The 115343-nt window shown below is 41.8% G+C and carries 117 protein-coding genes, 1 pseudogene and 1 riboswitch (2 of these 119 cut by a window edge); of the genes and pseudogenes, 32 read left to right on the forward strand and 86 right to left on the reverse strand.

The window, feature by feature from the left end; all coding sequences use genetic code 11:
* Both ACYQ3Q_RS07910 and ACYQ3Q_RS07915 read right to left on the reverse strand, forming a co-directional pair.
* Positions 1 to 1238 carry the 5' portion of a DDE-type integrase/transposase/recombinase gene (locus tag ACYQ3Q_RS07910; RefSeq protein ID WP_459928060.1) on the reverse strand. It extends 154 nt beyond the left edge of the window, so 1238 of the gene's 1392 nt are visible here — the first part of the coding sequence; the start codon lies at positions 1236 to 1238; its stop codon lies off the left edge, out of view.
* 103 nt (positions 1239 to 1341) lie between these two features.
* The gene (locus ACYQ3Q_RS07915) at positions 1342 to 1950 is read right to left on the reverse strand and encodes a DUF6431 domain-containing protein (RefSeq protein WP_459928061.1); all 609 of its coding nucleotides are present in this window, start codon (positions 1948 to 1950) and stop codon (positions 1342 to 1344) included.
* Between the two features lie 295 nt (positions 1951 to 2245).
* Here ACYQ3Q_RS07915 and ACYQ3Q_RS07920 point away from each other — a divergent pair, with 295 nt between their 5' ends.
* The gene (locus tag ACYQ3Q_RS07920; RefSeq protein WP_459928062.1) at positions 2246 to 2782 is read left to right on the forward strand and encodes a nucleotide-binding domain-containing protein; all 537 of its coding nucleotides are present in this window, start codon (positions 2246 to 2248) and stop codon (positions 2780 to 2782) included.
* A 257-nt stretch (positions 2783 to 3039) separates the two neighbouring features.
* Here the strand turns inward: ACYQ3Q_RS07920 and ACYQ3Q_RS07925 are convergent, their stop codons facing one another.
* The 12 genes from ACYQ3Q_RS07925 to ACYQ3Q_RS07980 all read right to left on the reverse strand — a co-directional run bounded on the left by ACYQ3Q_RS07925 (position 3040) and on the right by ACYQ3Q_RS07980 (position 18464).
* On the reverse strand, positions 3040 to 3807 hold the full coding sequence (locus ACYQ3Q_RS07925) for a hypothetical protein (protein ID WP_459928063.1): 768 nt from the start codon (positions 3805 to 3807) through the stop codon (positions 3040 to 3042).
* A gap of 462 nt (positions 3808 to 4269) precedes the next feature.
* The gene (locus ACYQ3Q_RS07930) at positions 4270 to 5130 is read right to left on the reverse strand and encodes an ATP-binding protein (protein ID WP_459928064.1); all 861 of its coding nucleotides are present in this window, start codon (positions 5128 to 5130) and stop codon (positions 4270 to 4272) included.
* 133 nt (positions 5131 to 5263) lie between these two features.
* Positions 5264 to 5599: a hypothetical protein gene (locus ACYQ3Q_RS07935; protein WP_459928065.1), complete on the reverse strand. Its 336-nt coding sequence runs from the start codon at positions 5597 to 5599 to the stop codon at positions 5264 to 5266.
* Positions 5596 to 7419, reverse strand: coding sequence for an ATP-dependent nuclease (locus ACYQ3Q_RS07940; RefSeq protein WP_459928066.1), 1824 nt, complete (start codon positions 7417 to 7419; stop codon positions 5596 to 5598). Before ACYQ3Q_RS07940 ends, ACYQ3Q_RS07935 begins: the two co-directional genes overlap by 4 nt.
* Before the next feature lie 397 nt (positions 7420 to 7816).
* A complete protein-coding gene (gene glmS / locus ACYQ3Q_RS07945) occupies positions 7817 to 9640 on the reverse strand; it encodes a glutamine--fructose-6-phosphate transaminase (isomerizing) (RefSeq protein ID WP_459928067.1) in 1824 nt (607 codons plus the stop codon).
* Positions 9641 to 10296: 656 nt separating this feature from the next.
* Positions 10297 to 11634: a phosphoglucosamine mutase gene (gene glmM / locus ACYQ3Q_RS07950; protein WP_459928068.1), complete on the reverse strand. Its 1338-nt coding sequence runs from the start codon at positions 11632 to 11634 to the stop codon at positions 10297 to 10299.
* Positions 11635 to 11725: 91 nt separating this feature from the next.
* Complete coding sequence (locus tag ACYQ3Q_RS07955) at positions 11726 to 13327, reverse strand: NAD(P)/FAD-dependent oxidoreductase (protein ID WP_459928069.1); 1602 nt, start codon at positions 13325 to 13327, stop codon at positions 11726 to 11728.
* A gap of 4 nt (positions 13328 to 13331) precedes the next feature.
* Complete coding sequence (locus tag ACYQ3Q_RS07960) at positions 13332 to 14573, reverse strand: CdaR family protein (protein ID WP_459928070.1); 1242 nt, start codon at positions 14571 to 14573, stop codon at positions 13332 to 13334.
* A gap of 4 nt (positions 14574 to 14577) precedes the next feature.
* Positions 14578 to 15390, reverse strand: a complete 813-nt coding sequence (gene cdaA / locus ACYQ3Q_RS07965; protein WP_459928071.1) for a diadenylate cyclase CdaA — start codon at positions 15388 to 15390, stop codon at positions 14578 to 14580.
* 114 nt (positions 15391 to 15504) lie between these two features.
* A complete protein-coding gene (locus tag ACYQ3Q_RS07970) occupies positions 15505 to 16527 on the reverse strand; it encodes a DUF1786 domain-containing protein (protein ID WP_459928072.1) in 1023 nt (340 codons plus the stop codon).
* Between the two features lie 56 nt (positions 16528 to 16583).
* On the reverse strand, positions 16584 to 17732 hold the full coding sequence (locus ACYQ3Q_RS07975) for a DUF362 domain-containing protein (RefSeq protein ID WP_459928073.1): 1149 nt from the start codon (positions 17730 to 17732) through the stop codon (positions 16584 to 16586).
* Positions 17733 to 18464, reverse strand: a complete 732-nt coding sequence (locus tag ACYQ3Q_RS07980) for a PIG-L deacetylase family protein (RefSeq protein WP_459928074.1) — start codon at positions 18462 to 18464, stop codon at positions 17733 to 17735. It abuts the gene before it with no gap.
* A 400-nt stretch (positions 18465 to 18864) separates the two neighbouring features.
* On the opposite strand from ACYQ3Q_RS07980, the gene ACYQ3Q_RS07985 reads away from it, so the two are divergent.
* From ACYQ3Q_RS07985 to hepT, 3 genes are all read left to right on the forward strand, one after another.
* Positions 18865 to 19698 (forward strand): CAP domain-containing protein, encoded by an 834-nt coding sequence (locus ACYQ3Q_RS07985; RefSeq protein WP_459928075.1) that lies wholly within the window; start codon positions 18865 to 18867, stop codon positions 19696 to 19698.
* Positions 19699 to 19866: 168 nt separating this feature from the next.
* The gene (gene mntA, locus ACYQ3Q_RS07990; RefSeq protein WP_459928076.1) at positions 19867 to 20277 is read left to right on the forward strand and encodes a type VII toxin-antitoxin system MntA family adenylyltransferase antitoxin; all 411 of its coding nucleotides are present in this window, start codon (positions 19867 to 19869) and stop codon (positions 20275 to 20277) included.
* A complete protein-coding gene (gene hepT, locus ACYQ3Q_RS07995) occupies positions 20267 to 20674 on the forward strand; it encodes a type VII toxin-antitoxin system HepT family RNase toxin (RefSeq protein ID WP_459928316.1) in 408 nt (135 codons plus the stop codon). The genes mntA and hepT overlap by 11 nt, the downstream gene beginning before the upstream one ends.
* Positions 20675 to 20910: 236 nt before the next feature.
* Here the strand turns inward: hepT and wecB are convergent, their stop codons facing one another.
* The 4 genes from wecB to ACYQ3Q_RS08015 form a co-directional block, all read right to left on the reverse strand.
* Positions 20911 to 21993 carry a non-hydrolyzing UDP-N-acetylglucosamine 2-epimerase gene (gene wecB / locus ACYQ3Q_RS08000; RefSeq protein WP_459928077.1) on the reverse strand — a complete coding sequence of 361 codons (1083 nt, stop codon included), beginning with the start codon at positions 21991 to 21993 and terminating at the stop codon, positions 20911 to 20913.
* Positions 21994 to 22064: 71 nt separating this feature from the next.
* Positions 22065 to 22790, reverse strand: coding sequence for a glycosyltransferase (locus tag ACYQ3Q_RS08005; RefSeq protein WP_459928078.1), 726 nt, complete (start codon positions 22788 to 22790; stop codon positions 22065 to 22067).
* Between the two features lie 71 nt (positions 22791 to 22861).
* Positions 22862 to 23788, reverse strand: coding sequence for an NAD-dependent epimerase/dehydratase family protein (locus ACYQ3Q_RS08010; RefSeq protein WP_459928079.1), 927 nt, complete (start codon positions 23786 to 23788; stop codon positions 22862 to 22864).
* Positions 23789 to 23870: 82 nt separating this feature from the next.
* Positions 23871 to 24935 carry an NAD-binding protein gene (locus ACYQ3Q_RS08015; RefSeq protein ID WP_459928080.1) on the reverse strand — a complete coding sequence of 355 codons (1065 nt, stop codon included), beginning with the start codon at positions 24933 to 24935 and terminating at the stop codon, positions 23871 to 23873.
* Positions 24936 to 25129: 194 nt separating this feature from the next.
* Here ACYQ3Q_RS08015 and ACYQ3Q_RS08020 point away from each other — a divergent pair, with 194 nt between their 5' ends.
* Complete coding sequence (locus tag ACYQ3Q_RS08020; protein WP_459928081.1) at positions 25130 to 26125, forward strand: glycosyltransferase family 4 protein; 996 nt, start codon at positions 25130 to 25132, stop codon at positions 26123 to 26125.
* Here the strand turns inward: ACYQ3Q_RS08020 and ACYQ3Q_RS08025 are convergent.
* On the reverse strand, positions 26111 to 26695 hold the full coding sequence (locus ACYQ3Q_RS08025; protein ID WP_459928082.1) for a class I SAM-dependent methyltransferase: 585 nt from the start codon (positions 26693 to 26695) through the stop codon (positions 26111 to 26113). The genes ACYQ3Q_RS08020 and ACYQ3Q_RS08025 overlap by 15 nt on opposite strands.
* 138 nt (positions 26696 to 26833) lie before the next feature.
* Between ACYQ3Q_RS08025 and ACYQ3Q_RS08030 the strand changes: the two genes are divergently transcribed.
* Positions 26834 to 27823 carry a glycosyltransferase family 4 protein gene (locus ACYQ3Q_RS08030; RefSeq protein ID WP_459928083.1) on the forward strand — a complete coding sequence of 330 codons (990 nt, stop codon included), beginning with the start codon at positions 26834 to 26836 and terminating at the stop codon, positions 27821 to 27823.
* 227 nt (positions 27824 to 28050) lie between these two features.
* Here ACYQ3Q_RS08030 and ACYQ3Q_RS08035 read toward each other — a convergent pair whose 3' ends face one another.
* The 13 genes from ACYQ3Q_RS08035 to ACYQ3Q_RS08095 all read right to left on the reverse strand — a co-directional run bounded on the left by ACYQ3Q_RS08035 (position 28051) and on the right by ACYQ3Q_RS08095 (position 40587).
* A complete protein-coding gene (locus ACYQ3Q_RS08035; RefSeq protein WP_459928084.1) occupies positions 28051 to 28437 on the reverse strand; it encodes a class I SAM-dependent methyltransferase in 387 nt (128 codons plus the stop codon).
* Between the two features lie 25 nt (positions 28438 to 28462).
* A complete protein-coding gene (locus ACYQ3Q_RS08040; protein ID WP_459928085.1) occupies positions 28463 to 28678 on the reverse strand; it encodes a hypothetical protein in 216 nt (71 codons plus the stop codon).
* Positions 28679 to 28696: 18 nt separating this feature from the next.
* A complete protein-coding gene (locus ACYQ3Q_RS08045; RefSeq protein WP_459928086.1) occupies positions 28697 to 29830 on the reverse strand; it encodes a glycosyltransferase in 1134 nt (377 codons plus the stop codon).
* 128 nt (positions 29831 to 29958) lie between these two features.
* Positions 29959 to 30294, reverse strand: coding sequence for a hypothetical protein (locus ACYQ3Q_RS08050; protein WP_459928087.1), 336 nt, complete (start codon positions 30292 to 30294; stop codon positions 29959 to 29961).
* A 139-nt stretch (positions 30295 to 30433) separates the two neighbouring features.
* On the reverse strand, positions 30434 to 31402 hold the full coding sequence (locus ACYQ3Q_RS08055; protein WP_459928088.1) for a BclA C-terminal domain-containing protein: 969 nt from the start codon (positions 31400 to 31402) through the stop codon (positions 30434 to 30436).
* 37 nt (positions 31403 to 31439) lie between these two features.
* The gene (locus ACYQ3Q_RS08060) at positions 31440 to 31784 is read right to left on the reverse strand and encodes a hypothetical protein (RefSeq protein ID WP_459928089.1); all 345 of its coding nucleotides are present in this window, start codon (positions 31782 to 31784) and stop codon (positions 31440 to 31442) included.
* Positions 31785 to 32192: 408 nt separating this feature from the next.
* Complete coding sequence (locus ACYQ3Q_RS08065) at positions 32193 to 34988, reverse strand: glycosyltransferase (RefSeq protein WP_459928090.1); 2796 nt, start codon at positions 34986 to 34988, stop codon at positions 32193 to 32195.
* Positions 34985 to 36049, reverse strand: a complete 1065-nt coding sequence (locus ACYQ3Q_RS08070) for a polysaccharide biosynthesis protein (protein WP_459928091.1) — start codon at positions 36047 to 36049, stop codon at positions 34985 to 34987. The genes ACYQ3Q_RS08065 and ACYQ3Q_RS08070 overlap by 4 nt, the downstream gene beginning before the upstream one ends.
* A 3-nt stretch (positions 36050 to 36052) precedes the next feature.
* Positions 36053 to 36952 carry a dTDP-4-dehydrorhamnose reductase family protein gene (locus ACYQ3Q_RS08075; RefSeq protein ID WP_459928092.1) on the reverse strand — a complete coding sequence of 300 codons (900 nt, stop codon included), beginning with the start codon at positions 36950 to 36952 and terminating at the stop codon, positions 36053 to 36055.
* Between the two features lie 97 nt (positions 36953 to 37049).
* Positions 37050 to 37742 (reverse strand): sugar phosphate nucleotidyltransferase, encoded by a 693-nt coding sequence (locus ACYQ3Q_RS08080; RefSeq protein ID WP_459928093.1) that lies wholly within the window; start codon positions 37740 to 37742, stop codon positions 37050 to 37052.
* 23 nt (positions 37743 to 37765) lie between these two features.
* A complete protein-coding gene (locus ACYQ3Q_RS08085) occupies positions 37766 to 38752 on the reverse strand; it encodes an SDR family NAD(P)-dependent oxidoreductase (protein WP_459928317.1) in 987 nt (328 codons plus the stop codon).
* A 295-nt stretch (positions 38753 to 39047) separates the two neighbouring features.
* Entirely contained in the window at positions 39048 to 40145 is a 1098-nt protein-coding gene (locus ACYQ3Q_RS08090; RefSeq protein ID WP_459928094.1) for a glycosyltransferase family 4 protein, read from the reverse strand.
* Positions 40146 to 40347: 202 nt separating this feature from the next.
* Positions 40348 to 40587 (reverse strand): hypothetical protein, encoded by a 240-nt coding sequence (locus ACYQ3Q_RS08095; RefSeq protein ID WP_459928095.1) that lies wholly within the window; start codon positions 40585 to 40587, stop codon positions 40348 to 40350.
* Positions 40588 to 40745: 158 nt separating this feature from the next.
* Here ACYQ3Q_RS08095 and ACYQ3Q_RS08100 point away from each other — a divergent pair, with 158 nt between their 5' ends.
* From ACYQ3Q_RS08100 to ACYQ3Q_RS08120, 5 genes are all read left to right on the forward strand, one after another.
* Positions 40746 to 41732: a glycosyltransferase family protein gene (locus tag ACYQ3Q_RS08100; protein ID WP_459928096.1), complete on the forward strand. Its 987-nt coding sequence runs from the start codon at positions 40746 to 40748 to the stop codon at positions 41730 to 41732.
* Between the two features lie 76 nt (positions 41733 to 41808).
* On the forward strand, positions 41809 to 43362 hold the full coding sequence (locus ACYQ3Q_RS08105) for a YncE family protein (protein ID WP_459928097.1): 1554 nt from the start codon (positions 41809 to 41811) through the stop codon (positions 43360 to 43362).
* Between the two features lie 26 nt (positions 43363 to 43388).
* Entirely contained in the window at positions 43389 to 45188 is a 1800-nt protein-coding gene (locus ACYQ3Q_RS08110) for a hypothetical protein (RefSeq protein WP_459928098.1), read from the forward strand.
* Between the two features lie 202 nt (positions 45189 to 45390).
* Entirely contained in the window at positions 45391 to 46356 is a 966-nt protein-coding gene (locus tag ACYQ3Q_RS08115) for a CgeB family protein (protein WP_459928099.1), read from the forward strand.
* A gap of 114 nt (positions 46357 to 46470) precedes the next feature.
* Positions 46471 to 47490: a glycosyltransferase family 4 protein gene (locus ACYQ3Q_RS08120; protein WP_459928100.1), complete on the forward strand. Its 1020-nt coding sequence runs from the start codon at positions 46471 to 46473 to the stop codon at positions 47488 to 47490.
* A gap of 30 nt (positions 47491 to 47520) precedes the next feature.
* On the opposite strand, the gene ACYQ3Q_RS08125 is transcribed toward ACYQ3Q_RS08120, so the two are convergent.
* Both ACYQ3Q_RS08125 and ACYQ3Q_RS08130 read right to left on the reverse strand, forming a co-directional pair.
* Positions 47521 to 47799 carry a hypothetical protein gene (locus tag ACYQ3Q_RS08125; RefSeq protein WP_459928101.1) on the reverse strand — a complete coding sequence of 93 codons (279 nt, stop codon included), beginning with the start codon at positions 47797 to 47799 and terminating at the stop codon, positions 47521 to 47523.
* A gap of 155 nt (positions 47800 to 47954) precedes the next feature.
* Positions 47955 to 48770 (reverse strand): DUF6385 domain-containing protein, encoded by an 816-nt coding sequence (locus ACYQ3Q_RS08130; protein ID WP_459928102.1) that lies wholly within the window; start codon positions 48768 to 48770, stop codon positions 47955 to 47957.
* A 141-nt stretch (positions 48771 to 48911) separates the two neighbouring features.
* On the opposite strand from ACYQ3Q_RS08130, the gene ACYQ3Q_RS08135 reads away from it, so the two are divergent.
* From ACYQ3Q_RS08135 to ACYQ3Q_RS08150, 4 genes are read left to right on the forward strand one after another with little or no spacing between them, the layout of a single operon-like run.
* Positions 48912 to 50900: a glycosyltransferase gene (locus ACYQ3Q_RS08135; protein ID WP_459928103.1), complete on the forward strand. Its 1989-nt coding sequence runs from the start codon at positions 48912 to 48914 to the stop codon at positions 50898 to 50900.
* Positions 50884 to 52644, forward strand: coding sequence for a glycosyltransferase (locus ACYQ3Q_RS08140; protein WP_459928104.1), 1761 nt, complete (start codon positions 50884 to 50886; stop codon positions 52642 to 52644). The genes ACYQ3Q_RS08135 and ACYQ3Q_RS08140 overlap by 17 nt, the downstream gene beginning before the upstream one ends.
* Complete coding sequence (locus tag ACYQ3Q_RS08145; RefSeq protein ID WP_459928105.1) at positions 52634 to 54007, forward strand: glycosyltransferase; 1374 nt, start codon at positions 52634 to 52636, stop codon at positions 54005 to 54007. Before ACYQ3Q_RS08140 ends, ACYQ3Q_RS08145 begins: the two co-directional genes overlap by 11 nt.
* Entirely contained in the window at positions 54007 to 55680 is a 1674-nt protein-coding gene (locus tag ACYQ3Q_RS08150; RefSeq protein WP_459928106.1) for a glycosyltransferase, read from the forward strand. Before ACYQ3Q_RS08145 ends, ACYQ3Q_RS08150 begins: the two co-directional genes overlap by 1 nt.
* 14 nt (positions 55681 to 55694) lie before the next feature.
* Here ACYQ3Q_RS08150 and ACYQ3Q_RS08155 read toward each other — a convergent pair whose 3' ends face one another.
* From ACYQ3Q_RS08155 to ACYQ3Q_RS08180, 6 genes are all read right to left on the reverse strand, one after another.
* Complete coding sequence (locus ACYQ3Q_RS08155) at positions 55695 to 56000, reverse strand: hypothetical protein (RefSeq protein ID WP_459928107.1); 306 nt, start codon at positions 55998 to 56000, stop codon at positions 55695 to 55697.
* 136 nt (positions 56001 to 56136) lie between these two features.
* The gene (locus tag ACYQ3Q_RS08160; RefSeq protein WP_459928108.1) at positions 56137 to 57153 is read right to left on the reverse strand and encodes a DUF6385 domain-containing protein; all 1017 of its coding nucleotides are present in this window, start codon (positions 57151 to 57153) and stop codon (positions 56137 to 56139) included.
* Positions 57154 to 57225: 72 nt separating this feature from the next.
* A complete protein-coding gene (locus ACYQ3Q_RS08165) occupies positions 57226 to 58305 on the reverse strand; it encodes a DUF6385 domain-containing protein (RefSeq protein ID WP_459928109.1) in 1080 nt (359 codons plus the stop codon).
* A gap of 408 nt (positions 58306 to 58713) precedes the next feature.
* Positions 58714 to 59460 carry a UPF0280 family protein gene (locus ACYQ3Q_RS08170; protein WP_459928110.1) on the reverse strand — a complete coding sequence of 249 codons (747 nt, stop codon included), beginning with the start codon at positions 59458 to 59460 and terminating at the stop codon, positions 58714 to 58716.
* Positions 59461 to 59862 (reverse strand): NIL domain-containing protein, encoded by a 402-nt coding sequence (locus ACYQ3Q_RS08175; RefSeq protein WP_034140499.1) that lies wholly within the window; start codon positions 59860 to 59862, stop codon positions 59461 to 59463. It abuts the gene before it with no gap.
* 5 nt (positions 59863 to 59867) lie between these two features.
* Positions 59868 to 61064 (reverse strand): homocysteine biosynthesis protein, encoded by a 1197-nt coding sequence (locus ACYQ3Q_RS08180; protein ID WP_459928111.1) that lies wholly within the window; start codon positions 61062 to 61064, stop codon positions 59868 to 59870.
* A gap of 126 nt (positions 61065 to 61190) precedes the next feature.
* Positions 61191 to 61317: riboswitch (SAM riboswitch) on the reverse strand.
* Positions 61318 to 61656: 339 nt separating this feature from the next.
* On the opposite strand from ACYQ3Q_RS08180, the gene ACYQ3Q_RS08185 reads away from it, so the two are divergent.
* The 3 genes from ACYQ3Q_RS08185 (at position 61657) to ACYQ3Q_RS08195 (ending at position 62731) form a co-directional block, all read left to right on the forward strand.
* A complete protein-coding gene (locus ACYQ3Q_RS08185) occupies positions 61657 to 61971 on the forward strand; it encodes a redoxin domain-containing protein (RefSeq protein ID WP_459928318.1) in 315 nt (104 codons plus the stop codon).
* 68 nt (positions 61972 to 62039) lie between these two features.
* A complete protein-coding gene (locus ACYQ3Q_RS08190; protein ID WP_459928112.1) occupies positions 62040 to 62168 on the forward strand; it encodes a hypothetical protein in 129 nt (42 codons plus the stop codon).
* A gap of 224 nt (positions 62169 to 62392) precedes the next feature.
* Positions 62393 to 62731, forward strand: a complete 339-nt coding sequence (locus ACYQ3Q_RS08195; RefSeq protein WP_459928113.1) for a P-II family nitrogen regulator — start codon at positions 62393 to 62395, stop codon at positions 62729 to 62731.
* On the opposite strand, the gene ACYQ3Q_RS08200 is transcribed toward ACYQ3Q_RS08195, so the two are convergent.
* From ACYQ3Q_RS08200 to ACYQ3Q_RS08215, 4 genes are all read right to left on the reverse strand, one after another.
* A complete protein-coding gene (locus tag ACYQ3Q_RS08200; RefSeq protein ID WP_459928114.1) occupies positions 62728 to 63987 on the reverse strand; it encodes an ammonium transporter in 1260 nt (419 codons plus the stop codon). The genes ACYQ3Q_RS08195 and ACYQ3Q_RS08200 overlap by 4 nt on opposite strands.
* 246 nt (positions 63988 to 64233) lie before the next feature.
* Positions 64234 to 65049, reverse strand: coding sequence for a magnesium transporter CorA family protein (locus ACYQ3Q_RS08205; RefSeq protein WP_459928115.1), 816 nt, complete (start codon positions 65047 to 65049; stop codon positions 64234 to 64236).
* Positions 65050 to 65147: 98 nt separating this feature from the next.
* Entirely contained in the window at positions 65148 to 66044 is an 897-nt protein-coding gene (locus tag ACYQ3Q_RS08210) for a DMT family transporter (RefSeq protein ID WP_459928116.1), read from the reverse strand.
* A 270-nt stretch (positions 66045 to 66314) separates the two neighbouring features.
* Positions 66315 to 67652 (reverse strand): N-acetylmuramoyl-L-alanine amidase, encoded by a 1338-nt coding sequence (locus ACYQ3Q_RS08215; protein WP_459928117.1) that lies wholly within the window; start codon positions 67650 to 67652, stop codon positions 66315 to 66317.
* A 230-nt stretch (positions 67653 to 67882) separates the two neighbouring features.
* Here ACYQ3Q_RS08215 and ACYQ3Q_RS08220 point away from each other — a divergent pair, with 230 nt between their 5' ends.
* Positions 67883 to 68326 (forward strand): demethoxyubiquinone hydroxylase family protein, encoded by a 444-nt coding sequence (locus ACYQ3Q_RS08220; RefSeq protein WP_459928118.1) that lies wholly within the window; start codon positions 67883 to 67885, stop codon positions 68324 to 68326.
* A 562-nt stretch (positions 68327 to 68888) separates the two neighbouring features.
* On the opposite strand, the gene ACYQ3Q_RS08225 is transcribed toward ACYQ3Q_RS08220, so the two are convergent.
* The 11 genes from ACYQ3Q_RS08225 to ACYQ3Q_RS08275 form a co-directional block, all read right to left on the reverse strand.
* Complete coding sequence (locus ACYQ3Q_RS08225) at positions 68889 to 70286, reverse strand: phosphomannomutase/phosphoglucomutase (RefSeq protein ID WP_459928119.1); 1398 nt, start codon at positions 70284 to 70286, stop codon at positions 68889 to 68891.
* 1602 nt (positions 70287 to 71888) lie between these two features.
* Positions 71889 to 72038, reverse strand: a complete 150-nt coding sequence (locus ACYQ3Q_RS08230) for a hypothetical protein (RefSeq protein WP_459928120.1) — start codon at positions 72036 to 72038, stop codon at positions 71889 to 71891.
* Positions 72031 to 73089 (reverse strand): hypothetical protein, encoded by a 1059-nt coding sequence (locus tag ACYQ3Q_RS08235; protein ID WP_459928121.1) that lies wholly within the window; start codon positions 73087 to 73089, stop codon positions 72031 to 72033. The genes ACYQ3Q_RS08230 and ACYQ3Q_RS08235 overlap by 8 nt, the downstream gene beginning before the upstream one ends.
* Positions 73090 to 73415: 326 nt before the next feature.
* Positions 73416 to 74348: a protein NO VEIN domain-containing protein gene (locus tag ACYQ3Q_RS08240; protein ID WP_459928122.1), complete on the reverse strand. Its 933-nt coding sequence runs from the start codon at positions 74346 to 74348 to the stop codon at positions 73416 to 73418.
* A 206-nt stretch (positions 74349 to 74554) separates the two neighbouring features.
* Positions 74555 to 74803, reverse strand: coding sequence for a DUF7669 domain-containing protein (locus ACYQ3Q_RS08245; protein WP_459928123.1), 249 nt, complete (start codon positions 74801 to 74803; stop codon positions 74555 to 74557).
* Positions 74804 to 75563: 760 nt separating this feature from the next.
* On the reverse strand, positions 75564 to 75866 hold the full coding sequence (locus tag ACYQ3Q_RS08250; protein ID WP_459928124.1) for a hypothetical protein: 303 nt from the start codon (positions 75864 to 75866) through the stop codon (positions 75564 to 75566).
* Between the two features lie 75 nt (positions 75867 to 75941).
* Positions 75942 to 76703, reverse strand: a complete 762-nt coding sequence (locus ACYQ3Q_RS08255; protein WP_459928125.1) for a leucine-rich repeat domain-containing protein — start codon at positions 76701 to 76703, stop codon at positions 75942 to 75944.
* Positions 76704 to 77561: 858 nt separating this feature from the next.
* Complete coding sequence (locus tag ACYQ3Q_RS08260; RefSeq protein ID WP_459928126.1) at positions 77562 to 78002, reverse strand: hypothetical protein; 441 nt, start codon at positions 78000 to 78002, stop codon at positions 77562 to 77564.
* 20 nt (positions 78003 to 78022) lie between these two features.
* The gene (gene istB, locus ACYQ3Q_RS08265) at positions 78023 to 78799 is read right to left on the reverse strand and encodes an IS21-like element helper ATPase IstB (RefSeq protein WP_459928127.1); all 777 of its coding nucleotides are present in this window, start codon (positions 78797 to 78799) and stop codon (positions 78023 to 78025) included.
* The gene (gene istA, locus ACYQ3Q_RS08270; RefSeq protein ID WP_459928128.1) at positions 78796 to 80265 is read right to left on the reverse strand and encodes an IS21 family transposase; all 1470 of its coding nucleotides are present in this window, start codon (positions 80263 to 80265) and stop codon (positions 78796 to 78798) included. The genes istB and istA overlap by 4 nt, the downstream gene beginning before the upstream one ends.
* 196 nt (positions 80266 to 80461) lie before the next feature.
* Positions 80462 to 80692, reverse strand: a complete 231-nt coding sequence (locus ACYQ3Q_RS08275) for a cell wall-binding repeat-containing protein (protein ID WP_459928319.1) — start codon at positions 80690 to 80692, stop codon at positions 80462 to 80464.
* Between the two features lie 441 nt (positions 80693 to 81133).
* Here ACYQ3Q_RS08275 and ACYQ3Q_RS08280 point away from each other — a divergent pair, with 441 nt between their 5' ends.
* Entirely contained in the window at positions 81134 to 81346 is a 213-nt protein-coding gene (locus tag ACYQ3Q_RS08280; RefSeq protein ID WP_459928129.1) for a helix-turn-helix domain-containing protein, read from the forward strand.
* 792 nt (positions 81347 to 82138) lie between these two features.
* Here ACYQ3Q_RS08280 and ACYQ3Q_RS08285 read toward each other — a convergent pair.
* From ACYQ3Q_RS08285 to ACYQ3Q_RS08300, 4 genes are all read right to left on the reverse strand, one after another.
* Complete coding sequence (locus tag ACYQ3Q_RS08285; RefSeq protein WP_459928130.1) at positions 82139 to 82285, reverse strand: hypothetical protein; 147 nt, start codon at positions 82283 to 82285, stop codon at positions 82139 to 82141.
* 185 nt (positions 82286 to 82470) lie between these two features.
* Positions 82471 to 82824: a ubiquitination-like system serine protease family protein gene (locus tag ACYQ3Q_RS08290; protein WP_459928131.1), complete on the reverse strand. Its 354-nt coding sequence runs from the start codon at positions 82822 to 82824 to the stop codon at positions 82471 to 82473.
* Positions 82805 to 83977, reverse strand: coding sequence for a ThiF family adenylyltransferase (locus ACYQ3Q_RS08295; protein WP_459928132.1), 1173 nt, complete (start codon positions 83975 to 83977; stop codon positions 82805 to 82807). The genes ACYQ3Q_RS08290 and ACYQ3Q_RS08295 overlap by 20 nt, the downstream gene beginning before the upstream one ends.
* On the reverse strand, positions 83952 to 84218 hold the full coding sequence (locus tag ACYQ3Q_RS08300; protein ID WP_459928133.1) for a multiubiquitin domain-containing protein: 267 nt from the start codon (positions 84216 to 84218) through the stop codon (positions 83952 to 83954). Before ACYQ3Q_RS08300 ends, ACYQ3Q_RS08295 begins: the two co-directional genes overlap by 26 nt.
* A 166-nt stretch (positions 84219 to 84384) precedes the next feature.
* Between ACYQ3Q_RS08300 and ACYQ3Q_RS08305 the strand changes: the two genes are divergently transcribed.
* Together ACYQ3Q_RS08305 and ACYQ3Q_RS08310 are read left to right on the forward strand one after the other, a co-directional pair.
* Complete coding sequence (locus ACYQ3Q_RS08305; protein ID WP_459927971.1) at positions 84385 to 84678, forward strand: transposase; 294 nt, start codon at positions 84385 to 84387, stop codon at positions 84676 to 84678.
* A complete protein-coding gene (locus tag ACYQ3Q_RS08310) occupies positions 84615 to 85550 on the forward strand; it encodes an IS3 family transposase (RefSeq protein ID WP_459928312.1) in 936 nt (311 codons plus the stop codon). The genes ACYQ3Q_RS08305 and ACYQ3Q_RS08310 overlap by 64 nt, the downstream gene beginning before the upstream one ends.
* Positions 85551 to 85705: 155 nt before the next feature.
* Here the strand turns inward: ACYQ3Q_RS08310 and ACYQ3Q_RS08315 are convergent, their stop codons facing one another.
* The 3 genes from ACYQ3Q_RS08315 to ACYQ3Q_RS08325 all read right to left on the reverse strand — a co-directional run bounded on the left by ACYQ3Q_RS08315 (position 85706) and on the right by ACYQ3Q_RS08325 (position 87092).
* On the reverse strand, positions 85706 to 85873 hold the full coding sequence (locus tag ACYQ3Q_RS08315; protein WP_459928134.1) for a hypothetical protein: 168 nt from the start codon (positions 85871 to 85873) through the stop codon (positions 85706 to 85708).
* A 78-nt stretch (positions 85874 to 85951) separates the two neighbouring features.
* Positions 85952 to 86725, reverse strand: coding sequence for an ImmA/IrrE family metallo-endopeptidase (locus ACYQ3Q_RS08320; protein ID WP_459928135.1), 774 nt, complete (start codon positions 86723 to 86725; stop codon positions 85952 to 85954).
* A 4-nt stretch (positions 86726 to 86729) separates the two neighbouring features.
* The gene (locus tag ACYQ3Q_RS08325; protein ID WP_459928136.1) at positions 86730 to 87092 is read right to left on the reverse strand and encodes a helix-turn-helix domain-containing protein; all 363 of its coding nucleotides are present in this window, start codon (positions 87090 to 87092) and stop codon (positions 86730 to 86732) included.
* Positions 87093 to 87669: 577 nt separating this feature from the next.
* On the opposite strand from ACYQ3Q_RS08325, the gene ACYQ3Q_RS08330 reads away from it, so the two are divergent.
* On the forward strand, positions 87670 to 88305 hold the full coding sequence (locus ACYQ3Q_RS08330) for a helix-turn-helix domain-containing protein (RefSeq protein WP_459928137.1): 636 nt from the start codon (positions 87670 to 87672) through the stop codon (positions 88303 to 88305).
* A gap of 262 nt (positions 88306 to 88567) precedes the next feature.
* Here the strand turns inward: ACYQ3Q_RS08330 and ACYQ3Q_RS08335 are convergent, their stop codons facing one another.
* Both ACYQ3Q_RS08335 and ACYQ3Q_RS08340 read right to left on the reverse strand, forming a co-directional pair.
* The gene (locus ACYQ3Q_RS08335) at positions 88568 to 88819 is read right to left on the reverse strand and encodes a hypothetical protein (protein WP_459928138.1); all 252 of its coding nucleotides are present in this window, start codon (positions 88817 to 88819) and stop codon (positions 88568 to 88570) included.
* Between the two features lie 270 nt (positions 88820 to 89089).
* Entirely contained in the window at positions 89090 to 89683 is a 594-nt protein-coding gene (locus ACYQ3Q_RS08340; RefSeq protein ID WP_459928139.1) for a hydrolase, read from the reverse strand.
* A gap of 297 nt (positions 89684 to 89980) precedes the next feature.
* Here ACYQ3Q_RS08340 and ACYQ3Q_RS08345 point away from each other — a divergent pair, with 297 nt between their 5' ends.
* The 5 genes from ACYQ3Q_RS08345 to ACYQ3Q_RS08365 all read left to right on the forward strand — a co-directional run bounded on the left by ACYQ3Q_RS08345 (position 89981) and on the right by ACYQ3Q_RS08365 (position 93268).
* Complete coding sequence (locus tag ACYQ3Q_RS08345; protein ID WP_459928140.1) at positions 89981 to 90514, forward strand: DUF6431 domain-containing protein; 534 nt, start codon at positions 89981 to 89983, stop codon at positions 90512 to 90514.
* Positions 90515 to 90554: 40 nt separating this feature from the next.
* Positions 90555 to 91907: a DDE-type integrase/transposase/recombinase gene (locus ACYQ3Q_RS08350; RefSeq protein ID WP_459928141.1), complete on the forward strand. Its 1353-nt coding sequence runs from the start codon at positions 90555 to 90557 to the stop codon at positions 91905 to 91907.
* Positions 91900 to 92700 carry an ExeA family protein gene (locus tag ACYQ3Q_RS08355; RefSeq protein ID WP_459928142.1) on the forward strand — a complete coding sequence of 267 codons (801 nt, stop codon included), beginning with the start codon at positions 91900 to 91902 and terminating at the stop codon, positions 92698 to 92700. Before ACYQ3Q_RS08350 ends, ACYQ3Q_RS08355 begins: the two co-directional genes overlap by 8 nt.
* The gene (locus ACYQ3Q_RS08360; RefSeq protein WP_459928143.1) at positions 92697 to 92972 is read left to right on the forward strand and encodes a hypothetical protein; all 276 of its coding nucleotides are present in this window, start codon (positions 92697 to 92699) and stop codon (positions 92970 to 92972) included. The genes ACYQ3Q_RS08355 and ACYQ3Q_RS08360 overlap by 4 nt, the downstream gene beginning before the upstream one ends.
* Positions 92973 to 93082: 110 nt before the next feature.
* Positions 93083 to 93268, forward strand: a complete 186-nt coding sequence (locus ACYQ3Q_RS08365) for a hypothetical protein (protein WP_459928144.1) — start codon at positions 93083 to 93085, stop codon at positions 93266 to 93268.
* A 213-nt stretch (positions 93269 to 93481) separates the two neighbouring features.
* Here ACYQ3Q_RS08365 and ACYQ3Q_RS08370 read toward each other — a convergent pair whose 3' ends face one another.
* The 5 genes from ACYQ3Q_RS08370 to ACYQ3Q_RS08390 form a co-directional block, all read right to left on the reverse strand.
* Entirely contained in the window at positions 93482 to 93766 is a 285-nt protein-coding gene (locus ACYQ3Q_RS08370; protein ID WP_459928145.1) for a hypothetical protein, read from the reverse strand.
* A 35-nt stretch (positions 93767 to 93801) separates the two neighbouring features.
* Positions 93802 to 94029, reverse strand: coding sequence for a hypothetical protein (locus ACYQ3Q_RS08375; RefSeq protein ID WP_459928146.1), 228 nt, complete (start codon positions 94027 to 94029; stop codon positions 93802 to 93804).
* A gap of 321 nt (positions 94030 to 94350) precedes the next feature.
* Positions 94351 to 94659 carry a DUF7229 domain-containing protein gene (locus tag ACYQ3Q_RS08380; RefSeq protein ID WP_459928147.1) on the reverse strand — a complete coding sequence of 103 codons (309 nt, stop codon included), beginning with the start codon at positions 94657 to 94659 and terminating at the stop codon, positions 94351 to 94353.
* The gene (locus ACYQ3Q_RS08385) at positions 94660 to 95025 is read right to left on the reverse strand and encodes a hypothetical protein (protein ID WP_459928148.1); all 366 of its coding nucleotides are present in this window, start codon (positions 95023 to 95025) and stop codon (positions 94660 to 94662) included. It lies immediately after the preceding gene.
* Positions 95026 to 95652: 627 nt separating this feature from the next.
* Positions 95653 to 97011, reverse strand: a complete 1359-nt coding sequence (locus ACYQ3Q_RS08390) for a hypothetical protein (protein ID WP_459928149.1) — start codon at positions 97009 to 97011, stop codon at positions 95653 to 95655.
* A 491-nt stretch (positions 97012 to 97502) separates the two neighbouring features.
* Between ACYQ3Q_RS08390 and ACYQ3Q_RS08395 the strand changes: the two genes are divergently transcribed.
* Positions 97503 to 97988 (forward strand): hypothetical protein, encoded by a 486-nt coding sequence (locus ACYQ3Q_RS08395; protein ID WP_459928150.1) that lies wholly within the window; start codon positions 97503 to 97505, stop codon positions 97986 to 97988.
* A gap of 236 nt (positions 97989 to 98224) precedes the next feature.
* On the forward strand, positions 98225 to 98839 hold the full coding sequence (locus tag ACYQ3Q_RS08400) for a hypothetical protein (RefSeq protein ID WP_459928151.1): 615 nt from the start codon (positions 98225 to 98227) through the stop codon (positions 98837 to 98839).
* Positions 98840 to 99540: 701 nt separating this feature from the next.
* Here the strand turns inward: ACYQ3Q_RS08400 and ACYQ3Q_RS08405 are convergent.
* A complete protein-coding gene (locus ACYQ3Q_RS08405; protein ID WP_459928152.1) occupies positions 99541 to 100116 on the reverse strand; it encodes a Holliday junction resolvase RecU in 576 nt (191 codons plus the stop codon).
* A 474-nt stretch (positions 100117 to 100590) separates the two neighbouring features.
* Here ACYQ3Q_RS08405 and ACYQ3Q_RS08410 point away from each other — a divergent pair, with 474 nt between their 5' ends.
* Positions 100591 to 102009, forward strand: a complete 1419-nt coding sequence (locus ACYQ3Q_RS08410; RefSeq protein ID WP_459928153.1) for a hypothetical protein — start codon at positions 100591 to 100593, stop codon at positions 102007 to 102009.
* A gap of 938 nt (positions 102010 to 102947) precedes the next feature.
* Here ACYQ3Q_RS08410 and ACYQ3Q_RS08415 read toward each other — a convergent pair.
* From ACYQ3Q_RS08415 to ACYQ3Q_RS08430, 4 genes are all read right to left on the reverse strand, one after another.
* Complete coding sequence (locus tag ACYQ3Q_RS08415) at positions 102948 to 103823, reverse strand: IS3 family transposase (RefSeq protein WP_459927236.1); 876 nt, start codon at positions 103821 to 103823, stop codon at positions 102948 to 102950.
* Between the two features lie 23 nt (positions 103824 to 103846).
* Positions 103847 to 104134 carry a transposase gene (locus tag ACYQ3Q_RS08420; RefSeq protein WP_459927235.1) on the reverse strand — a complete coding sequence of 96 codons (288 nt, stop codon included), beginning with the start codon at positions 104132 to 104134 and terminating at the stop codon, positions 103847 to 103849.
* Positions 104135 to 104194: 60 nt separating this feature from the next.
* Positions 104195 to 104467: a hypothetical protein gene (locus ACYQ3Q_RS08425; protein WP_459928154.1), complete on the reverse strand. Its 273-nt coding sequence runs from the start codon at positions 104465 to 104467 to the stop codon at positions 104195 to 104197.
* Between the two features lie 145 nt (positions 104468 to 104612).
* Positions 104613 to 105023 (reverse strand): hypothetical protein, encoded by a 411-nt coding sequence (locus tag ACYQ3Q_RS08430; protein WP_459928155.1) that lies wholly within the window; start codon positions 105021 to 105023, stop codon positions 104613 to 104615.
* A gap of 946 nt (positions 105024 to 105969) precedes the next feature.
* Here ACYQ3Q_RS08430 and ACYQ3Q_RS08435 point away from each other — a divergent pair.
* A complete protein-coding gene (locus ACYQ3Q_RS08435) occupies positions 105970 to 106824 on the forward strand; it encodes an ATP-dependent DNA ligase (RefSeq protein WP_459928156.1) in 855 nt (284 codons plus the stop codon).
* Positions 106825 to 107415: 591 nt separating this feature from the next.
* Here ACYQ3Q_RS08435 and ACYQ3Q_RS08440 read toward each other — a convergent pair.
* The 12 genes and pseudogenes from ACYQ3Q_RS08440 to ACYQ3Q_RS08495 form a co-directional block, all read right to left on the reverse strand.
* Positions 107416 to 107985 (reverse strand): shikimate kinase, encoded by a 570-nt coding sequence (locus ACYQ3Q_RS08440; RefSeq protein ID WP_459928157.1) that lies wholly within the window; start codon positions 107983 to 107985, stop codon positions 107416 to 107418.
* A 107-nt stretch (positions 107986 to 108092) separates the two neighbouring features.
* Complete coding sequence (locus ACYQ3Q_RS08445; protein WP_459928158.1) at positions 108093 to 108521, reverse strand: hypothetical protein; 429 nt, start codon at positions 108519 to 108521, stop codon at positions 108093 to 108095.
* The gene (locus ACYQ3Q_RS08450) at positions 108514 to 108942 is read right to left on the reverse strand and encodes a DUF3795 domain-containing protein (protein ID WP_459928159.1); all 429 of its coding nucleotides are present in this window, start codon (positions 108940 to 108942) and stop codon (positions 108514 to 108516) included. Before ACYQ3Q_RS08450 ends, ACYQ3Q_RS08445 begins: the two co-directional genes overlap by 8 nt.
* A gap of 132 nt (positions 108943 to 109074) precedes the next feature.
* Positions 109075 to 109263 carry a hypothetical protein gene (locus tag ACYQ3Q_RS08455; protein ID WP_459928160.1) on the reverse strand — a complete coding sequence of 63 codons (189 nt, stop codon included), beginning with the start codon at positions 109261 to 109263 and terminating at the stop codon, positions 109075 to 109077.
* A gap of 104 nt (positions 109264 to 109367) precedes the next feature.
* On the reverse strand, positions 109368 to 109973 hold the full coding sequence (locus ACYQ3Q_RS08460; RefSeq protein WP_459928161.1) for a hypothetical protein: 606 nt from the start codon (positions 109971 to 109973) through the stop codon (positions 109368 to 109370).
* Positions 109974 to 110153: 180 nt separating this feature from the next.
* A complete protein-coding gene (locus tag ACYQ3Q_RS08465) occupies positions 110154 to 110525 on the reverse strand; it encodes a DUF5412 domain-containing protein (RefSeq protein ID WP_459928162.1) in 372 nt (123 codons plus the stop codon).
* Positions 110526 to 110654: 129 nt separating this feature from the next.
* Positions 110655 to 111569 carry a TIGR01777 family oxidoreductase gene (locus tag ACYQ3Q_RS08470; protein WP_459928163.1) on the reverse strand — a complete coding sequence of 305 codons (915 nt, stop codon included), beginning with the start codon at positions 111567 to 111569 and terminating at the stop codon, positions 110655 to 110657.
* A 123-nt stretch (positions 111570 to 111692) separates the two neighbouring features.
* A complete protein-coding gene (locus ACYQ3Q_RS08475) occupies positions 111693 to 112385 on the reverse strand; it encodes a class I SAM-dependent methyltransferase (protein ID WP_459928164.1) in 693 nt (230 codons plus the stop codon).
* 389 nt (positions 112386 to 112774) lie between these two features.
* Positions 112775 to 112930, reverse strand: a complete 156-nt coding sequence (locus tag ACYQ3Q_RS08480) for a hypothetical protein (protein ID WP_459928165.1) — start codon at positions 112928 to 112930, stop codon at positions 112775 to 112777.
* 12 nt (positions 112931 to 112942) lie between these two features.
* A pseudogene (locus tag ACYQ3Q_RS08485) lies at positions 112943 to 113377 on the reverse strand (GNAT family N-acetyltransferase).
* A gap of 207 nt (positions 113378 to 113584) precedes the next feature.
* Positions 113585 to 114403, reverse strand: a complete 819-nt coding sequence (locus tag ACYQ3Q_RS08490; RefSeq protein WP_459928059.1) for an ExeA family protein — start codon at positions 114401 to 114403, stop codon at positions 113585 to 113587.
* On the reverse strand, positions 114396 to 115343 hold the 3' portion of the coding sequence (locus ACYQ3Q_RS08495; protein WP_459928060.1) for a DDE-type integrase/transposase/recombinase. Its footprint extends 444 nt past the window's final position; the window shows 948 of its 1392 coding nt (coding positions 445-1392); its start codon lies off the right edge, out of view; its stop codon occupies positions 114396 to 114398. The genes ACYQ3Q_RS08490 and ACYQ3Q_RS08495 overlap by 8 nt, the downstream gene beginning before the upstream one ends.

Genomic DNA, 115343 nt, shown 5'->3' on the forward strand with positions numbered 1-115343 from the left:
TGGATACTGCGATTTAAATCGAGAAGTCGGGCATCGGGTAGCCGGTTTCCTTCATGCCATACTTGCATTACGCTTAGCTCGTAGGGGTCAAAGCGAAGCGTGACGGTTTGACTAGAAAGGTGAGACGGAACCTCGAAGAGATTACCAAAGACGCTGACACAACCGGCCTTATCCACCTTTCGCGCTTCTTCCCAAAGGAAGATCTCGGTCAGTTCCATCATCGATACCCGGCGCATAGTCCGTTTAATACCTGCAGCCCTATCCATAGGAGACTGACCGGTACTACCGTGCTTACGTAAGTGGTAGTACCCTTCTAACCAGGATGTAAAGGCCTCATTTAAGTGCTTCAACGTCGAAAGACTACCGTTTCCAATCTGTACATGGGCCTCTGGTCTGAAGCTTGTATCAATAAATCTGAAGAACCTCTCAATTTTTCCTCGGCCCATTGGTTTGTACGGACGCGAGTGAGAAAGCTTAATGTTTAACTTGGCACAGATCCGGACCAAATGGTGGGAAGAGAAAACGCTCCCATTATCGCAGTAGAACTGAGAGGGCACTCCGTGGCGCAAGATCGCTTTTTTGAGGGCATCTTCTAAACGAGGCAATTTCTCATCCCAGTAGAATTCTCCGTGGACAATCGCCCTGGAAAAATCATCAATGATGGCGAATAACATTGCTTTTTTACGTTTCTTAGGATTCTGTGGGTCCGGCAAATAAAGGGTATGTTGAAAATCCGCCTGCCACATGAGATGAACATCTTCCACTTCGAAACGTCGATGCCCTCTCGATGATTCCACAGCCTGCAAGAGTTCCTGGCGGCTGACACCTGCCTTGCGCAAGTGCCGGGATAAGGTACTTGGGGCAAGCACTCCCTCCGAGGCTAAACCGCTATGTTCTAATAGGTATATAATCTGCTCCACACTTCGCTCGGGTCGTTCACGGCGTAGCTCAATGGCCTTTTGTAAGATGGGGGCCGGTAAAGCTATGGCGTTTTTCTGAGGACGTTTTTTAGGTTTAAGCCCATCCCACCCCTCTTTTCGGTAGTTTGCCATAAAGCGCTCAAGCGTGCGTACACTAACCTGAGTCTTGTGGCTGCCTGGAATGGTGTAATTGAGCGCGGCAATTTGAGCAAGCTGACGCTTCAGCCCTCCAGGAATCATCGGAGTCTGACGAGATACAATCGGTGCTATTAATCCGTAACGAAACGCTGCCATCTGTTCATCTGTAGCAAAATCCATGGTTTCTCACTCCTTCAAACATAAAGTTAGGCTAGGGTTGCCCCTACCGCTATTCTGACTGAAAAAGTTTCGCCATTCTATGGACAGCTTTTGTGGGATCAAGCTAACCAACCGTCACCGCCCTTGAGCGTTTAATCTGGTAGAGCCAAGTAAGAAGTCCGATAGTCATAAATCCTGGTATTGTCGATCTTACTTGCTCCCAAGCCCTAAACAACCAGGACCATTCTCGGGCTGGTTTCGACGGGCCAACAGGGATTTCCACATGGGGCAACTTCTCTATGATAATCCGCCATTGTTCGGAGGATGAGTCTTTCAGTTCATCATGGATCGCTTTGCTCCAGCGCCAAAGAGTCTTCTCACTAAACCTCCCCGCCGAAGTGACTAGATCTTCCGCAATTTTTACCAAAGCTACCCCAGATAACTGTTGGCGGATCACTTCTTCTTTAACTTCCCATGCCACCTGATGGTGTTCCATCACAAAGTTAGGAAGAAATGATGTGGCTCTCCCACACTTGATACATTTAAACCGGTAGATGGATATAATGAACGCTTCTAATAACGTATACACTGTTCGTTTAAAACTTCCATGTTTATGTAGCATCGCTTTCTCAAAGCAGTGGGGACACACCCTTGGACGCAAGTGATTTGGGCAACCATCAATAAAGCCTTCAATATAAGACTGGACAGTCCAGATTTCTTCAGGTAAACTCATATTGGTAGTAACCAATGGGAAAGAGGAAACGAGGCTGGCGGGCCGATGATGTTTCCTCTTTCTTTTATCCTTTTTTAATGATTGTCATGTGGCCTATTTAGCCACATGACAATCATTATCTCCTAGAAACGACAAAGAAGGCAAGAAAAAACGCTCACTTTAATGTCAATTAAAGTGAGCGCCCACACCTGTTGATAGTGGTCAAAGTCTAATCTTAACAGATAAAGATAAAACAAAAATAAGCAACCTTAAGTACAGATTGACGAGCTACATAAATAATCTATCTCCTTTATTTATGGCTTCTTGTACCGAAAATGAAGCTATAGAAGCATGGAAACAATTTTTCAATCACGATTATTGGAGTGATTTGCTAATAGAAGATTCACAGATTCTTGAAAAATCGTCCTATTCTTCTTTAGAGCAAAGGTATGCTTATGATGAGACTGAAGAATTTATTGAAAATATGTTTCCCGTTGAACTTAAATATGTCTTACGTATTGATTGTAAAGTTACTCAAGCTGGATGGCGTGAGAATCTTCTAAAAACCATGCTAAGAATGTCTGAACCCCTAAGAACAAATAAACAACTAAATTTTTTTGTTGTCAGTAATACCGTTCCCTCGCCATATCAAGTGTATTGGAAAGTTAGAAACTGTGGTGAAGTTGCTGAACAAAAAAATAATTTAAGAGGGCAGATAGTAAAGGACAACGGGAAAGAAATTAAACACGAAGAGACTCATTTTCGAGGAGAGCATTTTGTAGAATGTTATATTATTAAGAATGGTGTTTGTATGGCAAGAGATAGGATAGATGTTCCAATTAGTACGCTTTAAAAAAGCTTGATAATTGAATTGAATGTTAATAATAATGCGGCCCCTCATCTCTTAGACTAAGAGATGGGGAGCCGCTTTCACCATCTAGTGCTTACATTAATTTTTAACAACAAAAAAGTCTAATGGCATTAAACCGTCAGCCTTTTTGTGAAAATACAGCATTTCCCTATCCCAGACTGAAATAAGATTTCAACTCAAAGAGTACCTATCTTCATGGCGACACGTCGAAAGATTCGGTTTGCTTTTTGATATATTCCTTATAGACTACGGGGCTTATTAAAAGAAATACCCAATTTATCTTTTAGGTACCTTTCAAGAACAAAAACAGGTATAAGCGGGGTGGTATCATCTTTCTTCAGGAAATACTGAGTGTCGCCAGTACCTTGGCTACTATGGTACAAATGGCGTTCATCTTCCAATGCATCTTTTACAGGTTGACCATCAAGAACGCCATCGCTTATCTGCCAACACATAATGCCGTATAAATGTTGAAAACAATGGTTAAATGTTTCCTTAAGCGAATATTTCAATTCTAGATATCTGTAGTCAAAATTAGAACCAAGTTTAGTTTTATCCAATGTTCTTACTATAAGGTCAATTCCCGTATGAGTGTCGTAATCTATAATCTCAAAGGGATATAAATCAGGTACAAGCATTGAAGTTTGTGTTAATAAAGCAAAAACACCTCCTTCTTGAGTTGGCTGTAACAACTTTATGCCTTTATATTCAGCGTATTTTTTCCTTTTCACTCTATCAAATCTACGTTTCCAATCACTGGCCTCTCTGTCTCTAGTTTTTTCGCCTGACGCCTGCCCTTCTAAGTCATCCCATTGACCCCATTCTTCACCGCTTTCAACTTCTGTTTTTAACATTCTAATAACTCTTTCAATATTCTGCATAACTTTTGAGTCTGTACTATCTACCGAACCTCTGTTGGCCGTAAGCCTAAAAGCTTGACAGTTGAAGAATGCATGATACCTTGTAAACTCACTTCCCTTTGTAACAATCCATTCGTTCTTACGCATTATTGGGACAAAATCTTTACACAACCACAGACCATATCTATCCTGGACATTGTACAGTCCATCTTTTTTCTTTTTCCCTATATACGGATTATGTTGAATATTTCGCTCCGAGAGAACCACTGTGTCGGCGAAATAGAGCCATTATCACGGAATAAAAGAGCCAGACTCACGCTCAAGGGAGCCGCCCTAGTTTCAAGCCGTTGTTACAGACCCGAAATTAAAACTTGACATGGGTAGGGATGTGCTACCCTAAATCAAGGGGGTGGGGCTTACCCAAAAGACAGTCTTCCTTTTAGCCACACCCCTCGACCCACTGAAGCACATCCCGTGGGGCCCCATGTCAAGTTTAACCCCAGAGAAAATCGACTTTTTTGGTGGCTCTCTGTTCCGTGAAGGTGGCTCAGTTTGAGCGTGAAGGCGGCTCTCTTTTTCCGCTAAAGCGGCTCTTTCACCCCGAAATACTCAATTATGTTGTCTTTTCTTTGTATCACCTTCCAAAGAAATAACTGCATGCCACTTATATTCAGGAAAATCAGGTAATGTCCCACTTTTTATAATTCGGCGACAGTAGTATTTTGGAGCGTCTGACCCATGCTCAGTTATTAATTTTTCTAAGTCTTTAGATTCTTGCGGGAATGGATGCCCCCAAAAGAATTGTTCAGGCTCTGACCTATCTACACCTTGTAGCTTAATGGTTGTTAATGTTGATTTCGGAATATCTTGGAACTGATTTTCGTTAGCACCAAACTTAGTGAACCATAGGATATAGTCTTTCATCTTATGATGGGCAAATGTCGAAGAATCGTTGTTTTCATAACCAATTATTTTTATAGTAGTTTCATGTAGACTTGAGGAACAATCTGTAATCACGGGAATCGCCGACAGTTTTAATCCCTCACAAACCTTTTCCCAAGGGTTAAGCCATGAAACTGAGTAACTTTTTCCATCTTTTTTAGTGGTGACACTAACTTCATCGCTACAAAAGTATAATAATGTTCCGTGTCCTTTCTCACCAACGAATGAACTATCAGGATTTAACTGTTTCTTTTCATAACTTTCCGAAAAGCCCAACCCAGCAAAACGCTTCAACCCTTCAATATCCATTCCAGAACCATCATCCCAAAAAGTAATAACGAGGCAACGTTTTCCTTTTATCGTCTGAACCTTAGTAATTATTGACATTCGAGTTGCCCCATAATCGTGTGCGTTACTTATGGCTTCACGTAAAACTTCCAATGGGTAAGCCTTATTGAGAATAATTTCCTGATACGCGTGACTCTCATTAACAGAACTCTCAATTGCTATTGCATTTTGATTTCCCACAGTACCCCTCCTAACTAAGTATCTTTAGAATTATTGTGTAGAAGTCCACCTTCATTGGACAGTCGAAATAGTTCTAAAGGGAAAATGGTCGGATGAAACTTCAAAATTCATCTAGATGAGTAATCACGACCTATTAGGAAACATCGCCCCAATCACGTTCTATCAACCAAGGAGACCTATTAGTATCCCAAGTTACAATATTGGAAGGATTAAATTCATTTTCAAGTACAACAATCTCTGCTATCTGTTCTGGAGAAAGGCTAAGAATATGTGGCTTCTCATCACTGTCAATATCCCATACATGAAATCTATCGTTCTTTATTTTAGCTCTTCTACTCGGACCGAAATCCATAGGAGCACAGGTTCTTATAATAGTAAGCCCATCCTCTTTCGAATAGAAACTTATTTTTACCAATTTCTTATCTTGAATTGCCCCAACGAACTGAGTTACAGCTTCTTGAAGGTTCATCCTACATCTCGCCTCGCTTCCGAATCATTATTAGCCACTTGATATGTCCTATTAAAAATCTGAATAATTTTATCGGGTATTTGGTCCTTATTATCAATGAATCTCCCCATTGCATAACCAATGTTCGGCTTGGTATCACGGAATAACCTTGATAATCCCTCTGAGAATTTATTTCCCGTCTCCCTTAATGTAACAATATCCTGTTTACACCAAACTCCCTCTGTTTTGGTAAAAGAAACATTTCCCACGGAGGCTATGACTTCGTCAGAGAATGAATCTTCAAACTCATTTACACCTATAAAGAATACCTGTTCATCAACATTGAAGCCGTCCCTCTCTAAATTTTCTCTGTTAAAAAGTCTCTTTGATGGGCCTGTATTACAATCATTATCTAATAGAAATACAACATTACGATTATGAGTATTTAGAAACTTAGCAAAGGCTCTAGCCCCCGCATTGTTTTCTCCGTTGATTAACTTTATCCCTGCTGATTGCATGGACTGTTCATAAACTAAGCGGAACAACTGTGGCAAGGTATGCATTTCTGTTGGACCTTCTACAATAAGAAAGCACCTTTCGTGGAACATAGTTCCATTATCCAGCCCTATACCAAGCCCAATTTCGTTGATAAACAAATCTTCCGTCTCAGTGTCAGTCATGTTTAATGAGTCAATTATTGTTCTACCTATGCTGCTCAACCTAAAATGGTTAATCTTATTTAGCTGCATCCTGTTAATTAAGTTCATAGAATGAGTACAAATTATTACTTGTATGTCAATTTGTCCATACCTACAAAGGATATCAAAAAGCTTTCGTTGACTAGAATAGTCCATATGTGTATCTGGTTCATCCAGAATCAAAATAATATCTTGTTCTGCGTCACCCCGTTGTGACAGAGCCTTAGTGCTCCACTCATAAATTCCCAACGTGACTTGTCTTTTCTTTCCATCACCCTTTTTACGAAGTTCAATAGGGGCTCCTCCCATTTCCAATAGTTTCAGTGTTACTGGTGAGAGTCCACTAGAAATACTAAAATGCGGCTCAATTATAACAGAATCAACTTCAGTATAGTACGTTTGAATATACGGTGTGAGTTCATCAACCTTACTGCATAAAACTTCCGTTATTCCTGCTTCAATTTCTGTAATCTGTCCATAATATTTGTCACTGGCAATTTCCGTGTTACAGATGCTACGTAGTACGTCATTAACTACTCTCTCAGGGTCTAAAGCTTTTGATGAAGAAAAAACCTCGACTCTTGGCAGTAATTTTTGAATTTCTGTCACCATTGCCATTTCGCCAGTGGCTTTGGGCTGGCTATCAACCCACTCAGAAATCTTGCCTACAATATCTGCCTTTAAACTTTTACCAACTAAATCAATGTGGTATTTTTCGGCCAGACTCTTTAAATCTCCTATTACGTTACCTTTCCAATTAGATTGAAATTCTTGGATGGATGAAACTTGTCCAATTATCGTAAAGATAGAAGTTCCATCTTTTTTCCATTTTTTTTTAATATGCACTTCACTTATTTCCCCTAACACAGACGTTACTATTTCTTTTTCGCTTTCTTTAACAGGCAATAACTTTGCTTCTATTATGATTTCATCGCATTGACAAAGACCATTGCCATCCGTATCCCAAGTATAATCTCCTTCTTCGGGCTTGTTGGGAGTAGAAAAGAGTAATCTTAGTGCGTCGGTACTGGCAGTCTTCCCACCATCGTTCTCCCCGATGAATGCAGTTAGGTCATGGACTTTAACCCAATCGGTCAGTTTGTGTGAGCGAAAGTTCTCAATTTTAAATTCCGATAACTTCAATTCTGTTCACCCCTCTATTTAGAAAAAGTCCATTCATGTTCAATATCTTAGTTAATAATAAATATATTCTGTACAATTGTAGGAAATACTGCCACTATATGTATATAATTTAAATTATAATAAGTTATTCTAGGTATTTAAATCTTCAACAGGGGAAAAGCACATTACTAAACACATATAGTTCTGCAACGTAGAAAAACCCTAATATTCAGACCTGAATATTAGGGTTTTTCGATGAATTTGTGGATTAGTGTAGTGTCAGAGCTATAACTTAAAACAGTTCTGGCATTTGTGATATGCCAATATGACATCCGTTAATATATTTAGTGACATTCGTTGTTATATTATATGACAACATTAATTATAATTCACAAAAACCAACTAACAGCTCAACCCCCTACTCCACCGTAACTGACTTAGCCAAATTCCTTGGCTTATCGACGTCACACCCTCTAGCCACGGAGACATAGTAAGACAGAAGCTGCAGCGGTATAACTGTCAAAATCGGAGCAAGCTCATCTAGGGTTTCTGGAATGTAGATCACATGATCGACGGACTTCGCCAAGTTGGTGTTGCCCTTATAGGTCAGCCCGATCACTCGAGCATCCCGAGCTTTGACCTCTTTGACATTGGAGATCGTTTTATCGTACACATCCCGTTGAGTTGCCAGAGCAATCACCGGCGTATGCTCTGTGATCAGTGCTAAAGTGCCGTGTTTTAATTCTCCCGCGGCATAAGCTTCTGCATGAATATAGGAAATCTCCTTTAATTTCAGGGAGCCTTCCATGGCAACGGCCCAGTCTAACGAGCGACCGATGAAAAAAGTATCTTCCACATTAACAAAGGACTTTGCTAACTCTTTGATCAGGCTTTCTTGATCCAGAACCTCCTGAGCCTGGGCAGGAATTCTCTTCAAAGCGGAGATAATTTCCCCGATCTTTTTGGCAGGCAAGGTTCCTTTGACCTGAGCAAGATAGAGTCCGAGTAATACCATTCCTTCCAGCTGAGTGGTATAGGCTTTCGTAGAAGCGACCGCGATCTCTGGGCCCGCCCAAGTAAAGATTACATCATGAGCTTCACGGGATACCGTGCTGCCCAAGACATTCGTGACGGCTACCACGCGTGCTCCGCGGTTTTTAGCTTCTCGCAGTGCCGCTAAAGTGTCTGCTGTTTCTCCAGACTGGCTGACCACCACGACTAGGGTATTCTCATCCACCAGCGGGGAGCGATAACGGAACTCGGAGGCAATATCCACTTCCACCGGGAGACGTGCCCAGCGCTCAATCAAGGTCTTGCCGACTAATCCAGCATGCCAGGCAGTACCACAAGCCACAATATATACCTTGTTGATTTTCGCAAGTTCTTCAAGGGTCAGATCGACTTCCTGAAGAACGACTCTTTCTTCTTCTAAACGACCCAACATCGTATCCTTCAAAGCACGGGGCTGCTCGTGAATTTCTTTGAGCATGAAATGCTCGTACCCGCCTTTTTCTGCAGCCACGGCATCCCACTTCACGTCAAAAACGTCCTTCGTGTGCGGAATTCCTTCGAAGTCCGAGACTTTAACCCCAGCTTTTGTTATGACGACCATCTCGCCGTCATCTAAGATATAGACTTTTCTCGTATAGTTTAAAATCGCGGTTATATCACTGGCCACGTAGAACTCACCGTCTCCAAGGCCCACTACCATCGGACTGTCTTTACGGGCGGCAACCAACTTATCGGGATCCTTGCGGCTTAGGACAACCATGGCATAGGATCCATGAATTGTCTTCAAGACTTCGCGGACGGCCGCCTCAAGGTCTCCTGCGTAATAGTCCTCCACCAAATGAGCTAATACTTCTGTATCTGTTTCTGAAACAAACCGATGTCCCTTTTCAATGAGTCTTTCCCTTAATTCTAGGTAATTCTCAATAATTCCATTGTGCACCACGACAAAATCCTGACCACAGTCGCTATGCGGATGAGCATTAGCTTGAGAAGGTCGCCCATGAGTCGCCCAACGAGTATGCCCGATCCCAATGAATGATTGGGAATAAACTGCTCCAAGTTCCTCTTCTAAAGCTACTAACTTACCCACGCTTTTAGAAATGACAATTTCCTCATGATCCAGCACGGCAACGCCTGCGGAATCATACCCCCGATACTCAAGCTTCTTTAAGCCGTCTACCAAAATTGGAATGGCTACTCTATTTCCAATATATCCTACGATTCCACACATCTGTAACATCTCCTTCAAAATAATTGCGCTGGCCGCTAATCGTTAATCCTTATAATCCCTGTTCTTGCTTTACGTATACTACGTACGTCCCTCGATGATTCATTTAGACTGGTCTTCCGCTAAAAAAATAAAGTCGCCCCTGCACGGACGACTTGTTGCTTTAGATTTTAGGCAATTCAAGCAAGGGGTCAAATTGAGTAGACTTACCCCTTGTCTTGTCAGCTTTCTCTTTGTCCCGAGAATTACTCCTCGGTTTTAAGCAAGCTTTACGGTGACAAGCCACCGAGAGGGATCCGCCGAATTGTTCGATAACCCTCTTCCTCGTCGACCTTAAATCAAAAATCCTCTTAAGGTCCTGGCGCTTTATTATAATTGCCCTCTTACTACAACCGTCTATCCACAAGTATCTTTAGCTTTTTGCTCAAGCTCAGCTCCTGGCTCCAAAACTCTGAGCTTCAATCTTCAACTCTCAACCTAGAGCATCACCTTCTTTCCATTATTATAATAGACAACACATTAAGAATCGGTCTGCCCTCCGATACGGGTACAGCGGATCGGTTCTGTTCATGTGCCTCAACTATGTGAGTTCTTTACTGCTTAAGGCACATGAACCATTATACGTGAATTAGAGACAGTAAGCTATTGGTATTTTTTATTTATTCATCACATTGATTAATAATGTCAATGACCTCTTGGGCCAATTCTTTTAATTTTTGTTGGTCAGGTCCTTCAACCATGACTCGGATGAGTGGCTCTGTCCCGGAAGGACGTACTAAGACTCTGCCAGTACCGTTTAGAAATTCCTCAGCTTCATGTACTTTCGCAAGAACTCTCTCATCCTTCATTAGGCGGTCTTTATGTTGTACCTTAGTATTGAGGAGCACCTGAGGTAAACGCTGCATTTGTGATGCGAGTTGGGAGAGCGGAAGTTGTCGCTCCTTTACCACGGCTAACAACTGCAGAGCGGTCAATAATCCATCTCCGGTCGTGTTGCTGTCCAGGAAAATAATATGTCCAGACTGCTCTCCACCAAGCTTCGCCCCGGTCTTGATCAACTCTTCCATGACATAGCGATCCCCGACTTGTGTCTCGTAAATTGAGATTTCTGCCTTTTTCAGGGCCAGATGGAGACCTAAGTTACTCATGACGGTTATCACGACTGCATTTTGGGCTAAGGTCCCTTTAGCCTTTTGGGCTAGGGCACAAATCAGCATGATAAAATCTCCATCTAAAATAGTCCCACGTTCATCAACCACGATTAGACGGTCAGCATCTCCGTCCATGGCTAAGCCTAGATCTGCACCGTGTTCTAAAACTGCTCGCTGTAACTGTTCTGGATGAGTCGATCCACAACTATCATTAATATTTACACCGTCTGGTGTATTACAGATAGAGATGACCTCTACTCCGATTTCTTGCAATACTTCTGGGCCTACAAACGATGCCGCTCCATTGGCACAGTCCAAGACGACTTTAATCCCGTCCAGTCGCCCCACAGTACTTTTAAGAAACTCCTTATAGCGACGTCCTGCATCGTTCACCTCAATCACTCGCCCGATCTCACCGCCAACTGGAATCTGCCAAGGTTTATCTTCACTATCTACAATGCTTTCGATTTCATCTTCAATAGCATCCGGTAATTTATACCCGGTTGAATCAAAGAACTTTATGCCGTTATCTTGGACAGGGTTATGGGATGCTGAAATCACCACTCCGGCACTAACATCAAGGGTACGCGTTAAGAGAGCGATCCCAGGTGTTGGTAGTACACCGACCCGTAAAACATCCGCTCCGACGGAGCATATTCCGGCGATAAGTGCCGCTTCAAGCATATCTCCAGAAATCCGAGTATCTTTGCCAATGACAATTCGAGGGTGTGGATGCTCCTTACTAAGTACATAAGCCCCTGCCTGCCCAAGTCTAAAAGCGAGACTCGGTGTCAACTGGCTGTTAGCCACACCACGGACCCCATCGGTTCCAAAGAGTCGACTCAAATCGTTCCCTCCCTTCATATCTTCTAGTGTATTACTTCTTAAGCAAAATGTTCTTCATCTCTAACATCTTTTTAGGGTTAATTGTATTAGTCTACTCTATTGGAGCATATTGCGCCATAAGAAATTCTGCCATTCTTAATCCGTCCACTGCAGCACTTGTAATCCCCCCAGCATACCCGGCTCCTTCACCTGCTGGATAAAGCCCTGACATACTTAAAGATTCCCCCTGCGTGTTTCGAAGGATGCGGATGGGGGCACTTGTCCTTGTCTCGACTCCGGTCAAAGTGGCTCTTTCCCCAGCAAAACCTTTAATTTTACCGTTGAAAACTCGAAGAGCTCGCTCTAATACCTCTCCTACTTGAGTCGGAAGTACCTGATGTAACTCACTCGGCGTAATGCCCGGGGCATAAGTTGGCGACAAGTCAAAGCGCTCTGTGACTCGCTGTTCTAAAAAATCTAACACTCGTTGAGCTGGAGCCCGATAATTTGACCCTCCAGCAATAAATGCCTTATGTTCCCATTCTCTTTGGAATTCTAGGCCAGCCAGAGGATGGTCGGTCGAAAAGTCATCTGGACCAACGGTTACAACAATCGCACTGTTGGCAATCTGCGTGTCCCGATCATAGGCGCTCATACCGTTCGTAACAACCCCTCCCTCTTCCGAGGTCGCGGCCACAACCTTTCCGCCTGGGCACATACAAAAAGCATAGGCTCCCCGTCCCGTCCTTACGTCCTGATAGGTCAGCTGATAGTCCGCTGGGCCAACATGGGGGTGTTCTTCGACTCCATACTGAGAAAGATTGATGAGTGCCTGGGGGTGTTCTACGCGCAGACCAATTGCAAAGGATTTTTTCTCTAGCATAATGTCCAGAGAGTGGAGTAATTTATAAACATCTCGGGCACTGTGTCCGATGGCGAGAATCACCGCTTCGGCAGGAATTTCCTCCCCATCGTTGACGACGACCCCTTTCATTCGGCCTGACGCTGGTAGCAATCCGGTCACTTTAGTCTTGAAGCGGATCTCGCCACCCAAAGACTCGATTTCCATCCTGATTCCCTTGACTACTTCTTTAAGAATATCCGTCCCAATGTGGGGTTTCGCCAGATACTGAATCTCAGAGGGAGCCCCATGTTTAACAAACGTCCCTAAGACGTCAGAAATTCGTCGGTCCTGAATTCGGGTTGTGAGCTTGCCGTCCGAAAAGGTTCCAGCTCCCCCTTCCCCAAATTGAACATTACTTTCCGGGTCTAACGTTCCCGTATCCCAGAGTTCCTGAACCTTGAGTGTCCGTTCTTCGACCGAGTCTCCACGTTCAAGAACAAGCGGCGCATACCCTCTTCTGGCTAAGGCTAAGGCGGCAAAATACCCTGCTGGTCCAGCTCCAATCACTACTGGGCGATGTTTCAAGGCTAGGCTAGGCCTAGGCCAAAGTACTGGGGCCTCTAGCGGAGCTTCTTTCAGTCCAGGGACCCGCGCTAAAACACGACTCACCTCAGTATTAGGTACATCAAGGGAAAACTGGATCGTATAAACGAACGCCAGATTGGGCTTTTTGCGGGCATCTAAAGAACGACGTAGGAAACGAAGACCGCTGATAAAGTGGCTTGGTACTTTTAGCTTTCGTGCAAGCGTTGCCATTAACAACGCATCCTCTTCGACAGGGATTCTTAGATTCGTATACAGTAAATCCACGTGACTATTCTACTCCTTTAACTACCTGAGCTTTGAGGCTATAGTCCACCTGCACTGTAGTAGGCAAGGTTACGCCCGGAGGGAGCTGCCAGAATACGTTCGAGCCGAGATAATCTCCAGCCTTTTTATCGGAGGCGTCAACCCAGAGTTGTATCTGTTCTGGAGTTACCTTGTCTAAAACATTAGAATGACCCTCGATCACAACATCGATAGGAGAAGTAATTTTATCAACCTTTAGGTCAGTCCCAACATTTCGGACTTGGACCACTACACCTGAGATACTCTTTTGGATGGGTCCATCCCCAACTTGAACGAAAACACTTAAGTTGGTCCCGTTCAGGAACGAAATTCCTTGTGGTAACGTGACTTTATCTAACGGTATCTGGAAATTTTTATCCTCGGATAGATTGCTAATGTCCACTGGTCCTATATTCAGGAAATCAAAGGCTTTTAAAACCTGGGGAGTCCCTTGAACTGTTACACTTGCAGGGGTAGAGACTAAGGAACGAAGTTCCTTACCTGAAGCAGGCGTTCCAGTAGTTGTTGCCCTCAAAGGGATCATCTTAGTAGAGAGCCCTTTGGCGATCACCGGAGCAATCACATCCACACTGCTTGGATAAGCACTTAAAATATCTGCAGCCGGATTCGGTCCAAAAATGGGTTTGCCCCCTTTATCTCGAAAGCTTACGGGTTTAGCAATCTGAACTGTCTCACTTGCACCCGATACACTAATTTCTACGGTCACTCTATCCAGGGTGCCAAGAATCGAACTCGGTCCACGAACATTAACCGCCGACGGTTTGACAATGGGACTACCCACTTCATAATCATTGGCAGGATTTCCTGACACGATAGCCTCAACTGGGACCGTCTTCTCTTGAACCCTATCCAAGGTCAATTTAAGGCTGGCCGGTTGGAGATCCACTACATTCATTCCCGGTGGCGTGTTGACTTTAATGACGTAGGTGCTTTCCCCTGGCACTGCATTTGAAAGGTCAATTTGAGCATAGATATCTTTAATATTAGCGCTTGGGTTACTCCCTTGTATACGAACACGAACGACTGGAAACTGAGTCATTACGACCATGTTTTGATCTAATCCGCTTGCTACGAGTGGAATAGCCGATGTCTGTTCGGGAAGAAGCTTATCGGGGGTCTCATCATTCAGAACAAAGAGCCAAAAGAGGATCGCAAAAAGTAATGAGAGGATCTTAACCCCGAGGTTGCGGCGAAACATATCAAGCATGGGGCTACCACCTCCAAAACGGAATGACTGATGAAGAAAGACTCTTAATCTCAAGTTCGCTCATCAATAATTCTCGTAGCATTTTCTCGTCCATAAAACGTGTCAGCGTTCCATCGATGCCTACTGAAATCGCCCCTGTTTCTTCGGAGACGACAATTGCCAATGCATCCGTAATTTCTGTTAATCCCAAAGCTGCTCTATGGCGTGTTCCCAATTCCTTTTGGATATTTGGATTTTCGGAGAGTGGAAGAAAACACCCTGCAGCAGCGACACGATCCTGCCGAACAATGACTGCACCATCATGTAACGGTGTATTAGGGATAAAAATATTGACTAAAAATTCCGAGGAGAGCATTCCGTCGATTTTAATCCCAGTCTCTACAAAGTCCTGGATTCCTGTTTTCCGTTCAAGCACGATTAAAGCTCCAATACGAGTCTTGGACAGGACCTGGGTGCAACGCACTAACTCTTCCACGACCTGTTCCTGAGTATCCAAACCGGGAGTCGAGGGATGGCGAGTGAAAAATCGTCCCCTGCCCAGCTGCTCCAAAGCCTTCCTGAGTTCCGGCTGGAAAACAACCGGAATGGCGATAACAAACATTTGCAAAAGTTTATCCAACAACCAACTAATCGTTGTTAACTGAAAAAATCTAGCAAGTAAAGAGACTGCTACTAGGACCATGACTCCCTTAACCAATTGTACAGCACGGGTCCGCTTAATGAGCATATAAAATTGGTAGAAGACCACCGCCACTACGATGATATCGATTGCGCTTCGAAATTCAAAGTTCCGAAATTGAGATAAAAACTCTGCCATGATCTCCCCCCCTTTCTACTCATTCAAACGTCTACCTGTCAAATGAATTTAGCCACTCTGTTTGATTCTCCAATTAAATGAAAAGTCCTTGCCATTTAAAATATTTTTTTAACCTTAAAGGATCCCCATACCGACAAGAATCCCAAAACACCCTGTTAACATCATATCTCCATACGGTGCGGCTTCGTACCATTTCAGAGATTTTGCCAAACTTCTGCGGGGCCCGGTGACCGTGATAAACTCCCAACCCGGTCGCATGTCTGGATGTATTGTCGAACCATGTCCTCCTTGGTCGAAGATTTCGGCGTTTGTTAATTCCGTCGATCGAAAACGTTGTATAAGATTGGCCAGTGAGTCGGCATTGAGCATACTAGTGTGTTGCTCAAAAATCCCATAGACCCGATCCCCGCGAATAGCTGCGGCGAGAGTGTGAGAATTGCCAATATTGACGGCTATGATTCCTTGATTAAGATAGGGTTTTACCATGGGGTCCGCCGTGATTCCCAAGAGGGCCGCCGTCCCAGTATCCGTTAGAACTGCCCCAGGTAAAATCTCTCGGACTGCACGCATTCGCGTATACACTTCTGGAATATCCTCGGTAAACACTAATTTTCGCAGGTCCCCACCTTGTAGAATAAACTCATCCCAGAGCCGAAAGCGAAGAATTCGATTGCTTTCGGTTTCGCTAAAGCCGTGATCCTGTACCGCTACGGCTGATTTTAAAGGATAGTCAAGATCAAAAGCATGAGTTGCCTGTTGCAAAGAAACCGTATCGATATCTCCCAGCCAAATTGAGGTTGCCGATTCCGGTGCTTCTTGGCAAAGCACGATTCCCATCTCCTCGACTCGCGCCAAATTATCATGATATGTAACTGCAGCTTGAGGAGTTGCATAGGCCCTTAGACCCGCGGCTACATGCTTTTTCAGAGCTTGAGCACTCGCCCCTCCACCCATTAAATGGCCATGGAGAAAGATTCCCTTCCCTTGTTCTGTAGCTTTTCGAATCTTGCCTGCCACCAGCTGGGTACGACTCGGTACGATAAACTTAGGACAGTTTTCCAGTGATCGTCCTGGCTCGTAGATAAGGATATCCTGCGTGCCAGATCCCACATCAACAACTATAACACTTTCTGCCATTGCTTACACCTCCACAATAAGACTCTGCGGTTGTTCTCTTACTACATTCTGGGGAATTACTTAATAAATTTTCTACCGACCCACGGTTTAAAAAGTGTTACCGCCTTATGTGGACAAAGCTCATGACAGCAAAAACAGCGTATACAGGCTTCTAGATCCACGATCGGGCGCTGATTTTCATTCATTGTCAAAGCTTTAGGCGGACAGTTATTAAGACAGTCCCGGCACCCCACACACGTTTCATGTTCAAAAACAGGGCGAGGACGAACACGGTTGAGTATAAATTTCTTCACACTTCGCGGGAGTGGAACCATATCCAAGAAATTAGTCGAGACTGCTTTAGGTATTTCGAAGCTTTGAATCCGCCACAGGGAGCGCACATCCCCTTTTAAATCGACTTCGCTAAGACGACTAGTTAGACCACGAGCGCGGGCAGCCATCAGGGTGGGAACCTTTTCTGGCTTTAAACCAATCAGATCCGTAGCTACGACATCTAAGGCGAAAGGGTTCGTACTCATAATCAGAGCGTTGACGTTTCGTGGTTTGCCGGCTGAAGGTCCATCTCCCTCCATGCCTACAATCCCATCCATAATGCTTAACGCAGGGTTTACCCAAGTGGCTATGTCGACCAAAAGATCTGCAAAATCAGGGATCTTAAACATTTTTAAATGATATTCGGCTTTTAGAAGTCCAGGGATAACGCCAAAAAGGATCTTAACAGCCCCCGTGAAGGTCATCATGCCATGGGTTTTTAATTTAGAAATAGGGATCACAACGTCGGCATTCAAGACGCAGTTCGTTACGGTTAAAGTTTTAGCAAGTTTCCCCTCCGGATATTGGAGGGTTGTTTGTCCCACATCTTCGTTTAGGATTGCCCCGGTCCGCTCTGCAACCTCACGCAAACCCGACTTTGTATAAATTGTTTGGAGTGCAGCCACTGTGTAAGGTCCACCCGGACTATCCCCAATAATCGGTATTCCGCCAGCCTCTTGAACGAGACGAACGACGGCTTCCACGACACTGGGATGGGTCGTGACCGCTTCCTCTGGTCGTTTTTTCATGAGAAGGTTTACTTTTAGTAAGACCCTCTGTCCGGGCTTCACAAAGGGGGATATGCCGCCCCATTCAGCCAAGCCTTCCCTCAAACGCATTTCCACGTCTGCAGAATAGTCCGGGCAAAATTTCATTACTACTTTGGCCTGCACTTAGGATCCCACCCTCTCCAAATCTGCCATGATATCCTCTCCCCGTCCAGGAAAGGGACTTACCTCCAAATCGCATTGAAAATATTCTCTACTTAAATAATCCTGTTTGACGGTTTCCTCTAAGGACTCAAATTTATGCAGAGAACCTCTTTGAGTCCGATGTTCTAGGATTGCCTGCCATTTCCGCTCCATCCATGCTGAAATTGGGATAATATAATCGATTCCCTGCCGCTTTTCCTCGGTAAGCCTCCAGCCAGGCTGAACATAGCAAAGACGTGGCAGAGTATAGGGTTTTCCCCACTCCTGTACTACGGGCTCCTTCGCCAGTTTAATAGCTGCCTTGGCAAAGTGATGAATCGCCCGATGGTCTCTGTGTCCGGATGCACCGTCTGCTCCAAAGGTGATCACTACTTGAGGACGTCTGGTTCGGATAATGCGAACAAGTCTTTCCACAATTTCAAGGGGTGGTGCCAGCGGAACTTCCTTGTCAAGATATCCCAAGAAACTAACTTCAGTAATCCCTAGGACCTTTGCGGCACTCATCAGTTCTTGTTCTCGAAATAAACCCAGTTCTTCCTTCTGACAAAACCCTGCTGTTTGACCAGCCTCGCCCTTGGTCGCGACGACAAGGGTTATATTAACCCCTTGTTCAGCGTATTTAGCAATGGTACCGCCCAAGGCGAAGGACTCATCATCAGGATGAGCAAAGATGAGAAGCATCTGTTTTGCCATCCGATTACTTCACTCTCTCTTTTTTATTATTTAGTCGTCAACGGTGAGTTTAATAGTCTATGTGTTTACAAAAAACACAAAAGCACCAATAAGTAAAGCTGTTATAGTTTATCAAATCAACGTTATTTAATTTTGATTAGGTTACTCATTATTATAGCCTTTTTTATGCATTGAGGGAAATTTCAACTCGTCAAACATCTTGATAATCTCACTCGATATTCACCAAAAAACTCCTCTGTATAAAAGTACCATTTATTCAAGCAACTTACTGTGTTATACTGCACTTGTCATTCGGACAAGCGCTCAACTTAGTTGTCAATTCAACGTGTCCGGACTGCCCTATCGTTTGTCCCGCAATTTCTGCAATTTAAAAATTAATCATCATAAGGAGGCTTCCCACATGAAAAGAAACTTTAAATTAATAGTGAGCATTCATATGGTCGTCTTCATGACCTTAGTCGCTTTACCGGTACAAGCAGCCATCAATATTGGCGCTCCTCGTCCCCTAACAGGTTCCGTTGTCACCCTTCGTTCTTCTGGTCCTGTGATAACGCCAGTAATACCCACTCCAGTTCCAACTCAAAATCCCGTATCCCCTTCCAATCAGGGAACCCAAACCGTGGTTACGACTCCATCCACCACGAATCCTCAAACGACCATCTCTCCCTCTCAATGGATCAATATCGGACCAGAACCGACAACCAATAGTGGAAGCGTTATTTCTTTGAAAAATATCCTTAACCAACCCAATAGCATCCCAGTAACCGCTACTCCGACTCCTGTTCCAGTTCCCGTTACTACTACTACAGCTCCTGCTCCAACACTCCCTGTCATTCCACCAGTAATCGAGTTAACGGCTGACGAGCAACTTATGGTGGACATGATCAATCAAGAACGACTTGCTGCTGGCTTAAACCCGGTAATAGCAGACCTTCGCCTTACCGCAGTGGGACGTGCTAAAGCCAACGATTTGAAAGTAAACAACTACTTCAGTCATACCTCTCCAACCTACGGTAGCCCATGGGCTATGATGCAGCAAGTAGGAATTACAATACGCTGGGCTGGAGAAAACATTTCTGGCAATAAGTCCGTTTCAGGTTCCATGGCATCCTTAATGCAAAGCCCTGGGCATAGAGCAAATATTCTAGATCCTCGCTTCACACATGTAGGCGTAGGGATAGCTTATGGAACCGCTTATGGTAACCTTTACGTTCAAGAATTTTTACAACAATAGTAAGTACGATTAAGGACCTCCTGTTTGGGGGTCCTTTTAAATGTAGGTTCGATTGACAAAATGTAAGTGGAAGATAGCTCATTTTTATGCTATAATTAATTAAATAGAAAATTTTGGAATATTACAGTTATTAAAATCCCAGCGTAAAATGCAGGGAGGGAAATATGTTTGAATATCACTGATAACACGTTAAGCCAAGTTAAAGAGTATCTTATAAAGGAATTAAAGCCCCATACTATAATTCTTTTTGGTTCATCCGTGAAGGGTTATTTTCGGGATGATAGCGATATTGATGTTGCTTTTATTAGTGATATAGACGTTAAGTCCTATGATCTTTATCTCTTAGCTCAGGCTCTCGTTATAGAGGTAGGGCGGGAAGTTGATTTAGTGGATTTAAGGCAAGCATCCACTGTCTTCAAGGCACAGATTGTTGGCTTTGGTCAAGTGATTCATTCTAACGACCCAAAGAAACTGGCCGAATTTCAAATACGGACTCTCAAAGAGTATGCCTTACTTAATGAAGAAAGAGCAGAAATCCTCAGGAATATTTCTGCGAGGGGGAGTGTATATAGTGGATGATGTTGTCTTCAATAAAGTCGCGATTATTGAACGTTGTATACGTCGCATCCAGGAAGAGTACAAAGGGAACTTTTTGAACCTCGAGAATTATACCAAACAGGATTCAATCATACTCAATATCCAACGTTCTTGTGAAGCAAGCATTGATCTTGCGATGCATCTGGTAGCTTCGAAGGGTCTAGGTATTCCCCAGTCAAGTCGGGATGCCTTCGATTTTTTACAGGAAGCTGGTATTATCGACGAACATCTCGCTCAGAAACTCAAAGCAATGGTTGGATTCCGTAATATCGCTGTCCACAATTATCAGGCAGTTAACTTAGAAATTATACAGGGAATTATCGAGAAGAACCTAGCGGATCTCCTAAAATTTGGGCAACTGATTCTTACTATTAAGTGAAATACAAAGCAGCACCCCGTTCAAGAATTTTTACAGGTATAGTAAGTGATTAAGGACCTCCGATTTGGAGGTCCTTTTTTGTACTATCAGAAAGTATAAATTTCTGGTAAGCATAAGTGCAACTAAGGCGGCCGCCTTCGCTGAAGCTTGGCGCCAGCTAAGTTTTCTTTATTTTATTGTTTCCCGCCAAGACTCAACTTTTTTATATTTTTGAACATTTACTAAAATATCAACCTTCAAGCACCCCAACTCAGAAGGATTTTTACGACTTTCCGGCTTACGTTTTGCACCATGTAGTCTGGCGGAGGCTCCCAGTCACACCCTTGACTTAAAACCGTTTTTACGGCTCGCAAGATGGCTACTGATTCACATCCAGCAATTAGATTACTCCCTGCCTCCAATGTTTCCGGTCGCTCGGTTACATCCCGTAACGTCACATTAGGTATTTTATAAAGACAACACTCTTCTTGAACTGTCCCACTATCGCTCAAAACACAGTAGGCATTTTGCTCCAAACACACAAAATCGAACAGCCCTAGAGGTTCCACGACCTGGATGCCGTTTCCTGCGAAAGTCCTGTTTTGCTTCTCCAGCTGAGAACGAGTACGTGGATGAAGACTGCAAATAAGTGGCAAGCCGTATTCTTCATATAACCTATGAAAAGCGGTTATGAATTTTGCCAGACGTTCCTCGTCATCAACATTTTCAGCTCGGTGTAAGGTCACTAGAAAATAGCCTTTGCAGGCCACTCCCACCGCCTGTAGAGCCTGGCTTTGGGCAATCCTATTTGCGTAATGGGTTAGAACTTCCCAAATCGGGTTACCCGTTACATAAATGCGTTCCCCTTTAATCCCTTCCCTTAGCAGATTAGCCCGACTTCGTTCCGTGTAAGGTAGTAATATATCGCTGCAATGATCCACCACTCGACGATTGATTTCCTCCGGTACCCGGTCATCATAACAGCGGTTACCTGCCTCCATATGGTAAACCGGAATCTGTAGCCGCTTAGCAACCATCGCCGCCAAGGCACTGTTGGTATCCCCTAAAATAAGCAGGCGATCGGGCTTCTCCTTGAGCATCACCCGTTCACATTCACTGAATATCTGCCCAATTTGACCCATTAAAGTCGGTGCCCTGCAGTCTAGCAAATAATCCGGAGACCTCAACTTTAGGTCAGTAAAAAATATCTCGTTCAACGTCCGATCAAAATTTTGACCAGTATGCACGAGAATATGCTCACAGAGGTCATCTAAGAGTGGAATAATTCGGCTTAAACGAATAATTTCCGGACGTGTCCCCAATATGGTCATAATCTTCATTACAGGAATTCCCTTCAATTGTAATTAACTACCCTGATAAAATTTCTATCTCTCAATCATCTCATTCAGGCTCAAGTTTTAGCCTCCTGCTGGTAATTTAACCACTCGGGAAATAGCCGTTTAGCTCTCTCTTGTACAATCAGAGAACACGCTTGGTTAGGATTTTGACTCATATTTTCACCGTGCCAACGATAAGCCAACAGAGGTTCCTCCAAAAATCCGCAAGAATAATGCCTAAGAAAGCGAAACCACAAGTCATAGTCATGGGCTTGGGGCAGACTTTCGTCGAAATATCCTATTATCTTTAAAGCAGAGCATCTCATCATCACGGAAGATCCGTTAATAAAGCAGCCCTCCATGAGCATCGTCACCATTTCCTGCTTGTCGGAAAAATAGGCTGAATTAACCTCATACTGTTTTGCGCCGTTGGAATCAATCACGACAAAGCTCGTGTAGCTAAAACCCAGACTCGGATCACGTTCCATCAGTCCCACCTGTTTAGACACCTTTTCACCTATTAGTGCGTCATCTGCACTTAACCAGCACACGTACTTACCCGTTACAAGAGATAACCCAAGATTTAACGCACTGGGTGTTCCCCCATTTTCTTTATAAACATAGTTAATTTTTGAACGATACGGCTTCACGAATTCGGCTGTTCCATCGGTGGAACCATCATCAATCACACATACTTCAAGATTTGGATAACTCTGATTGATGACACTATCAAGCGCATAAGGGAGATACCGGGCGTGATTGTACGTGGGGATAACGACACTGACTTTGGGTATTAGCATTAGCGACCCTCCTTGTAATCGATATTCGATATTCGATATTCGATATTCGAACTACAAACCACGAACCACGACTAGGGGCGATTAGCCATCGGATATATCGTCTTCATCCACTCTACGGTAATGGGTAATCCTTCTTCTAACAATACCTTCGGGTCATGTCCAAGGTCAGCTGTTGCTTTGCCAATATCCGGTCGTTTACTGACCGTATTGTGCTTGTCTTCTGGAAGATACTTTACTAATTTCGGATCACCGTCCGTATAGCTCAGCACTAATTCACTTAAATCTTTAACACTGCGATATTCTGTCCCCCCGATGTTATACACCTCACCTGGCTTGAAGTTATTCGCCACGTTGGCTATGGTCGGGATTAAATCGTCGACATACATGAAAACACGGTAGTAGCCTTCATAAACCTCATAAGAAATACCCTTTAACGCTCGATAAATAAAGAGACAAACAACACTACGGTAGGAGTGGTAGTATTCCCCCGGGCCGTAGGCATTGAATAAGCGCAGTCTAACAATCGGAGATTCATATTTCTTTTCAAAGTTGATCACTTGGACTTCATTGGCCCACTTAGTTAAAGCATAGTCATTATGCTGAATAATCGTCTTCTTTAACGGTAAATCCTCTGTTAACAAGGGTTCTGCTGCTTCTCCGTAGATTTCAGAGGAGCTTGTAAAGATCAGTTTAAAACCCTTTTTTAATTGCCATTCTAAAATGTTACGGGTCCCGATCACGTTTGTTTTCCAAAGAGTGTCATAATAATGCTCTCCATTGATCCGGCCAAATTCAGCGGCTAAATGAAAGACATAATCATAGTTTTGCTCAAAGACCCGCTCTAACTGGCGATACTCAGAGATGTCCGCCCTAATATATTTCTCCCCCAGATGATGTTGTAAATCAACTTCCCAAACATCATGTCCCCGATATTGTAGTACTTCTACCAACCGTGAACCTAACGTTCCTTTACTACCCGTTACTAAAACTTTAGCCATCGTATTTACTCCTTTTTCCACTATTTTAAGCCAAGAATCCTTTATAGTTTTGCTGACAGTTTCCCAGATGACCTGTGACCCTTTATTTAATGTCTAAGGCTTTTTGCCGATCCAATACTACCCTATCTACTACTTGATCCTCTTTTTTGGTTTCCTGACCGACCTCAAACTCATTAATGGAGTTAAAGCCCGCTCCACTCAGCTCAGCCGGCGAAAATAAGGGATCTTCCACCCAAACAGTATTTCCTGCCGCTTCTAAAGCCCTGACCAAATCAACCCCTCTGCTATGCTTAAGATCCTTCACGCCTGTTTTATAGCTCAAACCTCTGACCAAAACCTCTTTACCACTGCCCACCTGTTTCACGATTCGATCTCGATAGTCCTGATCCGCTTGTTCAGCCCCTTCCAACAACGCTGAGGTACAAACCGTTCGTAAGAAACTCATGTCCTTAGGCAGACACTCCCCACCAATGCCCCAGTCTGTACCTAGAAGTTCCACGTTATTTTTACTATTGACAGCCATTCTTAGTTCGTCATAATCCATTCCTTGGGCAACACAATATCCATAGATTTCCTGAGCAAAGGCTACATCTACATAGCGCTTGACATTCTCAACCACCTTAGACAACTCCGCCACCCGAACGTCAGAAACTTCAACTAGAAGAGGCACCAACGGAGTATAAAACTGACGGCCTTTTTCTAAGCAGGTATTCGTAAAGGCTCCTATAACCCGCGGGGTATCACAAACGGTTTTGTCAACACCAAACATTACCCTATGGGGTACATGGATTAGAAAAATATCAGTCCCTAATTCAAAGCCCTTTTTTTCCAGGAATTCACGCACACGCCTCATGGTTCCTAGAGGCAACGTCGATTCGATGGAAATCAACGAGCCCGGAAAGATGATCATTTGCTCTAAAGCCGAAAATAGGTTTTGTCCCTGATTACCAGTGGAAGGAGCCATTAACCAAACATCTATCCCAGTTAAAGCCCGATAATCCGAGGTCACTCTATAACCCTTGCTCCGTAATTCGTTGACCCTACTCTCATTCACATCCACCCCGACGACCTCTCCAGGAAATTTATGACAAAGGTAAGTGAAAAGATTAAAGCCGATATTCCCCAAACCAACCACACAAATTTTCATTTTTTAGGATCCATCCCTTCCCCTAACTCATCACTATAAGTTATGGCAGTCCACCCCTTGTTGACACAACAGAGGTATGCTCCTAGAAATAATCCCTGTAATATTCGATTTAGCTGCAATTTTGCCACCTTGGCGCCGGGCGTAACATACACTGAAAAGATAACAAATTACGGCATCATTAGGAGGGCTAAATTATGAAACTAGTTATTCCAGTCGTAAGTTTGGAAACTGGGGGGACACGCTTCATTTATCAGTTAGCCAATGAAATGGTGGATAAAGGACACAGCGTTGAAATCGTACTCCCTGAAAACGCCTCAGTGGCTTGGCCTCTACGGGCACAAATTACCCGAGTCAAAAAGCTTACTCCTAATACAATACCGCCTGCGGATTTCATCCTTCCAAATTTCTATCCAACTGTTTTTCCAGCATGGGAATCAAAAAAAGGCCGAGTCGTCCGACTTAGCCTTGGTTATGAACCTTTATGGGTAAATGAAACCGCAAAAGCACGGGCTTCTTATCTTATCGATGCGCCGATCATTTCCATATCTCAATGGCATCGTCAATTAATTTTACAAGAAACGGGGCGGGACAGCACAGTAATTCCAGGAGGGGTTGACACCACTGTTTTTAAGCACTTTCCCAAACTATCCCTATCCACCGGTCGCCTAACCATTGCCTATATCCTGCGTTCGAAGGACCATGGCTACACTTGGAAGGGCGCCGAGGACTTTTGGGAAGCCTGCCAGCATTTATCACAATCCGTTCCTGACTTTGACATCCAAGTTGTCACCCCAGAGAGGGTACCCTCCCAGGCACCCCTACCCTATAAGATAGTAAAAGCTGATACTGACACTGAGATGGCTCATTTCTACGCCCAGGCAGACATCTTCGTTTCGACCTCCTACTTCGAAGCCTTTGCCCTCCCCCCTTTAGAAGCTATGGCCTGTGGTACAGCAGTCGTTACCACTGATAATGGTGGTAACCGTGATTACGCAAAAAACAGAGAGAACTGTTTACTTGTCCCCCCTAGCGATATCAAACAACTTACCCAGGCGCTAGCTCAATTGTTAACCCAAGAAACGTTACGCAATCAGCTTGCTCACGCCGGCTCACAATTCGCCCTACCCTGGACCTGGCGGCATACAGCCGATAAAGTAGAAGCCTTACTTTTGCGGTTAGCCCATGACTAGACTGCAATCCTTCCAAGCTAATAGGGCGTCAATAGGCTCAGCGTTTTCGCCATAGACCTGCACGAACGCTAAATTTGTCTGATCGTGGAACTTACTTAAAATAACAATATTGTAACCAAGCTTTTGGAAATCCTCAACCTCCCATCCCGATCGATGCCGTTGGAAGCTTTCTCCCCCTAAGCCGTAATGATCAACCTCTAGCTGTTGAAAAAAACCCCGGGGAGTAAAGACAATAACCTTTTTGGCAGCGATCTCTTCTACTTGGCGCAGGACTTCCCATGCAACCCCTTTCTCAAAATGTTCAATGACATCAATCAGCGTTACGCTATCTACGGACTTAGGCAGAAATAGTTCGCTCAAGCGCTCTGCCATGAAATTTAGTTTAATAAACTGATCACTATACTTAGCATGCTCTAAGTATGGCCGATGAGCATCAACGCCAATTTTTATAGGGCAAGAAAAATCTTTGAGAGTCTCACCTACTCCGCAGCCAATATCTAGGACCGTACGGGAATCTGACAGGAGTTCATTAATCGTATCCAGGAAATTTTTATGATTTACGATATACACTGGCTGAACATCCTTCCAATGTTAATTTCTTTCTTTATTATGGTATTCAAAATTTCCCCTAAAGTACCATCTGACACACAAATCCCTTACTTGAACCATACTATGTAGTACCGTAAGCAAAAGGGAGGACAAACCATCATGAAGATCGTGTTTCCTGTTCTTAGTTTGGAAATGGGCGGGGGGGCCCGTTTTATTTATCATCTAGCTAATGCCCTAGCTGATAAAGGGCATGATATTGAAGTCGTCATGCCCGAAAAAGGACTCCAAGTCTGGCCCTTGCGTACCAAATTAAGACGGGTGAAAGAATTAACCCCTTTCTCCATCCCTTCAGCCGATTTCATACTCCCTAATTTCTTTTTAACGGTTAAGCCGGCCTGGGAATCCCAAAAAGGCCAGGTAGTACGCCTCAGTCTTGGCTATGAACCCCTCTGGGTTCCTGATTCGGTAACTGCTAAGCAGACCTATCTGATTGGCGTCCCAATCATGTCAATATCTCAATGGCATCGCCAACTCATACTCCAAGAAACTGGCCTAGAAAGCACGGTCATTTCAGGTGGAGTAGACACTTCGACGTTTCATCCTTATCCTAAACCATCTATGCAAACAGGCCGTAAGAACATTTTTTACATCATGCGCGACCCTGTATCTGGGTATACCTGGAAAGGAGGCGCAGACTTTTTAAAAGCCATCACCCGTTTAAAGGAACGGGTTAATTTTGACCTAACTGTTTCCCTTCCAGAGGGCGCCTTGTTTACAAGCCCTGTACCTTGTCGACTTAAGACCTCGACGACGGATCAAGAACTTGCCCAGCTCTATGCAGAGGCAGACCTCTTTGTTTACACCTCTTACTTTGAAGCGTTTGGCTTACCGCCCCTTGAAGCGATGGCTTGCGGTACAGCCGTAGTGACCACCGATTGTGGCGGAAATCGTGATTACGTTAGGAACGGTGAAAACTGTTTGTTAGTTCCCCCAAGTGACATTGAACAGCTAAGCTCAGCAATCTACCATCTATTGACACAGGATACCGAACGTCAGCGTTTAGCTGCCTCAGGCCATCTTCTCGCTCAAGCATGGTCTTGGCGACGCACCGCAGATCAAGTAGAAGCTTTCTTGTTGAGTGTTAAGTAAATAATACCAAAAGCAGTAAAGACTTACTTTAATTGTATGTCTTTACTGCGGTGTTTCAATTTGCAACCATTTCGCTAGTGATTACATACAATATCAAGAAAATAAATTATGCCCAGGGAGATTAAGTTATGGATTATGAAATAGTAATAATATCCAACAGGCCTCACCTAAGCCAGAAAGTACAATTATGTTTAATCATTCTTTTATATAAACTTAGAGCCTTAAAGCTATTCCTGCCAGGACAATTGAACCTGACGTTTTCTGCAAATCGTTAAACCAGGGGAAACCGGAATCGTCATCAACTCATACGATCCTCCCGTTTCCCTCAATAACCCTTCTACTGCTAGATAGGCAGTACCGCACCATTCTGGCTGCATCATTTGCTCATTTCCAGGATGGGTATCATGCAACAAAATGAGACCGTGTGGGGCTACAAATGGGAAGAAATCCTTGAAGTCTTGTAATACTGCCGCTTTAGAATGATCAGCATCAATGAATAACATATTAATTTGTAGAGGGCTAGCCTCTACTTCCTTGCTAAATTCCTGTGTTGTACCCTTAAAGAAAACTTGGCTAGCGCCAAGCCTCCGCGAAGGCGGTCGCCTTAGTTGCACTTATGCTTCCAGAAAGTATATAACCTTAAGTTATGACTAGTATAAAAAAGCGAGTTTTCGAAGATTGTTGCATATAGTTACCGGCTTCCGCACTAATATCCACCCCAATTAATTGTTCAGCGAAGGGAATTATTCGATTGAAAAGCGCACAATGATATAATCCAAGTTCCACGTAAACCTTTGGACGAACAAGGCTGGCCAGGTGAACAATAAAGTCTTCATGCCAGTTTAATACCACCATATTACTCAACCCTTTCCTCTATACATTGGCTTTTCCCTGATTAATTTCTTGCGTTTCGGCTCTTCCTAATCCCAAAACACCCTCCAGATACTTCTTGTTGTAAAGAACCTGGGTATTTTCTGGACGATACTTTCTAGCAATCTCATTATGCTCATAGGCTAACTCATGTTTACCTAAGCGATCATAGCAAACACACAACTGTAAATGCGGTAACCACGTCCAGCAGGCTTCAATCACAGGTCCCCAGCTATCTATAGGCTTTTCCAATTGAGTAGCCAGTTTGTACCAGAAAACCCCCTGTTCATATTGCTCAGCACTCAGAAAATAAAAACCTAAGCGACAGCAGAATTCAGCCCTTGGAATGGCATGTTCAAATGATTTAAAAATATATTCAAGTTGTTTGTCCTTTTCCCCCAAGTTATGGTAACAATCAGCCAGTTTTCCGCAAGCAGAAATTTTATCCTCGACCCATCCCTGTCCAGTCTCTAAAAATTCCTGGTAAGATTCAATCGCTCCCTTATAGAGTTTGTGATCAAACAGTTCATTAGCATAGTAATATAAATCCCGTGGGGAAAATGATTCCCCTTTGGTCTTACGCTTCTCATATATTTTAAGGTTACGGTCAGAATCATCCCCTCCCGTCCCCTTGTGTGTTACACAAATATCAGAGTTCAAAACATGTCCGTACACCTCCAAATACTCGTGTACAGCCCCAATCCATCGGAAGTTCTTACTTCGCTTAACCAAGCGATTCCTTCTTAAACTGAAAGTAACTGCGCCAAACTGGTCGAATGCTAAAAGATAAGGCATATTGACGACGTCCATTAAGGGATCTAAATTTTCCTTTAGCTTTAGAAACTGCTCACGATCAGACTCTGCAAAAACATCATCTGCGTCCAGCCAAAGGATATAATCCGTGGTTGCTTTGCTAAAAGCAAAATTGCGGGCAGCCGCAAAATCGTCAATCCAATTAAAATCAAAGGTTTTGTCAGTGAATTCTTTGACAATTTCTTTCGTACGATCTGAGGAACCTGTATCAACAATTACTATTTCATCAGGAATACCTTTGACGGAATCAAGACATCTCGCAATTGTATTCTCTTCGTTACGGACTATCATACATAGACTGATTCTTATTTCCTTACCCTCCATTTTTTCTTCTCCTTTTTACAAACGTTACTTTATATATATTCAGAATAAATTTATTGGGAAGTTTTATTAATGAAAATAAAAATAAATAATAAAGTCCCTTGGCGTTCCAAGGGACTTTATTATTTATACTAATTTATTCTGTGAATGACAATGGATGCATTTGTAGTAGTTTGAGTTCCTCCAGCACCTGTAGAAAGTGTAACTGTTCCTCCGGATGAGTCATTGTTCTTTAGTGTAGCAGTAGCACCAGCGACTGCATCAAAGATCATTTGACCATAGTTTGGTACATTATCTACTAAGGCTTGATTTATACCAAATCTACTACCGGTTACCTGAGCTCCACTCAAATACACAGCAAATTGATTGGATGCACCAGATACGCCTACCTGGAATGTTAACAGGTAAGTGCACGCATTATTGATCGTTAAATCCGCGTTTCCGGCAGTGTGCTGAATGCCAAGCAACGAGCCATTGCTATCAAAAACAACATCACTTCCAACTGCAACCGTTTGGGCACTTGTATTATAAACAAATGCAAACGCTGAGGTTTTTATATTTAAAAAAACCTTCTGTAATGTACACAGAAGGTTTTCTAAATATAAATTAATCTAATTTGTTAATAGTCAATTGCGCACCAACCTCGGGCGAAGCAGCTAGGGTAAACGGAGTAAGAGCGGAGGCGTTCCTAAGCGTAATGACAGCACCCGCTGCAAGTGTTAATATTGCCTGACCAGTTACTTGACCAGTAGCGGCCAACGCCGTAATTGGAGTTGATGGATCTACAATGCCGCCCACAGCAATAGCTATTTCCGATCCTACACCTAAAGTTATGCTTACGCTATAGTCAATTTGATAGTTGCCGGCAAGTGCAACGGTTACCGAGGCGGTAGCAGCTGCGTGGGTTTCGTTTACAAGCGGACCACTACTGGTAAATATCACATCTGCTCCGGCAGCAACAATTTGAGGCAATAAGTCAAGTGTATAAACATAACCGAAGGCAGCCAAACCTGCCCCTGTTGCTCCCGTTGCTCCTGTGGCTCCTGTGGCTCCTGTGGCTCCTGTCTCTCCGGTTGCTCCGGTTGCTCCTGTTGCTCCTGTTGCTCCTGTTGCTCCTGTTGCTCCTGTTGCTCCTGTTGCTCCTGTTGCTCCGGTTGCTCCTGTCTCTCCGGTTGCTCCTGTTGCTCCTGTTGCTCCTGTGGCTCCTGTGGCTCCTGTGGCTCCATCAGGACCTATTGGATCAAGTTCTGCTGGTAACACGCGATGAGCTGCGACCAAATCCCCAGCAGCACTTTTTCCCCAGGCGGAGATCTCTACAGCATCAGAGCTGGTTATAAACTGAAATTCAAATTCATCAAACTGCGCAAAATAGGTTCTTGTTGCTACCTCCCCGGGGGCCAAGATAAATAACTCCAAGACATAAAGTGTCTTCGTAGTCCCTGTCACGTAAAATCCTTCCATTTGAATGTTAGCAGCAATAGTGTCATCATTGGTGATTTTTACTGTAAGCGTTGTAGTTGGTCTTACACCGGCGACCGGTGTATTTTCAATCAATCCGGTAGTTAATTCAGCCATTCTCTCGTCTCCTTACATTATTTATTTTAATTTCTCGTTAAAATGGATTAACCTCTTGTGCAACTGCCCTATGGGCTGTTGTCAGATTTCCAGTTGCGTCTTTCCCCCAAGCAGTGATTTCTACAGCCTCTGAGCTAACAGTGAATTGAAACTCAAAGGCATCAAATTGGGCGAAATAGTTTCTCTTGGTCACACTACCTGCAGTAAGAGTAAACAACTCCTCTACATACTTCACTTTTGTCGTTCCACTCTGAAAAAATCCCTCAATTTGAATTGCTACTGTAGAAGTATCATCATTCGAGATATTTACCGAGAGCGTTGAACTCGGTCTAACACCTGCAACCGGGGTGTTATCAAACAAACCCGTTGTTAAATAAGGCATATATCTTCTTACCTCCTAAATTATGGGTTAATTCATTGTATTGTTCATGTCCTAATTTTGTTACCTTCAATTATGCTTAAAGCTGGAACAATTCCCTTTGTTGGACATGTCCTATTTATGTAAACTGGATTGGCCTTACTTGAAGTAATAATGATCATCCCCTCCAAAAGTAATTTCTATGGACTTATTGTTCATTATTATTAAAAAGCCATCTCTAATATTTAAGGGGCTGTAACGATTTGTTACAGCCCCATTTTGTTTGAGAATTTCCTATAAATTTAAGAATCATTCACCAACTTCGTAGTGCCTAATCCTCTTTTTTTGGGATAGCGCACTACCACCTTGAAAAAAGGCTCAAGTTTTGCTACAGCCCATTTCTGAAATGCAATACAATAATACCCACTCTTTTTATAGTTTTCCCCACTCTTTTCCTTCATTCCTTACTATTTTACCAATTCTGGAAAAGTACAAATTTTTATTATAGTCCCATTCGGGAGGACCTCCACCCTCATAATAACCGTCTGCTCTGGGATGGTACAAATGTGCTGTTACCGCATCTGTCAGAAAGTAATGACAACCGTTTCCCAACAATCGATCGATAAAATCCCGATCATCATAAGCAATTCCTATAAAATCTTCATCATAGCCCCCGATCTCCATAAATTGACTACGATGTAGAGCCATCAGAAACGGCATTCTAGTATCTAAATCTACACAATTGTTGTACGTTTCAACATCAAAAATCCCGTTATTCTTATTGATACACTCTAGAAAAGCCCCATCACGATCATCTTTTCCAACCGGAATACCCAACAATTTAGGATTATCTAAAATAGACTTAGTAAGTTTGGCAATAGTATGGTTTACATGGAGCATTTCAGCACAACACATGACTAAAATATCCCCGGAGGATTGCTTTACCCCAATATTTATAGCAAAACCAGGTACCCGCCAAACGGAATCACCGTTTAGATTTCTTTGTCCGGTAAATATATACTTCAAGTTAAGTTTTTCCTTGAACTCGTTACAGATCTCTTCTGTTTCATCTTGTAAGCCATCATTAACGACAATTGTTTCAAACTCAAAGGGCATTGTCTGTAGGGATAATGAATAGAGCCCCCACCTTAACAAATGCGTTCTTTGAAATGTTGTTATGATGATTGATACTTTATGCCGTTTGACTTCTCTTTTATAGTTAGATTTTGCAATCATGAGTTCTATAAAGACAGCCGTCAGTAAACGATGCCACTTTTGCCTAGAATCCTGTTCCACACCACCAGAAATTATCTCAAATTCATACTCTGGATAAGACAGTGCCGTTTGTATAGAATTTGTAACAAGTTTATTGGCCCGGCGCAAATTTTCCTCTTGTTGCGTATTTGTCATGCCCGTGGATCTAATATCGTCCTGTAAGACCGCTATTGTATAGCGTGATTCGTCAACTGTATTCATGAAAGTTGCATTTTGAAGAATCACTTCTACTTCCGGATAATGTTCTTGGATATAGTTTCGAGCATTTGCAGCATAATCTCCGTTGGCCCCAACAATATGCGTATCTATAATCTCTGAGGCAGGTAAGGATTCCTGGAGGAACTTCCATAATACCTTTTCTCCCATTGATCCTGAGACAAAATCATTGCATACCGCAACTTTTATTTCTCTTAGTACAGCTACTGCGGTTTCCGAACTATCAAGTTCCCCCCACTGAAAATGATAAACGAGACTGTCAAACGCCGTTTGATGCTTGATTCCTATGGTCTGGAGTTTCAGCATCAAGACCGTATCCCCAGATATACAGGCTTCTCCCAATCGAGCAATTACCGGGTGATTAAAATCACTACCTAGGATAACCTGTCCTTCCGGATAGCCGCCCACCCGTTCAAAATGTTCCTTACGTATTAAAAGGGGCATGAATAGGCCGCCGTCTAACAATTTAGGCTCCGTCAGATCACGGGCAAACTGTCGAAATTCGCTTTCTTGATACGACGAATAATCCCGGCCAAAGTCACTTTCCACACCGTATTGACCACTGCGCAACTTCCCGGACTCTACTAATCGGGATGTGACACAGTTTTCTCCGTTATAAGCCTGCCATAGACTATCCAACCAACCTGATGTAAACGCCATATCAGAATTAATGAAAACGACAAAGTCTCCCTGAGCCTTGCTGGCCGCAAAATTGTAAGCACGGTAAACATTATTAACATACCATTCCATTTGCTGCTGGGGGGTGTTCGTAAAAACATAATGTGGAATATAGTTATCCATCAAATAACTGAGCACCGAGGGGTTTGCATCATTCGCAACAAAGAAAAATTCCTTATCTGTCATATCTGTATATTTAAAAACCTGCTCGTAAACAAATTTCAACCATTCCACACTTTTATAGACTAAACAAACAATGGAGAATCTTGGTTTGAACACTTCTTCCCGGTATTCTTCGACATAAGCTAAGGACTCCGCAAAGGTCAGTGGTTTAGGCTCGTCGTCATCAAGCCAGAGACCTTCCGGGAAGAGTTCTTGAGGAACTTTTGCTACAACAAGCTTTTCCTCGCTGATTAAACGATCAAGCATATCATAACCGCGTTGTCCGTGCGACCTGTACACTAGATATTTGTAGGCTAAACGTTGCTTCGAAGAAAAACCATAGTGCAATACTTGAACATCAAGAGTCCACTTCACGGTACGAATCGTGGTCGGAAAAAGTGGTTGATGGAGACCAGGTTTTGTCTCATTAAAGCAAAGACCAGGAACAACTCGCCAGAGACGGCAAAACCAACCCTTGTCATATAAACTGTCCAACCTTTGCCAAGAATAACTGCGCCAGAGGTTGATTTCATGCATGTTCACAGCATCGATCTGATTTTCGTCACATTGCGCACACAATTCCTGAAGCTTCTCGGCGGCATTGGCGGTTAATACTTCGTCTGCATCCAACCACAAGATAAAATCCGGCTTCAGCTTTAAAGCCTCTTGCAGCAGAAGTTGCTTATGGCTTCGCTCATTGACAAAATCATTTTTAGTCCCTCTAAGGACGTAGGGTGTATTCTTTAGCATATATTCATAGCTGCCATCCGTGCTACCGTCATCATAGACAACCAAATCACTTACTGAGGGTAAAACATAATTTACAAACCGTTCTAGGTTTTCTTTACAAAGTTCATTATAGATTTGACATATACAAACGATATTATAGTTCTTCAACGCAAAAATTCTCCTTCATCGATATAGTCCTGACCCACCATCAGATGATGCTCTCTTAGCAAGCTTTCTGTTTCTTCGAAGGTCATGAGAAAATCGCCCGAACTATACTCTTTTGACAACGCCTGTTGGCCAGGCTCCGCAGTAAACAGTTCAGGAAGCATTGGCTTAATCGCATAATAGTCACCCCGATCATACGCACGCCAAGCCTCTTCTTCAGAAACTAATACTTCGTGAACCTTTTCTCCTGGGCGAATTCCCGTATAGTCTATTTTAATTTCCCGTTTTTCAATCAAGGCCTTAGCGACATCTACAATGCGCGCCGCAGGAATTTTCGGAATATAGATTTCACCAGGTTTTGCCCCAGAAAGGACTGCAAAAATGGTGTCGACGGCACTTTCTAAAGGCAATAAAAATCTCGTCATTTCCTTTGTGGTTACTGTGATCGGACCACCGCGCTTGATTTGCTCATGAAACAAAGGAATTACAGAACCCCGGGAAGCAAGCACATTACCATAGCGCACACAAATAAACCTTGTCTTGGGAAGCGTCACATTCGCGGTTATGAATATCCGCTCTTGCATTGCCTTTGAAATTCCCATAGCATTCACCGGTTTACAGGCTTTATCCGTAGAGACTCCCACCACTGTTTCTACTTTAAGATTATTTTCACCAATAGCTCGGATGATATTTTCTGGGCCAAGTACATTGGTCCGTACCGCTTCAAATGGAAAGTACTCGCAAGAAGGAACCTGTTTGAGGGCAGCAGCATTAATCACTATATCCGCTTCCCTTAACACTGCGCAGACGGAATGATAATCACGGATATCCCCTATTCTAAACTCGATGAGTCGAGCAAAATTGTCATAGATCACTTCATCGGTAACCTCACGTTTATGCTGATATTCGACCCGCATAGCATGCTGTTTGGCTTCATCACGCGAAAAGATAATGATCTTTTTAGGGGAACCAAGTTCCTTTTGTAAGAGCCGACGGGTTAACACCTTACCGAGTGAACCTGTGCCCCCGGTAATCACAATCACTTTATTATCGAAAAGCTTCAATTTTTATTCCCCCTTGGCTTTACCGTTTTGATAGGGGCCTTGCAAATAATCCCGATGCATTCCGCGAACTAAGTCTGGCCACGTCGGTGGATTATAGCCCGTTAGGGAGCGGAATCGTGTTGAGTCCAACGATCGATCGAGTCGAAAACTGTCCTCTGGTTCGATTTCCACGTTTTTGTCGTACTGAACCTTGATGAGTTTAAGCAACTCGTATTTGGAAATTGGATCAGAGGATACGTGGTAAAGCCCCATCATTTCCGAATTAGGGATTACGTAATCACGAATAATCCGAGCTAATTCGACGGTTGGAAAACCGGAATAAATGACCTGCCGGAACCCACGCACCTTCTTTTCTTGACTAAGAAACCATTCGACTAAACCGTAGTTTCCTTTCAATTCATGCCCGATAATTGAAGTGCGTAGTGTAACACAATGAGGGTAGGCTACTTCACCGAGAAATTTTGTTCTGCCGTAGAGATCATGGGCATTAGAAACATCGCTTTCTAAATATCCGCCTTTCTCTCCATCAAAGACACAATCTGTACTGACATGAATTAGGCGCGAACCTGCAGCACTGCAAAGTAAGGCAATTCTGTGAGGTAAAAGTGCGTTAGCAGTGATCGTCGCGAGTGGGTCTTGGGCCTTTGGTACCTGCTTAATCACTCCGATACAATTCACCACAAGGTCTGGTGACACATCCGAGAAAACCTTAGTCAGGATATCGGAATCCAGAACATCGACGTCTCTGCGCACTTTCTTCATCCAATCCGTCGGTAACCAACTGGATAACTCCTTTGCCGAGCGGACCGTAGCATAGACATCGAGCCTTGAATCTTCTGACAGATAGCGAAACAGGGTGTGGCCTAACATCCCTGACCCTCCCAAGATCAATACCTTGCTCATGCCCTTCTCATGCTCCTTATCGTTACTATTCACGTGAGAGCTGCTACGCTCTTTCTTTCGATTTATTAATATTACAGCCTTTTTAAGGCCCCATATTTTATAGAAGCTTTAACTGCTTAAACTCCTCCTTAGCCTTTTCGAGGTCAGCCATCGTCCCGATATCAAACCAAAGATCCTCGCTTTCATAACTCACAACCCGAGCTTGTTCCGAAAGAAGACGCTGAACTAGGTCTGGCATATCAAAGCGTTTGTTTTGAGGAATTAACGAAAGAACTCGCTTGTTAATGACGTAAATGCCCATACTGGCCCAATAGTTAATGGTTGGTTTTTCCGAATAGGCGGTTACTTGCCCCTCCTTAATCTCTAAGACTCCGAACGATGAACTGACAGACTTCTTCTGTACAGCCACCGTCATATCTGCTTTCATCGCTAAATGGTGATCATACAACGCCCGGAAATCTAAGGTGGTCAATTCATCCCCATTGACTACTAGAAAATTTTCTTCTAAATCATTGACCATTCTCAACGGACCCGCCGTCCCTAATGGTTCAGTTTCCACTGAATAACGAATCGTTAAACCAAAATAGCTGCCATCTTGGAAGTACAGTTTAATGAAATCTGCAAGATACCCCAAACACATGATGATTTCATTAAAGCCTGCAAGCTGGAGTTGATGCACAAGAATCTCAGCTATCGGTTTGTCTCCAATGGGAAAAAGGGGCTTGGGTAAAATTCGGGAAAATGGATCTAAGCGTATACCGCGACCACCCGCTAAAATAATGGTTTGCATTTTTATTTCCCTTCTTCATCTTTTCAAATTTGGTATTTCCCTATCTGAAATCGATTCATATGGGCAGCAACCCAGACTACAGTTTTTTTAATCCCTTCTTCCAGTGACACACGAGGTTCCCATCCGATCGTTTCTTTAGCCAAACGATTATCTGCTAAAAGACGGTTTACCTCACTACGGCTCGGGCGAACTCGCGCCTCGTCTACGACAATTTTTGCCGTACTCTGGATTGCATTTATAATAATCTGAGCTAATTGACCAATCGAAATCTCCCTTCCTGAACCTATATTTATCACCTTACCAAACCCCTCTTGGCTCTGCGCTGCTTTAATAAATCCTTCAGCCGTATCCGTGACAAAGGTAAAATCACGCAGGGTGTCTGTGTTTCCAAGACGTATTTCTTGACAGGCTAGGGCCTGAGTAATCAGCGTGGGAATGACGGCCCGGGCGGATTGTCGCGGTCCATAACAATTAAACGGTCTGACTGTGACGACCGGTAAATCATAGGAGGCATAAAAGCTTTCGGCTAACTTATCTGCCCCGATTTTGCTGGCTGAATAAGGGGACTGACCCTGAAGAGGGTGAGACTCATCAATCGGAACATAAAGTGCAGACCCATATACTTCACTGGTTGAAGTGTGCACGATTCGCTCCACTCCATGATCGCGTGCTGCCGTCAGAACATTGAACGTCCCCAAAATATTGGTTTCCACGACCTCACGAGGGTTTTTATAAGAATACGGGATCCCCACCAAAGCACCTAAGTGAAAAACAGCGTCACATCCCTTAACCGTTCGTTCGATCACATCCGCATCACGTAAGTCTCCCGCGATTATTTCGATCTGCTCCAGTAACCCGGGCTCTAAATCTTCTAGGTTCCCACGGCCATCTCTCGAATTATATCGAATAAAGACACGAACCTTTGCTGCTGCTTTGACCAAGGCCTCTGCCAAGTGACTGCCAATAAATCCACCCGCTCCAGTGATCAAAACCTGTTTTTGCTCCCACATCACGCTTTCCCATCCCCTCTGTTGCAGTAATTGATATATCGTATGTCAGTTTTTTTCTATCTGACACCGTTGCTCCCACCAGACATCCCTGCATCGTCCTCCCCATTGACCCAAGCCCAGAGGAAGTTTCTTAGCTCAGAGAGCACGGAGAGAGGAATTGCGTCAATGAGTGCAGGCGATGAAGCGTTAAGAAACGCAACGGTTCACATGCAGAAAGCCCAGAGGTTTTGCGTTTTAGCGGCATCACCAAGCGAATAGCAATGGAACGTGTGCGAACGCGCTAAGACACTTCCTCCTACATTTGCTCCAAGAGCATCAAATATCGCGGAGCAAGCTGTCCCCACTCAAATGTCAAAGCCCGCTCTCGGCCCCTAGCTGCAAGGGATTGCAAAAGGGATGGTTTATCTAGTGCACTTGCTAAAGCCTTTGACAACTGCCCAACATTACCCGCCTCAAAGGTTAACGCGCAGGTGTTTGATACAACTTCTGCTAGTCCCCCAGCATTTGAAGCTATTATCGGCGTCCCGATCGCCATTCCCTCTAAGGCCACCAATCCATAGGCCTCACGTCGACTGGGAACAACGAGACTTGTCGCACGCGCCATCCATCTCCTTACCTCTGAACTGGTTGTTCTACCATGGAATTGGAGGCAAGCCCCTAGCTTTAGTGACCGAACAAGCTGCTTCAAGAACCCCTCATAGGAGTCCGTTCCTTTACCGACAATATTTAAGTGAATTTGCCGACCGCTTTGCTGTATAAATGACACGGCCTTGATCAAATCTTCAATCCCTTTATAGTCCAGTAGTCTTCCGACATACAGAAACTCATTTGTGTTCCTTTGTTGCCAACGTTCCGAAGGGATGATGATACCGAGAGGTAAGACCTCCGTTTTGGGAAGGTATTGAGGGAAATGACTTGCCAAATATCTCCTTTCACTCTGACTGATGAGTTGAATGCGTTGACAACGCATCAGAAGCTCTTCCTGTATCTTAAATTGCGCTTGTAAATCGGGCTCTGATCGGTCTCCTAACTCTTTGCGCAAAAAAGAATAAACTGAATAGAAGATTGGAATAACCCCTTGGGACAGGGTATACGCCAAGGGTGTAAAATTAATGGCATGACTATGAATTATATCCCACGCCTGACTAAGCTCCGGAAATTCCTGACACACGACATCCGCCTTAATCATCCCTAAATAATCAAAATAATGGCTGTTGCGAGGTAACCTTAGGACTTTAATCTGGTGTCCTCGTAAAGCCCAGTCCGGTACATTCCAATCACTGCGTGGAACGATTACGGTTTGTTGTACACCCATACGATCAAGCATATATAGCATGCCTGTGGCCGCTGTACCCGCACCACCAAAACTTTCTTCTTCAAATTCATTGGTCAATGATAAGACCTTCAGAGAAATCACCCCCCATGACTACGGCATCAACAATTCTCAAGGTTGACTATCTGTAATACTCTATGCACAAGCCTTCAAACATGTTAGAGTCCTCAGTTTTAATCCCACTTTTGAATATCAAAAAAAGTCTGCCCTTAACTACACCGCAGACTTTTTTTCTTTCATATTATTCAGCTTCCCTACCATATTAATGGTTCCAAAGGAGATTTACGATTGCCGCGAATGCTCCTGCCGAGGCTATGATAAAACCCGACCACCAATGACGATTAGTTTCGGCTCCTTTTTTAAATTCCTCAAAGTCCTGTTTTGTAATATAGTTACCGGCTAGCAGCACTCGCATATCGTTCACGACTGCCGATACATCCTTGACAGCCTCCTTGATTTCTGCAATATCATTCTTGATCGTTTGGACCTCCCCCTCTTCCATATCCCACCCTCCTACTCTATAAACCACATCTCTTTTCTGTATACTATGATCTCATTAGGCAAATGGTACTAGCCTCTCCATTCCCCCTTAACCCTTTTCAACATATCCTAATACTATGTACGATTATTCTCGGTAATCAGCCAATGAGGAGGTTACTAATGTCTACGATTATCTATCCTCCCTCAATTCCATGGAGTTGGATGTTTCAGCGCCCACAACAGTTGCTGGGTCAATTTTCCGCATCCGGTCAGACGGTTCTCTACGAAGACTTGGGTAACTTTCCAAAACCAACCGTCAAAAGTTTATCTCCCTCATTTTTCCTCTGCCAGGGGTCTTCCGCTTTGTCCATTCCCCATTCACGTCCACGTATTCTTTGGTTAACGGTTCCCTCGCATATTAATTGTATTCAAAACTATAACCCTGATCTTGTTATTTACGATGCAGTGGATGAGCCTAAAGAGGAATTCGCCAGTTGGGCACCCTATTATCCCACTATATTAGAAAAAGCAAACTTGATATTTTGTAGTAGTCGTAGTATTTATGACTATTTTCTCCCTAGGTATCCCCATGTTCATCTGGTGCCAAACGGTGTGGATTTCGTTCATTTTTCGCCCATCTCCAGTGATCGACCTAGTGATCTGCCCTCTGGTAAACCTATAATTGGCTATAGTGGTGCAATAGCCCCTTGGGTCGATTGGGAGTTGCTTAAAGTTGTTGTCCAGGAGAACCCGCAATTCAACTTTGTTTTTATTGGTGCCCTTTTTCAACTGAATAAGTTTCCTATCAAATATAACAACGTTTTTCATTTAGGCTTAAAATCCTATCACCAACTTCCAACTTATCTTCATCACTTCAATGTTGGACTTATTCCCTTTCTTCAAAATGAAATGACGAGAGGGTGTAACCCTATCAAACTCTATGAATATTATGCCTCAGGAATTCAAGTCTTGGGGACGCCACTTCCAGAACTATTAGCCATCCCAAGGATTAATCTTGAAAGTGACCCCCACTTATTCTCAAAACGTTTAGTTAATTTATTAGAAGGTGAAGATTCCTGCAAAGCAGAACGAATGGCTTACGCCCTTGCCAACGACTGGAGCGAACGGGCTGGCCGGATGCTTCAGCAAATTATTGTAACACCCTAGTCGACGGGCGAATAGTATACGTTGAAACCTACTAAGTCTACTCATTTCTCGAATCTAAAAAGGGGGGAATACACACATGCTATTTGAAACCCATGCTTGGGTAACACTCGACAATGCCGTCGCCATATATAATGTTTACAGCGATGTGCTAGTCGCTACCATTCCCGTGGGGATTGCACCTGCTTTCCCAAGACGCACGCCGGATGGTACCAAGGTTTTAGTTCCTAATTTCGGCAGCAACACCGTCTCCGTCATATGTACCGCCGGAAATCTTGTCTTAGCTACGATCCCAGTAGGTTTGGCCCCGACTTCGGTCGCAATTGACCCTACTAGTACTACAGCATACGTGACAAACTCTGGAAGTGGAACTGTTTCAGTCATTAGCATCCCAACTCATTCCGTGGTAAGTACCATAACGGTTGGCACAGGACCTATAGATGTCACTATTGCCCGTGATGGCAGCCGTATCTACGTAAGCAATGGAGGCAGCAATTCAGTCTCGGTTATCAATCCGGTCACCAATACCGTTATCACGACGATTCCAGTCGGTACTTCACCCAACGGACTAGCCGTTAGTTTAGATAATACAAAGCTCTTTGTTGTCAACAGCGGCAGCAACAACGTGAGTGTCCTCAATACCGCCACTAATGCTCTGATCAGCCTAATTCCAGTCGGCTCAAATCCGCAGAAAATTGCAGCAAACCCCGTCAATCCTGTCTTTATGTATGTGAGTAATTTTGGATCTAACAGTGTTTCAGTACTCTCGACGACCGGACTTAACGTAATAACCACAATTCCTGTTGGAATTAACCCTCTAGGCCTAGATGTAACTGGTGATGGCACACAGTTATGGGTTGCCAACGAAGGAGACAGCTCGATAAGTATTATAAACACACTCACCAATACCATCGCTGCCGCGCTACCGGCTTCCTTCCCGCCACGAGGTGTTACAGTAGGCAGAGTCGGATCTGCTTTGTCGCCTAGTGACCCCATTGATTTAACTGACCCTTATCAACTTGAGGAAATCACTGAGTCGGTCTGCATCATTGTGGAAAAGGTTTATGCTAGCTGTCTACAAAGGGAATGCTTCCCAGCCTTCACTGTGACCTTACCCACTGGTGTTCCTCCGTTCACCTTTATTAGCATGACCTTCTCTACGGGCGTAATCATTCCTGGCAGTGTCGTCATAACACCCATTCCGGCTCGCCCCAATTTCTCAAGAGTTCAGTTCACGATTCAGATCCCCTATACGCTAACCTTACGGGATTCAACTGGTGCCCTATTTACAGTCACCGGTAACCTACCGGATATTAACAAAGATATTGTGATGTACTTCCCACCCACTCGTCCAGAATTCGACTTCAACTTACGTGTTGAAACAAGAACGGAAGTATTGACCAGCCCGTTGTTCACGGTGACCACTATTCAACTTGCAATTGGCAGCTTTGTCATAACTAAAGTAACCGGTTTAGTGCAACTTCTTGTTCCAGCCTTTGGATTCTGCCCAGAACCTCCTCTTTGCGAAGAATTCCCCGATATTCCGGAAAATCCGTGTCTCAATTTCTTTGACACCACTCTGACGCCATTCCCCAGTGATTTCTTCCCACCTCAGTTGGATACTTGTCGGTAGAACCATAAGCCGTTGTTCCCCCTCTTATGAATAGATTGTTTGCCTTTTCCGTTAAGAAAGGGCCGTCCAATACGGCCCTTTCTTTCTACGGGAATGGATCACTTGTTGACGATAATACAAAGGAAGTGATCGTATTGGCTTTCTTACCTCGTAACACCTTAACTCCCCTTCTCTTGACGTATGAAAATGACTCCTCGTATTTGAACATCGACCCTCAAGGATGTGCCCTTTTCAAGGAAAACAGTCAAGAACCCTTCTATCGAATCCAGGAGCCATTACTTTTAGCTCATGGAATCATGACAGATTCTAAAACCATTCATCTTGTCGTTCTAAAAACAAGTGGAGATCTGTGTTACACTCTCATTTCTGGTGCGGGGACACCCCAGACAACACTAATCGCTAAATTAGACGTGCGCGGCACAAGATACCGCCGGCTTTTTCTTTTCCCACAAGGTAAGACGATACATATCTTTTACGCTTCAACGCATCAATCCATACCCGAACTTTGGCGTATAGAACATCGTTTTTGGAACGGCACCTTATGGCGCAGCACTCATATGGGCGAAGTTGTTCACTCTCGAGAACCCCTTTATCACGTTAACTTAGATAGTCAGGGAAACCTTCATTTCTTAACTATAACCTTTCAGGGTCGATATTCTCTGCTTTTTACGAACCGTTTTAACGGAACATTTCACATATGGGGCTCTCCTACTGAAACCCTACGAATTACAGGTGAAGTTATCGATATGGCTACACTGATGACCTCGGACAACGCTCATCATCTCTATTGGGTCGTAAAAACTCCCACTGGACAGTTTGAACTGCGCTCTGCCCAACAGATAGATGCCCATGATCTGACTAGTACTTGGCATCCATCACCAGCCCCCATCAAAACCTTCAACACTCCTATTAAAAATATTGGTGCCTTAGAAATCAATGGAATTCTTTGGCTTCTTGCCTATACAGGAGAAGAGATCCTCATGCAAAATGATGGAACCGGATGGAAGCTAGTTTCCTCTCATACCCCTTTCCATCAGCTCTTACAATGGGTGCATAAAGGCAGAAGGAATTTTCATCAAACTTACTGGTTAGAAGATCAAGGGGTGAGACACGCTCCGGCATATTACCACGAATTAGGCTTCAGTATTCATCAGCAGACTCCTTCGTCCACCCCCCATAAAACCATTTCCACCCAAGCTTTTCAACCTGCACCGCCTCCAGTACCCGCTTTCTATCCTGAGCAACTATCGTCCCATTGCGATCCACTTTCGGCGGCTTCTGTCATGGAGAATATTAGCACGGCCATCCCCTCAAAAATTGCCCCACTTGAATTAAGTAACCCAAACCTTGATGAAGTAGCAACAAACCCCGTTGCTGATTTAGAGGAGGTCTCTATGACAACCACTACCCTTGAAGTGCCCAACGCTCCTGAAGTATCTGAAAAACCTACGAAGGAAAACGAAGAACTTCAATCTTTAATCAAAACCGTCGCCTATCTCGAGCAAGAAAACTCTCTTCTCAACCTTGCTGTTCAAGACATGCTTTCCAAGTTTGATCAAATCATAGGAGTTATCTCGGAGAATGCTCTTCAAGCCAAACAAGAAGCCGATCTCCCGCCGTTTGATGAACTGGAACCCGTCAAAGAGGCTATGTCCCATCTTAAAAAAGAAACTCAAAGTCTAGCCCAAGTACTGCAAGTCATGCTAGTTAAACAAGAAGAGCGTGATTCTTCACTCGAGAAGCTGGAGACTCAACTTAGTCAGCTTCAATCGGAAAAAGACGATGTGAAAAACAAAGGGGGTTTTTGGAACAAATGGATCACCTAGATTTAACAACCAATCTTGCCGAAATTCTATCTACGTATCCACAGACAGTAAAAGTTTTTCGAAAATTCGGTATTCTGACCTCCGGTTGAGGGGCCAAAAGCTTACTCAATATGAGCGTGGAGCAGGCTGCTCAACGATACCATATTAACTCTGCAACCCTGATTAAAACTTTGGAATTTGCGATAGAACAATCGAACCATCAATGGAGACACTATTAATGAACGTTCTGTTTTTGAATGATTCTTCCTTGTTGTGTTATGGATTGGCCTCGGGTTTTTCTCCAATGGATGACATCCGTTATATCCCAGTCCACCAATCTGGCTGGGAAGACCGTTTGTCCGCAATGCTCCGGACTTGGAAGCCCAATTTCGCCTTAGCTGAGGGTGTTTCGATTTCCACGATAGCTCAGAAACTATTTCCTCTTTTACGCCGTCATGCTCTCCCTCTCGTCTATTGGGCTATTGATGATCCCCCAGACTGGCGTCGTATGTCCCGTCCTCTGGCACGCGGAGCCAGTCTGGTTCTTACCCCCGCTCAAGAATGTCTCCCCCTTTATCAGAGGGAGAAACTACGCGCACTTTTTTTCCATTTTGCCTGTAATCCATCGTTTCATCACCCTTCTGAACCGTCGCCGGAGTATACCTGCGACTTACTTCTCGTTGCTAATTACTATACCTCATATCCCCAACGGAGAGTGGGGCTTGAAATAATCCTAACTCCCTTACGTTCGGGACCGTTTGATTTGAAGGTTTTCGGTAACGAACACTGGCTTGCGAATACGGACCGTTACACGTTAGAACCCGGAAACTATCAAGGATATTTGCCCTACGACCAATTACCTAGCGCATATTCTTCAGCTAAGATTGTTCTAGGCTTACACTCTGTGATAGACTCTCCCACGATGATGAGCATGCGAACCTTTGAAGCCTTAGGTTGTCGAGCCTTTTTTCTAACGCACTGGTCCCCAGCCATTGAACATACGTTTAAAAACCATGTGCATCTCGTCTGGAGCCGTCATCCCGACGAGACGATTGAGCTCGTGCGTTTTTATCTTAACCGTGAGGACCTCCGACATAAAATTGCCCGTCAAGGCCAAGAAGAAGCCTACCGCAACCATACTTATCAACACCGCATCCAATCTATCCGCCAGTCTCTCGAAAGGTTATAGACCCTTGAACTTCCTAAATATCTATTTTTCTGTATTTACAATCCCTTTAATAATTCCTTTCTTTCACACTATATTTGCAATCCCTTTTAATAGTATCTTTAGGGAGGATTCCTTATGAAAGTACTTTTCCAAGCTCGCCCGGACTTCATGAAAACCCCTGCCGGCGATACTGTACAGATGGTTTCGACAGGGCAAGAGCTTAAAAACCTCAGGGTTGAAGTGCATCTTTCCTCTGACCCTAATCTTGACCTGTCTCCCTATGACTTAGTTCATATTTTTAATATCACCCGCATTAAAGAAAGTTATATGTTCTTTCTCAATGCCCAAAAACAACGAAAAAAGATTGTTCTCTCTCCCATTTATTGGCCTCCTAATGCTTACTTTAAGCGGGAAGGCGCAAGTCCCAATGCCCTTGCAGTCTGGAAACATATGCAACCCATGCGGGCTCGACTCGTGGGGGAATGTGATCTCTTGCTCCCCAATAGTCAGATTGAAATGGACGTTCTCCGACAGGACTTCCCGAAATCCGCCGCTTATGAAGTGATTCCGAATGGGTTTCCAGATTCATTTATCGGCGCAACCCCCCAACTCTTCCAGGAACAGTTCCCTGACATCCCTACAGAATTTGTGCTCTGTGCAGCCAGGATATCACCAAGAAAAAACCAGCTTTGGTTGGCAAAGGCCTGTCAGGACCTGGGTCTTTCTCTCGTTCTCCTGGGACCTGTTAATGACCTACCTTATTATAGAAGTGTGACGTCTTATTCAAATGTCACCCATCTGGGTACTCTGCAGGGAGCACTTCTTGCTTCAGCTTATTCCGCCGCCAAAGCTCATGCTTTACCCAGTTGGTTTGAAACCCCAGGCCTATCCAGCTTAGAAGCTAGTGCCTGCGGCACGGTTGTCATTTCGACGGACCAAGGAAGTCCTAAGGAGTATTTCCGGGATATGGCCCTTTATGTGCACCCACAAGATGACCTAAGCTTACGTACTGCCCTTGAACAATCCTTTAATGCCTCTCCCCTGCCCTTAATGCAGCACGTACATAACCATTATTCTTGGTCCAACGTTGGCAAGATGACGTTGGAGACTTATCAAAAAGTCCTTTGTAGCTCTTTAGAGACTATTATCCCGTAGGATGCAATGGGCTTGATCCGTAATTCGAGGTTATCTATCAGAATCAATAAACGAAAAAGAAGAAGGGTCTTTCCTTCTTCTTTTTCGTTTATCTTTGATGCGATCCACTGCCTTTTCCGCCAATGTTCTCAGTTCGTTTTTTACCCGTTCTACTTGCACGCTTACATTTAAAAAATCAAGCACACCGACGACTGCTCCACAGTCTGAGCACTGTACAAAGAGCAGTGCTCTCGTCGTCCCTTCAAGATTATTAGCGTGGACAGCCTCAAATTGAGTGCATCCACATTTTATACAGCAGGATTGCGCCATACTCACACCCCCTAAAATTTCCATACTTTCTTGTCGTAATAGTTTATGCTTTTATAAGATAATTGCCTCTACAGCAGCTAATTATTATCCTTACATTTTAAGAGCCTGGAATCTCCAGGCTCTTGAGCAAGTAAGCTATTCATAGAGGTTCTATACTACAACTCTCCCTGGAAGAAAACATTCAGGGTAACCGCACTCGCCGCATTCACAGCACTATAGTATACTCGCGCATACTTTAGGAATATTGAAGATACTAACGTCGTTAAGGCGTTCTGGTTAATCGTAACAGGGCCTGCCTCATTTAACCAGTTAGTCCCATCCGGGCTAATCTGCATTGTTACTAAAGCTTGGGCGTTTGCAGCTAATGAGGCGTTGACAACGCCGAAGGTCCAGGTTTCAACACCTAGGACGGTGTAGGTCGTATCCCCACTCCCTGCAGTATCAGTGATATTGGCAAGAGTAGCGGATACATCTGTCGTCGCGCTGATCATGGCAAGTCCCGCGGATGTGATAAGCAGACCACCAGTCGGCGGGGTTATCGCTAAACCACCCGTTGGAGGGGTGATCGCTAGACCGGACGCCGGCGCAGTTACCGTCAATCCATTCGTCGGTGCAGTGATTGCCAAGCCCGTTGACGTAATCGTTAAACCGTTGGTCGGCGGGGTTATCGCCAAACCACCCGTTGGAGGGGTGATCGCGAGACCTGATGCCGGCGCAGTTACCGTCAATCCATTCGTCGGTGCAGTAATTGCCAAGCCCGTTGACGTAATCGCTAAGCCGTTCGTCGGTGCAGTGATTGCCAAACCCGTTGACGTAATCGCTAAGCCATTCGTCGGTGCAGTGATTGCCAAGCCCGTTGACGTAATTGTCAGGTTACCCGAGGAATCCGTGTTTAACGCCGCATTATTACCACCGAATATCTTGACCTTGGCCTGATCAGGGTTGTCTTGGAAAATCTTAAAGTTCGCCATGCTCTATTCTTCCTCCCTTTCCTATTCTATCCAGAATTTTCCAGATTACATACTACATGATATTCTCTATCTCGACGGAAAGTTTCTGTTTTAGTATGCATATATTATTAAAACGAAAAAGAGATGAGAGGCAAACAAGCTATGGCGGAAAAAATTAGTTTATGCATGATTGTAAAAAATGAAGGACAAAACCTAAGCCGGTGCCTAAATAGCGTATCGGGCATTGTCAATGAAATCATTGTCGTTGATACGGGTTCTACTGACTCTACGTGTGACATCGCTCGACAGTATGGCGCAATCCTTCATCATTTCCTCTGGAACGATAATTTCAGTGATGCCCGGAACGCCTCCTTGGAACTCGCTCAAGGGGATTGGATATTATTTTTGGACGCAGACGAAGAGTTATCGCCCGATAGCCGGGAGATTTTAATCCGCTTAATTGAAAATGAAAATGTTGAAGGCTACTTTGTAAAAATCATGAACCACCTCGGGCAAGAAGGTTGGATCGAAACTGTTCCAGATCTTGTGTTTCGGTTCTTCCGCAACAAAAAGGAATATCGCTTCCGTGGTGCGATTCACGAACAAATCGCCGATGTCATTCTGGAGAAAAACTCCAAGGCCCGTTATCAGGTTGCAGAGGATCTTCTGATCATCCATCACGGTTATTTAGATGAAGTTATTAAGGAGAAAGATAAGAAGCACCGTAACCTGACGTTGATTGAAAAGGAACTAGAGCTAAACCCGAATAATCGATTACTCCAATTCCATTATGGCGTAGAACTTTTCCGGGCCGAACGGTATGCAGAAGCGGCCGCCGTCCTAATCCAGTCTGCAACGGACATTGATCCGAACACAATCTACCTTCCCAAGCTTATACGCTATATTGTGATCGCTCAGCAATCTTCAGGCCAACTAAATGAGGCACTCAATTCTGCTGCGCTCGGCCTCAGGCTCTTCCCCAACTATGCTGATCTTTACTACTATACTGGTCTCATCCTGCTGGACCTTAAACATTATTCTCAGGCACGCAATGCCTTTCTCCAAGCCCTATCCATGCCTGAACAACCACCGCAATACGCCTCCTTTGGCGGGATCAGAGGTTTTAGGTCTTACTATTATCTTGCTCAAATTGCGGAGTCCTTTTTGGACGAAGAAGAAGCGCTCAAGTACTACATCTATAGCCTGCGCGACAACCCCAACTTTACCCACGCGCTAGAAAGTCTGGTTGGCATTCTAAAACCAACCAAAGAACCCGAATATACGATGGAATGCCTAGAAAAGGTCTGTGATTTCTGCACTCCTGCAGCTAATCGACTTATGGGGGACATTTATTTTAGACACGGAGCCTACGGTCTAGCCTTAAAGTATTTGGACCAAGCTGAGGACGGGTTCCCCGTTTCATCCGATATCAAACTGAGAAAAGCGATCTGTCTCATTCAGGAACGGCGATTCTTTGAAGCATTAAGGCTCCTTGAAGATTTCCCCCCAGAAAGTCCTGAATACCCGATTGCTACGGTCAATAGGCTATTCTACTTCTGGATTCAGGACAAATCCCAAAAAGTCCGAACCCTCTGGAAAGAACTTCATGCATTTGGATTAGCCCAAGATACGGAAAACGTTATTTCCTTATTTCTAGCCTATTCAGGAGAAAACGCTGCTTCTCCTCAAATAATTTTGGGGCCGGAAGGGATGTTACTTTTGCTGGATATTGTCCAACGTTTGATCGCAATGCGAGAATTTAATCGGGCAATGTACTTCTTACATTCTCTGCACCCAAATTGCTTGATCGAATATTACCTGAAAATTGCCCAACTATTGATAGCCTATAGCGAGGAAAGCAGAGGCATCCCCTTTTTACAAACATTGATCAGAACGAATCCATCGGCTGAAGCGCATTTTCAGCTTGCCGAAATCTACTCCCAGCTAGGACAGCTTACTGAAGCAGAGAACCATTATAAACATGCCGTTGATATCGACCCAGAGACTCCTCGCTACTATATTCGTCTCATTAACCTCTATACTGCTTGGCGGCAAAACATCCTGAATGAAGCCTTAGCAAAATACCCCGAAAACTACGTTTTCAAGAAGTTATCGGAGGAGGTCTCGTCCAGCCATGAACGAGCGAATTAGCCTCACTATGATCGTAAGAAATGAATCCGCTCATTTATCAGAGTGCCTCGAAAGCGTTAAAAATGAAGTGGATGAAATCGTTATCGTTGATACAGGGTCTACCGACGATACCGTCAGCATTGCCCAGCGTTATACCCCAAATGTCTACTCCTTTCCTTGGAACAACGATTTTAGTGCCGCCAGAAACTTTGCCATAGAGCATGCTTCAGGGGATTGGATCTTAGCTCTGGATGCCGATGAAGAAATCCAGTTTCAAGGTCCGAAGAACCTTCACGCTCTGCTAGACAGGGAAAAAGGTAAAGAAGCTTTTTTGCTCCCTCTTCTTAATCCCGTCTCAGATTCAACAGGCGAGTATAATACCTTTTATGTTCTCCGGTTGTTCCGTAACAATGGGAGCTATCAGTATGTCGGTAAGATTCATGAACAGGTCTCCCTTCCAGACCAACAAAAAGTCAGCTATGCCAAGAGCCCTATCCTAAAGCATAAATCGTTGCCTCTCAAGATACGGCATCAAAAGAGAACCCGTAACCTTAACCTGCTGAAAAAAGCCTATCAAGAAGACCCTCATAACCCTTTTTTACACTATTACCTTGGCGTAGAGTGGCTCATGCTTGGTAAACCGGCTTATGCACTCCCGTTCTTACAAAAAGCCTACTACTGCCTATCCGACGAAAACTTACTTTTTCGAGCACCTGCTCTAAAGTACCTTATCTTATCCTTCAGAGCGTTGGGCCGTCTCGATGAAGCCCTCTCCCTCTGTCTCGAAGCAAGCCTTCACTACCCATCATTTACAGACATCTTTTATCTAGGGGGCCTTCTCTTCGAGGGAAAGGAAGAATACCCTATTGCCCTAAAGTGGCTTGACCAAGCCATTACTTGCGGTAATCCCCCAGCTTTGTTCAACCATCTGACCGGTTCAGAAAGTTTCCTAGCTTACTATCACTTGGGTTTTTGCTACGAACGGATCGGAAAAATTCTAGAAGCCAGAGAGGCCTATGAAACAGCGCTTAAGCTCAACCCAAGCTATCCTTACCCTCTTTACTCTCTCTTTTTGATCTTGCTTTGTGAAAAAGGCTCCTCTCTTAGTTATCAACACCTTGAGGATAGCGGAATTCTTAATGACCCCCTTCTTTGCCTCACCTCTGCCGATTTATTTTTCCTTGTCGAAAATGTGGAACAAGCCTATCTCTGTTTGGAAACCCGTAAAAACGTTTTCCTAAAGGATGAACGGTTCCCTTTTTACTACAGCAAATATTGCATCTATTCCGGCAGAGTAAACGAAGGATTTAACTGCTTGCGCCAGATGACTGAGGATCACTCTTTTTACAATGCTGCCCAGACACTATCGATGGTGGCGCTTATTCTGCTCGGTGATTTTCAAAGCGCTAGAACCTTGGCAATCTCGCTCTGGAAACATCCATCAACCCGGTGTGAGGCGCATATTTTTCTGTGTATTATTCGATTTATGCAAAAAAACACACTTCCCACACCTCTGCTTAAAGTACGAGAAACGGAAATTCTAAACCCCACTCTTGAACTGTTGGCGGACTGTAAGCGTTATTGTTCTCATGATTTCTTTCTTAATCCCCTCCTTGCCACTTACTGCCAGGCCCTTGAGTCCATGATAAAATCCTCCGAAAAAGGATTCCATCAACTTCTTGATGACTCTGAGCAACGATTACTGGAGCTAAAAAATCGATTTGGCGCCAAGTTCGGGAATAGTGGGATGGGTCATGAAAACTAAAATGACCGTGAGCTTATGCATGATCGTCCAAGATGAAGAAGACTGTCTTCTGGCTGCACTGCAAAGCGTCCAAGGTATTACGGATGAACTAATCATTGCTGACACGGGAAGTAGGGATAAAACTCCCCAACTGGCCCTCGCCATGGGGGCAAAACTATTTAACGTCGCTTGGACGAATAATTTCGCTGAAGCTAGAAACTTTGCCCTTCAACAAGCGACATCAGATTGGATCTTAGTCCTCGATGCAGACGAAATTCTGGAATCGATCGACCCTGAGATCTGCTCAGAACTCTTATCCAACGATCAAATTGAAGGCTATTTTCTGCAAATTAGAAATATCCTTGATTCAAGTGAAGTGGATCAACCTGTATTCAGTGATCAGGTTGTGCGTTTATTCCGAAATAAGCCTCATTATCGATTTGAAGGAGCCATTCATGAACAAGTAGCCCCTTCGATTCTTAGAGCCAATAACGGCAACGGGTTAGCCTCAGCACCTCTCACGATTCATCACTTTGGTTACCTAAAAGATCGCCTACACTCTAAAGAGAAATTTACTCGAAATAGCGAGATCATCAAGAAGGAACTCAAGCGGAATCCGGACAATCCCTTCCTCCTCTACTGCCTTGGGCTGGAGTATTATCAACAAGATTCTATCTCTGAGGGACTAAATCAGCTTTCAAAGGCCCTACTGCGCATGTCGGGTCACGAGGGGTATTTTGAAGATGTTCTCCTCAATATGGCACTTGGCTATCTCCGTCTTGAAGAAATCACTCCATTAATTGACTTTCTAAGTAAAGCCTTAAGAATGTACCCCGATCACGCGGATTTCCTTTTTCTCCGTGGTACCGTTTACTTCCAGCAAGGGAACTACCCCCAAGCAGCGGAGGATTTAGAACGATCTCTGAGTATCGGAACAATTAAGCTAGCAACCTTTTACCAAGTGAGTTGTCTCCTAGGGGATGTCCATCACTCTTCCGGGAATTTACAACAAGCGTACGAGGCTTATATTCGTGCCCTCGAAGCTTCCCCTACATCCTCTTATCCTTGGCAACAACTCATCCGCCTGATTCAGAAAGGCTACCCGATCGATTATCTATTGAAACACTCTATGCAGGCAGCGGTCTGGCCAAACATTGAATCCAGTCAAGCTCTGCTTTATGAATACGCCCATAAGCTCTTGACGCTCGCCCTTAAAGAAATCCATTTGTGTAGTGTGATCATCGAAGGAAACGACATGGAGTCCACTTATTTCAACCTAAAAAATCGAGTTGAGAGTGCTTTGCAAGATGCCCTCCTCATCCTCTGTCACATTTTAATTGATTCTAGGGAGACTAATGGGTTCCAAGGAAGGGAGCATATATAATGAACGATCGTGTTCTCCTAGCCAGCCCCGTTAAACAATATGAACGCATCCTCTCTGAATTTTTGGATTCACTCCTGCATTTAGAGACAAGCCAAGTGAAGCTTGATTTCATTTTGATTAATGACCATAATGATCATACTCTTCTTAGCCACTTTGCCCTCGAACGACCGAATGTCCGGATTTTCCCTGGTGATACCGAGGAAGATTATCTTCGTGATGAGTCAACCCACTATTGGCGGGAGGATTTAATCTGGAAAGTGGCTCGCTATAAGGACCATTTTATTAAAATCGCCCTTGAGGAAGGATACGATTACCTTTTTCTCGTCGACTCCGATCTCTACCTAAATCCTAAGACCTTAACTCATCTGCTTTCTCTGGAAAAGGATATTGTCTCAGAAGTCTTTTGGACACGGTGGAAACCTGAGCTCATTCCCCTCCCCCAAGTATGGTTGGAAGATCAATATACTCTGTATGAATCGAGAAGAGGGGAACCGCTTAGTGACGAGGAAATCACCCAAAAAACTCAGGAATTTCTTCAGATGCTCACCCGACCAGGCACCTATAAAGTCGGAGGTTTAGGAGCTTGTACCCTCATTCGTCGTCACGCCCTTGAACGAGGAGTCTCTTTCCAAGAAATCTACAACTTAGGGCTCACCGGCGAAGATCGCCACTTCTGTATTCGAGCTGCAGCCTTAGGACTTGAACTATATGCTGATACGCATTACCCACCGTTTCACATCTATCGAGAATCCGAACTGGATAGCCTGACTGAATACAAAGAAAACCTGGCTTGCGCCAAGCCTCCAGTCGCCGGCAAAAGCCAAGTTCAAGATAACTCATGCGCCGGTCATGGAGGGCCAAGTGTCCCTGCAGCCATGGATGGCGAGAAGGTACCCAACCAAAACTTACACTTGCAATTAGACCTCCCCCTGAACGATCAAACCAAGTTACCCACTCTTCACACTGTAAGTCCCGGTAAAATAACTCTAGCGATGTTAGTTCGCAATGAAGCGGGTCGCCACCTAGAAAGGGTCTTAAAACAGACCACGGCGTACATTGACCACGCTGTTATCTTAGACGATGCCAGTGAGGACAATACAGTCGAGCTATGCCAAGGGATCTTGCAGGGAATTCCCTTGACCCTCCATTCAAACAAGGAACCCCTGTTCCATAACGAAATACTCCTTCGGCGACAACTCTGGCAAATGGCCGTAAGGACCAATCCGGAATGGATTGTCATCTTGGACGCGGACGAACTATTCGAAGAGAATGCTCCAAAACAACTACGAGAGTTATTATCCTACTCTTCCCAGGTCGATTACCTGAGCTTCCGTCTGTTTGATCTGTGGACGGAAACCCAATATCGGGACGATTCACTTTGGCAAGCACACAAATGGTATCGTCCCTTTATCGTGCGCAATATTCCCAACTTCCAAGCCCAATGGCAAGAAACCCCCCAACATTGCGGGAGGTTTCCCAAAAATATCATAGACTTGCGCGGAGGCACTAGCTATCTTCGAATCAAACACCTGGGCTGGGTCAGACCCCAAGACCGCTTAGCGAAATATTACCGTTATCAAAAACTCGATCCCAACGGCACTTATGGTAATTTAGAACAATACCGCTCAATCTTAGACCCCAGCCCCAATCTTGTTGCATGGGAAAATGATTAAATATCCTTACCCGCTTAACTCCTCTTATTCTTACTAAAGCTATGGAAAAAGTCATGAGCAAAGTTCGACCCTTTACCGATCACAAGCCCTGTGATCCCAATCCCGATTAGAGGATTTGCAATCTTAACATCTAATAGATCCAAGGCATTAATTCCACTCTGGAAAGCAAGGAGTACACCACATGCTAAACTCAATAATTCTAAAGTAAGGGGCTTAAATTTATCTGGAAAAATCGGAATAGTACATACAATTCCTTTAAAAATTTCAACGACTTTTTCTACCACAATCGCTAAGAAAACGACCAACGTGATTCCGTCCATAGCCATCTTCTCCTCTGAATCTAGGTTTTCTTTTGATGTACTCCATTATATTCCAGTGTAACTTATAACGTTCGTTCATAATTGACTCCATATTTGTTGTTCCACAAGGGGAAGGGGGTTTACTAAATAATTTTTTCTATACTTGAGCCTGGAACCAAATCCTGAGCGGATTAGGGAATTCAGAACGGTGAATTAAACGTACATAACGCAGAAAACGATTCGGGGTAAAAACGGCAAGTGCCCCCGACAATATCTCGCATTCCAAATCATCCGCAGTCCAGATAACTCCATCTGGGCTGATTTGTAACTGCACAATTGCTCCTTCTGTTCCAGGATTATGGACTGCATAAGAATAAACGCTTACCTCAGATACATCCTTTGGCAAGGTAGGAACAAAAATTATAGAGCTAGTAACCGTTTCTACACTTTGAACATACCTTCTTCCAGACATCTTAATTTGAACTAAACCCTCCAAGGTTGAGGCAATGGAATTTCCATCACTTGCGAAAATTTTGATGCCGTCACGAGACGGTGTCAAATCCCGTAAGTCTGCTATAATAGGTGTTCTCACATCGACAGGTATGGGAATCGGGCTAACTAGTCTTACCGGGACAGGTGTTTGAATGACCCCGATGGAATCGATGTGACGGACATATAGTTGCCCCTTCTCATCAAGCCGTAATTCTCGCTTAGGGTAGAGCCTCCATCCTTGAATCTCGTGAACTGTAACCGTTCCCTCACCGAGAATTCCAACCTCAACTCGTAATCCGGTCACTCCTGTTGGTGTGGAAAAAACTCGGGAATATTCTTCCGGCTCTGAGCTAGGTCGCACGGAAAATAATAATTGGCTCACAGCACCGAGATTTACTCGTATATAGCAAGGAACCCCGGCTGGCTCCGTCTCTAGAATGACTTGTATTTCCCATCGCTGTCCTTCACCAGCAGGTATCGCGACATTATTCTCAAGAATAATGCCCGCTCTTGGCCCTGACGGATGAACAATCTTAATAGCCCTTGGGCCATCAGGTAAGCCAGTCCACTTCCACTTTGTTGCCGAATCTCCGCCCGTTTGAACCCATCCGTCCGGAAAATCCGGATGACTTTCTTGCCATAACAAGAAATGACTATTATAGACTTGATTTGTTTCAGTCATTTCCGCGCCCCCACCTTTAACCGCTTTAAAATCAAATGAATTTAAATTATTCAATATTTTATGTATACGTACCTAATTTTGAGCCTGAACCCAAATTCTTAATGTGGTTAAACCCTCTGCCTCATAGGCTAACCTTATATACCTCAAGAAATTTTTAGGGGTGACAATGATTAACGTTTTAGGTTCCACCTTTTGTTGATCCCCCTCTAACGCCCAATGGATTCCATCTGGGCTTAGCTGAGCCTGTACATCAGCGTGGTGAGTTCCAAAATTATAAACCGCAAACGAAAAGCGCGGTAACGCCGAGACATCACGTATTGTCGTAAATAATCTGGTCTGATCGGCAGTTACGTCCTCTAGGCTTTCATGAAACCCATGTCCGCTAATTTCAACTTGCGCTCGACCGGAAATTGAAGTAGCTAAAGGAACTTGACTGCTTCCGTAAATTTGCACCCTGTCACGGATAGGTGTCAGATTTCGAGTATCCGCATTAACATTCGCTTGGACGGTGACTGGGATTTTTAAGGGAATAGGCATAGCAAGTTGAATCGGCTTAATTATTTCTCCGATCGTCTGGATAGAACTAATCTGGCGAATCTCTGGTCTTAATCTAATAACTCGTCTTTTCATACGGTTGGGAGAGAGGGAATAAGCGATTAGTTTAAATAAATAGAAAGTCCCTTGACCTAAAATACCCGTTTCTAAGCGCAAAGAATGGATATTAGAACCAACACTAATGACTTGTTTGAACTGCTCTTGCTGCACATGTAGTTCCTGTTGTTCATGCTCCAATCCTACTCTAAAGGAGTATTCCCATGGCTTAGATACATCTCCATTCGACAAAACGGGGTATAGGCGCAAATAGGCCTGAGCTTCAGGTATACTACGTTTAAAAACAATTGTCACAAGCCACTCCTTCTCTTTTTCTACGTTAAGAGAAGCCTCCTGTGTTTGAACGACTCCTGCTCTGATGGCAGTCGTATTGCTGATTTCTAAAAAGGTCTCCGTGGATTCGGGGCTAAAACTCCATCTCGTTTCATGATTTCCTCCAATTTGAAGCCACGACTCAGGAAACTGAAGTCGCCCTTTACTAAGTTTCTGAAAATCACCATTATAAACTGCATTAAACATCCCTTTCAAATTCCTTTTCATTTTAACCCTCCACTGCCGGGCGATTTACAAAGCACTTTCAACATATCCTATCGATTAACCCATAGAAATAGCACTTAATCTACTTTAAAAGTGCCAAAAACAACTCATGGTCCTATTCAATGCAATTGCCCTCGCGCGAAAAAGGGGAGCTGGCCTTTCATCGAACTGTCCTCCCAAAAAGTGGGCATTGATTCCTCTCCTAATTCATGCTAAATTTAGGTTGTACAAGTTATCTAAATAAGAACCTAAAGACATTAGCGCAAAAACTTTAAACCTCCCGACGGGGAGGTTTCTTTCTTTGTATTTGGTTAAATAGTTTACATAAATATAACAGGAAGTGATTAGCCCTACTTGGCCAATCACTTCCTGTTAGAACCAATACCTTCAATTTATGACATGCTACTCACCTTAAGCCTTCATAGGGATTAACTTTACACTTCCCCATACCGCCAAACGATCGTCTTTAATAATTAATACACCCATAACTCCTTTGATCTCTGCGGCAAATTCTAGGGCACTTTCTAAATCGTCTAACGTTTTAACAAGATTCCCAGTAGCTGTTGCTACCGCATCTGCCAAGGGGACTGAGGAAGAGATCACGACTACGGCATCCGCTTTGCCGAAGCTCAAAGAATGCCCCACTTTACCTGATGACGTACAAATCCCTAGGGGGGTTTGTTCCGGTCGAATCTCAAGCGCCACTCGATTTGACAACGGCGAATCCCCTGCAAATATCCCAACCTTGCGAATGCGACTCGTACGCAAGAAGATATCGCCGCCATTTTCCACAATCACGTCCCGGGAGCGCTTGGCAATCGATTTCCCCACTAACTCGGCCACGGCCCCGGCGACCGCCGCCATTGGACCCACACCTGCAAGACGACCGGCTTCCGCCATAGTCTGGACAATTAAGGGGGCATTTGGCAATAGTGTATAAGGTGTTAAAGCCTTCACAAAGCCGGGGTCTCTCTGGATATAATCCTCAAGCGGTCTACGACAGGCCCGAATCGTCTCCTCTACCCATTTCAGCAAGTCTTTTGTAAGCCGTTCTTTCCGCACCCCAATATCTAAATCTGTTTCCCCCACAGTCACTTGAAAATGGACCAGATCCTCCTGGCGATGACGTTGCCGATAACTGCGTTCTACGAAATCCAATTATAGACGGACCTCCATTGCCTTCATAGGGCAGACTTTTGTACATAGTTGACAGAAAACACATTGGTCCCCATCAAAGAAGACTTCCATAGAGGGACGCTCCATATATAAGGCACCGGTCGGGCAAATGCCAGTGCACACCCCGCACATCACACACTTTTCTTCATTTCGTACAATTTCTTGGTTAAGGTTCTGAACTGAAACTCCCAGATCACGCAAATAGCTTAGTCCTTCTTCACTTTGGTCCCCGGTAACCTCTAAGATCATGGTTCCTTCTTTTTGCGGGTTTACGTCCGCTTTAACTATATTGACCACTAAGTCATAATCTTTAACCAAACGATAGACTATGGGCTTTACCGAAATGTCTGTTCCAAAACGTAAAACTATTCTCTTTGGCGACACTTTCATCAATCCTCCTTAATACTGTGAGCGATAAAGCCGTCAGCGGGTGAGGGAAGCGCTTTAACCGGTTCTGTCAGGAGAAATTCGCCTTTTTGAATCCACCCTTTTAAAGTTGAGGCGATTTCACGGGCCCGCGGCATACTTGACAATGGAGCAGTAGCGATCTCCTTGCCATTCACCTGGATCTTTCCACTCTTTAGGTCTGCATAACTAACATACCCCAGATTACCCGGTGTAAATGAAGGATAAGCTTCCCCATAGTCCACAATTGGGGCAAACAGTTCTTCATCTTTCTTTGCAGCATACCGAGCGATATCTTCATTAAGAATCGGAATTGGAACCCCTATTCCAACACTGAGGGTTGCTCCATACCCGAGGTAACTGGTACCGACAAGCCATCTAGGGCTCATTTGTTTTAGATCCCCGGTGACAGCCAGTGTTCCCCCTGCACTACCTAGTTCCTGGCCTTCTACATTAATCATGGACGGGAAATGTTGTGTACCGTTCCAAGCCACATATCCAACTCCGCCGCCAAGAAAAATTTTTGTACCTACCCCGATCGTCTTAAAATGAGGGTCCTTCAAGAGCGGGCTCAGTTGTCCTGAAGTTGAATAATTGGCGTTCCCCAAATGAGGTTTAATCATGCCCATATAGGTATAAATCGTCCGATCGGTCAGGTTTACCGCACAGTTGTAATTCTGATAGGCATTACGGGGATTAAAAAGGATCGCCTCATTTATCTCATCTAGCGTAATAGTGGTTTCAAGATTTTGGCGTGGATAACAGTCTGTGCCATAGGCTAATGCTTTCAATTTGACAGATTTGCGGGCCACTAGATCATGAATGACATGACCTCCGCCGTACTTAAATTCACCCGGATAGTTGCTGTTCAGCGGGTCATTATCCGGCATCTCCGTGGCGCCGATATAGGCGTCAACAGCCGCTATGCCAGTATACGCAGATACACCGTTCAGCCATACTTTCTGCATTTTCATGCGGGGTTTTGTATGTCCGAAACTCAAAAAGGCACCTGAAGAACACATGGGCGCAAAGGTACCTGTTGTTACCACATCGACTTCTTGGGTTGCTTGAGAGAGACCTTTTTCCTCTACCAGGGCTATCAGTTCCTCAGCAGTTACCACGACTGCTTTGCCAGCTTTAATCTTGGCATTAATCTCTGCATATGTCTTTTCTACACTCATGAATGTCCCCACCTCCAGATTTGTTACACTTAGTTGCTTCTTATGCCTTCAGAGAGCTTTTCTCTGATAGTACTAAAAGACCTCTTCTGCAACAGAAGAGGCCAAATTTTTAAAATATCGACGCTCCTCTTATCTATCAGAAGAATCTTCTGCAAGAATTAGCACCATGCTTTGTGCAAGCCATGAACATCATAACGCACTAGCTGGTTGCCGGGTTTCATTGGGCTAGTCCCTCCACCACTCCGGATAAGAGCATAATTATTCAATTCATTAGCTGAGTCTAACATTTGTCTTAAATCATGTCAATATGATTGTCTATGAATTAAGACAGAAATTACACATTTAGGGTAAGAACGGCCCAATCTCTATACCTTTTTTCCAAAGTAACTGCTGTAGGTTATAACTCAGTTTGATTAAATACCAGATATTGCATAATTACATTTATTTACATTCGACAAAATATAACATATAATAATAGCAGGTTCATTTTCGTTTTTTTCATGTAGTTAGTCCTCTTTTATGGATCTCCTAGCTTTAAGGGGATCCCTTTTTTGTGCGCCTTAAAGGTGCCTCATATGATGGTGGCAACAAAGTGACCATCCGTCTTAATGATTTCCAAAATCAATGGGTTCTATTATCCGACCGTTCCCATCTCATAACGCATCAATATGGAGTACTTAGAGCAGAATTGGGAATTGCCTTCCGAGCAACCTTTATCATTGCTCCAGATCGCAAGGTGAAGTATGTCAGCCTCTATCCACCCGAGGTTGGTCGTAACATCGCTGAGATTATTCGCGTTATTCAGGGACTGATCTATGAGGAAGCGACTGGTCTAGGGGTGCCCGCTTACTGGCAACCTGGAATGACTGGCATCATAAGGGACTTTAAATTCGTTGGGAAAATCTAATGCAATCTCAACATAATTATCCATTCCTAGGGTATCCTAAATGTATTCCAACTTTAAGGAGGAATACTATGGATCAGCCCAAACCAAGTAAAAAACCCTTTCCGAAACGCGAACAGCTACCTTATAGCCACCAAGCCGATCAGGACGGACGTACGGATTATGGCCGGGATGGACAAACAACTTATAATCCAAGCTAAGTACAGGGGAGGCAACTTGATGTCAAATAAAGCGACCGACAAAGCGCAGACAGGTAAACCAGACCGAGGAAAAAATTCCCCTTTCAAGAAAAAGACTCCTCAAAGCCGGGCTTAAGCCCGGCTTTTCATATTAAAGCATATTATCCAAAGAAAACTTCTGATATACTGTATGGGATTATCGAAGCTTAATATAGGTTAAATTTTAAAGATTAAAGGGTGACATTATGAAAAAGATCGAAGCGATTATTAGACCCGAAAAATTAAACGACGTAAAAATTGCGTTATCGAACATCGATGTGCAGGGGATGACCGTCTCTAATGTTATGGGTTTCGGAAATCAAAAGGGTTACACTCAAATTTACCGTGGTCAAGAAATCGAAACTAGGCTGTTGCCGAAGATAAAACTTGAGGTGGTGGTTCCCACCGAAAAAGCAGAGAAAGTTATCGCCGCCATCGCTGAGGCTTCAAAAACTGGAGAATTTGGAGACGGCAAGATTTTTGTCTATGACGTCTTAGAGGCGATCCGTATCCGAACGGGCGAACACGGTAAAAATGCTCTTTAAATAAATGCATTCTCACTAAGTTCAAAATCAGGATAAGCCTTTTCCCTATGCTGAGTCAAATCTAAACCGTTCGCTTGTTCGTCATCCGTAGCTTTAAGCGGAGTGAACATAGCTATTCCCTTTAAGATGAGAAACGTCATGATACCAGTAAATAAGTAGGTTGCCGCCACTGCAATTAATTGAATAAAGACAGGTTCCATTCCGCCACCATTTATTAACCCATTTTTCCCTTGTGGATTAAGACTTAGATCGGCAAAAATCCCGGTAGCAATAGTACCCCAAGTTCCACCGATTCCATGTATTCCGAAGACATCTAAGGCATCATCATAGCCCAGTTTGGCCTTAAGTAAACTTACTCCTAAATAACACACTCCTCCAGCAATAAACCCAATCAGGAGTGAACTACCGGTTGAGACATATCCTGCTGCAGGTGTGATTGCCACAAGGGCGGAAATGATGCCGCTCACAGCACCGAACGCTGTGATCTGGCGACGATGGAGCCATTCAAGTAGTGCCCATCCTATCATTCCGGCAGCTCCGGCTATTTGGGTTGTGGCAAGTGCTAGCACTGCCACGCCATTTGCCCCCATTGCCCCCCCTGCGTTAAATCCAAACCAACCAAACCATAACAATCCGCCGCCAAAAAGAACGTTGGGCATATGATGAGGAATGTTCCACTCATATCCCACCGTGATTCGTTTGCCGACCACAAAGGCTGCCACCAATCCGGACACTCCTGAAGCCATTTCTACGACAGTGCCTCCGGCGAAATCCAAGACACCGAGATTCCGCATCCATCCACCTACTCCCCAAACCCAATGGGCTAGTGGGATATAGACAAAGGTGCTCCAAAAAACTACAAACAATAAAAAGGCACTAAATCGTAGTCTTTCAGCAGTTGCTCCGCTGATGATCGCAGGTGTAATAATTGCAAACATCAGTTGGAACAAGAAGAACAACAAATGGGGGATTGTCGGAGCATAATCTGGGTTAGGTGAAAGCCCAACCCCTTTTAGACCGACCCAATCCAAATTTCCAATTAAATGGCCCTGATCCGGTCCGAAGGCTAAAGAGTATCCAAATAAGACCCAAATAACTGTGACCAACCCTATGGCGACGTAACTTTGCATCATGATAGAAAGCACATTACGTTTTCTGACCATCCCCCCGTAGAACAATGCCAGTCCAGGGGTCATCAGAAACACTATTATAGTACAAATAACTACGAAAGACACATCCCCAGTATTGATTGTCATCAAACTCATCTCCTAATAAGAAAATTTGGCCGGGACATTAAACTATATACCAACTAAATCACATGAAAAAAGAAGCTCTAAAAAGCGTTTTAAAACGCCCCTTAGAGCTTCTTTGCTCTCTCAGACTTGCAAGTATGTATTTATTATAGTAGCCCTAACGAAATGTGTCTAGGACTTTTTGGCGAAATACATTATACAGGAGATGTAATCCTGCAAGAACTAGCTAGCTAAGCCAATGGGTAATAACTATAACCAATTATTTTTCTTAAACGCAATAATTATCGATGCTACCAAGATAACGACTAACCCATAAAGCACATACACTCCATATTGATAATGAATCAACGGCATCTTGGTAAAATTCATTCCAAAAAAGCTCGTCAGTAGGTTAATAGGTAATAATATCGTGGCTAAAATAGCTAAAATTTTCATTATATCGTTTGCTTTATTATCAACTGACGCTTGATAGGCTTCCCTGAGATTTTCCATTAGCTCTACAAGTTGTCTCGCATTATCCAATTCACTCTGCACGTTTTGCACTAGTTCGTTCCACATCGGATTGTCTTGTTTTGCTCGAATAAATACAGACAAATGACTATTAATTTGCTTCTTTATTCGGATAGCTTTTCTGTGTAATCTAATAATCTTTATCTGTTGTGACTTCTGCGGGTTTTCTAGGATCTGTTCTTCTATCAAATCCATAAATGATTCCAGGGCTTCAAGTTGATGTTGGATTTTATCTACTACCTCAAATCCAAGACGTCTCAAGACATCGTGCGGAGTTTGCATAAGCTTAGCTTTGTTCCAACTGTCTATCTGTAACTCTGGCTTGCTATGCTTGTGGAGAATGAATGAATTAGTAGTTAACAACATTCTTGTGTGAAAATGGTCATCATTAATACTTACAAAATAAGTAGAGTCATCCAATTGCTTGATGATACTCTTTTTGCTACCAAGGCTATTAGTCAATTTAAAGTCGTTCTCATCTATCTTTTGTTGCGAGAGTTCCTTACAATTACTTACCTCGCCCCATGAATCGAAATCAATTACTATAAATTCCACTCTAACTTCCCACCTATAGTTTATGATTTTCCCTATTCCCTAAATTTCCTTTTTAAGTAATTGCATGCCTTGTTAAAATAGTTCCGTGACTGCTGTTTTTAGAGGAATAAAAGCGAAACTCCTATAAGGGTTATAAAGGCTCCTAAAATTTCCTTTGGAAATACCTTTTCTTTAAGAATAAAAATCGATACTGGAATTATTAGAATCGGAGTAATGGACATGATCGTAGAGACAATCCCCGTCGGGGCATACTGAACCGCTACCAATGAAAGCGAAACTCCTATGAATGGCCCAAAAAGGGATCCTATTGAGATATTTTTCATCGCCTTTGAATCTCTTAATGCATTATAGACGTTTTCCCAGTTTTTCGAAACTGTGATAACGAGAGTGAAGCCGATAATCCCCGCAATTATCCTTATTTGAGTGGCAGCAACGGGGTTATATGATCCCATACCAAATTTACTAAGAACGAGTCCGAAGGCTTGCCCTAGTGCACCAATGAAAGCATAGACTAATCCCTTGATTGGATGAGAAAACTTTACTTTTTTGTCCTTTGAACTTTTGGTTAGAATCACGAGGGAAATCCCTGCAATAGTAATCAGCATACCGGTTAGACCTAATAAGGAGATTCTTTCCCCCATTATCAAGAAGCCGGCAATAGCAGTAATTGGTGGTACTGAAGCCATAATTAACATTGATATCCGGGAACCCACTTGCACAAACGCTTGAAATAAAAACAAGTCTCCGATCACAAAGCCTATTAGTCCAGAAAAAGTTAACCAGATCCAAGTAGAACCTGAAGCATCGAAGGGGAGAATCATCCCCCGAGTAAACAAATTGAACCCTGAGATCAAGAATAAGGCTATGACAAGCCTAATGAGATTAACGGAAAGTGACCCCACTTTCTTCCCTGCGGACTCAAAAGCAACTGCAGTGATCGTCCAACAGACTGCCGTAGCTAGGGCAGCTATTTCTCCAATATGTGATTGAACCATGCTCTTCTTCCTCTATTCTATGTCTAAAAATTTCTCACTCAGTCATTATAGCATAATAGAATCGATCAAGATTAAAAATATATGCAAAGAAGTAAAAGGATACAAGGGGACAGGTGCGCTGTTTCTTATTCGAGAAACAAGGAGAGACGAACAAGGATGTAACAGAGGGACCGGTTTGTTATTTTTCTTCGAAACAACAAACCTGTCCCTCTGTTTTCTGCGGTATAATCTCCACTACAGACTTCGTATCTAAAGACCGGTTGTTCAGCTTTAGCTGAAGGGGTCACTGTTTTTCCCTTTAAAGTAATCCCCAATAACTTGAAATATCTTTCTTAATAGAGACGTTTCACCACTGTCAGAACTAATTTGTTCCCGAGCGATGTTCTCATAGATCTTGACCACATCCTCGCCGTAAGCTTTCCCCGGGACTGCCCAATTCCCATTCAGATCTTCCCAGTTCGGACAGCTCCCCCTCTTTACCATATCAAAACGGGGATCGACCTTTAGGATTCCTATAGGGAGCGGATCAATTGAAGCGTACGCAAATAGATGCTCTAAATGAGCCAACACCCCCTCTTCCGGTGTAGAAAAGGACGCTCCTTGAACCCCTCCTCCGACGGCTCCAATTCCGGCAAAGTTGTTTTGCTCGGCCTTCACATCTCCACCGAATTTGAGGTAACCAGTTTCTTGAATCATTTGGGCCACTGCATAACCCCATCTTATACCTAGTAGTTCCCCAAGCCTCTGGTAAAAAGGAACAATATCCGGAGCATAGGGATTATGCTTAATCAAAAATTGACGGCCTTGCTCAAGCGTAATGGTCTCTATGCCCATAATCGGAGTTTTCTGGGCTGCCAGGGGGGCTACATATTCAAAAACGTTTACAGCATCCGTTGTCCGCTGTATAACGCCCTTTGTTGATTGGCCACTATCGACCGCTTCTTTGACTGCCGTGATCGCCCTTTCTTGGGAGCTTAACGCCATGGTCTGTCTGCCATCTAAAATGACACGGAACATGACATTAGCGGTTGGTGGGCCTGGAACTGAAACTGGTTCCTTGTATTGAACCCCCCAAAAATCACAAATACCTTTGGCATGGGCAAATGCCAGGGACTGACGAAAATTCGGTTCCTTTAGCTTTGCAATATCCTTAATATTATCGATAAATCCATTTTCCGTTAAAATTGCCGGCATACTTGTTTCCCTCAGTACCAACACATTCTGTGTTTTTACTCCACGATTTGCCCAGCCTCCGACTTGAACAAGATAAGGTAAAACCTTGTTCGCTGCTGTTTCCGCACGTCCACCCCTCCCACTAATGAGCACCTCTACTCCTGTACCACCTCCTGCGTTAATGTGCACTGAAATGAATAGATCTGCTTTGGCTTCCTCCGCTATCTTAACTCGAGTAGATAGATCTCCGTTTAGGGTGCTTAGATACCCAGGCGCATAATCTCCCTCGCGAGTAAGAACGCATTTTATTCCATTGTACTCAAGTATAGATCTGAGTTTAAGGCAAATGTCCAAAGCAAGGTCTTTCTCAAGCAATCCGTTACCGACCGCTCCCGAATCATAACCCCCATGCCCTGGATCAATACATAGTATCATCTCAACCCCCCCCTTCTCCCATACTATTCAAGGTGGTTGGACAAGGTTCTATCAAATCTTAGGCTTTCGTGATATTAATAACAAAAACCCACAAAGAGCAGGGTTTAGTCTTCATATATAGTCAGACGGATTTCCTATATCCTATTTCATACTCAGAAAATGGCGGATGAATATGAAAACTATTTTTGATGAATTCTATACCATAAATATTACAATACGAGGGTGTAAAAATGGATGACAAGTTAATGTTTCGCTTAAAGGAGTTTTATACACTAGAAACATTTCAGGTAGCTTTTTATGAAGCTCAAGTTTCGACATCGACTGATGAATACTATTGTAAAGCCTTCGAAAAGATGGTCCAAATCGAAAGTGGCCATGCTGATTTTTTCGCCCAGGTGTTAGACAAAGCTCAAGTCGAAGTCCCTAAGTTTGCAGGTTCGTTATTTGAATTAGCTGGAGGTTTAGTGGGAGATATGGTTGGCTCAACGGGTCAGCATAACACTTGCAAGCTTGGCATAGCACTGGAAAATAAGGCAATGGAAGCGTATCGAACTTTTATCACTGAGAGTAAAGATAAGCATTATTCAGAACTTCGTGATACTCTTATGGAATATCTTCTTGATGAAGAATTTCATATGCTATGGCTTAGAGACTACATGAATAAGCGTACCTAAATATGCATAATTTGTAGTCGTCCCTCAAGCGTGTAGCATAGCGTCATAGAACTCTTTAATACGAGGGAACCCGCAAAACAATGCAGGTTCTCTCGTATTAATTTACTTCAGAAATACTTATTTGAACTTCAGGGAGGATACAGGGACAGACACTAACATCTGGTATTTTAAGGTGACGGCTGTTAAAAATAAGGTCGAATCAGTCTATAGCAACGTTAAAAGCGCTACAACTAGCTCTGTCGCACCCATAACACATATCACGCCCATTGTACCAAGAATTAACACCGCTCCGGTAACTCCTGACATTATTGAAACCAGTATTGATGATAAATCTGATGCGTAGACTAGGGAAATTCCTTAGGCAGCTTTTTCAGTTGCAGTGCAATAAGGTGTTGCCTGTCCATTACATCCCGCTTATACTAGAAAACCTAGACCCCGCAAATCACTTGCGGGGTCTAGGTTTTCTAGGGATCTCAGGAAATGCTTTCGTTACCGAAGCAGAGCATAGGGAAACTCCCACTTACAACAAGAAATGGGAGTTTAAGAAGTGGACTAAACTAGGCTAGTCTTTCAAGTCGTTCTGCCATTCGGAGTCAACTTCTTTAAACTGGTTGAGTTTCTCTTTAAATATCTGGCGGATTTCAAATAATCTTTCTTTTGTTTTAGCCTCAAAAATCAGAACTAGTTCAGGTAGGTTAGATGAAGCTCTAACTAAGCCCCACCCATCTGCAAATACGACTCTTGCACCGTTAATATCAATAACATTATCTCCGTACTCCTTCTTAAAGTCAGAGACAACTTGTTCTATAACTTTGTACTTTACTGTATCTGCACAATGAGCTTTAATTTCTGGAGATGTAAAATATTGTGGCAAATCTTCAACAATTTCCGATAGCGACTTTTTCACATGAGAAATATATTCGACGAGTTTAGCGGCAGCAAAAATTGCATCGTCGAAACCATAATAATCATCCCCCATAAAGATGTGTCCACTACGTTCGCCGGCAAGCTCGGCTTCTTCAGAATGCATTTTGGCTTTAATATACGAATGGCCAGTTTTCCACATTATTGGAATTCCACCACGTTTAGTAATATCATCGATGAGGCCTTGTGTACACTTGACATCAAACACTATTTTGGCGCCCTTTTTCCTTTCCAAAAGTTGCCTTGCTAAAATGATCAGGATTTTATCACTCCAAATATTTTCACCATTTTCGTCGACTACTCCTATACGGTCACCATCACCGTCAAATGAAATACCAATGTCTGCATTGATGTAAGGGTGAACAACCATCTCGGCTAAACGTTTACGCGCCTCTAAATCCGAAGGGTTGGGGAAATAATGTGGGTAACTTGTGTCGGGATCGCAATTCAACTGGAAGGTACTGCATCCAATGTTTTGGAAAACCTCATAAGCAAATAACCCAGCTCCACCATTTCCAGCATCGATTACAACTCGTGGTGCGTAGTCTGATTCGATATGTATTCGACTAGTAATAGCCTCGATATAAGCGTCCCGAACCGATACTTTGCTCCTTGTACCAAGTTTTTCCTCGCTAATGAAATCCTGACTTTCTATGATTTTGTAAAGCTCTTTTACTTCATCAGGTCCAATCGTTTTGGAGTATCCGTGGCCCAATTTAAAGCCGGACCATCCGTTGGGATTGTGACTAGCTGTTATCATCATTACTCCAGGACTTTTTAAATGATACTGTGCAAAATAAGCCACCGGACTAAGGCTTAGTCCAATATCAAAAACCTCAAAGCCCATTTTCACAAACGTATTAATAGCGACTTCTGAAAATCCTTCAGAATAACTTCGATTGTCGTACCCAACTACTACCCGTTTAATAGAAACTCTATCTAAGAAAGTGGAAAACGCTTTAGTAAGTAAAGCTACACTTTCGTCGTTTAATTCCTCTTCATTGACTCGACCTCTGATATCATATTCACGAAACATACTCTTGAAGTTATCAGAAAACATAATTCACGCTCCTTTAAAACTTTATTATATTCGGTACAGACACACATACTCAGCTTATCATTAATTCACTAAATTATACCAGTAATGTTATATGAACACAAACATAACCCCAGCGATCTCAATATTATTGGCCTGTCTAAAATGGTGATTCGGACTCGTATAACGTACCACTCATCGACATCATTTATAGACCGATTTTCGTTTCTGTTAAAAAGGGATTTAGTTGATGTACATAAAAAAGACTCCCACCATTTTTTCTATGTTCATCGCCAGTGAGAGAAATCATTTTTGCATAATTAGGTTCTGTTCAATAAATTCTAATTTCATACGGTGTGAGGTTTCTTATCTAGTTATTGTTGGGTATATTTTGGGGACATGATGTCCCCATTTAATAGCATAGTAGCTTTAATGGAATTTTACGGCTTGGGGCAAAAACAATATTGAAAGCTATATTCTTAAGGGTTTTAAATTTGAGTAAATACATAATTCGCATTCCTTTTATCTTATGACAGGTTGACATTTTCAAATCAACCTCTTCCCCCGATCTATACCAACCGTAAGTCGCATACTACGACAGGACATGAAAAAGCACCTGTTTCCAAATGCTCCAAGTTTAGACTTACCCTACTCTGGTAGTTTTCCAGGCCCAAAAATAACGACAGGACCAACTAGCAGGACTACGGCCATCGTCGGTGTGAGAAATCCAACGTTGTTAGCAAACTAATCACCTCCTTCATATTGAATTTAAGAAGAATACTCTTTCAAGTTGGCAACTTATAATTAGCATACTAAATATGAAATTTGTGTAAAATCTGAAAACCCTTGCTAACAGAAGAATCAACATAAATCCAAAACTTAATTCCTTTAAGGAACAGGCCCGACAAAATATATTTTTCGAAGAAGGATCGAAAAGATCAATCACTACAACCTTTGATAACATGACAAGAATGAGGGTATTTTCTCTTAGCGTAAAAACTAACAAACTTGAATCTCATCCATTTAATTTATCCACCCAAAATACACGCAGAATACATAGTACAATATAATAATACATAATCTAACAAATGTTTTGATAATTTTTGGTCTTCTCATTATTCTATATCCACAACGCGGTTGCAACGTTAAGGGCAAAAACAAAATAGTTACAAAAAGCAAAAACCCCGCAATCATGCGGGGTCTAAGTTTTCTATGGAGCCGATGGTCGGAATCGAACCGACGACCTGCTCATTACGAGTGAGCTGAAAGCGATGCTGTTCTCTTACAGGTAGTCCTGGAACGTGCTGTATAAGCGGGTTGAAGACATTTCGTTTTCCATCTGGTACTATCTGAAATCGTACAATGTCATCCCATTTTGGGAACAATCTTGGGAACGATTCTATGTATAACCTAGTAAATAGTATAAGGTCGTCTGTTTCGAAACTTCTTTCCCACTCCGCAAATACATCCAATGATTGTTTAAATTCCGTTGGTAGTCAGTTCATATAGACCTACAAGAGCGTCACAGTATATAGATAATGATAGCTTGAATTGTATTTTTTTCAAATACCCAGTATGCTCATTCTTATCAACTTAAACTTATTATGTTGATTTTTTTACTTCTTTAACTAGCCCAATAATAGTTACTGCTAATACTAAAGCTCCTGCTACTGTTTTTAAAGTATTTCCAATTAATTCACCTACATTAGCCCATTTTCCAAGACTGGGCATATCCTTTTTGTTATTATTCATTGTCCCTTCCCTCCCTCCATTTAATTAATTCAACACCAGAAATTTCAATTTCTAAAATATCTCGTTTCATTTTAACAGGATTTTTTATTTCATTTAAGAAACTTTTCAATTCATTTGGGTTTATCACCCAATCCAAAGGTTTATCTTGTTGACTTGCAATGTTAGCTATATGCAAAATATTTTTTCTTCGGGTTTCTATTATTTCTATCAGCGGTTTCGTAAGAACTTCTAAAACACCTGTCTCATCATAAGATAAATAGATGTTGCTTAATAATACTGTAGATAATGCTATCCCTATCAATGCCTGATTGCATGAATTAAGAGTATCTACGCAATCTTTTTTTAGTTTTCCATTAATGTTTCTCAATGCAGTGTCAAACTCTGTAACTGGTAATTCATCAAAAAACTTGTCTAGAGAACTAATATACTGTAATAACTGCTGTCTTCCAATATTCAATGATTGAATAACATCATATTTCAAAGCATTCCGTAATTCTTCATTTCCTATATAAAGTGCTTGCTGATATGTATCCCACGAACCGTAAATAAATCCTAGTCTGTCAGTCATTTGTCCAATTAAGATTCTTTCAGCTTTATCTGCTATTTCATCCAATCTCTCCGTAATACTCGCCAACTGCTGTTGGATAGCAATATTTTGTGCCATTTGTCCAATTACAGCTCTGGCCTGTGGATTACCAAAAGCTTCTTTTGTCATCCTTAATTGCTTCACAACAGGGTTTCTCGGGCGCGTTTTATCGACAATATTTGCTATCGTTTCACCACCTGATTTCATGAAATCAAAATCTCCACTATCGATTTTATCAAGGATTTCTTTCGAAATCTGCACTACATACTTCACATTTGGCTTAATAACTTCTTTAACATTATCAATATTTGAGATAATAGGATTAAGATAATTCATCAATTTATTGACGTTCTTGGCAATAGCAAAAGCATCAACCAATCTTCTTTTTGGAGAATCTACAGTGAATACTTTTTCAATTGCAGGGCTTTCCTGATTCAGAATTGCATACTTTTTGTCGGCTGCCATAGTATCCCTTCCTTTTCTATTGACAAATGAAGTTTTTCTTCATTTTCAAAACCCTCCGATGTGTTTTCGAATCTTTAATTACATTATTCTACCAATTAAATCAAATTCCTCCTTCTGTCTGAACTTGTTTACACTATCTTCGTACCACGATGCGAGTAGGGCATTCAATCTAATGAATGCCCTACTCCGTTTCTAAGCGTTCTCGTTTGTTCAAAGTCTTAATATGAAGCACTTTTTAATAAAGTGGATGCCCTCTTATGTAATTTTCATTTTAACAGGTGCATATCCATATCCTTCAAGAATACTTTTTTTGTTTGACCCCTACACTATTTTAAGCAAAACCTAGCACTGACTGCTTCATTTAGCTTAAGAACAATACCTTCATCAGTTTGCCAGGCTCCAATATCTGGTGAATAATTGTATACCCCTAAAAGCGGAGCACTTAATGCCGAGGTAACCACACATAACCTGTAGCTATCCTTAAACTTCCCCATCATGGCATACTCATTAGGCGTTAGCTCAAAAGTTGGTGCCTTTCCCGACAATCCTTTGACCTCAATTCGTACAAACAGTTCGCTATTGATGTAACCTTCTAAATCCCATCCCACGTTGTCCTTTTCTACCGATTTCACTTCATATCCCTGAGTTCTATAATAATCAACTGCTAACTCCACCGCTATTCCTTCGACCTTTGCCCGTTCGAGCGGGTCATTGTTTTTGGTTAGGAATTTTTCTTTACCCTTAAAATGTATGCCCCCGCTGTTAATAAACTCCAATACTTCATGCCTAATAGTTTCATGCTCTTGTCCATCTGCATACCAGATGTTTGACTGACCCATTCCGCCTGAACCCATTAGTATCTTCAATATTCTCTTATCGAAAGGTAATAACGTACAGTCTTCCTCTTTTGCTTTAGCCCGAAAACCTATCATATCTCCTTTGAACTTTCTATTTAGGTCATCGGGTGCCTGCCTGCACCTATATAGCGTAGCATTTTTATACCAACCAATTATAAACACTCCGCCAGATTTTCTAGGAGCAACCCAAACAACTAATACATCCTCTATCGACTCTTGAACTTTTGTTGCTCCGATTCGCACAATATTAATATTTCCACCACGGGGTGGCTCTACATACCCATACATATATCCGTGATACGGTAAAAAGTTAAATACTTCGTGACCGTAATCATTCTCCGTCACATAAGAACCCCCACCGTAAATTTCATCCCCATTACTTTTCCCTTTATATTGTTCCATCCAACCCACCCGAAAAAATATTATTTTCGGTGAAGTTTCCACCATTGTAACTTCCTCTCTAGCCCGTAGATATAATGTGATTCAGGCACATACCAGGATTGTCCGCGCAAAAGACTATGTAAAAACTGCTAGGATGCCCTAGCTGACAACTCATTAGAAATTGAGAAGTCTAGCTTGTACGTTCTCCGCATCAGCGGTGGACGTATTTAGACGCCCACCAATTTATAAAGTCCCTTTCCAATCCTTTCAAAATCGTCATATTTAGTCCGATGATTCTGCGGAGCATTCTTGCAGCATTTCGACGTAATATGAGTAAGAATCGTACTCACTTTATATTGGGTGCCTTTGTTCCTTATGAAAGTTTCGACCTCTTTAGGAGAGAACTCGTTTTTCCCTTTTTGTTTAATAAAAAGTTTGGATGCTTCACGCAACTCTTCCCTACAAGTGTTTTGCATTGTAATTCCCCTTCCTGCCTTTATTACTTGCGATAATCATAATCATAATTTCCTCTTTCGACAAGTAATTGAAGGAGTAGGATTATGTGTTGTGACAAAATGGATGGAAAGGTGGCTATCTCTATAACACACATAATTACGCTCAGTAAAAGTTGACCTGGCCCTGAATGCATGGTATCTCAAGGATTGGAGAACGCAGTTTTGGTCAGTGCTACAAATAATATTTTCCTCAGTCCAATCTCGTGGAAAAATATCAAAATAGCTAGGTATTTATTAGGCGGCTAGCTAAACATACTTGGATTCAAAAAACACCAGTATGGAAGACTCTTTCTACACTGGTGTTTATATAAATTCTTTTTGCTGCTTAAAGTTAGTCAGTCGGTTCGTCTCTTATCCGTAGGAAAAAGTAATTTTCGCACGGTTTGGTCATTTTTCTAAACTGTTGAAGAACCTAAACAATCTGAATGCTTAACTCAAAGGGAGCCTTATAAAGTAATAATCATCGCATATTCCCATTTATATTCCTATTCTGAATATTGCGGTGCGGCGGAGGTTCTTCCGCAAATCTGAGTATGTATGCTTTGGTACTTCAGTAGGTCTTTGAGTATCCGTATCTAAGCTTTTCATAAAAACAGATTTAACACTCATAATTGCGGAAAAACCGTGGCGGAGTCACCATTCCGTTTTGAAATGCGCCACATGTCTGGTGAACTAGTGTCCTAGAAAGAGAGCCAGAGTGTGTTTTAGATATGAGCGAGTTCTATTCTTTCGTGTATTTAAGCCCATTCTTATCAAAGATGATTGTATTGCCATTAATAGTAGCCGTAACACTCTCACTTTTATAATCCATTGTTAACTTATCTCCGTTAATAGTATATTTTCCATTGATTTCACTAAGAGAGTCTTTATCTTTGAAAGTACCATCAGATTTCAATTGGATGTATTCCTTACTATAGTTTTGCTTAATAAATATACCCGACACGGTATTGTTTTTTGAGCATCCGAATAATGTCATTAAAAAAACTAAAGAAAGTGTAATAAATAACAACGCCAATCTCTTCAAAATAAATCCTCCATTTTAACTTCTATATCAACATGACCTTTTAAGTAGCTAAGGTACGGTTGAATAGTAAAGCCATCAATTTATAACTACGAACTTATTGCCATGTTTCATAGCATAATCTTTTGCAGTAGATGGGTCATGTCCTATAATCGTTGCTTTGGCCTCAATGACTACTCCCGAGTATCCAGTGTCTATTTTTGTTGTTGCTGAGTTAATTGTAATACTAGTTAAGCCCGTGCAATACCGAAAAGCTTCTGAACCAATACTAGCCACACTTTGCGGTATGCTTATAGTAGTTAAGCCTTTGCAATAGATAAAAGCCATTTCATCGATACTTGTTACTCCTTGCGAAATGTAAATACTAGTTAAGCCTGTGCAACCGTTAAAAGCTAGTGGACCAATACTTCCTTGTGGAATGCTAATAGTAGTTAAGCCTGTGAAATTCTCAAAAGCTCTCATACCGATACTTGTAACTTCTTGCGGAAACTTAATACTAGTTATGCCTTTGAAAGCAGAATTATCATAATTAGCCATGTTATCGATACCTGTTACAGGAAATCCTCCTAATGTACTTGGTATTAAAAATTCACCACTTGGTTCAATTGTTGTATCGTACTTCGTAATTTTTGCTTTGCCATCTTTTACACTATAAGTATATTTACCGTCCTGAGCTGAGTCGATGTTTTTGGTTGCTTGGTTTGTCTGAGCTGTTTTAGTCTGAGCTGTCTGAGTCTGGGCTGTCTGAGTCTGAGCTGTCTGAGTTCCACCTCCACAGCCCACTAATGATATGGAAAGAATAGAAATACCAATTGTAGTCGCTGTTATCCGTTTTTTCATTTACTCACCCCTGCTCTTTCACTATTATTTATAAAATTAAACATCTTAAAGATATTGGGATTTCTTGGGTCACATACTCCTCCTCTGTACGCTTCTGCAATTGATTGCGATTGTCAAGAAAAAGGTGAGCCAGTCGCCAGAAAAAAAGTGAGCCACTAATGCCAGCAAAAATGTGAGCCATTATTGCTTAAACGCTGGAAAAAGTGAGCCACTACAACGGCAATAGCTGAACAACATAAAAGTACAAGGGGCTAGCCTTCATAGATGTTGCCGAAACATACTTTACGTCCCTTCTTATGCGTAATCATCAACAACAATCTTGTTCCTGCCGCCGGGGCTGTGGATAGTGTGGTCAAGCTCTTTTAAGATAGACCCTAAATTGCTTGACCAAGCAATGTGGTCAACCTGAAGCGGCCAGCGCAAGGTTGTCCACATTGTGGCACTATCCATAGCCCGATTTTAGCCGTTCCGTATTGAATTCTCGACCATGTATTCCATGATCCATTATTGCAAAGAATTTACCTCGGTCAACAGAGCACGAAACTTTTATTTAGTTTGGGTGGTGATTGAATATTACGGTTCGACAGAGCCAGCGTTCCGGAGGTTGTTGAGCCACCTCTCCGGTAAAAGTGAGCCATCCCTCCGGAGGCTTGGGCCACTTATTCGTTTACACCCATGGGCATGGAGCAGTCTCAGTAACTGGAAGTCAACCCCCGTTGACCCCGTGACCCCATATTAAGACTTTACATGGGGGCGGAGGATGCTACCCTAAATCAAGGGATGGGGCTTCCCAAGAGGAATGCCGCCTTATGAGCCACAGCCCTCGACCCATGGAAGCATCCGACGTAGGGTCCCATGTCAAGTCGACCCCAGAGTGGCTCTCTTTCCGGAAGGGTGGCTCTGAAAATCCGGAACTGTGGCTCTCACCGTCCGGAATTGTGGCTCAATTCGATCCGGATTATTCAGTGATGATAAAGCGTTAACTAATGGATAAAAAGCAATCACCGTTTCGTTCATATTTATTGACTCAGTTTGGGCGTAACAACCTGGACATGGAAATGGAGCACTCGTTAAGAGTTTGGGATCTTCAAAAACACTCATTACCTCTCCACACTCACAACAGTGTAATTCATAGCTATGTTTAAGTATTTCCTCCGCATCCATGTTATAGAGCACGTCTAATACTGCTTCTTCAGGGCATTGTAAGAGATGGGCCACCTCAAACGGATAGATAGCAGAGACGTTTCTATCTACCAAGATTTGAATGAGTTTCCTAATGTGACGATTTTGTTTAGTCATGGTATTACTCCATTCTACCTTTATTTATGCTTCTCAGCCCTTTTTCCGTTTAATATCGTCTGTTCGAGCCGATAGGAATCCACGGTGTTCATATTGAGAATATGCGAACGGAAGGTAATCCTATCGATCAAGGCGGCAACCATCATTTCATTTTCAAAGAGGTCGGTCCAACTTGAAAATTCCAGATTGGTTGTTATTATAATGCTGGCTCGTTCCGATCGCTCCGATATTACCTGGAACAGCATCTCTGACTGGTGCCGGTTGAAGGTCAGGTAGGACAATTCATCGATCAGCAATAAATCCACCTTGCTAAGGGTCTTTTCTAGCTTTGACAATCGGTTAAACTGCACAGCTTCGGCTAGCTCATTGGCAAGATGAACAGCTGTGAAGAATTTCACATTAAACCCAGCGTAACAGGCTTTCATACCTAACCCCGTCAAAAGATGGGTTTTCCCTGATCCCGAGTTGCCGATCATTACAATATTTTGTCTATTTTTGATAAAATCACAGGATGCAAGTTCTTGAATATAGCCCTTTGAAACGTGCTCCAGCCTATCAAAGTTGAAGTCATCGAGCGTTTTCATCACTGGGAATCCTGCTTGTTTAATCCTTCGGCGCTGTCCTGATTCCTGCCTCTGAGTGAGTTCTAGTTTCATAAGTTCACACAAGAATTTATCATAGCCATCGTTGGTAGAAAGTTGTCTGACGATAGTTTCATAGCTTGTAAACGAAGGGATTCGTAGTTGTTTTGCGTAGATTTTTATGGTCTCTTTTAAGGGATTTAAGCTACTACTCATACTGCAGCACCCCTATTCATGAGGTCGTTATATTTTTCGAACTGAGGTTTTGCTACTTTGATGTCTTGCTTTAATGGTAGTTTAGTCGGTTGATTAACCGGTATAAGGTGCGCCTGAATTTGTTCTGTGGTTAGTTCTGTGCTTTGAATGCATTTGATGGCTGTCATCAAACGTTCTTCACCAAAGTCGATATACAATCGCAATAACTTTACCATTTCACGAGGACCGGACAATCGCCGTCCTATCTCCATCAGTTCTTCCGTAAGGTTGCTCTTAACCGGTTTTGCGTTGTATACGCTGCGGGGACGTTGTTCGATCAAATCAATATAATGCTCAAGTTGGTATTTTGTAGTGCCTCTTTGGTAACACCTCGAATACCTTGCTATCTCGGAACTGCGATACAGAATGGCGATCTCATTGCCGTATCCTTTTACCGTGACCTCTTTGTTGACATACTTAAACGGAACCGAGTAGTTATTGTAATCAAATCGGACGGTTGAAAACTCATCCACTCTGGGCATGATGCTCTTGCTAGGGTCAAACTTGAACTTCGGTAGGCTTGCCATCCTAGCACTTGAGCTTTGAGCCATCATGCCGACGGTTTGTTCTCTGCCTTTGATGGTATGTTTTCGATAGTTTAAGCACCGACGAAGTAGTTCAGCGCTTAGCTTTTCTATGGTTTCCACTCTCGGTATTGGAACAAGGATATTTCGTCTTATCCAACCTACAAGCCCTTCGACCAAACCCTTTTCATGTCCACTTGCGATATTACAAAATTCCGGTTTAAAGGCATAATGGGCCGATAACGCAGCGTATCTAGCCTGTATCTTTGCATGGACACCAAAACCCTCTTTGACAGCGACCTTTGCATTGTCGAAGATAACTTTTCGAGGAGCGCCACCAAAGTACTCTAACCCACTGATTTGTCCTTCGAGGAAACTTTCTTCGTTTTGGCGATAAAATACCTTACAGAACATATCGGCACTATAACACTCCCGCATACACCACAAATTAACTTTAATCTTCTTACCGGCCAGGTACACGGTGGCTTCTCCCCAGTCCACTTGAATTGCTTCACCTGGGTCATAGGATAGGGGAATGAAGACTTTCGGTTGCTTGGCTTTGACCTCCGCCACGATCTCACGTATCGTTGATTCACCACCAGTGAAGCCTTTCTCTTCAACTAATCTGTCGTAAATTCGTTTTGCCGTGTGCTTCTGCTTTTTGATGTTTTCAGTCTCATCTTCAACAAGACACTCTTTAATGAAGTCTAACACTTCATCCGTAATGACATATCTGTTACGACCGCTTGTTCCCTCCCTTTCCCAAGGTACATGTGATCCATTAAAATATCGCTTCACTGTGTTCCTTGATATGCCAAGTATCTTCGCTATAGAACGCTGGGACATATTCTCGTGCTCGTGTAGATGTCGAATTTTCTCGTAAATTTCCACTTCGATCGCCACTCCTTTACCTCCGTATCATCAGATTTTCGACTCTCTGATTATACAGGTTTTTTTATTGAAAGTGGCTCACTTTTTTCCTAGCGTTTCCCTCAATTCTGGCTCACTTTTATTATAGCGTTCATAAATTGATATTCTTAATGTGCCAGGATTCGAAAATACATATGTTTTAGGTTCTTTTACGATTATAATATCCTGACTACCAGTATAATCTGCATGAATCAGTACGTTTGCAAGTGCCTCCCAAATGGGCAGAAGCTAGTGCATCAGGAAAATTTTCACCATAAGTAAGAATCTCATAGTCTGACTGTGACCATCCAGATTTAGCAATTTGTGATGCTGTTTCGTAACGGTCATAATCTGCAAATCTATTAGTTGTGAGAGATGTGTTGGCAAGGGTAGATAAGACAAATGTGAATATTAGGATAATTCATAAGAATAAAGATTTGATACTTAGGGACTTTCTCATAACTGTTTCCTCCTCATAATATTTTAGTAGTCTAATCGATATATCAACATAAGCGATGAGTCGAAATTTGTTGGTTAACCTGAAGAACCATTTTGTACAAACTAGCATCATACACAACCAGAACCTTATTGTTTATTTAGTTTAGATTCTCCTTGATTTTTAATTGCCGTGATATTTATTATAAATTCTAAGGAATTTAGAACAATCTAATTATTTAAAGATAAACTGGAATTAATCAAAGATAGAAATAAGGAAAAAAGACCTTGAAATATATAGCATTATGAAAAATTTTATTATTATGACTCAATGTCACTCATAGTCTGTAGACTCATAGGCTACAGAGATTCTATCATTCGTATAACACTTATGTCAATGTCAATGTTAACAGATGGTAGTGATTTTATGAGTAAAAATATTAGGATACTTTTCGGAAACCGTGTTCGGAAATTGAGACAAGCTCTGGCCATTTCGCAAGAAGAATTAGCATTTAATAGTGACTTACATAGAACGTATATCTCGGACATTGAACGTGGAACCAGAAACATCTCATTAGATAACATTTATAAACTTGCAATCGCCTTAGAAGTTCACCCAAAGGATTTGTTTGATTTTTGATAACTCCCAGAAAACAAAGCATCAAAACACGGGATATACCACTACTTAAAAGTAACCTTTAAACCAAGTAGTGGCGAAATTACTCGCCTTCTGGTCTGTTTAGTGTGGAATTATATGTTAAGGTTACGGTCTAACACCCCGAGCTTATTCATCAATGCCTGAGGCTTACCACCTTGGTAATACTCAAACACCAACCATGTTAGTTAAACAACCTCCAACCCTCATGAAATAGCATACCGTCTATTTCAATACCTTAATGTAGACAAAAAGCCCCAACCCGCATAAAAAGTCGATTCGGTTTTAAGAGACTAATTTAATATTATTAATTAAATTTTCAAGGTTAATTCTCCCAATATATACCTTAGAAATCGCCTTAAAATAAGGCTTTCGGGGAAGAATTTAGCAGGAATTCAGAGGTCAATTCAAATATATATTTTGCATATAAAGGTGGTGGAACCATACCTTTATATGGAGAGGAATTTAATCAAGTTGTATGTCTACTTAGAACGCTAATTATAGTGCCAGTGATAATTATTATTGAGGATTATTTCGGTAGGTGACTCAATGAACATATTTGTCGTAGGGCAATGGCGATGAAATATCTAGCTGGCCAGTCAATTAATACGCATAGTATAAAACATAAATAGAGACCTTAAAATACGCTCTACGAACTTGATTGAAGCCCCCCCCTATTAAAATAACCCGATAGCTTGATTTCGTTAGTATCAATCTATCGGGTTATTATTTGTGACTGTTTGCTTTGTATTATTCTAGAACTTGAGAGGTCTGGGATTACTGCTGAGTTTGTTTTGGCGGCCAGCGCCCTCCATCATAACCTTTTTCAACATATGTCACCCTAACACTTTCGTCCTTGTATGGTACCTCTACTTCGATGTAATCGTTTTTCTCCGAATCCATAGCTCTGATGTACTTACTCATTTTATCTCCGCCTAGGGTCTTTCACGAGTAAAATTGAAATAGCCACGATTTGATAACGCCAAGTCGTGGCTATTTCCTTGCTAAAGCTTGCTGATTGATATGCTAAGTAGTTGCGATTTTGCGTGCTAAAATCCAAAATGGCATCCTTAGCTTTAATAGTAATCTCTTTTGACAATTTTTTTGACCTATCCAAATAACCGCTTAAACCAGCTGTCTTTGCCTTTCTTCTCCCGCTTTCGCGCTTCCTGAATCTTGTTGTCAGTCCAGGTCTCTGCCCATACCACCCTGTCATCCCTAATCCAGTAATGGGATTTGCACTTATAGGACCAGTTGCCGATTGATGGGTAGAGGGAGATACTTTGCCCGTTATAGGTTAAATACCAGTCGTTGGGAGCTAGTGGGGTTACTACTTCTTCACCACAACCACAGGCACAGAGATGCAGGACTGTATTGTATTGAATACTGATATACACTACGCCCTCTTCCAGCTTTTCAGGGACTACCGATACAAATTGGTGTTTAATATTGTTTCTCTTCATTTAATAGCACCCCATCTAAAATACTGTACAGGTTGTGGTGTTCTCCCAAAAAATCATAATAGAAACGGCAGAGTTTTTTCCATTTGATTACTGCCAGAGACGCATTTAAGGCATTCAGCTCGGCAATTTGGATATTGGTTGAATAGTCGTCGACCTCACCATCAGCAAAGGAAATGTATTTATGCAGATGGTCATTCTTCTGGGGAGTGCTAACTGTGACCCTAACATGACCTGTTAGGGCATTATCAACCAAATCAATTCCCAGACCCGCATCAATAAATGGTATCCCATTAGCAATTAATTGGTTCATTAGCTGCCGTTTAATTTTTCCCTTATCCATACAAATAAAGACAAGATTCAGCCCGAATAGCTCAGAAATATTTCCTTCTGTTATAAAGTACGGATGGGAGTGGATATACTTGTGCATATTCCCATAGATAGATTGAAAATACTCTGTTTTAGACGGTCGCTCTCTAAGGCGTTCAATAGAAGGGGCTCCTGGCGCCCTAAAGGCATTGTGAGATAAAAACTTATCGTTATCATATAGATGAATTTCCGATACAGGTGTTTTAGCTACCAAGTCTAGGACATAGGAACCAGTTCCGCCCAATCCGATAATCCCAATCTTTTGATTCTCTAACTTACAGGTAACTTCTCCGATTTCTGCTCTGCTGGAATTGGTATCGCAGTAGTTCAAAACTGATTCGTCTGGAGTTTCAATAACTTTAAATGTTTTTGCGGTAACGAAATTGTCCAACGAGAAAGCTGGTCCCGATAATATATTAATATAGGTCGTGAATTTATGGTAGTAATCATCATAGCCATTTGCTGGTCTACTAGAGAAAGTGTGATTGTATGTGATGCCGTTACCTAAATCCCCATTACAGGTTGCGTTTATAATGGACACAATGGCTGTTCCGTCATTATGGCAAGGAGCCTCTCCACGAAAGTACATTACGTGGGTATCAGGCTTACAGGTACAATCTCCAGATAACGTCAAATTAGTGATAAGCGTACCATAACCAATTTGCGTTTGTGAATTAACATAGGGAACATCATGAACCAATGCAAAGCCCTTTATTTCTTCAATTTCGTAGCCTTCGTCCCGTAACTTTTTTAAATCCTTATTAAGACTTATCAGTTTTTGAGACATTGAAAATCATTCCTTGTTTTAGTGTAACGGTAGCACCCTTAACCATGCTTCCTGTTTCGGGAGACTGACCTCTTGAGTAACTGACGCTATAGGTTACATTAGGGTCAGTTGATACTTCGTTATAGGCCAGTATTACGACATCCTCGAATGTAAGTTTATGGGCCTCAACTGTTTTTTCCCTGGCGTTGACGATAATGGAATAGACTTTCTTTTCCCCATGGTTCTGTTCATGTTCGCTCATCTCTTTTTCCTCCTAAATTATAAATTAGTTTTCCTATAACGCACACCCGTGATAACCTGATTCATTACCTAGTATCTGATGCTAGAATAGAAATAGGACAACTGAAATAGAGATTTTCCCTGGTTTATTATAAAATTAAAATAACTGAACTAGGGGGTACTGTTTAATGGGAAAACACAAAAAACAATATAGTGCTGAATTCAAGCAGGATGCTGTAGAGTATTATCATTCATCTGGCAAAAGCCTAGAACAAGTAGCAGGAGATCTTAAAGTTAGCAAGTCAGCCTTAAGTAAGTGGGTGTCAAGTGCTCAAACAAATCATGGTACTGTTAATCACAGAGGATCGGGCAATCATAGCTCAGACGCCGAAAAAGAGATTACTCGCTTAAAGAAGGAATTAAAAGATTCAAAGGATGCGCTGGACATCTTAAAAAAGGCTATAAGCATACTGAACAACTAACAGAATCAATTTATTTAGCAACAAGACTAGCATCGAAGGAGCGCAAGATTTCTGTTAACAGTGTGCTCAAATTATTGGGCGTTTCTTCATCGGGATATTATAGTTGGGTCAAACGAACTCCATCCGATCAGGAAATAAGGAAGCAAAAAATCAAAGCTGAAATTGTAGAGATTTATAATGAATCTCATCAAATATATGGAGCCCCAAAAATAACATCAATCCTTCAATCAAGGGGGCATGTAATCGCAGAGAAGACCGTCGGTAACTACATGAGAGAAGAAGGAATAAAAGCCATCTGGGTACGTCCCTACACTAGAACAACCATAGATCCCGAGTTCGATAACAAGCTTAAAAACATTCTTAATAGAGACTTTAATCCGAAGGCAGCCAACACTGTTTGGGTAACGGATATAACCTATGTTTACACCCTATCTGGATTTGCCTATCTGACGAGTGTGATGGATCTGTTTTCCAGGAAAATCATAGGCTGGCAGGTATCGGATAGTTTATCCACAGAACATGTATTAAAGGCCATTGAAAAAGCTAAAATGAATCGAAAGATTAGTCAGCCTATAGTAATCCATAGCGACAGAGGAGTTCAATTTGTATCTAAAAGCTATTTAGAGGCTACTCCAGCAGCCCATTTTATTCACAGTTACTCAAAGAAGGGAACCCCATGGGACAATGCATGTATAGAAGCCTTCCATGCTTTAATTAAGCGAGAATGGCTCAACCGTTATGTGATTAAAAACACTAAACACGCTCAGGAATTAGTCTTTGAGTATATTGAAGCTTTTTATAACACCGTTAGAATTCATGAACATTGTGGCATGATGTCACCCTATAATTTTGAAAATACTTTAGTGTGTTAAATTGATAAACTGGGATTATTTCTACTTTTAACCTGTCCGAAATCTTGACAGAAGACCAATCCAATAATTTATGGAATAGCGTTCGTTGGCACGCTGCAACTCCTCATCTTGGTCTTGGTTATCTATATAAAAGCAAGCTGTACACGTCTGGACCACTACTTCTCTTTTCTTACTCCTTTAAACTTCGTCCCATCTTCTTTAACATTGATAAATTGTCCATTTGAAGTATCCCGTTCAACATATAGGTTTGTTTTTGGGTTTAATACCTGTGAACGGTTTTTAACTGCGCCTTGTCGATAGTTATTCCCTGTATTTTTTGCCATCCTTTTCACCTCCTTTATTCTTACATCAGCTTTTAGGCTAATACGCTTTTTAGCGAATTATCCTATAAAAAAAAGGGTCTAGAAGCTGATTTGTTGGGTATTCCTTTGAACAAGTTTTAATTTGGAAAGTCTAACCTGTACAGCTTGCTTGGAAACGTTAAAGATTTGTGATAACTCTTCAACGATTAAGTAATAAATATCTCCGCCTTTCCCAGTAAGGTCTAGTGGTAATTGATTGATTCCGTATGACTGAAGCTTTTGTTTAAAAGCCAAAATAAAGGTGTGCTTTGGTAACAGAAGACATGCCCCCAGTGAGTCAGCTTGCCACTCCAACCAATCCTCATCAGTTGAAATAGTGTTGCCTATACTTGCAAAAATTTTTTCAACGTTTCTATTTAAGCATTTAATGTTTCGAGCCTCTTGTGCCTCTTGAAATAGGAGCATCTGATTTGGGTCTGACAAATAAAGATGACGATGCAGAACCCAATGTGAGGCTTCATGTGCGTATGTAAATCTTAATCGTCCAGGGTTTCCTTCGAGAAGTTGATTATCTGCAATTATTGTTCCAGCATTAACGGTTAAATACTCTTCCCTATTTTCTTCATCGAATACTATGATATAACCATCCCCAAAAGTAGTTAAGCCTAATGTCGTTTTATCAACGCTTAAGTTCTTATAATCTACATCAAGACCCAAGTAAGCTTCTATAAGTAATTCGATGGACACTTCTTGAGGCTTAATTAATAAGTCTGGCTTGAAGAGATGCAGTATATTCTCCGCGAAATCCTCAATATCTTTTTGTTTCAGAATCGGATGTCCTGATGGTTTTGATTTGAAATCAGTTACTTTCAAAGCTTTACTCCTTCGATTCGTCCAACATTCGAATAATCCTATCAAGCGTCTCAGGCGAGGGATTAGTTTGCTTTGCTTTTCGGAGTAGCACCCTAATTTTATCATTCTCATTGATGTACTGGGGCAAATCAGGTGCAACCGCATCTTTGGATTCCCCTGCTAAGTCAAATAATAGGCTTAAATCCTCTTCATCGACAATACCTAGAATATCAGCTATCTCTGAAATCTTATTTTTGTCAGGTGCGTACCTACGCCCTTTCTCGATATCACTCATATATGAAGGTGTTATCGATAACCTTTCCGCTAGTTCTCGCAATGCTATTCCTTTTGCCATTCTTTTATCTTTGATATAAGTTCCAAAGTCCATTATAGTAACCCCGTTCTGTACGCTAATTAGCTTACGAGCTTATAATACCTCGTTTGGTAAGGAGTTGTCAACTAACATTATCAATTCCATGAAGCCAAACGCCCTGATTCGATAAATCGTACAAGCGATGACGCACAAATTGAGTAATTAGCACGGCTTATGGGACAATGTGCATGAGTCATTTCCTAATCAATTTTACAAAACGCATCTCTATTTTGTGTTATGTCAAACTCAAAACATGGGTTTAGCGAAATTGGCTGTAACCCTTGATAAAGCGGATTCTGAGTTTTCCACAAGTCAATGGTGTTAAATCCAAGAATATCAAACTTGTGCTTTATTATTTATTAAGCCTCGTTTTGCAATTAAAAAAATGTTTCATTTTTTCCGCAAATTGGTTTTATTATACTTATCTTAAGAATATATTAATCCTATTTATCTATAATCTAGTATTCAAGAACACCAAAAGGCGCCATCAAATTATGGTAGTTTTCAAGGTTCTCAAATGAGTACATTTTAATGGAAACGTAAATTAGAAAGGAAGATGACAGTGTGTTGGTATGAAGATTTCCGCGTGAAGATGGGAAATAATCAAGAAGTGCTTGAGGTCATGAATATTCTCGATGAACTGGAGACTAGAAAAAATTGCGAGGAAGAGATTGAATCTGTTTCAAAAACGATTGCTAATCTGGATGTCAACGAGATTATTAAGGCGCAACTTGCCCGTAAGTTACGGGTGTTGCAAAAAAGAATCGAGAGGGCCATTACTACGGACTTCGGTGCCTACCTTAGATATTTGCGCGAGAAAAACGGGTATTCATTAAAAAATATCGAACAGGAAGTAGGCATCAGTACATCCTATCTAAATCGCCTCGAAATGGGTAAAAGAGTGAACCCGTCATACACACTTATCGTGAAGCTAGCAGAAGTTCTCCAAGTTCCACTCACACAGATGCTGACCATTGCAACTTCTTCCGACGAGGATGCTATGGACATTATTGAGTTGTTACTTGCAAAACCGTTTACGATTAAAGGACACCTTTTTGAGGAAACGGAGAAAAAATTGGTAGTTGAAATCTTTAAGCAATTGATAAGTTGCGATTGGTCAAATGAGACGATTTTTCACGACTCGATTGAGCTTATGGAGAAGGTTGATATTTTCAAGCAGATGATGATACACTTGGAAACTGCTGGAGAAAAGAGCGCTGCAATTTAATCGCAGTAATCAAACCGATATCTGAAAAATGGAATCCATCTAGTGCATTTTACCAAATGCACTAATGACAACCGATTTACGTCGAACCCTTGAATGTGAGGGTTCGGCTTTTTATATTTATCAAAATCCAGTATCACCAGAATATGAATTGGAACTTATATATTAGAAGATATGAAACGAAATCCTGTCTGTAAAGGCAATTTCTCAGCAAATTACATTAGGCAGCTACCACCTTAATTTTTGCAGTTCCCTGCAACTTAATTTAGAACAACTTAGCAATGTCACAGTTATCACATACTTCAAAAGCCTCATAGTGATTATTAGCTCGATGACGTAACCCGACATATCTCAGTTTTGCACCACAAGAGCATGGTCTCTTACATTGCGAAACTACCCTATCATCGCCTTCTATGTGAAAATCTTCGTATCCTTTTTTGTAAGCATCCATTTTATAAAGTGAGAACCTTCTAATACCTTGAATTTTATCATTCCATCCAAATTCACTATCTGACAAAATTTCCCCTCCTTTAATCAATCCTAAAAGCACTTCTGGAATATTAGTTCCCTATTCGCCAACCCCCTAGAATTACATGCTGCTTATGTTGCGTTTGCTCTCTTATATACAATTCTATAGTCGTCTGCTCAGCTCCTTCTGGCATGTCAATAGCTTCTAAAGCAAAGGTGTATCCTTCCCTTCCGCTAAATCAAAAATACCGAACCCCTTCACACAAAGGATTCGGCAAAATTGAGGAAATAAGCTGTCAATTCCATTAAATATGGGAAATTAGTTTGTTTTGCTTTCAATAAAATATGTTGCTTCCATATCCGCAGTACACAAAGCAAATGACAAAGGGAACTGTTCAAAAGTCGTTCCAATATTTCTTTTATCTTCAGTGCCAGAGAAGCCCATATGATACCTAATCGCGAATGATTCTTCGCGAGTCAGCCTCATAAACGATGTAATTATATACACAGACTTTTCACCATGCCCATATGGTAGCTTATCTTCATACTCATAAATTGGAACAGCCTTCCAAACTCCATTTTCATCTTTTACGTTTCTAGAACCTTTCTTATAGCAGTTTATTTTACATACATCATGCAATAGAGACGAGATAGCTATCGTTTCATCTTCAAATTTTATGTTATATAATTTCTCAACTCGTCCTCTAGATAAGTAGTCCTTTAACGAATGATAAACATTCACACTATGCTCTACCAAGCCACCTTCGAAAGAGCCATGGAAACGGGTGCTGGCTGGCGCAACAAAAAAATCACTTGATTTAGATAAAAGGTATTGAAGTAATTTATCGGCACCCTCTCTTCTAATATGTTCATCATAAATATTAAGAAATTCGTCTTTAGCGCTGATAGTCATCACTCCATTTCTAAAAATATTTCCTTAAATTATCAATTATTTAAATTTTTAAAACACTTTACTAGACATTAGTCCCTTTATGGGCACTCTAAGTAAAGTGTCTTCTGTGTACGCTGAATTAAATAGTCCGAAAGCTGACGGTCTTGCCCGTCCCTAAGTTGACGAATATAATGACCATAACGTTATCCTTGAAGAAAGGAGAAAGACGCCTCTTTTTTGATGTGGTACTGCTACAACAGCATCACTAGAGACGTCCTCCCAATAACAACATGATCATTGTATCAAATTATTCGCTAGTTGAGAAGAAGTATAGGACTGGCGTTTTTTGTTAGGAGTGCGGAAAGCGTACCTTGCCCTTGTTGTGGGAAACTCTTAATCGTCATAGGCAGTCGTCATCGGGTATGGTTTCAAAGTTCTGGAGGAAGATCAATACTTATCATTCGCAGACTACGCTGTGAGTCATGTTTCAAGATTCACCATGAATTGCCGGACTTGCTTGTTCCTTACAAACGCTATGATGCGGAAAGTATTGAAGGTATTTTAAACGAACCACCACGCACCGACATTGCAGTGGATGAATCAACGATCTCACGTTGGAAACTCTGGTTTCTCACGTGGGTAGTCTACGCCCATGGCTGCTTACAGTCGATCTCAATTCGTTACAACCTTGCTGTGGAGAACTCGTCCGATCGACCACAGTCCGCACTCCTCCAACTTCTTGGACAGTTTGTCGGTACCGCAGACGGATGGATGAGTAGAACTGTCCAACCGATCGCAAATTCTCATCGTTGGAGACAGACCCGTTCTGCATTCATGTCCACCTTCATCTGAGATAGAATCATGCTAATCCCACGAAATGGAGGCGTTAGCAATGAAAGATCAGAAGAAAGCGGAAGAGATTGCAGCTGGGAGGGTACAACTTTTGTCACCGTTACTAGCAGACGGACTGGACCCAGCCAAGGCCCGTCAACTTAAAGTTGCCCTTTGTGCACAATCAGGTTTGTCAGAGCGTACACTGCGTCGGTATTTGGCGCAGTATCGAGAAGAAGGGTTCAGTGGACTTCTACCTAAAGGAAAAGGGGAAAAACAGACAGAGGCAATTCCTGCCCATCTCTTGGAACAAGCGATTCTATTGAGGCGTGAAGTTCCGAGTCGCAGTGTCAGCCAAATCATTCAAATCCTAGAATGGGAAGGAAAAGCACAACCCAAGCAGCTCAAACGAAGCACTTTACAAGAAAGGCTTATGGAACGCGGCTATAGCTCCCGGACCATGCGGATGTATACGAATGACGGAGCTGCGGCTCGAAGGTTCCAGAAACGACATCGCAATCAATTATGGCAATCCGACATAAAATATGGACCTTTTCTTCCGATCGGCCCGAACGGTACCCTCAAACAAGTGTATCTTGTTTTGTTTATTGACGATGCAACGCGTTACGTTCTTCACGGTGAGTTTTATCCAACGCTCGATCAGGCCATTGTGGAGGACTGCTTTCGAAAGTCTATCCAACAAAATGCGCTTCCTGAAGCCGTTTATTTTGACAATGGCAAGCAGTACCGCACTCGATGGATGGGTCGGACTTGCTCCAAACTAGGTATCCGATTGTTGTTTGCTAAACCCTATTCTCCAGAATCTAAGGGGAAGGTAGAACGCCTGAATCGTGTGGTTCAAAGTTTCCTCAATGAAGTCCTGCTCGAAAAACCGAAAACATTGGATCGACTTAACACCTGGTTTCAATTATGGCTTAGCGAATGCCACCAAAACAAGCCTCACACCGCACTGGGAGAGACGGCCAGTCCCGAAACTGCGTATCGGAGCGATCGCTCACCACTTCGATTCGTAGAACCTGAAATCTTAACGAATGCATTCCTCCATAGCGAAGAGCGCAAAGTGGACAAGTCCGGTTGCATTAGCTTTATGGGGAAAAAATATGAGGTAGGGCTACTCTTCATAGGAAGAAAGGTCCAACTCGTGTACGATCCCGCTGACATCACGGAATTAACCATCGAATACGAGGGTCATGCACCTTGGACGGTTCGTGAGCTAGTCATCAGGGAATGGTCTGGAAAACGTCCGGCGCTACCGGATCATATGCAACCAGAAAAAGCGGACGAATCGCGTTTACTTCGTGCAGCCGAGGAGCAGAATAAGCAACGAAACGAACGGCAAGCTCCTGCCGTCTCCTACCGAACAGTTCGGAAGGAGTTAGAAAAGCATGTATGAATCGTTCTACGGGCTGAGTCACACACCCTTCTCAAGGGATATTCCCACCGATAAATTGTACCTATCCAGCATACTGGAAGAAACGCTTGGTAGGCTCGAATATGCAGCAGAGCGTCAGTTGTTTGCCGTCATCACCGGCGACTGTGGGACAGGAAAAACGACGACGATTCGCCGGTTTGCGAAAACACTTGATCCAGCGAAGTACAGGATTTTATACTTGTCGGATTCAAAGTTAACACCTCGTCACTTTTACAAAGGAATGCTTGAGCAACTTGGATACGAGTCGAAGTTCTATCGTGGCGATGCCAAACGCCAACTGCATCGGGAGATTGAATTGATGCGCGGAATTCATCGATTGCAGGCAGTTGTCGTCGTGGACGAAGCGCATTTGCTGGATAAAGAGATGTTGGAGGAAGTTCGCTTTCTACTTAATATGAAGATGGATGCAGAGAGCCCCATGGCGCTCATTCTTGTCGGTCAGAACGAGCTATGGGATCGTCTACACCTGCAGGCTTACACCGCGATTCGTCAACGTATCGATTTGCAGTGCAAACTGTCGCACTATGATCGGGCCGAGGCAGAGGCCTATATGAAACGGCACTTGGTTTATGCGGGTGCAACCAGCGACATTTTTTCAGACCAAGCGATCGACGATATTTATCGTTACTCCAGCGGTGCCGCCAGACTCATTAACAAGTTATGCACCCATTGCCTCCTCTACGGTTCGCAGAACGGTCACAGGATTATTGATGACCGGATGGTAAAACGTGTGATTGAGGGGGAATTGTCATGAATCGACCCGGCTTGGAAGACTATTTCATTAAAACAGGGTTCTATGATCTCCTGCCGATGGCCTTGAAATTAGCGAGGACCCTGGGATATGACCATTTTGAGATGATTGAAGCGATCTGTAAAGTCCATGATAAGTTTAATCAGTATCCACCCACTAGAAATAGAATAGCTTGGTTTAGACTGGTTTTTGAAGAGAAGCTGAAAGAGTCTAGAGCAGACATTCTGGCCTTTAAGGCAACGACCGATCATCTTCGGGAAAAAGCGAGTACATAAGAACGGATAAAGTTGATCGCTCACTAATAGAACGATGGAAACCGATGTAGATTGGTGTTGCTCTGATGTATAAGTTGTCGTCCCTTGCATCAAAATGAGGAGGGAAAAAGGTGCCTAGACAGTCAATTGAACTACCTGATAAGGTGAAAAAAGGTCTTGATACTATGGCTACGGCTTTTGGGATGACGCAAAATGCGCTTATTAGTCTTGCTGTCGCCACGATGGTTGTAAAATATGAGGCTGAAGGAACAAGGATTTTCTTTGATTTGATCTCGCTACCAACAAAATCTAAATAGTCATTGATTACACATATACCCGATAACTGGCCAAGGCCATAATTGAAGACGCTGGTAACGCTGCGGTGAGACAGACAGACTGACTGACGGATATTCATTTACCTTATTGGTCAGCTTATCTGTCTACCGCCGGACAGCTTACGCCGTCAGGTTTTGGATGTTAAACGGCATCAGTAACAGTCTTCTGAAACTTCTATTGCAAAAAGAAGTTAATTAATAATTTCTCAAAATCTCCAATGCTTTTTTGTTCAGTTTCTGAGCGCGACTTTCCATTACTGGTAGTTTCGTCGAAATTAACTTCTTCCTAGTGGGAGTTTCATAAATATTCTTGCCCTCAGGGGACTTCGTACTATCTTCATAGTTCTCTGTTCTAGACAAGGCACATACAATCAGACTTTCGATACTATTAATCTGTTCGTCGATTTCCTTGATTCTATTTTTTAATTCGACGAATGAGGACTTTATCGCAATAAGCTCCTCGATTCTATTTTGATTCAACTTAATTACCTCCTTTTATAAAAGGGTAATAGTAATTAATATCCATAGTGAAGACTTTCAAAATACGCGTCTCTTCTCTCCATTTCTTCGTTATGTCTTTCCTCATGCTCTCGCTGCATTAGTCTTTGGCTACGATGATAGTCATCCCAAAGACATTCCACTTTTTGTTCAATCTCACGTTTTCTTTCCTCATAAAATTCATCAAAGCTGTCTAGCTTTGACATTTCTATCATATAGCTTTCAATAATTTGATTTAAACTCATCCTCTGCCACCCCTTTCATCTCTTTTATCAATGTAGCGCATTGTACCACATATGTCAATATATGGTATTTTATAGTCAACATTTGTCGCTTTTTTGCCTATAGTCATTTAGACGCTTTACGAAATTGTATTAACACAAAAAAGTATGAAAAAGGAATTGGTCTTTCCTCGTTCATACTTGTCTTATACTTGAAATACAGATAACTTTTCTTGATAGTCATTTCTTTAGAAAACTTCGTTTCCTTACCTAGTAACATAAAGCATATTATTTTACCCAATCAAAAGCGGAAAGACATAACAACGCCACAGTCCTAAAGACCGCTTACCTTGGTTTATCTTCCACTGCCCACAATTGCTCGTTAAATTTCCTGGTTTCTTCCAATACCTTTTTTGCCTTCGTCAGCGTCCCCCTCTTCATTGATTTTGAAAACTTTATAATCTCTAAAACTTGCTCCTTTTTGTACAGCCGATGTCCATTAATTCGAATTGGTTTGGGAAGCGCTCTTCTTCCATATTTCTCCGCCCAACAATCGCTTAACAAATCCCAATAAATTAAAGTTTGACGGCTCTTATCTAATAAAACAGCCACGTCACCAGATGTGTAGTAGACGACTCCGTTCACCTCACGCATTTAGTTCCCCTGCCTTTCCATTTCTATAATTTGGAGCCTAAGCCACTCGTTCTCTTCTTTAAGCTTTTGGTATGTCGTTCTCTTATTTGCGAATTCCTTAAAGTAACCTCGCCTGAAAGCTCTGGCTTTTTCCTTGAGGACCTTAACATCAGTTTCCGCTAAATAATGCCCTCTGCCTATAACAGTGGGTATCGGCAACAGCCCCTCTCTCCCCTCTTTTCTTAGTTTTTGACTAACCTTAAACCATCTGAGTACCGTTTTATAATCTCGATTTACTATAATGGCTGTTTCTTTTATTGAGTAGAATATTGTTCCATCGATTCTTTTCATGTATATTTCCGTGTCCTTTCGTTCATTGTTGTCCATTTATTCATCATATAGTTTACCGTGCGAACTTACCCCAGAAAGCGATAACTTGTATATTATAGATTTTCTAGGTTTATTTATAATAATCTTGGTTGACTACATGGTTTGAGCCCCAAATTTTCAATCATTAACCTATAACCGTGGCAATCCCCTTGCGACAAATCCTATTTTAAGCAATCAGACCCTAAAACCCCACATCTAATTACAACCACGCACTTGATGCTTTCATTTAAGCACCTTAAGTTCGCTAGAACCCCCTTGACCTAGTAACCCCCATACCCCTTTGTCACACTATTAAACTGGCTATTTGCTTTAACACGAACATAAAAATGTCTTCTTAGTTTAGACAAAAAAATATGAACAAAGGTATAACCCTCATTCATTCGTGCTTTATTATTTCTGATTATCCGTCAGCACAAGTCCGAGGGGAACCTCCATTAAATGGTATCCCCATTAAGCGCAGCCCGTTCTTATGATTAAGATGGTTACATGTTCCCAATCCAATATAAAAGACCATCGCTATTGATACGGAAGGCTCCTTAAAACTCACATTACACCTCACTGAAATTAACTAAGAGCCCGACGCCAACGTCGGACTCTTAATTTGAATGGAGCTAGGCATGATGACTATTTGATTTTATCAATTAGAGTCGTAATAACTTGATTTACATACGTCGCTAACATATCGTTTCCCTTTTCAATAGACCCTTTCTTCTCATATTTTTTTACAGTTTCTATCGGGATGTATACCGTTGTTTCATAACCAAATGAGACATGAGCATAACTTCTTTTAGTTTCTTCAAATTTTGTTTTAAAATCTTTGTTAAAGCTATCTTCGTCAATAAGTCCTTTGTAATCTGTAAATAATATTCTTTTCAATTCATTCCAGTCTTGCTTCTTCCATTCTCTTGATATATCTTCAAATAACTTCTTGCATACTTCTTTTTCAATTCCAAATTTATCTTTGTAATATTGAATATCAAAATATTCGATGATAATTGATGATTGAAAATGTGCCAATCTTAAGTAAGGCTCTGTTACGACTTTTAAAGAAATATTATCTACGGAAATTACATTATCAAATACCCACGCAAGATTATTTAACGTTTTATTTAACAAACAATGACCTTGCCACTTTGTATCTCCTGACCAAATTGTTACCATCAGGCTCCTAGTCTCATAATCCATATCCACTTGGGCTTCGTTAGTGAAATCATAACTTAGTGGAACAATATATCTTCCACTATACTTGTTTTCGTCGCCGTTGTTTTGACAACAATTCCTAATTAATTTGAGTATCCTTTTCTCAATAGCTACTTCGTTTTCTCTTGTTATTTCAATATCTGAAAATAAAGAAACGGGAAACCATGCTTGGTAGTTATTCTCCAAATGTTTTAAGTAATGACCTAGCACGCTTTCAGCGTTGCATCCAGTTAAAAGGTAAACGTCTTGCAATATTGATATTAGTTCTTCCCAGGTCCCATCCAATAGGACCTTTTCTGGAAGATTACCACCTTTCAGGACAACCTCTGAAATAATGCTATTGACTTGTTGTTTTAGCTGTAATCTTGCATCTGTTGCATCCCTTTTAACTTCTATGACAATTAATGAATCCTTGCAATTTATTACAATATCCGTTACTAGATTGCTACTATCATCCTTCTTATTTTCTATCCAATTGGTCTGCCGAGATGTTGTTAAGGTGATGCCTACAATGTTTTGTGGATTAGGAAAACTTTCAACTATTTTTGATATCTGCTGTTGAATACCTATTTCTCTATCACCTGGCTTCTGTGGTTTTATAACGATACAGTCAGATTTTTTCTCGGCACATTTAGTATTAAGTAAATCAATAAATCGGTCTAAAACTAAATGGTTTTGATTAAACAGAATGGCTAATCCCCTTGAAATATTATTTTCTATTGGTAACGACCCTTTTTGTGTATAATGCTCAAAAATATTTAAGTGTCTATTGTTATTAAACATAGTTTCAAATCCCCTCAAACGTTGAAGTCATTTTTGTATAGCAATATTGTAACATACACTCTGTACCAAAAATTGTACGGATAGCTCTGTTTGAGATAATTACCAAAGAAGAAGCCCGACGACAGTTAATCAAGTTATTAATGATTCCCGTTCAAAAAGAATAACGAGGACCTTCTCGAATGCGAAGATAAAATAGTTTAACACTATGTTGAGACGAAAAATGGATTTCTGCACTAGAGTTACTAATATGTTACATATAATTTACAAATAAGTTATAATCAAGTTATAGAACAGACCCTATTAAAGAGTTATAAAGAAGTTATGCATAAGATATAAACAAAATTATAACCATCTTAATCCACAGGGTGGCGAGGGCATTCATGGTCGGATTTTGTCAACTGACCATCAGAATCTGGCAACAAAGAATATCGTGATGCACGTTCGCAGAACCTTAAGCGATTCTATTTTTATTTTAAAGGAGAGCGTCACCTGTGGGAATGAAAAAGCCGTACTTAATAACATGTGCAATAGCTATTATTGCCTTAGTCCTGAGCCCTATTATAATAACCAAACTTAAACAGAATGCATGTGATTCAAACTCACAATCATTTAAGGAACAGGTTTCGCAGGTTGGGCAACAAGTAGATACGATAAACTTGCATGGGATGACATCGTTTGACTGGGATGTTTTATACTCCTTTGCCCCATATACTCCCAAAGAAAGCATTTATCAAGTAATCGGTTTTAAGTCCGATAATATTCAAGAAACAATTTCTGAAGGAATGAACCAACTAATTTTTGTAAAAAGTGGAGAAGTGGTTTGCCATTTAAATGGATATCCCGCAAAAGATGGGTACGGCATATCATTCCTTAGCGGAGACTATACCGATGGAGTCGTCATGCTTCACTCAACCGATAAGATAAATTTTAAGGTAACACGAAATAAGGGTGTCATATATCTAGAGCATGTTAAATGAGTATTATAGAAGTAATTGATAAAGCAAGTCCGTATTCAGCGATGATAAACTTTTTTCATGTGAATGGATTGATAAAATAATACCAGACTCTATCTTGGCAATTTGGATAGTCATTACCAAGGAAACCAAAAAATTGAGCAATAAGACCGCTAGCTCCAAGAAGCATATTGAATACTTTGCCTTTAATACCCATGGTTATATTTCTGTATATTATCAAATAATAAAATGTCAAAACTTTGGATGAAGGAGGAATCGACATAGAAAAGATTAAGGATAGAAATACACTTTCAATCGTTTCAGGACTCATTGGTCTAGCAGGGATTATCGCTGTTGATACGACTTCACGCTATGCAGGTATATCCAAAAGGTCCTACAGGGAAGCTTCAGCTGGGATGTTTGTCTCAAAGAGAGAAGCTCGGAGTTTAAGAGGGCAGGGTCTTGGGCTAATCATGACGGCTGCCGTAAGCATTTTAGGCGCTAAATATATCGTCAATGACCTTTCGAAAAATGGGCGAGATAAACTTATACCAAAAGGGATATTGGCAGGAATTGGAATCGGAGCAATAGCCACAGCCATCCCGAATGTTGTCCCCCAAAATAGTGTTAAGCCCAAGGATGCAGCTAGCAACCTTTCTTACGTTTTCAGCAACATGATTTATGGGTTACTAACGACCTTCGCTGCGGCTACATTGGGACACGATTCGCTTTTCGACGCGCCACCTCAAAACGATTATCTGAAGCCGACTGAGCAAACAAGTGCGCAAATGAAATCAGCTTCTGCCTCACGAAGTACGGTTCAGCCTATCAACACAGATGTATCTTCATACACAGTAAATACGGACCTCATGTAAAAGGATAGCTCTGGTGGGGCTGATAACTCACAATTAAGGTAGAATTAGACTGCTTGGTTCTTGGCAGTCTAATTTTTGTTTATTTCACGATTTGTAATTCAATACCACAACGATTAATGCAATATACCAACATAGTATTTCCATCACCAAGTACGCGGTTAAATGATTGGCTCTTATCATGTGTTGCTCTTATGCCCCCAGTTGCAACCATTGAAGGATTGAAGTTTAATGTAAAAATAAAATCCTACTCAGTTGCATTCTAGACATTCATTTCTATTTCCTTAAATTCCCATTATTCTTAGTTTGTGCAGGTACAATGGACACAGTGAACTTCACAAAATCCATAGTTTGTATATGGTTACCATCGAGGCGAGCGTAAATCGAATTGCACCTTTGGTATGTATCTTTTAAGTGAGCGTTGGATGTCATTTTGGTACTCTTTGAAGTAAGCGAATCCACTATATGCAAATCACCTATTAACACCTTATTAACAAGTTATAAATAAGTTATAAATAAGTTATATACAAGTTATGGATTTGTTATCAATAGTCTGAGTATAAGTTATAAACGATTTATCGACATGTTATAAACATCTTATAAACAAGTTATAAACGGAAATTTTATAAAGACGTGAGAACTTTTACACCATTATATATTTTTCCAAGGGGAAGTATGTGCCTAAACGGTTCAAGCTGGTCGGACTAGTTAGCAAGTGTTTCTATGCAAGGATTCACACATGTCAATATAACTGAAAGCTCACTTAGTAATTTGGGAATGTCGAACAAATACCTAGTCCTTTTCAATCTTTGCTCAACTTTTATTCCTTCGGTCCTGCACCAATCTAGTGAAATACTCTTTCTTTCCTCTTTTCCTTTGAGACACTGTAACTTTCTCGTTTCAACCCAGTAAGTCTCGCCCCAATCTCTGAAATTTAAGATAAATCCAGTTGAAACCCCTTTTGGGTCAATTTTATCCAGCATTATTAACTGCTGCTCTCTAATGGCCGAGAACGGTATACATTTCCCCTTATGACTTTTAAGCTCCCAGAGGTAAAGAAATGGATATTTATAAACGATGAAGTCACAGATATTAGCCACTCCCAAAAAATTCATTCCATCATCTTTTATACGGTAACAGTAAACATCAGCGGGAATAGAATTCTTGATATCCTTCTCGAACTTCTTCCCTTCGTTGACTCTGGTTCGCCCATCTTTCCCTGTTTTACTCTTGTTTCCTTGTTTATCAATCATATTGGCATCGCCTTTCTCACTTTTCATAATTTTAGTGAGAAAGAGAGGCGGGTATCAGGATATTATGGGTCAAGATAGTCTGAGTTAATTAGCATAAAGGAGACGAAACAAACTAAGTCGAGGTAATTCGTCTAAGATAAATCGATTTATTATTACGCGTGACTTGTTGTCGTAGAAATGATGGTGAGTAACGACTCTCATAATTAAAGAGAGTAACAACATTTGTCGGCTGGTATGATTTAATAACTCATTTGCTTTCTCCAATTTAACCATGAAGAAGACCTCGGTAGCTCATTGCTTCCGTCGGTCTTCTTCATTTTTGTACAGCCTCGCAATAAGCTCTGCCAACATATATAGTTCGACCGTCTACGACTCGCGAAGTCGAATTTATTACATTGTAATGCTTATGATAAATATAAAAACCGTGTCGAAAAAAGTCACTACAACTTGAAGTCCCGCCAGACTACAAAATGGCAATGATAAAAAAGAAGGAGGTAAATTATGTTCGTAAATAGTCAAGACGGTCTTGAAATTAATGATATTGTTGTTCAACAGTCTAGAATGGTATCTGAACTAGACGTAAAGCTATCCGACTATAAAGTTACTCGCTACCCTTGTGATGTCGCTAAGAATCCTTCTGAAACCGTTCGAGTGGTCCCCTTGCCCTTTAGTTCTGAATTGATGGAGTTTAACAACTTCATCGACTTAATGGATTTTCTAAATCAGCAAGATTTACTTAGTTATTTACCTGTGCCTGAAGAGGCAAAAAAGGGCAAGGCATTTCATTGTATATTCCATGAAGATATAACTGCATCCGCTGTTCTGGATTGTAAGAATGATAAGTGGAAATTTTTCTGCAATGATTCGAATTGCAATTACCACCAACCAGCAGGCTTGGACATTATTGATATTACTCAAAGAATGTTTAATATGAGCTGGTCAGAAGCAGTGAATTCTCTTGGTCGCCATTACAATTTTACTTTTAAGGCGACAACTGAGTTTTCTCGGGGTCAAATGTTAAAGCTCGCCAACAACAAAACATTCCTTCTTAACAACCTTGTAAAATATCCGAATCTGAGTCGACTACTTAGCGAGAATATAGACGTCTTGCTTAAACTAATAGATATTGCATCCGTAAATATTTATGAGGATTTAATTAACGTCTGTACTGATGAAAGTATATTTTTTATGTCATGCCGATTTTTATCGGAGAAAGTAGACTTCAATTATCTAGATGTAAATCGCATTTTAAATCTATATGCAAATCTTGGACTTATTGAGAAAATCCCCTTTAAGCTTGTCCCCAAAAAGTACGCTGAAAAGTCGGAACGTCTTGCGACCGAAGGTCAATCAGAAGGTAAGTCAATGCCAAGAATACAATATTTCACTGTTAACAGTTTTGAGGTTGCCGCAGGTGAAGCTGAAAGAAGAGCCTCTATATTGCTCACTAAGAATTTCGTTCTAAGCGACGTTTCTAAGATGTATTTTGATAGATTTTTAGGAAAAGACATTACACAATTCACATACCCAGATTATCGATACCAAATCGAACTAAAAATGACCGAACAAACGCGACTTGTTAAAATTGCAATCTTAAAAAACATAAAGCTCTATGGTTTCTGTGGCTTTGATGAATTGCGAAAAGAAAAGCAATTAGCGTTAGTCTCAACAAATAAGCTCAAAGACTCAATGAAGAATCTTATATTAGTGCTTGAGCTGCAAAATATAAAATGGATGAAAATGAATAAGGCTTTATGTTCAAAATTTGGCTATGACAAGTTCAACTATGTTTTTTGTGATATTAAACATGAAGAGGTTGATATTTCATCTTGCAATATGGAAGATGCGGATGATATCCAGGTTTATAATATACAACATAGTGATGCCTTAGAAGATTTTGACGACCCCGTACCGTTTTAACAACGGCTTTGCTATTATCTTATTTTATCTTAAGGGGATGCTGTTCCCTTACATTTATAAGGGACGTTTATGATAACAATACTCCATAAATTAGGTGCAAAAAAAATTACAAGGTATTACTTATTCCTAAAGGTATACTGCCAACAAAATATAGGTAAATTTGTCTAGGTTGACAAAAACGACTTTCATCATTCCAAGCAGAAAAGGTAGGCTTTGTGCCTTCGCACACGGGACAAGACCGCAGAAAGCAAATTACTTACGGATTCAGTTATTAGGTGAAACATCACCTAATAACAATTAACGCCTAACAATTCACTTGAAAGCCATACAGCTAATTATGCATTGGCAAAAAGCTATAATGCAGATGGTTATGACTAATTTGCCAATTATTAGCACTAAGCAATACTAACAAATAAAGTATCCATTAGCCATTTGGAGGAACTCTCTTATGAGTATAGACAAGGCAATGAACTACTTCATAAAGTAAATATGGAGCTTGAAAAAATTGGCGTTGGTGGATAGCTGTCGGTTTGTGTGTTTATGTACAAGGTAAGTCTTACATTTAGTAAAGTCATCGTTTACAGGATACATTCCCACTGCCGTTATTATCGTAACTTTCTAATTAATAAGTTCCCCCAAATATTCCAAAAACGTCGTTGCTTTGTAATGTAGCATATTCATACCACGCTTTGTAAGCTTTGTGGAGTTGTCAAATTTGGTTTAGTCCCTAAACTCGTAATTTTAGTACCAATTTATGGTTATAATATAACTGGCTCTTATCTACAGGCAGGATAGTGAAATGCTGGAGAGCAACACGAGCGGCCGGTAGAGTTCTGCTAAGGATAGCCAGGGGATATATTTAATCACCCTGGTATCTTTATTTCTATCCTTAGGAGAACCAAAAAGCGATAAACTCAAGAGGCGAAGCCTCTTAACTGTTACACCGCTTGGGGTAAACGCTCTCGATAATACTGTGAACGCATTACTAGGGGCGGATAACCTCCGTTTGGAGTGTAAATTCGTTTCCGATTGTAATAGGTTTCTATAAATCTAAACACTATGCTTTTAATCTTTTCCATACTCATTGTTTCGGTTCTGAATTTATAGATGCTTTCTTTCTTTAATGTGGCAAAAAAGGACTCCATTCTGGCATTGTCATAACATTTACCAGTACTGCTCATACTCTGTTTCGCACCATGCTGGGCGAGTGCTTGACGGTAGATCCCGCTTGTGTATTGACTACCCCTGTCCGAATGAAAGACCATCCCATAGGCTTGATACCTCTTAACACCCGAGGTAAAGGCTTCGACACATAGCTCGGCTCTCATGTGATTTGCCATTTTAAATCCCACGATACTTCCATCGAAACAATCCAATACGGCGGCTAAATAAAGCTTTCCGTCAGCCGTTGGGATTTCTGTGACATCTCCAAGCCATTTTTGATTGGGTGATACTGCAGAAAAGTCTTGTTTGATGAGATTGGCACTGGCTTGAGCGGCTAGATCTGCTTTGGTTATTCCTCTACAGTGATGTTTCTTCTTGAGCATAAGATGGTTGATTTTACAGAGCTTAAGGATTACATAATAGCTACCGGTATAGCCTTGATAAAGTTTTAAATGGAGATAAATCCTGTATGCTCCATAGTCCGGGTTGTCCGCACGAATTTGAAGGATCTTAGCCAAAAGTTCTTCGTATTTGTAAGGCTTGGACTGCCTTTTTAACCACTTATAATATCCGGCTTCACTAACCAGTAATACTCTGCACATGGTTTTTATGCTGTGCTTGGTTTTCTCTTTAGTTTTGTGAAACCACATCCAATGAAAAAGCTCTCGTGCAGCTATTTCTTTTGGCTCTCTGCGAAAAAACCTAAGGCCCTTTTTAGAATATCATTGGCGGCTTCAAGGTCTTTAATCTTCTTTTCCATTGCTTTGGTTTCAGCTGTTTTTGGGTCAATACGTTTATGTCCGCTGCCAACAAAACTTACTTCTCCATACCGTTTTGATTGATTTTTCCATGAGTATAGCGTTGTTACTGGAATCCCCAGTTTCTCTGAGGCAGCCGTCGTCCCTAATTCGTAAGACAACTTGATGGCCTCTTGTTTGAAGTCTTTGTCGTATTCTCGCATCTGGATTTACCTTCTTTCGTTTTTCCTATTCTTACCAGAATTACGAGTTTTCTGACTTAACTAAAATGATACTACTCCATTGTCTTGGATTTTTTTCCAATATTCTTTTGCAAAAGATATCAGCTCTAATTTTTCAAAATCCATAAATTCAGAGCTTTTAAGTATCTCATCTATAGACATCTCAAAAAAGAGAATTAACTGGTTAATGACGTAATGAAAATCTCGTCCACTACTATATAACTCTTCAATTTTTTTATTATCCAGCATCATGTTATACCATGCATCATAGTTAGCCTCATAGTTATTGCAGAACAACATCACTGTTTCAGTCATTTTAACATACCCTCTTTCGTCAATAACTTATCTTTTCGAACACTGTATAAAACCAAATAGCAGTAGTTCGTAGAACTTAATGAATACGTTCGTCTTGAGGCGATGATATACTCATCGCCTCAAGACTTTGTTGATGATACATTACTTAAATCTCTTGAACTTGGAAATCAACAACTTCCATAAAATCATCATCTAATTGAAATACTATTGTATTTATGTCAAGGTATTCAGAAGTGTTATAGTTTTGTTGTTGAAGCTCGTTAAGAAATAGTACGTGTATTTCTGGAATGCTTTCCCCAAAAAGCAACTTGAGAATTTCGAGTTCGGTGGGGAATGGGTTCAATTTTCCGTAGATTACGATTTCGATTAACTTAGTTCCTTTTGAAAGTTGATGAGCACCTACTTCAATTGACTTCTTGACAGTTATAACGCGTTGAACATCGACTTTTAGACAGCCATTGTAAACCTTATAGACTTCCAAAACCTTTGATTTAAAAGCATTAAAGTCCATCTCTGAGAAAAAGTAAACAAATTCGCAATCATCGAAAATAGCCATTTAATCAACTCCTTTCAAATTAAATCTTAATGTTTAGTATATTAAACAATTTTACACCTCCCCGTTTAACCCATTACGCCGTTTTTGAAAATTAAAAATTACTTATTGTAAATTATTATTTACAATAATGAAAGCTTCATCAATTTTTAATTTACAATTTATTATAATATGAATTACAATACAATTTAAGACAAAATTTCTTAAGATAATGTTAAGAAAATATATTTTATTTAATATTTATCTAAACAATTGAAAAATCGATTCCGATTAATCACCCCATATGACCCGTCATCTCCATCAACCCCTTCTAAAAATCAAGGTCATGGTGCAGTCTCATAAACCTTAATCCAAGTCCCTCTTTCAGCGAGACACTTCTTTGAATAGATTCACCGTTGCCAATAGAATATGGGGAGAAGGGAGCTCCGAAGAACCAAATACAGTTTGGTGGAGCCACAAGGCCGCAAAACAACAAGACATAATTCACGGATATCTATTATTCATATGAAGCTAAAGGACGGAACAGAGGCTGACAGGCCGCTATTCCGTTTCGATTGTGTATGAGGTTAGTGAAATCTTGTTGACCTTATTAAGCGTAAATGTGTAATGATAGTTAGGTATCTCCACCCCGCCTTTTGGCGGTGAATAAAATTGACAGTCCAGCTTCGCTTGGGTTGAGCCAGATTATCGTAAAAGCTAAACAGCCGCCTTCATGCATTATGAACCAGTCTGTGGTTGACGCAATTAACGAAGTTGAAAGGACGCCAGTAGCGTCCTTTCAACTTTCCAGGAGTTTAGTGATAAACTTAGGCCAATTGTATCCTTTCTGGAAGCCCTCGTACCTAGAACCCGACTGATTGAGTATCAGTATTAGACTAGAATATATATCCAACAGTTCCCAACTGACTTTAAGCTTTTCCCATGTTAGACTTACGGTAGAGGTGGGATTATGTTTGTTAACCCAATGCTTCTCCGAAAAGTAGATACCCCTTTTGATGACTACAACTGGCTTAGTGAGTTAAAGTTAGACGGTATTCGGTTTCTATACTCTACGATGAGTGGTGTGAATTTTTATACCCGACATGAGAACGAGGTAACAGAACGCTTTCCTGAACTTGTTACAGAGCTGGTCCCCAAAGGGACAATACTTGATGGTGAAATTATTATCTCTGACGAAAATGGTAAGCCCGATTTTGAAAAATTGATGAGACGGTTTCAAGTTAGCAGTCCTAAGCGAATTCCTTCTATCTCAAAGAACAACCCTGTGACATTTTGTGTTTTCGATGTGGTTTATTTTAAAGGTAAGAAGGTAAATCATTTACCCCTGTCAGAGCGAAAGGAAATTCTTAATGATATACTACCAGAGGATTTGCAGCTGATAAATAAAGTGCCCTCTATCGAAGGCAATGGGAAGGCACTGTTCAATTTAGTTATAAAGCAACAGCTTGAGGGGATTGTGCTTAAGAAAAAAGACTCCAAATATGAAATCGGAAAACGGTCTCAGAATTGGTTAAAAGTTATTAACTTTCAATATGCAACGGTAGAAATTGCAGGGTTTAGAAAATCCAAATTTGGTTGGCTGCTACACTTTTCTGATGGTAGGTCTGCTGGTGTTATGGAGCTTGGAGTCCCCGATGAAGCTCGTAAAGCAGTTTACCAATTAGCTAAAATATTAGAGTGTAAAGAAGAAAATGATTATGTTTTCTTTCCAAAAATTAATGAACTGAAGTGCAAGGTTAAGTATCGTACGTTGACCAGGGCTGGGTATTTAAGGTTGCCCTCATTTGTTGAGTTTGCTAGTTAAAACAGAACTCATTGAGATATAGAGGTTTTTATCCAAGAGAATAGGACCTGAGGTATATAGCTAACAGGTTCCATTTTGAGGTGCAAAAACGCAAATTACCCCTTCAAATCGCAAGTTAATTCACGCCTAAAATCTATGAAAATTAACCAGTTCACACACAAAACCACAGATAAATTCACATTATTTAGGAGGCAAGTGTACACAATGCACATTTGCCTCCTTTTCCTAACGCATTCTCAGATGCGTCTTTCTAGTCTACTTTAGTTAGTCTATCCGACAACAACATATCTGCATTGGAAATTGAGAATAGGAGGTCTGAAAGTTAAATTTAATCGATAACCTTATATATAACGAACTAAATGAGGCACCCATAGGGATATACCTAACGGGTTCCGTTAAGAGGTTCAAAACTCAAAATCACATACAAAATCTCAGACGAATTCACATGACTTTATCTTGAAAATCGCATGGGGGCGGTGATTTCCGCTATTGGACCAATTAGCAAATATTGAGTCATCACCGACATTAGCAACCGCTGATACAGTAGTTACAAACGTCTTTCAATGCACATATGCCGCAGTTACACGGCTGCTAAGTTACTTCAAATCCGCCCTGAGGTCCTTTATTGAGTCTCTTCAACATCCCTTGAATCTTCTCAGCCACTTTCTCCACGTTAGCCCCTTCCAAATTCACCCTAAACATTGCCTTACGATAGAAACGTCCATAATATTCCATATCGAGGCGGATTTCCCGCAAGTAATGCTCTTTCTCGTGATTCGTTAAGTCTTTTTCCATTATGTTTGAATCATCATCGAAAAATATAATCCTATTTAATATATTCACAGCTCTATCAGTAAGGACAATAGTAATAGAATTTATAGATTGGATGATTTTCCAGTATGGTTGACGGAAACCACTCGGTGGAAGAGCCACTACATAGTTATCGTGATTGGCATCTACAATCTCCTGAAGGACAACAGCCACTTTTGCCCTGAACTTTTCAAGTCCAATTGATTCTTTCTGAAGGTAAGAAATTGCCCTTCCATAATATTTTTCAACTTCTCCATCCAAATCGAAGAAATTACATCCTAATTCTTCCGCTAACTTTTTACCCACCGTTGTTTTTCCTACACAAGCTACCCCACTAATAAAGATTCGCACACGATTTCACACCTATCCTAGTTTATTGGCATGAAGTCCTCAATCATCACATCAACCAGTTGATTTCATATATTTGTTCATCGATTATGTTGCTTAAACTTATGGATTCAAAGCTTTGAATTCCAATAGTCTACAAATGCCTTATACCCTCGCGCATCTGCAAAGAATGCTACAAGTTGCTCTCCATTTAGCTTATATGAATTGACAAACTCAACGTCATTACGACACGCTTTTTCCATACGATGGTTGCCATCAATTATTTCAAACACGCCAGGTCGGATTTCCACTTGAAGTACAGGCTTTGTAATATCGACCGTCGGCAAATGCATCTCGTTCACGGAACCTCGAATATGTGTCCTAAACCACTTATTAACATTGATTAACTCTTTTTTAGCATCAAGCTTCCCTGTCGCGATATGCTCAAGTATTCTAGAAATATTGAAGTTGAAAATTCCATTAGGATATATTTCATCGCCTTTATTCGTCGGAATTGGTATGTAATTGTTATCAAGCTTGAGCTTTCTGCTTTTATTCATCCTCACCAAGCCTCGCTATGTTCTGACTCTGTGACTGAGCTTTATCTAGGTTTTCTTTTTTATAAAAGAAGGCTTTCTTAAGACGCTGGTATTCTTCGTCCGAACATTTTCTTTTGATGCTTTCAGCGTATATTTCCGTCTGCTCAAACGACTTGAATGTAAGATTGCAAGGATAACCTTGGCATTTTCCGCAGTTATCTACTGCATTCTCAGTTGCACACTGTTGAATACCATACCTACAAAAGCTTGAAGAGGAACATCCATAACACATGATTTTTTCTGGAGATTCAATCGCTTCTCGCAAACCAAGTTGATTCCATAATTTCGCGACCGCATTGAGTTTCAAAACATCGCTACTCTGAGTTGCAGTGTATCTTGGGCACACGACACAGTCGTTCCCACAAAAAGCAAGCTTCTGCATAAATTCTCCTCTCTTTTTCCTGTCAATGGCGTTAGCGCTTTAGTAATTTTGCCCATTCATCTTGGGTAGGAAATCCCATTGTATAGAATACGTCAATAAGATGCCCTAAAAATCACTTTTTACAGACCACTATCAGCCGACGCAATAAAGATTTGCTGGTGGCGGTGACTTTCTTTTCTCTAGTCCAATGAGACCAGAAATCTCTCCAATTAGAATCACATCGGACTTTTCCACTAAATCCTTGGGATACATTTTAACCCAAGAACCCAAGGCATAGTTTTGCGAAAACAATCCAATCAGAAGAACAACAAACATGCTCATATAAGCAGACTTTTTCTATTCACACTTCTCCCACCCCAGACCTTTAACCTCTTAAACTTAGACCTAAAAAGAGAACATGTGCCCTTGAACACCGACAGCTCTTCCTACTGCACAGTATCAACAAAAGAAGCTTCATTAAACACGCTTCCATATCTTCTCAAATCCTTTAAATCGCTTTGTAGTATACCATTGTTGTCATATAGCTCAACTACTTCAACATCAGATGAAGATTTTGAATAAATAATATAGCCCTTTTCCACTTTCTCGTTATATACCTCACTATTTTTAAATCTCACCAAGATGTTTTGTATATCAACTGGTTTCTTTTTATCACGTTCAATCAACCAAGTTGAATCGTTAAAGTTACCAAATAATATTTTGATACCTTCATATTCAATGACATTGACTGTAAAACACATGCTGATTGGTGTCTGTCCTTGTGCTTTCTTAATAATCCTCTTGTTTTCATCGAGCAAAAACAAATTCGTATATGTATGTCCATCGCCATCGTATTTTTCGGTTAATAATAAAGTTCCCTCCTTGAAAGCTTTTTGGGCAAAAAGCTGAGTCTTGCCATTATTAGACGGTTCATGCTTTTTATAATACGACTCTACGATGTCTCCAACACTATTACTTGTCGGTGTAGAACATCCCATCATACTAAACACCAGCATGAAAATAACTATGATATATAAATGCTTCTTGCTCACCAGAACTCACCTCTTAGAATATCTACTAAACCCCTTTTTGCATTAAGAAGGCGCGACGAAAGTGCATATTGCAAAAGCTTTTAATAGAGTTGAATTTCGATTAGTATAAGGGAGTGCTTTGTGTACCTCCTTATATTCGCATTTTTCTGCTGATGCGACCTAGCGAAACCAAGGTAATGCTTATTTTCTTCTGTAATCATAGATTTCATCTTTAACATTTAATTCTTTACCATTTATCTTGAGAGTCTCATTATTCACCCATTCCATCTCAGCTTTTTCGCAATGATACTGCCAATAAATATTTTTCATTTTGCCACTACTATTATTCATTAATCTGCCTAAAACTGCATAATCAACTGTGGCCCCACCGTTATTTAAATAAGCCGTCACTGTATACGCTCCATTCGGTGAAGTTGACTCATTAAGATATTCTTGACCATTGATTCTTTGAATATCAAGAAATGCCCAGTTTAAAGCATAAGCCACTCCACCAAGCAAGATGGCCATACTAATGCTCGTTATTATGAGTCTTTTTTTTGTTATCTGCTTCATATATTCAGACCTCCAAAGATATCAATAATTTTAACTGAACGAAATCCTACAATGCGTCACAGCATATGAATAATGCGGAGGCGTCAATTAACAGGAAATTCTACGCTACATAAGAATGATGTGACATGACTATTTATTCCCCAAAGCATCCTCTAGCGCAGACCTTAACTTAGGAAACTTAAATTTAAAACCAGCACTAAGAACTTTCTTCGGCACGACCCTTTGTCCATGTATCAACATTTCCGCCATTTGTCCTAATGCTATTTTCAATAAGAACTCGGGAGTTGGTAACCAAGATGGTCTTGTTAAGACCTCACCTAGCACCTTACTGAAATCTCTCATTCTGACGGGTTCTGGAGTTGTTGCGTTTATCGGACCAGTTAGCTCTTGATGTTCGATTACAAATCGTATCATACTCGTTAAATCCTGGATGTGTATCCACGAAACCCACTGATTTCCTGTACCCAGCGGGCCACCCATGTAGAATTTATAGGGCATTACCATTCTGTTAAGAGCGCCTTCAGTTCCTAATACTACGCCAATCCGAATAGTTACTACTCTTGTTAAATCACCTTGAACCTTGTATGCCTCGTTTTCCCAATCTCGGCAAACTAGGGCTAGGAAATCATGCCCCGCTTCTTCAGTCTCAGTTATCTCATCATCCAGACGAGGTCCATAATATCCAACTGCTGACGCATTAATTAGAACTTTTGGCTGGATGGTACGATTATTTATGGCTGTAACAATTGCACCAGTAGTTCTAATCCTACTTGCTAATATCTCCTTCTTTACAGAATTAGACCATCGACGATTTCCAATTGACTCACCAGCTAAATTAATTACTATGTCAATTTCCTGTAACTCATAAATAGAAGATAGAGGTAAACTATTGTCCCATCCTATTACCTTAACTTTGTTTTCAAAACTGTTAGCGGTTTTTTGGGGATTCCTCGTTACAACGTATACCTGATATCCATTAGTAAGTAATCCCTCTGTCAAGTTTCTTCCGACAAAACCCGTCCCACCAAAGATTAAAACATTCATCTTTTCCTCCTCCAGAATGAAATCACTGAAACTATTTCAAAGATATATTACGACCACATTCATTCTGCCAAATTCCCTAAATGCCCTGTTATATTAAGGTCAGCACCCCTGAGAATGCTATAATCAAACCGTCAACCACCATACCCCTGTACATTCTGGAACTACAGTTAATCCCGCTTCATGTACTTCATTAGCTAATTCGTTACCCCAAAAAAACTTAGTCAATTCTTCGGCCTCTTCAAGAGATTGAAATTGGTAGTCCGTTCTTATGACCTTCTTACTAAATCCTAATGTCTCCAACAAATTGAAATACCCAACAAGAAAGTCTGGTGGCACTGGCTCTTTATGTCCTGTGCCTAATGTCTCAAGTATAATCAAAATGCCGCCCTGTCTGATAACTCTCTTCATTTCAGAGATAACTGAATGAATATTGTCCTGCCAAAGGGCAACATCACTGCTTCCTAAATAGCAAATACTCCATCCAGCTATCACAATATCTGCCGAATTATCCTTGGTAGGTAAATCTCTATGGTCAGCAACTTCAGTTCTCCAATTGGATAATCCAGCCTTTTTGAGTTTTTCCGCTGTAACATCCAGCATCGGTTGGGACAAATCAAATGCTGTAACCGACTTTGATAATGGAGCAACCATACACGTTAACCTGCCTGTCCCTGCACCCATATCTATAACATCGCTGTTAGTAAAAGAACATAGGCCCATCAGGTTACGCGAAATATTCCCTTGGTAATCCTCCCGTGAAATCAATCGTTCATAAATTTCTGCTTTAGAACTATAAACCTCTGTATGATTTGGCATCCCATTTCTCCCATCCAACTTATACAAATTTTCTAATGGACTCAAGTAATTCTCAATTTATACGCATTCGGTTTCATATGTAAATATGGTTTTTAGAAGGTTTCCAATGCCCTGTTTGTCCCTGATGAATATAATATATGGCCATTGCTGCTACCACACAGGGTATACCGAATTTCCTCTAACCCTATCACCACTTACAAAGGCCCCAGACATAAAACCCGATATAACCATAGGAATGAGTCCAATAGTAAACAAAGAATACATAGTAATATCAGCGTTGTGTAAAAAGAGAGAAATGATTAAACCTAATATGCCAATAAGTAAACCAAGTAATAATGAACGCATAACCTTTCACTCCTCTTTTTCACATCCTAGCATCTCTATTGGCTCTAGGTCAGCGTCATACCCAAAACTCTGTGAAGGGCTACTTTTTTCTGATATAAAAAGTAGCTACCTGCCCTCAACGTAACACTGTCATAAAATGAGTTGTCTGATATTGTAAGAACGGCTAACACTATTACGGTAATTTTCTTGATTCTTATCATTAAATTCCTCCATTATTTCAGTTTCTTTTTGAAGCCCTTATGTGAGTCAGGATTATATCCTACAGATTCATAAAATTTGCATGCGTCAATTCTATTAGATTCTGTTATAAGAATTATTTGAGTACAGTCCTTGTCACCAGCCATTCTTTCAAGCTCAAATATTAGTGCTTTTCCAACTCCTAGATTTCTGTATTTGTTATCAACTATCATATTTTCCAGCACCATAAATGGTTTGCACTCTCCATATAATTCTCCGCAGATGACACCCATCACAGAACCGATTAGCTGGTTGTTTTCGACTGCACAAATCAATATGTGCGAACCATGTTCATTAAACTGGTTAAACTTTTTACACATAGACTCAACGCAAGATTCTTCGCCTCAAAACTGCCTGTATAACTGTGCTAATTGAGGAATATCATCTAAAATCATTTCACGTATTTCCATTATTCACACCCATACTGTCGCTTCTCAGCTCACATGACGGCGTACATCTCACTGCCAATGGCAGAAGAAATGTGCCGACAATACGCCAATACCAGTAGAATTCTACCGCCAATACTTTCCTCTGCAATGACAGTCAATGTGGATAAGAAAAATCCCCAATATACACATGCCAATCCATGTGTATATTGGGGATAATGTGGATACTATCTAAATAGCACTACCACGTTGCCGTTCAGCATCCGCTAAAATTCGCCCAATTTGAGCATCCTCCACAACCTCGCTCCCGTTTCGATCTGCCTCATAGAGGGCATGAGTACAAAGAGTGTTAATTAGCCGAGGTATGCCCTTCGTCTCGGAGTGGATTAGAGCTAAAGCACTATCGGAAAAGACAGGGGTGGAACGATTGGCATGTTTCATTTGATGTCGAATATAGGCTGCAGTTTCTTGGGCGTTAAGGCCATTCAGGTGGTACTGAAGGTGAATGCGCTGGGCAATGGCCTCATACTTATTCATTCGTAAGGTTCGTCTCAACTCGGGCTGACCTACCAGGATGATGGAAAACAAGGACGCAGAATCCATCTGGTGATTTAAAGCAAACCGGAGCTCTAGGAGCATGGACGGGCTAATATCCTGAGCTTCATCGATCACCAAGACTAAGAATTTCTTTCCTTGAATCAACCGATCGGTTAAAACATGTTCAAGTAAACGTTTGGCCCTAAATAGAGAGAATAGTGGCTCCTCCCCAAGCTCACGTAATAATTCCGAGTAAAAATCCCGAGGTTTCATCCCCGCACGGCTGAGATAGATCACTTGGTAACGAACAGGGTCTAAGGTCAGACCCAGACGGCGGACAAGGGTCGATTTGCCACTGCCAACCTCTCCTGTAAGCACTCCTAAACCAGAATTGGAAACCATCAACTGTAAGCGAGCTAAAGCTTCAGCATAGGCACCGACCTCAAAGAACATATCGTTCATTGGAGAACGAGAAAACGGAATTAGATGGGTGGCATTTGGCAGATCAGTCATGGGTAGCCTCCTGCTTTGGCCCGAAATTTAAGGCTTCTTGGGCCCATGTCTTACGGCGTTTTTCCTCCGCCATTTTGAAAAAATTCAACCCAGTCGCTGGAGCTTCCTCCTGTTTTTCGACCTTGGATCTCGATTTGACCCGTTCATGGATACTGCGATTTAAATCGAGAAGTCGGGCATCGGGTAGCCGGTTTCCTTCATGCCATACTTGCATTACGCTTAGCTCGTAGGGGTCAAAGCGAAGCGTGACGGTTTGACTAGAAAGGTGAGACGGAACCTCGAAGAGATTACCAAAGACGCTGACACAACCGGCCTTATCCACCTTTCGCGCTTCTTCCCAAAGGAAGATCTCGGTCAGTTCCATCATCGATACCCGGCGCATAGTCCGTTTAATACCTGCAGCCCTATCCATAGGAGACTGACCGGTACTACCGTGCTTACGTAAGTGGTAGTACCCTTCTAACCAGGATGTAAAGGCCTCATTTAAGTGCTTCAACGTCGAAAGACTACCGTTTCCAATCTGTACATGGGCCTCTGGTCTGAAGCTTGTATCAATAAATCTGAAGAACCTCTCAATTTTTCCTCGGCCCATTGGTTTGTACGGACGCGAGTGAGAAAGCTTAATGTTTAACTTGGCACAGATCCGGACCAAATGGTGGGAAGAGAAAACGCTCCCATTATCGCAGTAGAACTGAGAGGGCACTCCGTGGCGCAAGATCGCTTTTTTGAGGGCATCTTCTAAACGAGGCAATTTCTCATCCCAGTAGAATTCTCCGTGGACAATCGCCCTGGAAAAATCATCAATGATGGCGAATAACATTGCTTTTTTACGTTTCTTAGGATTCTGTGGGTCCGGCAAATAAAGGGTATGTTGAAAATCCGCCTGCCACATGAGATGAACATCTTCCACTTCGAAACGTCGATGCCCTCTCGATGATTC

It is taken from the genome of Desulfosporosinus burensis, from assembly GCF_054657535.1.

Coding starts and splice junctions, on each gene's coding strand:
- ACYQ3Q_RS07985 (WP_459928075.1), top strand. CDS start 18,865: ATGAAAAGAAACTTTAAATTAATAGTGAGCATTCATATGGTCGTCTTC.
- ACYQ3Q_RS08220 (WP_459928118.1), top strand. CDS start 67,883: ATGGATGACAAGTTAATGTTTCGCTTAAAGGAGTTTTATACACTAGAA.
- ACYQ3Q_RS08225 (WP_459928119.1), bottom strand. CDS start 70,286: ATGTTTCGTGAATATGATATCAGAGGTCGAGTCAATGAAGAGGAATTA.
- ACYQ3Q_RS08080 (WP_459928093.1), bottom strand. CDS start 37,742: ATGCAAACCATTATTTTAGCGGGTGGTCGCGGTATACGCTTAGATCCA.
- ACYQ3Q_RS08140 (WP_459928104.1), top strand. CDS start 50,884: ATGAACGAGCGAATTAGCCTCACTATGATCGTAAGAAATGAATCCGCT.
- ACYQ3Q_RS08315 (WP_459928134.1), bottom strand. CDS start 85,873: ATGGCAAAAAATACAGGGAATAACTATCGACAAGGCGCAGTTAAAAAC.
- ACYQ3Q_RS08010 (WP_459928079.1), bottom strand. CDS start 23,788: ATGGCTAAAGTTTTAGTAACGGGTAGTAAAGGAACGTTAGGTTCACGG.
- glmS (WP_459928067.1), bottom strand. CDS start 9,640: ATGTGTGGAATCGTAGGATATATTGGAAATAGAGTAGCCATTCCAATT.
- ACYQ3Q_RS08375 (WP_459928146.1), bottom strand. CDS start 94,029: ATGAGTTTAAATCAAATTATTGAAAGCTATATGATAGAAATGTCAAAG.
- ACYQ3Q_RS08030 (WP_459928083.1), top strand. CDS start 26,834: ATGAAGATCGTGTTTCCTGTTCTTAGTTTGGAAATGGGCGGGGGGGCC.
- ACYQ3Q_RS08385 (WP_459928148.1), bottom strand. CDS start 95,025: ATGGACAACAATGAACGAAAGGACACGGAAATATACATGAAAAGAATC.
- ACYQ3Q_RS08340 (WP_459928139.1), bottom strand. CDS start 89,683: ATGACTATCAGCGCTAAAGACGAATTTCTTAATATTTATGATGAACAT.
- ACYQ3Q_RS08465 (WP_459928162.1), bottom strand. CDS start 110,525: ATGAAGCAGATAACAAAAAAAAGACTCATAATAACGAGCATTAGTATG.
- ACYQ3Q_RS08355 (WP_459928142.1), top strand. CDS start 91,900: ATGTATGAATCGTTCTACGGGCTGAGTCACACACCCTTCTCAAGGGAT.
- ACYQ3Q_RS08160 (WP_459928108.1), bottom strand. CDS start 57,153: ATGACTGAAACAAATCAAGTCTATAATAGTCATTTCTTGTTATGGCAA.
- ACYQ3Q_RS08100 (WP_459928096.1), top strand. CDS start 40,746: ATGTCTACGATTATCTATCCTCCCTCAATTCCATGGAGTTGGATGTTT.
- ACYQ3Q_RS08350 (WP_459928141.1), top strand. CDS start 90,555: ATGAAAGATCAGAAGAAAGCGGAAGAGATTGCAGCTGGGAGGGTACAA.
- ACYQ3Q_RS08110 (WP_459928098.1), top strand. CDS start 43,389: ATGAATAGATTGTTTGCCTTTTCCGTTAAGAAAGGGCCGTCCAATACG.
- ACYQ3Q_RS08260 (WP_459928126.1), bottom strand. CDS start 78,002: ATGACTAAACAAAATCGTCACATTAGGAAACTCATTCAAATCTTGGTA.
- ACYQ3Q_RS08200 (WP_459928114.1), bottom strand. CDS start 63,987: ATGACAATCAATACTGGGGATGTGTCTTTCGTAGTTATTTGTACTATA.
- ACYQ3Q_RS08150 (WP_459928106.1), top strand. CDS start 54,007: ATGAACGATCGTGTTCTCCTAGCCAGCCCCGTTAAACAATATGAACGC.
- ACYQ3Q_RS08450 (WP_459928159.1), bottom strand. CDS start 108,942: ATGCAGAAGCTTGCTTTTTGTGGGAACGACTGTGTCGTGTGCCCAAGA.
- ACYQ3Q_RS08445 (WP_459928158.1), bottom strand. CDS start 108,521: ATGAATAAAAGCAGAAAGCTCAAGCTTGATAACAATTACATACCAATT.
- ACYQ3Q_RS08325 (WP_459928136.1), bottom strand. CDS start 87,092: ATGGACTTTGGAACTTATATCAAAGATAAAAGAATGGCAAAAGGAATA.
- ACYQ3Q_RS08060 (WP_459928089.1), bottom strand. CDS start 31,784: ATGCCTTATTTAACAACGGGTTTGTTTGATAACACCCCGGTTGCAGGT.
- istB (WP_459928127.1), bottom strand. CDS start 78,799: ATGAGTAGTAGCTTAAATCCCTTAAAAGAGACCATAAAAATCTACGCA.
- ACYQ3Q_RS07980 (WP_459928074.1), bottom strand. CDS start 18,464: ATGGCAAAACAGATGCTTCTCATCTTTGCTCATCCTGATGATGAGTCC.
- ACYQ3Q_RS08285 (WP_459928130.1), bottom strand. CDS start 82,285: ATGAGTAAGTACATCAGAGCTATGGATTCGGAGAAAAACGATTACATC.
- ACYQ3Q_RS08480 (WP_459928165.1), bottom strand. CDS start 112,930: ATGATAAGAATCAAGAAAATTACCGTAATAGTGTTAGCCGTTCTTACA.
- ACYQ3Q_RS08020 (WP_459928081.1), top strand. CDS start 25,130: ATGAAACTAGTTATTCCAGTCGTAAGTTTGGAAACTGGGGGGACACGC.
- ACYQ3Q_RS08055 (WP_459928088.1), bottom strand. CDS start 31,402: ATGGCTGAATTAACTACCGGATTGATTGAAAATACACCGGTCGCCGGT.
- ACYQ3Q_RS08190 (WP_459928112.1), top strand. CDS start 62,040: ATGGATCAGCCCAAACCAAGTAAAAAACCCTTTCCGAAACGCGAACAG.
- wecB (WP_459928077.1), bottom strand. CDS start 21,993: ATGAAGATTATGACCATATTGGGGACACGTCCGGAAATTATTCGTTTA.
- ACYQ3Q_RS08290 (WP_459928131.1), bottom strand. CDS start 82,824: ATGAAGAGAAACAATATTAAACACCAATTTGTATCGGTAGTCCCTGAA.
- ACYQ3Q_RS08230 (WP_459928120.1), bottom strand. CDS start 72,038: ATGAATAATAACAAAAAGGATATGCCCAGTCTTGGAAAATGGGCTAAT.
- ACYQ3Q_RS08075 (WP_459928092.1), bottom strand. CDS start 36,952: ATGAGCAAGGTATTGATCTTGGGAGGGTCAGGGATGTTAGGCCACACC.
- ACYQ3Q_RS08005 (WP_459928078.1), bottom strand. CDS start 22,790: ATGCTAATACCCAAAGTCAGTGTCGTTATCCCCACGTACAATCACGCC.
- ACYQ3Q_RS08415 (WP_459927236.1), bottom strand. CDS start 103,823: ATGTGGTTTCACAAAACTAAAGAGAAAACCAAGCACAGCATAAAAACC.
- ACYQ3Q_RS08435 (WP_459928156.1), top strand. CDS start 105,970: ATGTTTGTTAACCCAATGCTTCTCCGAAAAGTAGATACCCCTTTTGAT.
- ACYQ3Q_RS08180 (WP_459928111.1), bottom strand. CDS start 61,064: ATGAGTGTAGAAAAGACATATGCAGAGATTAATGCCAAGATTAAAGCT.
- ACYQ3Q_RS08130 (WP_459928102.1), bottom strand. CDS start 48,770: ATGGCGAACTTTAAGATTTTCCAAGACAACCCTGATCAGGCCAAGGTC.
- ACYQ3Q_RS08120 (WP_459928100.1), top strand. CDS start 46,471: ATGAAAGTACTTTTCCAAGCTCGCCCGGACTTCATGAAAACCCCTGCC.
- ACYQ3Q_RS08390 (WP_459928149.1), bottom strand. CDS start 97,011: ATGTTTAATAACAATAGACACTTAAATATTTTTGAGCATTATACACAA.
- ACYQ3Q_RS08360 (WP_459928143.1), top strand. CDS start 92,697: ATGAATCGACCCGGCTTGGAAGACTATTTCATTAAAACAGGGTTCTAT.
- ACYQ3Q_RS08105 (WP_459928097.1), top strand. CDS start 41,809: ATGCTATTTGAAACCCATGCTTGGGTAACACTCGACAATGCCGTCGCC.
- ACYQ3Q_RS08015 (WP_459928080.1), bottom strand. CDS start 24,935: ATGAAAATTTGTGTGGTTGGTTTGGGGAATATCGGCTTTAATCTTTTC.
- ACYQ3Q_RS08330 (WP_459928137.1), top strand. CDS start 87,670: ATGGGAAATAATCAAGAAGTGCTTGAGGTCATGAATATTCTCGATGAA.
- ACYQ3Q_RS08305 (WP_459927971.1), top strand. CDS start 84,385: ATGGGAAAACACAAAAAACAATATAGTGCTGAATTCAAGCAGGATGCT.
- ACYQ3Q_RS07920 (WP_459928062.1), top strand. CDS start 2,246: ATGGCTTCTTGTACCGAAAATGAAGCTATAGAAGCATGGAAACAATTT.
- ACYQ3Q_RS07915 (WP_459928061.1), bottom strand. CDS start 1,950: ATGAGTTTACCTGAAGAAATCTGGACTGTCCAGTCTTATATTGAAGGC.
- ACYQ3Q_RS08125 (WP_459928101.1), bottom strand. CDS start 47,799: ATGGCGCAATCCTGCTGTATAAAATGTGGATGCACTCAATTTGAGGCT.
- ACYQ3Q_RS08280 (WP_459928129.1), top strand. CDS start 81,134: ATGAGTAAAAATATTAGGATACTTTTCGGAAACCGTGTTCGGAAATTG.
- ACYQ3Q_RS08255 (WP_459928125.1), bottom strand. CDS start 76,703: ATGAAAAAACGGATAACAGCGACTACAATTGGTATTTCTATTCTTTCC.
- ACYQ3Q_RS08085 (WP_459928317.1), bottom strand. CDS start 38,752: ATGTGGGAGCAAAAACAGGTTTTGATCACTGGAGCGGGTGGATTTATT.
- ACYQ3Q_RS08165 (WP_459928109.1), bottom strand. CDS start 58,305: ATGAAAAGGAATTTGAAAGGGATGTTTAATGCAGTTTATAATGGTGAT.
- ACYQ3Q_RS07925 (WP_459928063.1), bottom strand. CDS start 3,807: ATGCGTAAGAACGAATGGATTGTTACAAAGGGAAGTGAGTTTACAAGG.
- ACYQ3Q_RS07935 (WP_459928065.1), bottom strand. CDS start 5,599: ATGAACCTTCAAGAAGCTGTAACTCAGTTCGTTGGGGCAATTCAAGAT.
- ACYQ3Q_RS08235 (WP_459928121.1), bottom strand. CDS start 73,089: ATGGCAGCCGACAAAAAGTATGCAATTCTGAATCAGGAAAGCCCTGCA.
- ACYQ3Q_RS08470 (WP_459928163.1), bottom strand. CDS start 111,569: ATGAATGTTTTAATCTTTGGTGGGACGGGTTTTGTCGGAAGAAACTTG.
- ACYQ3Q_RS08425 (WP_459928154.1), bottom strand. CDS start 104,467: ATGACTGAAACAGTGATGTTGTTCTGCAATAACTATGAGGCTAACTAT.
- ACYQ3Q_RS08145 (WP_459928105.1), top strand. CDS start 52,634: ATGAAAACTAAAATGACCGTGAGCTTATGCATGATCGTCCAAGATGAA.
- ACYQ3Q_RS08380 (WP_459928147.1), bottom strand. CDS start 94,659: ATGCGTGAGGTGAACGGAGTCGTCTACTACACATCTGGTGACGTGGCT.
- ACYQ3Q_RS08410 (WP_459928153.1), top strand. CDS start 100,591: ATGTTCGTAAATAGTCAAGACGGTCTTGAAATTAATGATATTGTTGTT.
- ACYQ3Q_RS08475 (WP_459928164.1), bottom strand. CDS start 112,385: ATGCCAAATCATACAGAGGTTTATAGTTCTAAAGCAGAAATTTATGAA.
- ACYQ3Q_RS08095 (WP_459928095.1), bottom strand. CDS start 40,587: ATGGAAGAGGGGGAGGTCCAAACGATCAAGAATGATATTGCAGAAATC.
- ACYQ3Q_RS08135 (WP_459928103.1), top strand. CDS start 48,912: ATGGCGGAAAAAATTAGTTTATGCATGATTGTAAAAAATGAAGGACAA.
- ACYQ3Q_RS08245 (WP_459928123.1), bottom strand. CDS start 74,803: ATGCAAAACACTTGTAGGGAAGAGTTGCGTGAAGCATCCAAACTTTTT.
- cdaA (WP_459928071.1), bottom strand. CDS start 15,390: ATGGCAGAGTTTTTATCTCAATTTCGGAACTTTGAATTTCGAAGCGCA.
- ACYQ3Q_RS08045 (WP_459928086.1), bottom strand. CDS start 29,830: ATGGAGGGTAAGGAAATAAGAATCAGTCTATGTATGATAGTCCGTAAC.
- ACYQ3Q_RS08420 (WP_459927235.1), bottom strand. CDS start 104,134: ATGCGAGAATACGACAAAGACTTCAAACAAGAGGCCATCAAGTTGTCT.
- ACYQ3Q_RS08115 (WP_459928099.1), top strand. CDS start 45,391: ATGGAGACACTATTAATGAACGTTCTGTTTTTGAATGATTCTTCCTTG.
- ACYQ3Q_RS08215 (WP_459928117.1), bottom strand. CDS start 67,652: ATGATACTATGTATTGATCCAGGGCATGGGGGTTATGATTCGGGAGCG.
- ACYQ3Q_RS08405 (WP_459928152.1), bottom strand. CDS start 100,116: ATGAAAAGTGAGAAAGGCGATGCCAATATGATTGATAAACAAGGAAAC.
- ACYQ3Q_RS08295 (WP_459928132.1), bottom strand. CDS start 83,977: ATGTCTCAAAAACTGATAAGTCTTAATAAGGATTTAAAAAAGTTACGG.
- ACYQ3Q_RS08240 (WP_459928122.1), bottom strand. CDS start 74,348: ATGGAACAATATAAAGGGAAAAGTAATGGGGATGAAATTTACGGTGGG.
- ACYQ3Q_RS08430 (WP_459928155.1), bottom strand. CDS start 105,023: ATGGCTATTTTCGATGATTGCGAATTTGTTTACTTTTTCTCAGAGATG.
- ACYQ3Q_RS08455 (WP_459928160.1), bottom strand. CDS start 109,263: ATGAGCATGTTTGTTGTTCTTCTGATTGGATTGTTTTCGCAAAACTAT.
- ACYQ3Q_RS08195 (WP_459928113.1), top strand. CDS start 62,393: ATGAAAAAGATCGAAGCGATTATTAGACCCGAAAAATTAAACGACGTA.
- ACYQ3Q_RS08210 (WP_459928116.1), bottom strand. CDS start 66,044: ATGGTTCAATCACATATTGGAGAAATAGCTGCCCTAGCTACGGCAGTC.
- ACYQ3Q_RS07960 (WP_459928070.1), bottom strand. CDS start 14,573: ATGCTTGATATGTTTCGCCGCAACCTCGGGGTTAAGATCCTCTCATTA.
- ACYQ3Q_RS08490 (WP_459928059.1), bottom strand. CDS start 114,403: ATGACTGATCTGCCAAATGCCACCCATCTAATTCCGTTTTCTCGTTCT.
- ACYQ3Q_RS08040 (WP_459928085.1), bottom strand. CDS start 28,678: ATGGTGGTATTAAACTGGCATGAAGACTTTATTGTTCACCTGGCCAGC.
- ACYQ3Q_RS08300 (WP_459928133.1), bottom strand. CDS start 84,218: ATGAGCGAACATGAACAGAACCATGGGGAAAAGAAAGTCTATTCCATT.
- ACYQ3Q_RS08155 (WP_459928107.1), bottom strand. CDS start 56,000: ATGGACGGAATCACGTTGGTCGTTTTCTTAGCGATTGTGGTAGAAAAA.
- ACYQ3Q_RS07970 (WP_459928072.1), bottom strand. CDS start 16,527: ATGGCAGAAAGTGTTATAGTTGTTGATGTGGGATCTGGCACGCAGGAT.